Raw genomic sequence first — 112,189 nt, 5'->3', positions numbered from 1 at the left:
CGCCCTTCGGATTGCCTGTCGTGCCGGAGGTGTAGTTGAGCGAAATGGCATCCCATTCGTCGTCCGGCATCGACCAGGCGAAATCCTCGTCGCCGTCGGCGACTAACGCCTCATAGTCCAGCGTGCCGATCCGCTCCCCCTTGGGATAGGGCGCATCGGCGGCATAGTCGGGATCGTCGTAATCGATCAGCAGCGGCCTGACCTTGGCCAGCGTCAGCGCTTGCCGAACCACGCCGGCGAATTCGCGGTCGACGATCAGCACCTTGCTTTCGGCATGATCGAGCTGGAAGGCAATGACGGCGGCGTCGAGGCGGGTGTTGAGCGAATGCAGCACCGCCTTGGTCATCGGCACGCCGAAATGCGCTTCCAGCATCGGCGGTGTGTTGGACAGCATGACGGTGACGGTGTCGTCCTTACCGATACCGCGCTTGGCCAGCGCCGAGGCAAGCCTCAGCGAGCGCTTCCAGAAATCGCGATAGGTCGTGCGCTGGCGGCCATGGATGATGGCGGTCTGATCGGGAAAGGTTTTTGCCGCCCGCTCAAAATAGGTCAGCGGCGTCAGCGGCTGGTGGTTGGCCGGGTTCCTGTCGAGGTCCTGTTCGTAGGGATTGCCCATCCCGTCCTCCGCAATGTGTTCGTCGAGAACTTTAGCTACCGGCTTCCGACCCGTCACCACCAACGATGCCATCATAGACCGCGTTTGGCACAAGAATGGTCTAGATTCGGCGAGCGAAAGGGCATCTATGCCTTCCTCCCAATTTGACTTTTGTCGAGAGCCGTGAATAATGTCAGCGAGGAGATGGCATGGCGATCCGACCGGCAGAACAGCTTATCCACAAGGCCGCCTGGCTTTACTATGCACACGGCCTGCGCCAGGACCAGGTGGCCAGCCAGCTCAAGATTTCCCGTGCCTCGGTGGCGATGTATCTGCGCAAGGCGCGCGAGACCGGCATCGTCAACATCTCGACCTCGACCCAGCTTTTCACCGACGACGTGCTGGCGCGCAAGCTGGAAGACGCGCTGAAGCTCGACGCGGTCTGGATCGCGCCGGAAAACGGCTATGTCGCCGACCCCTCGACCGACATCGCGGTGCTGGCGGCAAGCGTCTTTCTCGAGCTGATCAGGAAAGGCGACCGCATCGGCGTCGCCTGGGGACGGACGGTCTACACCATCGCCGACATCATGTCCTATGCCGATCTGCAGGACGTCACCGTGGTGCAGCTCTGCGGCAATCTGGGAGCCCCCTATTCGTACCGGCCGGACCAATGCACGATGGAAATCGCGCGCCGGCTCAATGCCAAGGGGCTGAATTTCTACGCGCCGCTGGTGCTGACGACGGAAGAACTGGCACGCGGCCTGCGCGCCGAGCCGGTGATCCGCGAGCAATTGTCGGGCATCGGCGAATGCGACCTGGCGCTGTATTCGGTAGGCTCGGTGGACACCGACAGCCATCTGGTCAAATGCGGCGCGCTGACGCCAAGCGAAATGGCTGTATTGCGCAAGGCGGGTGCGGCCGGCGTCATCGCCGGGCAGATCATCGATACCGAAGGCCAGGCGCTCGACTGCAGCTACAACCGCCGGCTGATTTCGGCAGAGCTGTCATCGCTGCGCAGGATCGGAAAGCGCCTTGTGGTGGTGCAGGAAGACAGCAAGTTCGAACCGCTCGTCGCGGCGATCGCCGGCGGGCTCTGCACCCATCTCGTCGTCGGCGCGCGCATGGCACGACGGCTGCTCGACCATGCCGGAGCAGCAGCAGAAGAGGTCGCCTGATACCTAGTTTCAGCCGCCGACGCATTGTCATCAAGGCGTCGCGGTATTCCTGTTCACAACAAAGAGAAATCGGACGAAGCTGACATGAAGAACCTTTGGAATGACGGCGAGGCGGAGAAGCTGGTCGCCGACTATGCTAAAAAGGGTGTGGCCCGCGACCTGGCGCTGCGCGTCTATACGACCAGGCTGCTGGGCGGCGAGCCGCGGCTCGTCCTGCATGGCGGCGGCAACACATCGTGCAAGACCAGGGCCACGGACCTTGTCGGCGACGAATGGGACGTGCTCTGCGTCAAGGGCAGCGGCTGGGACATGGGCGTCATCGAGCCGCAGGGCCTGCCGGCGGTCAAGCTCGGCGCGCTGTTGAAGGCGCGGTCGCTCAAGAAGCTCTCCGACGAGGACATGGTCGCGCTGCAGCGGGCGAACCTCATCGATCCGTCCTCGCCCAACCCTTCGGTCGAGACGCTGCTGCACGCCTTCCTGCCGCATAAATTCGTCGACCACACGCATTCGACGGCGATCCTGGCCATCGTCGACCAGGACGACAGCGAGCCGCTGAGCAGAAAAGTGTTCGGCGAGAAAATGGGGTTCGTGCCTTACATCATGCCGGGCTTCGATCTGGCGAAGGCTGCCGCCGACATCTTCGACGCCGATCCGACGGTCGAGGGCCTGATCCTCGACAAGCACGGCATTTTCACCTTCGGCGACGATGCCAGGCAGGCCTATGACCGGATGATCCATTATGTGAACGTCGCCGAGGATTTCATCGCCGGGAACGGCAAGCCGCGCACCGAAAAAGTGGCACTGCCGGCCAGGCTGGCGAAGCCTGCGGAGATTGCGCCGATGCTGCGCGGCGCGGTGGCGGTGGCACGCGGCGAAGGCCGCTTCGATCGGATGATCAGCGATTTCCGCACCTCGGATGCGATCGTCGATTTCATCAATTCGGCAAAAATTGCCGACTATGCCGGGCGCGGCGTGTCGACACCCGACCTGTCGATCCGCATCAAAACCGGACCGATGGCACTGCCGGCGCCCGACGCGGACAAGGTCGGCGACTACAAATCCGTCATCCGCCAGCATGTCGAGAAATTCGCCAAGGACTATCGCGCCTATTTCGAAACCAATGATGCGCTCGACGACGTGAAGCGCACCATGCTCGACCCGATGCCGCGGCTGACGCTGGTGCCCGGCCTCGGCATGTTCGGCCACGGCCGCACGCTGAAGGATGCGAAGATTGCCTCGGACGTCGGCGAAATGTGGATCGAGGCGGTACGCGGCGCCGAAGCCGTCGGCGATTTCCGCCCGCTCTCCAAAAGCGATCTGTTCCCGCTCGAATACTGGTCGCTGGAACAGGCCAAGCTCGCCGCCAACAAGCCGAAGCCGCTGACCGGCCAGGTGGTGCTGGTCACCGGCGGCGCCGGCGCGATCGGTGCTGCCACGGCAAAGCTGTTCGCCGACAACGGTGCCCATGCCGTCGTCGTCGATCTCGATGGGTCAAGGGCTGCCGAGGCGGCAAAAAAGGCCGGCAACGGTTCGATCGGCATTGGCGCCGACATCACCGATCCGGTGCAGATGCGCGCCGCCTTCGACAAAGCGGTCGCCGTCTTCGGCGGCCTCGACATTCTCGTCTCCAATGCCGGTGCTGCCTGGGAGGGCCGGATCGGCGAGCTCGACGACGCCACCTTGCGCAAAAGCTTCGAACTCAATTTCTTCGCTCATCAGTCGGCGGCGCAGAATGCCGTGCGCATCATGCTGGAACAGGGCACCGGCGGCGTGCTGTTGTTCAACACCTCCAAGCAGGCGGTCAATCCGGGGCCGAAGTTCGGCGCCTATGGCATTCCCAAGGCGGCAACGTTGTTCCTGTCCAGGCAATATGCGCTCGACTACGGCGCCCATGGCATCCGCTCCAATGCCGTCAACGCCGACCGCATCCGTTCGGGGCTGTTGACCGATGCCATGATCGCCAGCCGCTCGGGCGCGCGCGGCGTGTCGGAGAAGGAGTACATGTCGGGCAACCTGCTCGGGCAGGAAGTGACGGCAGAAGACGTCGCCCAGGCCTTCCTGCATCAGGCGCTGGCCGAGCGGACCACCGCCGATGTGACGACGGTCGATGGCGGCAACATCGCGGCGGCGCTGCGGTAGGCGTGATCGGGGATCACACTTGCGAAATTGGTATTTTGTAGCTACATTGTGGCCAAACCTCAAGGAGTCACGATATGGCAACGGGTACCGTCGTCCGTGCTCGGATCGATACGGCGACAAAGGATCAGGCAACGGAAGCGTTGGCGGCGATGGGATTGTCCGTTTCCGACGCCATCCGCCTGCTGCTGGTCCGCGTCGCCGCCGACAAGGAGTTTCCCTTTCCGGTGAAAGTGCCGAACGCAACCACTCGGAAGGCGATGACGGAATTGGAGCGTGGCAAGGGCAAGCGCTTCGCCTCGGCCGATGAGTTGTTCAAGGATCTGAGCATCTGACGTGCTGACGCCCGTTCGCTCCGGGCAATTCCGCCGGGACGTGAAACGTGCGGAGAAGCGCGGCAAAGACCTTGGTAAATTGCGCGAACTGCTAGGCCTTCTGCTCGCCGAGAATGATCTACCGGCGACTTACAAGGACCACCCCCTCAAGGGCGATTGGAAAGGCTATCGTGACGCTCACATGGAACCGGACTGGCTCTTGATCTATCGTGTTGCCGGTGACGAGCTACAGCTTGCTCGCACCGGCTCACATTCCGATCTGTTCAACGAGTAGCCGAGACAGGTGCGCATTTGAGAATTTTGCTAAAGTAGTTCTCGGATGCCTTCCCAAGCCTTTTGGCCCAGCTTTGAATCGGCCTCGTCGTTGCCTCCGTGTGCGTGCAATGTCGAGCGTGGGGTATTTTCGCCTGGCAAGAGAATGCGGTGACCCGCATCCGGCGACGAAATGAGATGAGTGACCTTACCTGCTTCGCCGCACCGCTGAACGATATGTTTCGCGAACGATAGAGAGGGCCATAGTGCATCGTCGCCACCGGCGACGAGCAGAATCTCGGCCGATGCGGTCTCAACAGGGATCGTCGCCGCCTTTGATTTCTGCTAAGGTTTTCAAATAATTTTCGAAAAGTCCCCTGTAGGACACCTGGTCATCGACGTACTCTGGTGTCCTCAATCTGGATCTGTCGGCACAAACGGCAGCGCGATGCCTCGAGCGACCATGAGGATCGTTCAGGCCAGCTGACACCATCGCGGCCCGCACCGATATTTCCCCAAACTACGGATGACGGGCTGATTGCGGCCACAGCGTTGATTCGCTGATCGTGGACCGCGGCAAGCAATGAGGCCTCGGCACCCTTGGACGTGCCCACATAGACGATGCGACGGCACCCTGTTTCAATGAGATAATCGGTTGCCGCAAAGAACGTTTCCAGGGGAATCTCACATATTCCGGGAACCCGGCCTTCACCGCCAAACCACTGCAGAGCCAAGGCCGATGCACCCGCATTTGCAAAGAGCCGCGCGCGACCGACGTCAACACGGCCGCTCGATCCACCCAACACCACAACGCCCGTGGTGGCCTTCAAGCATCGAAAAAATGTTCCGGCGACGGCGCCGGTAAGACTTTCCTCTACCGCCCGCACCTCCATGTAACCGTCAATCCTGGGTTTCGATTGTCCAATCGGCCCGCAAAACCGGTGGCTGCGACAATTGCAATTCGGCGGTCCGGCACGCCAGACATCTTCGACAAAAAGGCCGCCTGCAACAAGCTGCTGCAGACGGCTATTGTTTTGCTCGTGCCGAAAATTACTTCGCGTTCGGGTTCGGCATCCAGGCCGGCATGGCGACATCGGCATGGGCGAACTGCGGCAGCTTGGCCGAGAGGTCCTCCATGTTCTTGATGTCCTTGTCGAGCAGATCCTTCTGGGTGATCAGCGTCGGCGGCACGATGACGTTGTGGCCGGGATCCTCGCCGGCCAAGAGCTGCGCCAGCGCACGCACCGAGACCTGGCCGACGACGGCCGGGTTGGTGGCGGCGGTTGCCGCCCAGGCGCTGTCCGGCTCGCGCATCGCGGCGATGTCCGAGGTCGAGATGTCGGCCGAATAGATCTTGATGTCCTTGTTCAGCCCGGCCTCGTCGACTGCGATCTTCACGCCCTTGGCGAATTCGTCATAGGGCGCGAACATCACCTTGATGTCGGGATGGGCCGACAACACCGAGCGGGCCTGGTTGGCGACCGAATTGGCGATCGGATTGTCGAGCGTGCCGAACATGGCGGCTTCGTCGATGCCCGAATATTTCTTCTTGAATTCGACCCAGGTCTCGTTGCGGCGATCGAGCGGCGCGATGCCGGCGACATAGACATAGCCGGCCTTCCAGCTCTCGCCATTGTCCTTGACCGCCTGTTCGAGCGCCAGGCGGGCGAGGTCGCGGTCGGACTGTTCGATCTGCGGGATCTTGGGGTTTTCGACATTGACGTCGAAGGCGACGACCTTGATGCCGGCATCGACCGCGCGCTGGGCGGCGTCCTTCATCGATTCCGTCAAGCCGTGCTGGATGATGATGCCCTGGACGCCGAGCGCGATGGCCTGGTCGACCATGTCCGCCTGAAGCGCCGCGTCCTGGCGGCTGTCGAGCACGCGCAGGTCGACGCCGAGCGCCTTGGCCTGCGCCTCGACGCCGGACAGATAGGCCTGGAAGAAGTCGCCGGTCGAGAGATAGCGGACCAGCGCTATCTTGACGGCGCCCGGCTTGTCGAACGGCGCCGGCCTGTCCTGCGCCATCGCCGGCAACTGCATCAGCAATGTTGCGCCGACAAGCCCGAGCGCTGCCTTCCCCAAAAGTCTTCTTGTGATGTTCACGTCGCTTCCTCCACTTGTTGAACTCAAAATGTGACCCGGTCGAACCCTATCTCCTGCCCCTGCCGGACAGGGCGAAGGTAAAGACAAGGGCGACCACGAGAACCACGCCCTTGACGAAATCCTGCGTGTAGTAAGGCGCGTTCATCATCGTCAGGCCCTGCAGCAGCACGCCGACAAACACCGCGCCGACAGCTGTGCCGAAGGCGTTCGGCTTGGCGGCGCCGAGAACCGCGTAACCGATGAGTGCCGCAGCCACCGCGTCGAGCAACAGATTATTACCCGAGGCGATGTCGCCGCGTCCAAGGCGGGCAGCGAGCAAAATGCCGCCGATCGAGGCAAAAACTCCCGAAATCACATAGGCCCAGATTTTGTATGCCTTGACAGGCGCGCCGGCGAGTTCTGCGGCACGTTCGTTGCTGCCGACCGCATACATCATGCGCCCGAAACGGGTGTATTCGAGAAAGAACCAGATCAGCACCGCCAGCACGAGCAGGACGACGACCGACACCGGAATGAGGTTCGGGATGAAGAAATCGAAGCGATGGCGGCCAAGCGCCAGGAACGCGGCGCCGAAACTGCCGTTGGCGACCGAGCCGTCGGGCATGGTCATGCCGGTGGCGATCGAGCGGCCTTCGGTCGGGATGCGCTGCAGGCCGACAAGCAGGAACATCATGCCGAGCGTCGCCAAAAGGTCCGGCACCCGCATATAGACGATCAGCCAGCCATTGATCAGGCCGACGACGGCGCCGATCACAAGACAGATGACGACCGCCATGACGGCGTTCTGCCCCAGCACCACCATGACATAGGCAGCCGCCATCATGGCGCTGGTGGCGACCGAGCCGATCGACAGGTCGAAGCCGCCGACGACCAGCGTGGCGGTGACGCCGAGCGCCAGAACGCCGGTGATGGCGACCGACTGGAAGATGAAGACAGCACTTTGCGGCGAGACGAAACCATCGGCGGCAACAGCGAAATAGGCGATCAGCCCGAACAACAGCACGATGAAGCCGTAGCGAATAGCATTGTCGCGCAGGATCATTCAGCGCTCCCGCACGCTGGCACCGTCATTATCCAACCCGAATTCATGCCCTCTCCATTCCAATTCTCATCGCCTTCCCGCTCTCAGGCTGCGCTGTGCAACGGCCCGCCCGCCACTTCGGCCAGCAGACGCTCGAGATCGACATCGGTATTGCGGTGCTCGCCGACGATCGTCTGCTCCGACATCACCAGGATGCGATCGGCCGTCTCCAGGGCTTCGTCGAGTTCGGTGACGAACAGCAGCGTCGCGCGGCCGTGGGCGCTGGCCCGCAGCTTGGCGGCGATGTCGCGCCTGGCCGAGATGTCCACACCTTGAAACGGCTCGTCGAGGATGAAAAGCCTTGCCACCTGCGACATCCAGCGGGCGACCATCACCTTCTGCTGATTGCCACCGGAAAGCGACGCCATCTCGTCCCTCTCGGAGCGGCAGACGATGCCCAACTCCTGGATCTGCTGGCGGGCGACAGCGCGTTCGATACGGCGTTTGAGAACACCGAGACGCGACATGCGGCTGTGGAACGGCAGGCTGATGTTTTCCTGGATGTTGAAGTCGCCGACGATGCCGTTTTCGCCCCGGTCCTTGGCGACGAGAAACACACCGGCGGCAATCGCTTCGCCGGTCGATGCCGGAGCATAGGGTTTCCCGTTCAGCACCATGGTCCCGGACAGCGGCTTGCGCAAACCGAACAGCGTCTCGGCGAGCGCGGTCTTGCCGACGCCGACGAGGCCGGTGATGGCAACGACCTCGCCGTCGCCGAGCGTCAGCGAAATCGGCCGGGCGCCTTCTGCAACCCGCAACCCGTCCGTGGCAAAAATTGCTTTGGCCGAATTCCTGGCGACGATCCGCTCGAGCTGGATCTTGCGGCCGAGCATGGCGTTGACCGCACCTTCGTAATCCAGCGGCTTCTTGTCGAAGATGCCTGAGATAACCCCATCGCGCATCGAAATGATGCGATCGGCAAGCCGCCTGATGTCCGACATACGGTGCGAGATGTAGAGGATCGCCACGCCTTGCTGGCGGAGCCGGTCGAGCAATGCGAACAGCCGGTCGGCTTCGGCGCTGGACAGCGAGGAGGTCGGCTCGTCGAGGATCAGCACTTTCGGCCGGTGCGCCATGGCGCGGGCGATCGCCACCATCTGGCGGTCGGCCAGAGAGAGATCGCTGATCCGGGCCTTGAGGTCGATGGCCAGTCCCATGCGGTCGGCCACCGCCTTTGCCTCGCGACGCACCCGGCCCGGATTGAACAGCGTCGGCACGCCACTGCCGCTCAGCCTGTCGAGGGTAAGGTTGGTGGCGACGTCGAGGTCGGCGACGACACCGTCATTGATGTTCTGGTGGACGGTAACGACGCCGGCGCGGATCGCCTCCGCCGGCGTTTTCGGGTCGAACTCGTGACCGGCAAGCGACATCGAGCCGCCGCCATGGTCGTAGACGCCACTGATGATCTTGACGAGGGTGGATTTACCGGCGCCGTTGGCGCCCATCAGCACGGTCACTTCGCCGGCATGCAATTCGAGCGAGACGCCGCCAAGCACCTCGATATGGCCAAAGGATTTCCTCAGGCCGTAGACGCGGAACACGGCATCATTGCCCATTCGTTCCTCCCTGAGCATGACGCTATGGGCTATATCGGCAATTGTCAACACGATTGACAATTGCCAGCAGGCTTCCTAGCTTGGCCCGACCGCGTTGGCTCCGCTATCATCGGAGCACATGAGCGGGAGGTGAGGATGACTGGGAAATCGCCGTTCGAAGCACTATCGGTCGAGACACTGGCGGGCCGTCTCGGTGCCAACGAGCCCCTGTGTTCGCAGATCGGCAAGGATACGAGCCAGTGGAAGGTTCGTGAAGTCGGCGACGGCAATCTGAACCTGGTGTTCATCGTCGAGGGTGCTGAGGGTGCGGCCGTCGTCAAGCAGGCCCTGCCCTACGTCCGGCTGGTCGGCGACAGCTGGCCGCTGCCGCTAAAACGCTCCTTCTTCGAATACCATGCGCTGACGCGGCAACAGGCGCGGGCGCCGGGTTCGGTGCCCGATATCTATCACTTCGACGAAGGCCAGGCGCTGATCATCATGGAGTATCTGTCGCCGCACATTATCCTGCGGCGGGCGCTGATCGAAGGCCGGCAATTGCCCAATATCGCGACAGACATCGGCTTGTCCATGGCCCGCACGTTGTTTCGCGGCTCCGACCTGCATATGGCGACCAAGGACCGCAAGGCCGATCTGGCACTGTTCGCCGACAATGTCGAACTCTGCGACATCACCGAGAACCTGGTTTTCTCGGATCCGTATTTCGATGCCAAGATGAACCGGCACACCAGCCCGCAGCTCGATGGCATTGTCGCCGAGCTGCGCGCCGACCGCGACCTCAAGGTCGAGGCGCAGCGCATGAAGCACATCTTCGCTGCCAATGCCGAGACGCTGCTGCATGGCGACCTGCATTCCGGCTCGATCATGGTCACCGACACCGAAACGAGGATGATCGACCCCGAATTCGCCTTCTACGGGCCGATCGCCTTCGACGTCGGCATGCTGCTCGCCAATTTCTGGATGGCGTTCTTCTCGCAGCGCGGCCATGAACAGGACGGAAGCCGCGACGCCATGCGTGACTATCTGCTCGGCGTTACGGTCGAGACATGGTCGGTGTTTCGCGCCGAGTTCTCGCATCTGTGGCGAACCGAGCGTACCGGCATGCTCTACCAGAAGAGCCTGTTCGAAGATCAGGGCGACAGGCTTGGCGCCGAGCAGGCGCTAGACCACATGCTGCGTTCGATCTGGACCGATCTGCTCGGCTTTGCCGGCGTCGAGGTTCACCGGCGAATTCTCGGCCTTGCCCACAATGCCGATTTCGAGACCATTGCCGATCCGGATCTGCGCGCCAGATGTGAGGCAAAGGCGCTGAAATTCGGCCGTCACCTCGCCGTCAACCGGCGCCAGATCCACAGCATCGACGAGGTCAACCGGTTGGCCGCGCTGATCGAACGGGAGAGCAGGATTTGAACGTCGGCGACCGCCACTACCGCACCATCTGGCCGAGTGACGACGGGCGTTCGGTGGAGATCATCGACCAGCGCTGGCTGCCGCATGATTTCCGCATCGAAAAGGTCGATACCGTCGCCGGCATCGCCACGGCAATCCGCGACATGTGGGTGCGCGGGGCGCCGCTGATCGGCGTCACCGCGGCCTATGGCGTCGCCATGCAGATGGCCGACGATCCGTCGGATGCAGCACTCGACGCCGTCTGGGCAACCTTGCACGAAACGCGCCCGACGGCGATCAATTTGCGCTGGGCGCTGAACGAAATGCAGCGCTTCCTGCTGACGCTTCCCCTGGCAGAACGTGCCGCGGCTGCCTATCGGCGTGCCGGCGAGATCGCCGACGAGGATGTCGGCCTCAACCGCGCCATCGGCGCCCATGGGCTCGAAATCATCAAGGCGATCGCGGCGCGCAAGCAGCCGGGCGAACCGGTCAATATCCTGACCCACTGCAACGCCGGGTGGCTGGCCACGGTCGACTACGGCACCGCCACCGCGCCGATCTATCTGGCGACGGAAGCCGGCATTCCAGTCCATGTCTATGTCGACGAAACACGACCCCGCAACCAGGGTGCCCAATTGACCGCCTGGGAGATGGCCGGCCACGGCGTGCCGCATACGCTGATCGTCGACAATGCCGGCGGCCATCTGATGCAGCGCGGCCAGATCGACATGGTCGTCGTCGGCACCGACAGGACCACCGCCGACGGCGATGTCTGCAATAAGATCGGTACCTATCTCAAGGCGCTCGCCGCCGACGACAACGACGTGCCGTTCTATGTCGCGCTGCCGTCGCCGACGATCGACTGGACTGTGGGCGACGGGCTGGCCGACATCCCGATCGAACAGCGCTCGCCCGACGAGGTCTCACTGGTCTGGGGCAAGACCGCTTCCGGCGAGATCGCCCAGGTCCGCGTATCGCCGGAAGCCACGCCGGCGGCCAATCCGGCCTTCGACGTGACGCCGGCGCGGCTGGTCACCGGCTTGATCACCGAACGCGGTGTCGCTACGGCCTCGCGCGAAGGCCTGAGGGCGATGTTTCCCGAGCGCGGATGATCCGCTTTTCCGGGAGGGCGCTCCGGATTTGCCTGATCTCACGATTTCTTGAACACGGCACGGTTAAAAACGCCCGTTGCCTGTCCCACATGGACGGCCGTATGCGTAGCGGCGGGGCGGCGCCCAACGCTCGAAGCCGCGGTTGCCCACGGCTCGGCGAGTGAACCAGCGGGATACCGCGATGTCATTCAGACCGTTGCTTGGTGACGGACGGGTTCGGAGCCAGGACGAGAAGTCGGAGCCCCTGCAAACCGCGTCATGGGTCAGCTCCTCGATCGTCTTCGACAACCGGCGGTGGGCGTGCCGGGAGGCGGAGCTCCGCTGGACAGCCCCTCATCATCTGATCGTGCTGACCGAAGAAGGCGGCACGTCCCATACATCCATCCGGCACGAGGCACGATCCCTTTACGACGGAATGGACCGTCCCGGAGCCCTCACCTTCGTCCCGGCAGGCGCGGAACGACAGGGCTTCTATCGCGATGTAAACCTCTCCTATTCAGCCCTGTGGATCGATCCCGATATCGGGCTTCCCGGATGCGAACGCCTGAGGAACCTGCCTATACTGGTAAACAAGAAAGACGCGGTCGTCGCCACGCTGCTGAGTTCGCTTCGTGACGAGATGGCACTCGGCCACAAGCCAGATACTGCCTATGTCGAGCATCTGGTCGCCCTCGTCAGTCTCCGCGTGGCCAACCTGAGCCGGGAGCAACCGCGGTTTGTACGTCACGGCTGTCTTAGCCGCCGGGCACTTGGTCGCGTTCGGGATTACATCGATGCGCATATGAATTCGGACATTTCGCTAAGCGAGCTGGCAGCCGCCGCGGGCATGGCCGTCGACAGTTTTGCGCGTCGCTTCAAGGCGACGACCGGCCTTGCACCCTACGCCTATGTGATCGAGGAACGGGTGCGGCGAGCGGAGGCGCTGCTGCGCGAAACGGGTTTGTCGATCGGTGTCATTGCCTTTCGGCTCGGCTTCTCAAGCCAGAGCCACTTCACCACGACCTTCCGACGTCTGAGGGGCATGACGCCTCGTGCCTATCGAGTGAATTCTTCTCCAGAATCCTGATAGTGCCGCCGGTTTCTTGAAAGAAAGCCGCCGCCCGCACTCCCACCTCCGGTGTCGTTGGGTGACAGAACCCGAGGGTTCGCTCGGGTCAAGTTGCCGTCTGCGCTTCATTGCGGCTGGGAGATCATGCATGGCCAAAACGGACAACAGGAGCGGGCCGACGCGTCGGATGGTATTGGAAGGCGGTGTTGCGACCGGGGTGCTCCTGGCTACCGGACTACCGGTTGACGCCGAGCCGGCCGAGACCGTCACGGCGGCTGCATCGTCCTCGCCGCTACCGACGATGACGATGTCGTTACGGATCAACGCGAAGGATCTTGCCGTCGAGCTCGACCCGCGGACGACGTTGCTCGACGCCCTGCGCAACCATCTCGGCCTCACCGGCTCGAAGAAGGGCTGCGACCACGGCCAGTGCGGCGCATGCACGGTGCTCGTCGATGGGCGCCGGATCAATTCCTGCCTGACGCTTGCCGCAATGCATGAAGGCGACGAGATCACCACTATCGAGGGCCTTGCCGAGGGTGACCGGCTGCATCCGGTCCAGGCCGCCTTCGTCGCCCGCGACGGTTTCCAGTGCGGCTACTGTACGCCAGGCCAGATCTGCTCGGCGGTTGGCATGCTGGGCGAGGCGCGGGCCGGCTGGCCAAGCCATGCGAGCGCCGACGTGGCAGCGGCTTCCGTCGCTCTCACCGATGCCGAGATCCGCGAGCGGATGAGCGGCAACATCTGCCGTTGCGCCGCCTATCCGAACATTGTCGCTGCAATCCGCGACGCGGCAGAGGAGGCATGAGCAATGCAGTCCTTCACTTATGAACGTGCGGCGAGTGCTGAGCAGGCGGCGGCCGCGGTTGCGGCCCGGCCGGACGCCAAGTTCATCAGCGGCGGCACCAACCTGCTCGACCTGATGAAGCTCGAGATCGAGCGCCCAGCGCATCTCGTCGACATCAGCCGGCTGCCGCTTGATCGGATCGAGGAGACGGCGGAAGGCGGGCTTCGGGTCGGCGCCCAGGTCCGCAATAGCAATCTCGCCGCCGACCCGCGGGTAAGGTCGCGCTACCCGATGCTCACGCAAGCGCTGCTGGCGGGAGCGTCCGGACAGATACGCAACAAGGCCTCGACCAGCGGCAATCTCCTGCAGCGCACGCGCTGCCCTTACTTCTATGACCGCAACATGCCCTGCAACAAGCGCCAGCCGGGTTCGGGCTGCGCGGCGCTTCAGGGCTTCAACCGCATGCACGCCGTACTCGGCGCGAGCGAAGCCTGCATCGCGGTCCATCCCTCCGACATGGCGGTCGCCATGTCCGCGCTCGACGCCAGGATCGAGACCGTCCCGCTCGGCGGCGAGACCCGTACGACCCCGATCGGCGATTTCCATCGATTACCCGAGACGATGCCCCAGGTGGAGACCGTGCTCGGCCACGGCGAAATGGTCGTCGCGGTTGTCCTGCCGCCGCCGCCACCCGGCCGGCAGCTTTATCGCAAGGTGCGCGACCGTGCTTCCTACGCCTTCGCACTGGTGTCCGTGGCAGCAATCGTCGAGAAAGGCGGCGACCGTATCCGAAGTGCTCGGATCGCCATGGGCGGCGTGGCAGCGAAGCCCTGGCGCGCGACGGAGGCGGAGCGCACGCTCGCAGGAGCGTCGGCGTCCGACGGTGCCTTTATCGACGCGGCCGAAGCCGCGCTCGACGGAGCTGTCGGGCATGGCGGCAATGATTTCAAGATCCCGCTGGCAAAACGGACGATGCGGCACACGCTCGCTGCTGCCGTCGAGAGTGCGTGAGGTGACACGATGACAGACACGACGACCCCGAACAGCGGTTCCCAGATGCAGGCGACGAGCAGGAGATCGATATGAAACTCACGCGACGCGCCGTTGCCGCCGCGGGTGGCGGCCTTTTTGTTTCTGCCGCCGCAGCTTGGGGCGCCACATCCGACCCGGGAGCTCGTCACGGGCTCGAGGCCGCCGTCGACGCCTTCTTTGCCGGCTGGGCCTCTGGCGACTGGACGGCATTCCTTGACTGTTGCGATGAGACGATGACCTTCCAATTCCCTGTCGGCGAGCAACGAGGCCGGCACGGACCGCCGGAAGGCAAACGGGCACTCGCAGCCTGGACCGCCGCGCATCAAGCGCAGGGGAACAGGATCACGAAATCGACCGTCGATCTCAAGCTCTTCGCCGCCGACTGGGTCATCGTCTGCGATCGTGGGAGCGGGACAATCAGTGACGCGCCCTACACTGGCCTGCATGCGATCTTCATGCGAGCTGGCCCAACAGGGAGGCTGGTCGAGTTTCGCGAGTATTTCGGCGAGATCGCCGCGTGAGCTCCGGCCGCCGCGCGACGAACATAAAGGTGCGAGGAAGCGGCGTCGTCGCGGCCTCGATGCTTCCGAACTCCAGATGAAAAATCTTTAGGTGACTTATGAACGAGACCATACCCGGACTGCCCGGCTCCGCCACCCATTCAAGGGTGAAACCTCGTGCCGATGCTGGCATCATCGGGCGGCCGATCGACCGCATCGACGGTCCGCTCAAAGTGACGGGCGGCGCCACATACGCTTACGAGAATGAGCTGGATGGTACAGCCTATGGCTACATTCTCGGCGCCTCCGTCGCCAAGGGCCGCATCGCCGAGATCGACACGGCCGAAGCCGAACGGGCGCCGGCAGTGCTGCTCGTCATGACGCACCGGAATGCGCCGGCCCAGCCGGATTTCGGCCCAACGGTCACGCCAACGGTGCCGGAGGTCTTCACGCGCCCCCGGCCCGCGCTCAACAGCGATCGGGTACGGTATTACGACGAGCCGGTCGCGCTGGTCATTGCGGAGACGTTCGAGGCTGCACGCGCTGCTGCGGGCCTCATCAGAGTACGCTACGACGAGGAGCCGGGCCTCTACGATCTACCGGGACATATTGCCGACGCCTACGCGCCAAAGCGGACCAATGCCGGCTTCGAGACCGACAGCGTGATCGGCGACTTCGAGCGCGCCTTTGCGACGGCGCCGATCAAGATCGACTCCACATACGGGACCCCCTTCGAACATCACAATCCGATGGAGCCGCATGCGACGCTTGCTGCCTGGTCAGGCAACGAGCTGACGATCCGTACATCGGCGCAGACCCTCGCGAACTTCCGGGCCGGGGTCGCCAGCACGCTTCGCATCCCGCTCGAGCGAGTGCGCATCGTCAGCCCCTTCATCGGCGGAGGCTTCGGCTCCAAGCTGATTGCCCATGCCGACACGATCCTGGCCGCACTTGCAGCGCAGGTGCTGCAGCGCCCCGTGAAGATCGCGCTGACGCGACAACAGATGTTCGCCAATGCCGGTCATCGCGCGGGGATGGTCCAACAGGTACGTCTCGGCGCGGACACTGACGGGCGGCTCACCGGGATCGCGCACGATGTCTGGTCCGCAACGTCCAGCTTCGAGGAGTACTGCGAACAAACGGCAGTTTTTGCGCGCTCGCTCTACGCGGCGCCGAACCGTCTCACCCGCCATCGCCTGGTTCCGCTGGACATCAACCGCGGCGAATGGATGCGCTCGCCCGGCGAAGCGCCCGGCATGCTGGCTTTCGAATGCGCCATGGATGAGCTCGCCGAGCGCGCCGGTCTGGACCCGATCGAACTCAGGATCCGCAACGAACCGGCACAGGATCCCGAGCGCGGCGTGCCGTTCTCCACCCGCAATCTCGTCGCCTGCATGGAGGAAGGCGCCCGCCGTTTCGGCTGGGAGCGGAGAAACCCGACACCGGGTCGAACTCGGGAGGGCCGCAAGCTTATCGGCCACGGCATGGCGGCGGCAATCCGTCCGAACTATAGCGGCGCGGCGACGGCGCGGGTTGCGATCGACCGGGACGGTCGGGTGAAGGCGCGGCTCGACATGACCGATATTGGGACCGGCACCTATACGATCCTGACCCAGATTGCCGCCGAGAGCCTCGGCCTGCCGATCTCGTCCGTCAAGGTGGAGCTCGGCGACAGCCGCTTCCCGCGTACCGCCGGCTCCGGCGGGTCCTGGGGCGCAGCAAGCGCGGGTTCGGCCTTGTATAATGCGTGCAATGTCCTCAAGAAACAGATCCTGGAGGCGGCGCAGTCGAACGAAGCCTCGCCGTTGCGCGGCGCGAACGCCACCGAGGCAAGCTTTGCCGACGGCGTAGTCAGGGTAGGCCAGCGATCGGCGAGCCTGGCCGATCTTATCCGAGGGATCTCTCCCGACGGGCTCGAAGCCGAAGGCTCCGTAGCCGCGGGCGCCACCACCCAGTCATACAAGACCTATTCGCAGCATTCCTATGGCGCGCATTTCGCAGAGGTCGCTGTCGATTGCGATACCGGTGAAATCCGCATGCGCCGGATGCTGGCTGTGATCGGCGCGGGCCGTATCCTCAACGCCAAGACCGCGCGCTCGCAAATCATCGGCGGCATGACCTGGGGGATCGGTGCAGCGCTGATGGAGCAGACGGTGCTCGACCCGCGCTACGGCCACTTCGTCAATCACGATCTTGCCGAGTATCATATGCCGGTCAATGGCGATGTCCCCGATATGGAGGTCGCCTTCCTCGAGGAAGACGACGACAAGGCCAACCCGCTTGGCGCAAAGGGTCTCGGCGAGCTCGGCGTGTGCGGTGCGGGGGCTGCTGTCGCCAACGCCGTTTACAACGCGGCCGGCGTGCGAGTGCGTGAATTTCCCATCACCTTGGACAAGGTGCTGCCTGCCTTACCTGTGATCGCCATTTGACGCTCTCCTCCCTCGCCCTCAACGGTGACCAGGTCGAAACGGATCGCTATTTCTGCGCCATCGACGACGACGCCGGTGGTTGACAGCGCTCTCCGGCCCTTCCATACAAACGCCGTCAATGTTCTCAGGGCGGGGTGAAAGTCCCCACCGGCGGTAAGGGTCTCGGCCCAAGCCCGCGAGCGCTCTCCGGTTAGCCGGAGGGGTCAGCAGATCCGGTGTGATTCCGGAGCCGACGGTCACAGTCCGGATGGAAGAGAACGAAATGGAAGACGGTCCGCTTTCGCGGTTCGGACTCCGTATCGTGCGTCCTGATTCTGGTTCGAAACGGAAGGATGGACCCATGAATCAGCATTCCCACAACGACTATGAAACGATCCGCGTTGCCGTCATTCGCGCGCGTTGGCATGCCGATATCGTCGACCAATGCGTTGAAGCATTCGAGGCGGAACTGGCGGTTCTCGGAGAGAAACGCTTTGCCGTCGATGTCTTCGATGTGCCTGGCGCTTATGAGATTCCCCTGCATGCAAAGACGCTCGCCGTGACCGGCCGCTATGCCGCTATCCTCGGCGCCGCGTTCGTCGTCAATGGCGGCATCTACCGGCACGAGTTTGTTGCAAGCGCGGTCATCGACGGCATGATGAATGTGCAATTGTCGACTGGCGTGCCGGTGCTTTCGGCGGTGCTGACGCCGCACAACTACCATGACAGCGCGGACCATCACCGCTTCTTCTTCGAGCATTTCAAAGTCAAGGGCAAAGAGGCGGCCAGTGCCTGCGTGCAACTGCTGGCAGCACGCGAACACATCGCGGCGTGAAACCTCCACCGCCGGGTGGAAATCCCGGTAAGGCGCTGTAGTATCTCACGAAGCAGGAGGATGCCGGTGCAGACCAAGAAGATCATCAATGACGGCAATCGCTCCGTCGACGAGATGCTGGAGGGCATCCTGGCTGCGCATCCGCGCCATCTCAAAAGCGCGGAGGGAAGTCCGCGCTCGATCATCGCCCGCGACGGGCCTCGCCAGGGCAAGGTCGGCCTCGTCATCGGCGGTGGCTCCGGCCACGAGCCGACATTCCTCGGCTTCGTCGGCAAGGGGCTGGCTGACGCGGCCGCGATCGGCAATGTCTTCGCCTCGCCGCCGCCGGACCCGATCCTCGAATGCGCCAAGGCGGCCAGCGGCGGCGCCGGCGTGCTGTTCATGTATGGCAATTATGCCGGCGACGTGATGAATTTCGACATGGCCGCCGAAATGGCGGCAATGGACGACATCGAGGTGCGTACCGTGCTGACCACCGACGATGTCGCCTCGGCGCCACGCGACCAGAGGCAGAAGCGACGCGGCGTCGCCGGCAATTTCTTCATCTTCAAGGCCGCCGGTGCCGCATGCGACCAGATGCTGTCATTCGATGAATGCGAGCGTATCGCCAGGAAGGCCAACGATCACACCTTCACCATGGGCGTGGCGCTGTCGCCCTGCTCGTTGCCGCAGACCCGCCGGCCCAATTTCGAGATCGGACCGGACGAGATGGAGATCGGCATGGGCATCCATGGCGAGCCAGGCATCGCGCGCGGAAAATTGAAAACCGCCGACGAGATCACAGACGAGATGCTGGACAATATCCTCGACGAGATGGCGCCGGTGCGCGGCGACAAGGTCGCGGTGCTGGTCGATTCGCTCGGCTCGACGCCGCTGATGGAACTCTACATCATGAACCGGCGGGTCAAGCAGAGGCTCGACGAGATCGGCGTTTCCGTCCACGCGACCTGGGTCGGCAATTACTGCACCTCTCTCGAAATGGCCGGCGCCTCGGTGACGCTGATGCATCTCGACGGCGAGTTGCAGGCGATGCTCGACCATCCTTGCGACTGCGCCATGTTCCGCGCCGGCTGAGAAAGCATCATGACTTCGATCGATTCAGTCGGCTTGAAAAGAATGTTCGATGAGATCGCGGCGGCGATCGACGCCGATAAGGACAGGCTCTGCCAACTCGACGGCGTCATCGGCGACGCCGACCATGGCATCGCCATGGCACTAGGCTTCACTGCTGCGCGCGATGCACTAGCGCAACTCGACCTCGCGGCGACCGAGCCGACGGCGCTGCTCAACACTGCGGCGAAATCCTTCCTCAACGCGGTCGGCGCCTCGTCAGGCCCCCTCTATGCGACCGCCTTCATGCGCGGTGCCGCCGCCGTCAAAGGCAAGGCAATTCTGGAGGACACTGACGTCATCGCCATGCTCCGGGCGATGGCGCAAGGCATCCAGGATCGCGGCAAGGCCGAGCTCGGCGAAAAGACCATGGTCGACGCCTGGCTGCCGGCGGCGCAAGCAGCGGGTGCCGCGCAGGAAGCCAGCAAGAGCCTGTCCGAGAGCCTGGAGGCTGCACTTGCAGCGGCCGAACGAGGTGCCGAGGCGACCAAGGACATGATCGCCGCCAAGGGCCGCTCATCGCGGCTCGGCGAGCGCTCGCTCGGGCATATGGACCCCGGCGCCGCATCGGCCGTGACGATCATCAGAGCGATGCGGAACAGTCTGGCTTAACCCCGCTTCGCCGCGTCGAGCCTGTCGATCGCCTGGACATTGCCGGCCGATGGTCCCTTCTCATCGAATTCCGATGCAAGCCATGCATCGACGATCGACTTGGCCAGTTCCGGGCCGATGACGCGGGCGCCCATGGTGATGATCTGGGCGTTGTTGGATTTTGCCGCGCGCTCGGCCGAATAGGTGTCGTGGGTGAGTGCGGCGCGAATGCCGGGCACCTTGTTGGCGGATATGGATACGCCGATGCCGGTGCCGCAAAACAGGATGCCGCGATCGTTCTCGCCGTCCAGGATGGTCTGGGCGAGCTTCTGCGACAGGTCGGCATAGTAGCCCGCCTGGCTGAGGTCGTTGACCGTGAGGCCGGGCTTGGTGGCGAGGTGAGCGGCAATGACGTCGAGCAGCGGCTTGCCGGCGCTGTCGGCTCCAATGGCAATTTTCATGTTCCGTTTCCTTCCTGTTTGATGCTTCAGATCGCCGCCGAGGCGCGCTTGAGGATGTCGATATAGCCGTCCGCCTGCCAGGCCGAGCGGCCGATGAACAAGCCGTCTATATTGGGCTGGCCGACCAGTTCGGCGGCATTTTGCGGATTGACGCTGCCGCCATAAAGCACCGGTGGCACCACCGGCAGCAGGTCGCGTGCGATTTTCTTGATCAGCGCCTGCTGCCTGTCGGCATAATCCGAACTGGCCGGCACGCCCTTGTCGCCGATCGCCCAGACCGGCTCATAGGCAAACAGGATCGTCGCCGCCTTCGCCGCGCCTTCGAGAAACTGCAGTGCGCCGTGCACCTGCAAGGCCAGCACCGCAGCGGCCTGCCCGCTGTCGCGTTGAGCCAAGGTCTCGCCGACGCAGATGAGTGGCACGAGACCGTGCTTCACCGCCGCCGCAGTCTTCAGCCCGACAGCCTTGTCGGCCTCGCCGAAATGCTCGCGCCGTTCGCTGTGGCCGAGCTCGACCATGTCGAGCCCGCAGTCTTTCAGCATGACCGGCGAGATCTCGCCGGTCCAGGCGCCGGCGTCGGCCCAATGCATGTTCTGCGCGCCGACCTTGATGCGCGTCGGCGACAGCGCTTTCCTGACCTCGCGGATCGCCGTGAAGGGCGGGATGACGAAAGGCTGGATGCGCTCGTCGAAACCGGGGGCGAACTCCGCCAGCGCCTCGGCGAAAGCCATCGCCTCGGCGAGCGTCTTGTTCATTTTCCAGCTGGTGCCGACCCAATAAACCATGCGTGCCCTCCTATTCTGCGATCACTGTCAGCGAAACGCCGGCACCATCCAGCGCGGCGCGCATCTGCGGCTGCGGCTCGCGGCCGGTGAAGACCGTGTCAAAGGCCTTGAGATCTGTCAGGAAGTGCAAGGCAGTGCGGCCGAATTTCCCATGATCGACCAGCAGATATTTGCGCGCTGCTGCGGCCATCATCAGCCGTTTGGTCTGGACCACTTCCTGATCCTGGTGAAAGGCAGAGGCACCATGGATGGCCGATGACGACAGAAACGCGACATCGGCGCGCAATGATTTCAGCGTGTCCTCGGCGAGCAGGCCGAAGAAGCCGTGAAACTTCTTGTTGTATTGGCCGCCGAGCGCAATCAGGTTGATGCCGGCAACGCCCGCCAAATCCTGGATGACAGCCAGATTGTTCGAGATCACCGTCAGCGGACGCAGATCGGCAAGATGCCGAGCAACGCCGCCCGCGGTTGAGCCGTCGTCGATGATCACCGTCTGACCCGGTTCGATCATCGTCACGGCAGCGGCGGCGATGCGCTTCTTCTCGTCGCCGGCCAGCCGCTGGCGGTAGCGGAAATCGCTCTCGAAAAGGCTGCTCGGCTGGATCGAGGCGCCGCCGCGCACCTTGCGCAGGAAGCCGCTTTCCTCGAGCTCGTCGAGGTCGCGGTGGACAGTCATCTTTGACACGCCGAAGCGTGAGGCAAGATCGTCGACACTGGCGGTGCCGATGTCCATCAGAAAATCCATGATGCCTTGGCGACGGCCGTCGCTCTTCATTTCCGCGGCTTCCTCGGGCAATCCGGTTCCGAGATATAACAGCAAACGTCGCACAAGCCACCAAATTTTTGTGATAATGTTATATCTCTATGGGATATCATGACGCTTCTGGTCGCGTCCTGTAACAAGAATTGCTGCCGGCCGAGCGCCCAGCGGTTGCGGTGCCGCGGAAATCCGGCCAGAAGCATCAGGGGCTCGACGACAACCGAACGGCCCGCAAACACTGGCTCGAAACCGGATACGGGAGACTACTGAGTGGCTCGCATCACACTGAGACAATTGCTCGATCATGCCGCCGAATACGGCTATGGCGTGCCTGCCTTCAACATGAACAATATGGAACAGGGTCTCGCCATCATGGAGGCCGCCGAGGAGACCAAATCGCCGGTTATCCTGCAGGCGAGCCGCGGCGCGCGAGCCTACGCCAACGATGTGGTGCTGGCCAAGCTGATCGACGCGCTGGTCGAAATCCATCCCGATATCCCGGTCTGCATGCATCTCGACCATGGCAACAACGAAGCCACCTGCGTCACCGCGATCCAGCACGGCTTCACCTCTGTGATGATGGACGGATCGCTGAAGGAAGACGGCAAGACGCCGGCCGACTACGCCTATAATTCCGGCATCACCCGTCGCGTCGTCGACATGGCGCATTGGGGCGGCGTCTCGGTGGAAGGCGAGATCGGCGTCCTTGGATCGCTGGAGATGGGCGGCGGCGAGCAGGAAGACGGCCATGGCGTCGAGGGCGTCATCAGCCACGACCAGCTGCTGACCGACCCGGTGCAGGCCGAACAATTCGTGCGCGACACCCGTGTCGATGCGCTGGCCGTCGCCATGGGCACCAGCCACGGCGCCTACAAGTTCAGCCGCAAGCCGGACGGCGCTGTACTGGCCATGAACGTCATCGAGGAAATCCACCGCCGTCTGCCGAGCATGCATCTCGTCATGCACGGCTCGTCCTCGGTGCCGGAGGAACTGCAGGAGATCATCAACAAATATGGCGGCCAGATGAAGCCGACATGGGGCGTGCCGGTCGAAGAGATCCAGCGCGGCATCAAGCATGGGGTGCGCAAGATCAACATCGATACCGACAACCGCATGGCGCTGACCGGTGCGATCCGCAAGGTGCTGACCGAGAACCCGAGCGAATTCGATCCGCGCAAATATCTGACGCCGGCAATGGCCGCGATGCGGAAGCTGTGCAAGGAGCGCTTCGAGCAATTCGGCACCGCCGGCAACGCACCGAAGATCAAGCCGCTGCCGCTGTCGGAAATGGCCAAGCGCTACAAGTCCGGAAGCCTCGATCCGAAATTTGGCTGACGTATTCCGATTCTGAGCAGGAGCTGCCTCAGCTCCTGCTCATCCGATCATGCTCGCGGCAAGAGATCGGCCCTGCCGGTCTCGATAAATGGTGCCCAGTAGTCGACCGACTCGCGGATCATGGCGATGACCTGGTGGTCGACGGGCTCGCGCTCGCGGAACGACAATTCGAGGCAGATCTCGTTGTCGACGCCGCCGCCACGGCGAACCGTCTCCAGCAGCTTTTCCGGCGTGATGCGGCCGTCGTTGTTGTGGGCGGCAATGAACGGCCAATGGCCACCCTTGTTCATCGACGACTGCTTGACGTGGATGATCGGCGATTGCCTGGGAAAGGCTTCGGCCCAGGCATAAGGGTCGGTGTCCGCCGGATTGCTCGAGGTCACGTCGCCATGGTCGATGTCGACCATCATGTTGAGCGGGACGGCCATGCCGGCCGCTTCGATCTCGCGCTGCAGTGCCCGGCAGCTTTCGATCGTATGGCCGAATTCGCGGCCGACCGACATCGGCTCCCAGAACAGGTAGGTCAAGCCGGCTGCTTTGGCATGCTCGGCGACCTCGCGCCAGCATTCCAGCGCGATGTCGAAAAGCCGCGCGCGACGTTCAGGATTGTCGTAATCCCGGTGGGTGAAGATCGCGAATTGCGTGCCCATGCCGGCGGCGCCGAGCTCGGCCGAAACTTCTGAAAAGGTCTTGAACCAGTCGACGTAGTAGCGCCGCACGTCGGCATCGGGATGGCCGAAATGATTGAGCCGGCCGTAAGGCCCGGTCATCGCGGAGGTCACGCGCACACCGGTGCGGTTGAGCGCGGAGCGGAACAGGCGGAGGAATTTCGAGATCGTCGCCGCCGGCCAGCCGGGATTGACGAATTCATGCGTGAGCTGCACGTCCCTGATGCCGATGTCGTAGGCGATCGCATCGATCAGATCGTCCGGTTCGGCGAAACGGTTGACCAGCGGATTGGTGTTGAGCGAAAGCGTAAAGGCCATCAGCCGGCCTTTGCCAGCCGGCTCGAGCACCAGTCCTCGAAGGCGGTTCTTTCCGCGGCGGACAGATGCAGGCCGTGCTTGGTGCGCCGTTCGAGAATATCGGCGGCGGTCTCGGCCCATTCATGCTCGAACAGGTAATTGGCTTCGCGCTCGAAAAAATCCTTGCCGAAGCGCCGGCCCAGTTCGGCGAGCGAGGTGGCCGCGCCGACCAGATCGCGCGTCCTTGTGCCGTAGAGCCTGCCGTAATGCTTGACCAGCGATGCCGGCATCCAGGGAAATTCATGGCCGAGGTCGCCCAGAAACTGCTCGAAATCGGCATTGGCGATATCGCCGCCCGGCAGGTGCCCTTTCGAGGTCCACGGCTTGCCCATTTTCGGAAAGAACGGGGCGATACGGTCGAGCGCGTGCTCGGCCAATTTGCGGAAGGTGGTGATCTTACCGCCGAAGACCGAAAGCAGCGGCGCCTGCCCAGCCGGTGCGTCGAGTTCGAATATGTAATCGCGGGTCACCGCGCTCGGATTGTCGGCATTGTCGTCATAGAGCGGCCTGACGCCGGAAAACGAGTAGACGACGTCGCTTCGTGCGAGCTGGCGCTTGAAGTAGCGATTGACTGCCTTGATCAGGTAATCGATCTCGCTCGCATCGGCGGTCACGTCCTCCGGCAGCCCTTCATAGGGAATGTCAGTGGTGCCGATCAGCGCCAGATCATTCTGATAGGGATTGATGAAGATCACCCGCTTGTCGCTGTTCTGAACGAGATAGGCCTGCCGCCCTTCCCAGAATTTCGGCACAACGATGTGGCTGCCCTTGACCAGGCGCACGTTGCGCCTGGAATTCTGGCCGGCGACGCGGTTGATGACGTCGTTGACCCAGGGTCCGGCGGCGTTGATCAGCGCCCGTGCCCGGACTGTGGTCCTGACGCCGGTTCGACCGTCGCGCATCTCCACCGACCACAGGCCGTTTTCGCGACGGGCGGCTGTGCAGGCGGTGCGGGTGAATATCCTGGCTCCGCGCTCAGCGGCGTCGAGCGCGTCGATGACGACCAGGCGAGCGTCATCGACCCAACAGTCGGAATATTCGAAGCCGCGCTTGAAGGCGTCCTTGATCGGCGCGCCTTCGGGCGCGGTGCGCAGGTCGAGCGTACGCGTGGCCGGCAGCCGCTTGCGGCCGCCAAGATGGTCGTAGAGGAACAGGCCGAGCCGGACCAGCCAGGCCGGCCGGTCATCGGGGCTGTGCGGCAGCACGAAGCGCATCGGCCAGATGATGTGCGGCGCGGATTCGAGCAGCACCTCGCGTTCGATCAGCGCCTCCCGCACCAAGCGGAACTCGTAATATTCGAGATAGCGCAAACCGCCATGAACGAGCTTTCCCGATCGCGAACTGGTGCCCTCGGCGAGATCGTCTTTTTCGCAAAGAATGACCGACAGGCCCCGGCCTGCCGCATCGCGCGCGATGCCGGCGCCATTGACGCCGCCGCCGATGACGAAGAGGTCGACGATTTCGGTTTCACCGCTCATCTCGCTCTATGCCCTGTCGTCAGCATGGATTGACCGGAGGCAGCCCGGCGATGTAGCGGCGCACTTCCTCGGCCGCCTGCTCGGCCGCGTAGGTCACGGTGCGTACCGACGCGCCGGCGATATGCGGCGTCAGCGTCACGTTCGGCAGTTGCAACAGCGGCCAGTCGGCAGGCACCGGCTCGACGGCGAACGTCTCCAGCATAGCGCTGCCGATCTGCCCCGAGACGAGCGCCTCGTAGAGCGCATCGTAGTCGACCAGCGGTCCGCGCGCGGTATTGACGAAGATTACGCCGGGTTTCATCCGGGCGATGGCGTTCTTGCCGATCAGGCCGCGCGTCTCCTCGGTGACCCGGGAATGCAGCGTGACCACATCGGAGCGCGACAGCAGATCGTCCAGCGCAACCAGTTCGACGCCGGCATTGCGGTCCTCGGCGCTCAATTGCACATAGGGATCGCAAACCAGGATGCGGCAGCCGAAGGCGCGCAGCAGGCGAACCAGCCTGGTGCCGATATTGCCGTAGCCGATGACGCCGACGGTCATTTCGTTGAGCTCGCGGCCGGTGCGATCGGCGCGGTAGAGATCGCCGCGCCATTCGCCCTTGCGCAAGGCTTCGTGACCGACGCGGATCAGCCGCGTTTCAGCGAGAATGGCGCCGATGGTGAACTCGGCCACGGCGCTGGCGTTGCGGCCGGGCACGTTGACCACGGTGATGCCGTGGGCCTTGGCGGCGGCCATGTCGATGTTGATCGGTCCGCCGCGCGAGACCGCAACCAGCGTGAGCGTGGGCAGGCGCTGCATCATGCTTTCGGAGAGCGGCGCAAGCTGGGTGACGAAGATTTCGGCGTCGCCGATGAAATCCACCACCTCGTCGGGATCGCCGAAATACTCCTTGACCTTGTCCAGACCAAGCGCGGCATTGCCGAATTGCATGGGCTCATCGGGCCAAGCGGTCTCAATGCTGCGGATGTCGAGGTTGTCGCCGCAGGCCGCCTCGATTTTCTCGCGAAACACTTCCGGAAGCATGAAGCGGTCGCCGATGATCGCAATTTTTTTGGGCATGCTCTTCTCAATTCACGTCAGTTTGTCTGGACGCGGCCATCGAACGCCAGACCGGCCGCAGCGCCTCATGCGCCAATGTGTAGGACGGAGCCATCGCCTCATAGGCAGCGGCAAGTTTCCGATCGCTGGGTTCGGCCGTACGGAGCAAAGGCGTGACCCATTCGCTGACGCAATCGTCCATCGATGCGTATTGGCCGACGCAGACCGCAGCAATCATTGCAGCGCCCGCAGCACCGGCCTCCTCGCGCTCGCTGGTGCGAATGTCGGCGCCGACCGCAGCACCCAAGATCTTGCGCAGAGCCGGGCTCCTGGCCGCTCCGCCGGTCAGGCGGATTTCCTTGGGCAGTGGCCCCATGGCGGCGTAGCAATCGCGTGCCGCGAAAGCCAGCCCCTCGAACACCGCGCGGACCATGTCGGCATAGCCGTGCCTGGACGAAATGCCGATGAAGCCGGCCCTGGCATTGGCATCGACGAACGGCCCGCGCTCGCCGGCCTCCGAGACATAGGGCTGGTAGAGCAGCGAGCCTGGCTCGGACGACGATATCCACTGGTCGACCAGCGCGATCATCTCGCCATTGGTCCGCGTAATACCTTGCGAGGCGAGAATGCCGGAGGCGAGGCCAAGGACCCAGTCGATATTGAGCGTTGCCGCCATGTTCGACTGCATCTGCGCAAAGACGCCGGGTGCCGGCATCGTCATCGTGTAGCCGGTTGCAGCCTCGTTGAGCAGAACCTCGTCCGGCGTTTCGGCAAGCCGCATATGCATTCCGGTGGAGCCGATGATCGAGCATCCCGGCTTGCGTTCGCGATCGAACAGGCCGGCGCCGAGCGCCGTGCAGGCGACATCGACATAGGCCAGAACGACCGGTGTGCCGGCGAGCAGGCCGGTCGCATCGGCTGCTGCCACCGACAGCGAGGTGCTTTGCCTGGTGCCATCGACGATGGGCGGCAGTAGATGCCGGAGATCGGTGACGCCGAGTACCTCGAGCACATCATCGCAATAGCCGCGCGTGCGGAAGTCGCCGAAGGTGAAGGTGCCCTCGGACGGGTCGGTGGCGCGGTGGCCGGTCAACTTGAAATAGAGCCAGTCCTTGCAGTGGAACGCCGTCGCTGCATTGGCAAGCATCGCGGGCATGTGGCGCTTCATGAACACGAACTGCGATCCCTGCTGGCAGGCAGCGAGCCCGCTCCCGGTCTTTTCGAAGCGCAGCCGGTCCTCCGGCCGCGCGCGGATCTCCTCGACGACCGCGGCAGCGCGCGCGTCGAGCCACAGCCAGCCCTTGGCAACCGGCTCGCCATCCTTGTCGATCAGCCAGGTACCGTCGCCCTGCCCGGTCACGGCGATGGCAATAGTCCGGCTGGCGAGATCCGGCACCTTGTCGGCAAGCTCGCGCAACGTCGTCGCGGTATCGGCCCAGGTGCGTGTCAGGTCCTGCTCGGCGCCGCCGCCCGGCAGTGTCTCGTATTTATTGGTCAGCGCGGCGGACGCGATCTGCCTGCCCGCCGTGTCAAAGGCGACGGATTTTATGACAGACGTGCCGGCGTCGATGCCGATCAGCACATCCTGCATCAAGCAAGCTCCGTGCCGTGCGAAATGGCATTGCCGCTCGCCTGATCGAAGACGTGAAGGTTTTTCGGATCGATGCTGATCTTGATCGGCGCGCCAAGCTCCAAGCGGGTTCGGTCATGTTCGACCAGGACCAGCGAACCGCCGGCGAAATCGGCGGCGATATGGGTCTGGTCGCCGAGCCATTGATTGGCCGAAACCGTCGCCGGCACACCATCCTTCGAGCGGCGGACCGCATAGGGCCTGACGCCGATGACGACGCGCTGCCGGTTGAGCAATTCGTCGCGAACCGGGCCGCTGAACGCATCCTTGTCGTAGTCGAGCGAAAGCCCGTCGGGCAGCTTGAGACTGATCTTGCCGGCAGCCGTGCCGACATAGGCCTCGAAGACATTCATCGGCGGCTCGCCGACGAAGGTGCCGGTGAACAGGTTTGCCGGCCGCTCCTTGAGCCTGTCAGGCGTATCGAACTGCTGCAGCACGCCGCCCTCCATGACAGCGATGCGATCGGCCAGCGCATTGGCCTCGGTCTGGTCGTGGGTGACCAGAATCGCGGTCAGGCCACGCTCCTTGATGAAATGCTTGATGCGGCCGCGCAGCACGGCGCGAAGCTGCGGCTCGAGCTGGCCCATCGGCTCGTCCAGCAGATGCAGGTCGGCCTCGCGGATCAGCGCCCGGCCGAGGCTGGCGCGCTGCTGCTGGCCGCCGGAGATCGAGCTCGGATAGCGCTCGAGAATGTCCTCGATCTCGAGCAGCTTGGCGATGTTGGCAACCTTTGCATCGACCGCACTCTTCGCCAGCCTGGCGGCCTTGAGGGCGAAGGCCATGTTCTCGCGCACGGTCAGCGGCGGGTAGAGCGAATAGCCCTCGAAGGCCATTGCGACGTTGCGCCTGACCGGCGGCAACGTGTGCACCTTGCGGCCGGCAACCGAGATGCTACCCCGCGAGACCTCTTCGAAGCCTGCGATCATGCGCAATGTCGAGGTCTTGCCGCAGCCGGACGAGCCGAGCAGCGCCACGATCTCGCCCTTGGCGATTTCCATCGTCAGGTTCTTGACGGCGTGTACGCCGCGGTCGATCGGACCGTAGAACTTGTCGACGCCCGAAATGGTGATTGCGGTCGGGCTCATGCCGCTTCTCCACTGCGCAAATTGACGACGTTTTTCGAGCCGATGCGCTCGCCGCTTGCACGATCGAACAGCAGGGCGCTTTTGCTATCGACGGCGATATGCGCCCTGCCCTCGGATTGGCCCGGTGTCCCGGACGGACGCGAAACCAGGATTTCACGGCCGCGCACGGTGCGCACCAGCGTGACGATCTTCTCGTTGAGCGGCGTCTCGGCCTCGACCGTCACCGGGATGGCGCCGGGCGTGCGTTCATCGACAAACGCCAGCGCCTCCGGCCGCAAACCGATCACGCAGTCGCGGCCGACCGCCGCCTCATGAGCGCCGGCAAGATGGACCTGGACGTTGGACAGGCCGACATAGATGCCCTTGGCGTCCCGCGCCGGCTTGACGTCCAGAAGGTTGATGGTCGGGTCGCCGAACAGCCGGGCAATTTCGACATTGGCCGGCTCGCGATAGATCTGCTCGGGCGTGCCGAGCTGTTTGACGACGCCCTGCGACATCACCGCGATGCGGTCGCCGAGCGCCATCGCTTCCTTGTAGTCCTGGGTGACGTAGATGACGGTCGCGCCACGATCCGCCAGCAGTCTTGGCAATTCCAGCCGCATTTCGAAGCGCAATTTGGCATCGACGTTGCGCAAGGGATCATCGAGCAGCAGCAGCGGCGGCGAGCCGACCAGGGCGCGGGCAAGCGCGGTGCGTTGCTTCTGGCCATTGGACAGCGCCCGCGGCTTATGGCTGAGCACATGGCCGATTTTCAACAGCTTGGCGACACTCTCGACGCCGGTCTTTATCGTGCCTTGCGATGAGTGCTTCGCCTGCAACGGCGTCGCAATGTTATCGAACGCCGTCATATGCGGGAACAACGCGAAGTTCTGAAATGCCATGCCGACGCCGCGGAACTCGGCGTCGAGATCGGTCATGTCCTCGCCGCCGATGAGTATCTTTCCCTCGTCGGGGTCGATGACGCCGGCCACCAGCCGTAGCAGCACGGTCTTGCCGGCGCCGGACGGCCCGAACAGGACCAGCGTTTCGCCGTCGGCGACGGTCAGCGACAGATTGTCGAGAACAGTCTGGCTTTTATAGCGCTTGACGATGTTTCGCAGTTCGAGGCTTGCCATCGGACTATCCTTTCACCGCGCCAAGCGACAGGCCTTCGACGAGATAGCGTTGCGCATAGAGCGCGAGCGCCAGCGTTGGCGTGATCGACAGCACGATCGCCGCCGAGATCTGGCCATACTGGATGCCCGAGGAGGTGATGAAGGCGAGCGCGCCGACCGTCACCGGCTGCTTGTCGGCCGAGGCGAGCACCAGCGCAAAAACGAAATTGTTCCAGGCAAAGATGAAGGCGAGCAGACCGGCAGCGGCAATGCCTGGGCCGGCGAGCGGCAGCGCGATCTTGCGGAAGGTGGCAAACCAGGAATGTCCGGCAATGCGGTAGGCGTATTCGATGTCGGCGGGAATGTCTTCGAAATAGCCGCGCACGATCCACAGGATCAACGGCAGGCAGATCAACTGATAGACCCAGATCAGCCCGATATAGGTGTTGGCCAGCCCGAGCTTCTGGAAATAGAGGGTGAGCGGCAGGAGCACCAGCAGCGCCGGCGCAAACCGGAACGACAGCAGCGTAAAGGCAATGTTCTCCGAGCCGCGGAATTTGTGCCGCGCAAAGGCGTAGGCCGCCGGAACGCCGAGCAGCAACGCGACGGCAACCGAGGTGACCGACAGGAAGACGGAATTCCAGAGGTTGCGCATGAAGGCGATGTCGAGCGTGCCGGCCGCCGTCATCAGCTTGCCGGTGATCAAGGCTGTGTAGTTGGCGAGCGTCGGCTCGAAGACAAGCTGCGGCGGAATCCGCAGGATTGTCTCATTGGTCTGGAACGACATCATCAGGATCCAGACGATCGGGAACATGAAGAAGATCACGACCAGCGCCAGGGCAATGCCGCGCAGGATGCGTTCGAGAAGCGAGGTGTGTTCCACGCCAGCCTCCTATGCCTGGCCGCGGGCGCGTTCGCGCAGTCGCAGCCAGTTCTTGATGAAAATGTTCGAGAGGAAATAGGTGATCGCCCACAGGATGATCATCAGTGCCGCCGAGCGGCCGACATTGGTCGACTGGAAGAAATTGAGATAGGCCTCGACCTGGAACACGGTCAGCGTGTCGCCCGGACCGCCCTGCGTCATGGCGTAGATGATGTCGAACTGCTGGATGGAATCAAGCAGGCGGAACAGGGTCGCCGTCAGGATGTAGGGGGTCAGCATCGGCAGAGTGATGCGGAAGAAGACGAAGCTGCGTGGCACGCCGTCGAGTGCTGCCGCCTCGAAGGGCTGCGTCGGCAGGCTGCGCAGGCCTGCAAGCAGCAGGATCATGATGAAGGGCGTGTAGACCCAGATGTCGACGAGCACGACGGTGAGCAGCGCCGTCGACGGAGACGAGGCCCAGCGGAAATCCTGCAACCCGATCAGGCTGGCGAGATAGCTGAGCACGCCGAAACCGGGATTGGTCATCAGCTTCCACATCAGCGCGGCGAGCGCCGGCGCCGTCATCAGCGGCATCAGCAGCATGATCGAGATGAAGTTGTTCAGCGTCGAGCGCTTTTGCAGCAGCATGGCGATGCCGAGACCGAGAAGCAGTTCAAGCACAACGGTGATGCCGGCGTAGAGCAGCGAGATCTCCAGCGTGTTCCAGAACTTCGGGTCGGTGAAGAAGGAGATATAGTTGTCGCCCCAGTTGAACTGCCGCGCCCAGGGTTGGCTCAACCGGTAGCGCTGGAACGAATAGACCACCGACGTCAGGAACGGGATCAGGATGCCGATGCAGACCAGCAGGGCCGGCAGGCTGAGGAGATAGGGCAGCACCCGCTTGCTGATCCTGAAGCCCGACGGCCTGTTTCTTTGTATTGTCGCCGCAGTCATCGGCCGCTCCGTCATCCTCTTGCTTCGCCGTCCCGGCCGCCCAAGGGAGCAAGGCGGCCGGTCGGGCGAGCAGGCGGCACCTTTCGGGACCGCGTCGCAAACGTATCACATCTCAAAGGCTGGCCCGCGGACGGGTCAGCCTTGGCCGCGGCTTAGCCGAGCCCGGCTTCCTTGAGCTGGCTGTTGATGCTCTCGGCCAGCTTGTCGAGGCCCTCGTCGACCGGCACTTCCTTGGCCACCATCTTCTGCAGCGTCGCCGCCCATTCGGTGGTGAGATCGAAGAACAGCGGCTGCGGGGTGAACTTGATGCTGGCGCCCGGCGCCGAGACGTCGAACATCTCGACATAGCCCGGATAGCTCTTGTTCAGCTTCTCGCGGAACATCTCGTCGTTCCAGACCGACTGGCGAACCGGATTGACGAAGTCCATCTTGGTCGCACCGAACAGTGCATGCTCGGGTCCAGATGCCCATTGCATGAAGTACCAGGTGGCGTCCTTGTCCTTGGAGAAGTTGGACATCGACAGCGACCAGATCCAGATATTGGGCGTCGGTGCCTTGGCGGCGGGATTGGCCTTGAACGCCGAGAAGGCGAGCTTGCCGGCCATCTTGTTATCGCCGCCATTCATGAAGTAGCCAAGGATGTCGGCGTCGTAAATCATCGCCGAAGCACCTGCACCGAGATCGGTGCCGACCTGGTACCAGGTGTAGGTCGACCAGTCCTTCGGGCCGCTCTCCTGGATCATCTGGACCCACTGCTTGTGGAAAGCCTTGGATTCGGCGGTGTTCATCGCGGCCGACAGCTTGCCGTCAGCCGAGACGTTCAGGTCCTTCTGGTCGAAATTGGCGTAGGCCGACAGGAAGCCCGGGTGGATCGTTGCCCAGGAGCGCGAGCCGCGCACGCCGATGCCGTAGACGCCACCGCCGACGTCCTTGGTGAGCTTCGCCGCCGTAGCGACCATCTCATCCATATTGCCGGGAACGCTGACGCCGACCTTGTCGAACATGCCCTTGTTGTAGGTGATGTTGTTCTGCTCGAAGCCCCACGGAATGCACCATTGCTTGGCGTCTTCAGAACCCAGCGCGCCGCCCGGCTGACCGTTCCAGGCGGTGGAACTCCTGACGCCGGGCAGGAAGTCGTCCCAGGCATATTTCGGGTTGGTCTTGGCCGGATCCTTGATCCATTCATTGAGGTCGGTGATCCAGCCGGCCGGACCGTAGGTCCAGGTCATGTAGGCGCCGGTCATGAAGGCATCGTATTCGGGCGAGCTGGCCGACAGCGCAGCGGTAACCTTGTCGAAATAGACGTCTTCGGGGAACACGTCATAGACGACTTCCATGCCGGTCAGCTTCTTGAAATTGTCGAGGTTGGCAATCATCGCATCGGCGTAAGGATGCTTGTTGAGCAGCAGCTTGATGGTCTTGCCCTTGTGCGCCTGCCAGTCGAAATCAGCCGCCAGGGCGCGGGTCTGCCCGAAATTGAGCAATGTGCCGGCGGTGCTGGCGGCAAGGCCCATTGCACCGAGGCCCTTGATCAGCCCACGGCGGTCGACTTGTCCACGCAGGAACGCGTCGATGAGGTCTTTCTCTTTCTCATGCATTTCTCTTCTCCTCCACAGGGTAGTTTCAACGAAATGGTTGCCGGCTACCCGACCGGCGTCTGTTCCACGAGCGATCGCGCCGTCCGCTCGTCGGTTATCAAGCCTTTGAGATAACGGCCCTCCAGCACTGACTTGATGGCGCGAACCTTCACCTTGCCGCCGGCGACGGCGACAATCCTGCGGTTGCTGATGTCTTCGCGCGCCAGTGCCAGCGCCCGGTCGGAAAGCGTCGTCGCAACGGCCTTTCCGGCATCGTCGAAGAAATGGCCGAGCAGTTCGCCGACACCGCCGTTGCGGCGGATCTCCTCCATCTCACCCTTCTCGATCATGCCGGTGGCGACAAGCGAGGCCTCACGTTCGGCGGTACCGATGCCGGCGATGAGCAAGTCGGCGGACTTGGCGAGGTCGAAGACATCGCTGACGCCTTTCTGCCCGAGCAATACTGTTCGATCCTCGACCGTGTTGGCGAACATCGGCACGGGCATCACATAGGCCTCCGCACCAGTCCGCTCGGCGACGCGGTGGATGACGTCATGCGGATTGGCCGAGAACTTGCGCGTCAGGCCGCCAAGCAGCGAGACGAAACGGATCCTGCCGGCCGATATGCGCGGCAGATATTCCACGCAGGCGGCAAGCGTGCGGCCGTGGCCGACGCCGATCAGCGCCTCTTCGCCGCGTTCGATCTCGCGCTTGAGAAACTGCGCGCCAGCAATGCCGAGCGCCTTGAGCGGCAGGTCTTCGGCATCGAAGTCCGGAACCACCTCGCAGTAGTCGAGGCCGTACCGGCCGGACAACTCATCCTCAAGCTCCACGCATTCGGAGACTTCGCCGTCGATGTAGACTTTGACCAGGCCTTCCTGATTGGCCTTGGTGATCAGGCGATGCGCCTTGAGACTGGTCAGGCCAAGCCGTTTGGCGACCTCCGACTGGGTCAGGCCGCCGGCATAGTGAAGCCAGGCGGCACGGGCTGCCATGCCGGTCTCATCGTCGCGCAGCAGGCCGTTGCCAAAACCAACCATTTCCGCCCTTTGATATTTTTATCAGTTGCTGCAAAATTTTTCACAAGGCGTCGCCGGAGTCAAGCAACCGCTGCGTTTAAATCTCCGGCCAGGAGCTTGCCGGCCGGGGCCGAATAGGGCCGCGCTAACCAACGGGCAAGAAACAACACCGACCGCGCGCCATTTAAAACGTTTGCAATTTCGCTTGAACTGATTACAAACGTTTCAAACTTCGTTCGGGAGGAACGATGCCGGCCCGCGTTACCACCCTCAAGGAACTTGCTGCGCAGCTCGGCCTGTCGATCACGACCGTTTCGCGCGCCCTTGCCGGTCACGAGCAAATTGCCTTGAAAACGCGCCAACGTGTCGCCGAGGCTGCGCATCAGGCCGGCTATGTGCCGAACACCGCAGCCCGCACGCTGGTCTCCGGCCGCAGCGGCTTCGTCGGCATGGTACTGCCGATCCGCCGTCCCAATCTGGTCGATTCCTTCCTCGGCGAATTCGTCACCGGATTGGGCGAAGGGCTGGTTTCGCACGGCTCCGACCTGATCCTGGCCGCAGCGGCGCAAGGCCAGTCGGAACTTTCCGTGCTTCGCCATGTCGTCGAATCCGGGCGCGCCGACGGCGTCGTCGTCACCCGCATCGCCGAGGTCGACGAGCGGCTTGCCTATCTGCGCCAACGCAATTTCCCGTTCGTCGCGCATGGCCGGCTACTCGACGGCGACTTTACCTACCATTGGCTCGATACCGATGGCGCGCATGCTTTCGGCGAGGCCTTCGACATGCTCTACGATCTCGGACACCGCCATTTCGGCCTGGTGACGATTTCCGAGCCGATGACATTTCGCCATCTCAGACAGGACGGGCTCGCCGCCGCGATCGCCCGCCGGGGCGATCCGTCCGTCAGCCTCGATGTGGCGACGGCGCCGCGTTTCGATCGCGGTGCCCGCATCCAGGCAATCAACCGGCTTCTGCACGCCACCGAGCGGCCGACGGCGATTGTCACACTGTTCGACGAGCTGGCGCTGACTGTGATGGAAGAGGCGGGGCGCGCCGGACTTGCCATTCCTCGCGACCTTTCGGTGATCGGCTTCGACAACATAGCCGCCTCCGCCTATGCGCCGCCGGGGCTGACCACTTTCGACGCCTCGATCCGCCGGTGCGCGCGCGAGATCGGCGAGATGCTGCTGACCGTCATCGGCGACAGGCCGGACGCGCCACTGACGCGGCTGGTCCGGCCGACACTTGTCTCGCGGGCAAGCCATGGCCCGGCACCCACAGGACGGAACTGACGCCTTAGCGGCGCACAACCAGGGAGGAAGACGACGATGAATGCGTTGAGGACATTGGCAGGTGCGGTGCTGGCGTTGTCGCTTGCTGCCGGCGCAGCACAAGCCCAGCAGGTGTTGTTCTGGTCGACACAGGCGCGACCAGTGGAAGAGACACAGAAGATGCGCAGCGAAGTGCTGAAGGGGTTTGACGGCCAGGTCGACTATCAGGTCGCCGAGGACGGGCCCTGGCTCACCCGCCTTCAGGCCGAACTGCAGGCCGGCTCCGGCACCATAGGCGTGCTCGGCGGCCTGCACGGAGACTTCTCCACCGTCGGCGCGAACCTTGTCGATCTCTCTGGCGTCGATCTCGGTGGCGTCAAGGTCAACGAGACCTACAAGAAGCTCGGCATGCTCGGCACCGGCGAGCAGAAGTACCTGCCATGGATGCAGGCCACCTTCCTGATGGCGGCCAACAAACAGGCGCTGCAATATCTGCCGGCCGGCACCGATCTCAACACCATCACTTATGACCAACTGATCGAGTGGGCGAAAAACATCGCTGAAAAGACCGGTTCGCCCAAATTCGGTTTTCCGGCCGGCCCGAAAGGGCTGAAGCACCGTTTCTTCGAGGGTTTTCTCCTTCCATCGTATACCGGCTCGATGGTGACGAAGTTCCGCTCGGCGGAGGCCGAGACGGCGTGGAATAAGTTCAAGGAATTGTGGCAATACACCAACCCGAATTCGACCAACTATGCCTTCATGCAGGAGCCGCTGCTGACCGGCGAAGTCTGGGTGGCATTCGATCACGTGGCGCGCCTCGCCGACGCCTTCAACCAGAAACCCGACGAGTTTGTCGCCTTCCCGGCGCCGGCTGGCCCGGCAGGCCGCGGCTACATGCCGGTGGTGGCCGGTGTCGCTGTCCCGAAGACCTCGCCTGACATGGACAAGGCCAAGGCGCTGGTCGCCTATATGCTGAAACCGGAAACCCAGATCGCGACGCTGAAGGCGACAAACTTCTTCCCCATCGTCGACGTCAAGCTGCCAGACGACATGCCGGCCTCGGTGAAGGCCTTCAGCCGAGTGATCGCCACCATGACCGGAGCTCCCGATGCGTTGCCGGCGCTGCTGCCGATGGGACTTGGCGGCCTCGGCGGCAAGTTCAATCAGATCTACACCGACAGCTTCGAGCGCATCGTGCTCGGCGGCGAGGATGTGCACGGCGTGCTCGACGAACAGGCGACGGCGCTGAAGGCGATCATCGACCAGGCGAAGGCGCCATGCTGGGCGCCCGACAAGCCCTCACAAGGCGCCTGCCCGGTCGATTAAGAATCCTCCCGGGCGTCCGGATTTCCAGCGCGCCGGGCGCCCACCCCTTTTGAAGCTTCGAATAGAGAGCGCTCCATGCACAGCAAGGCCCTGCCCTATCTGCTGCTGACGCCGGCGACGCTGTTCCTCTGTGTCTTTTTCCTCTACCCGTTCGTGTTGGTCGCCTTCGAGGCGTTCACCCGCGACGGCGGTTTTACGCTCGACAATTTCCGCACCATGGCGGGCGGCTGGAAATTCCCGGTCACGGTTCGCAATACGCTGCTGCTGAGCGCCATCGTCGTGCCGATCCAACTGGTGATGGCGCTGCTGATGGCAACGGTGGTGTCGCGGCTTGAAACCGGGCGCAGCGCTGCGCTTTACATCTTCGCTATTCCGCTCGGCATCTCCGATCTCGCCGCCGGGCTGATCTGGCTCGCCATCTTCGACCAGTCCGGCTTCCTGAACACCTTGCTCTCCAATTTCGGCGTCATCGACAGGCCGGTCATGTTCCTCGGCTACCAGAGCAAGCTGACGATCTTCATCGCCGTGGCGCTGGCCGAGATATGGCGTGCGACCGCCATCATGATGGTCATTCTGGTCGCCGGCATGGGGCTGATCCCCCGGGAATACTACGAGGCGGCGGAGGTTTTTGGCGCTAGCCCGTGGAAGCGCTTCATCAAGATCACGCTGCCTCTGCTGCGCCCAAGCCTGCAGACGGCGATCATCCTGCGCGTCATCCTTGCCTTTGAGGTCTTTGCCGTGGTTGCAGCACTCGGCGGCACCAATCTGCCGGTGCTGATGGGCGAGACCTACAATTGGCAGTTCACGCTGCAGGACCACAATGTCGCCGCCGCCATGGCGCTGTTCATCCTCGCCATCTCGATCGGCTTCACGCTGTTCTTCCTGCGGGTGCTGCGTGTGCCGAAGGAGACTCGTATATGAGCACTGTCGCGGAGCTCTCGATCGCCGCGCCTGAGGCCCGCAAAGCCGGCAACTGGTTGCTGGTCGCAACGGTCATCCTGCTTTGCGTCTGGGTGCTGCTGCCGATCTATCTGTTGATCGTCAACGCGCTGTCGTCGCCGGAAGAGGTGACCGCCTTTCCCAAGCGCTTCTTCCCGTCATTCGATTTCGGCAGCCTTTCTTTCTTCATCAATTTCGCCGGCGTCGCCAAGGCGCTGTGGAACTCCGTTCTCGTCGCCACGCTGACGATGCTCCTCTCGATCGGCTTCGGCGCACCCGCGGGCTACGCGCTGTCGCGCTTCGAATTCCCGGGCAAGGAAACGTTCCGTTTCCTTGTGCTGATGACCCGCGCCTTCCCGCTGCCGCTGCTGGCGCTGCCGCTGGCGGTGATGTTCATCCGCACCGGCCTCGACGACACCGCGATCGGGCTGGCGCTGGTCCACACCACGCTGGCGCTGCCGTTTGCGGTGCTGATCACCTTTTCGCTGTTCTCCGGCATTCCCGTCGAGCTGGAGGAGGCGGCCTGGACGCTCGGCTGCACGAGATTGCAGGCTGGTTCGATCCCGAAACCACCAACGCCCTTTGAAAGCGGCGTGGCGGCCTTGGCCGGTCGGCGCCGCGCGTCGCGCAATGGATGAGCGACATTCGCTCCTTCTTTCCGGCGCAGGTCGTCCAGATCGTCCAGAAGGACGCGTTCGAACGGCTGGACCTGAAGCAGATGCTGATGGAACCGGAATTCCTCAAAGCGATCGAGGCTGACGTCAATCTCGTCGCCGACCTGATTTCGCTGCGCTCGGTCATGCCGGCCAAGACCAAGGACATTGCCCGGACGATCATTGCCGATATCGTCGGCAAGCTGATGCAGAAGCTGGAGCAGAAGACCGCGGAGGCGATACGCGGCGCTCTCGATCGATCGAGACGCACCAACCGCCCGCGTGCACGCGATATCGACTGGCAGCGCACTATTTCGGCGAACCTTCGCCACTATCAACCCGAGCATAGGACCATCGTGCCGGAGAAACTGGTCGGCTTCATGCGCAAGCAGCGCCGGCTTGTCGATCTGGATGAGGTCGTTCTCTGCGTCGACCAGTCCGGCTCGATGGCAAGCTCGGTGGTCTACGCCTCGATCTTCGCGGCGGTGATGGCCTCGCTGCCGGTTGTGCGCACGAAGCTTGTCTGCTTCGATACGGCGATCGTCGACCTGACCGAAGAGCTCAGCGATCCCGTCGAGGTGCTGTTCGGCGTGCAGCTTGGCGGCGGCACCGACATCAATCAGGCGGTCGCCTATTGCGCCGACCGTATCGAACGGCCCACCAAGTCGCATCTGGTGCTGATCACCGATCTCTATGAAGGCGGTAATGGCCAGGATCTGCTGCGGCGACTGGCAGCGCTGGTTCGATCCGGCGTAAATGTCGTCGTGCTTCTGGCGCTGACCGATCAAGGCCGGCCCGGCTACGATCCCACAATGGCAGGCTCGGTAGCAGCCCTTGGTATTCCCGTCTTTGCCTGCACGCCGGATCTGTTTCCGGACATGATGGCTGCGGCCTTACGCCGCGACGATATCGGAGCATGGGCGGCAGGCGCCGACATCAAGGTGGTCCGCGCCGAAACGCAGGCGTCGAGCCACCCATCACCAACTGCCACAGTTTGACAAAACGCGGTCCGCGCCTATGGTCGACCTGTTACACAGGAGCGGTGCATGGCGACAGCAACCGACTGCATTTTTGGCGGGTTTTCCGCATGTTTTCTTTCCAGCGAAATTCGCGTCAAGCCGCTCCTGCAATCCTCGCCGGTCTTCGCGTGCGTTGCATCGATATCTGCGCGCCAATAGCATCCGTGAGCGCCCTCTCCTCGCGAACCGCCGAGCTTCTGTCGCGACTTGAGGGTCGGCTCGATCGGTCGGCGATCGTCTCGGCAGATGAGGCCGGGCCGCGTTACAGGGAAGACCCCGACGGCAAGACCGGTGCGCGGCCGGAGGTCGTGCTGCGACCGCGCACTGCCGGCGAGGTGTCGGACATACTGCGCCTGTGCAATGAGGCGGGGCAGAGGCTTGTGGTCCAGGGGGGCCGGACCGGGCTTGCCGGCGGCGCTCGCATCCAACCCGGCGAAGCTGTGCTGTCGCTGGAGCGCATGACTTCCGTTGAAGCTCTCGACCGCGAGGCGGCGATCATCATCGCCGAGGCCGGCGCGCCGCTGCAAGCGGTGCAGGAAGCCGCCGATGCGGCCGGCTTGCTGTTCGGCGTCGACATCGGAGCGCGCGGCACGGCCACCGTCGGTGGCAATGTCGCCACCAATGCCGGCGGCATCCGTGTGCTGCGCTACGGCATGTACCGGGCGCAGGTGCTTGGGCTGGAAGCGGTGCTTGCCGACGGTAGTATTCTGACCTCGCTCAAGGGTTTGGCGAAGGACAACTCCGGCTACGATCTCAGCCAATTGTTCATCGGCAGCGAAGGCACGCTCGGCGTGGTCACACGCGCATGCCTGCGGCTGCATCCGAAGCCGGCCACCGAGATCAACGCCTTCTGCGCGCTTGCTTCGCTCGACGCGGCGATCACGTTGCTTGCGCTGCTCAGGCGGAAGCTCGGGCCCTTGCTGTCGGCCTATGAGGTGAATTTCGCACCGCTCTATGGCGCCATGATCGCCGGCATGGAGGCGCCGGCGCCGCTGCCCGCCGGCTCGCCCGTCTATGTGCTTGCCGAGATACAGGGCAGCGAGCCCGACCGCGACGGCGAACGTTTTGCCGCGGTGCTGATGCAGGCGGTTGAAGATGGCGTGATCGACGACGTGGTCGTCTCGCAATCGCCGCGCGAATTCCGGGCGCTCTGGGCGGTGCGAGAAGAGGCCAACCGTTTCCTGTTTTCGATGGCAGGCCTGATCGGCGTCGATATCAGCATCCCACTGGCGAGAATGGCGATTTTCCTGGGCGAAACAGAAGCCGCCATCAGGGCCGTCGACCCTGGCGCCGACATCTACGTCTTCGGCCATCTCGGCGACGGCAATCTGCATTATCAGGTTCGCACCGCGGATCCGGCGGCCGCATACGGCATCGTGTACCGCGGTGTTGCCACCGCCGGCGGCGGCGTTTCGGCCGAACATGGCATCGGCCTCGACAAGAAGAAATGGCTGCACCTTGTGCGCCGCGACGCCGAGATCGCGGCCATGCGCCGCCTGAAAGCAGCCTTCGACCCGAACAACATCCTCAATGCCGGGCGCATCTTCGACCTGGCGCCGGGCTGAAATCGAAGGCCGGTAGCGCTGGCCGGATGCTGTCGCTATCTGGTCGCGCTCTTCAATTCCGCATGCGCCACCGCAATGCGGGCAGCAAGCGCGGCGTTGTTGCGGACCAGCGCGATGTTGGCCTTCAGGCTGCGGCCTTGCGAAAGCTCATTGATGCGTGCGAGCAGAAACGGCGTTAGTTCTTTGCGCCCGATGCCGCGCTTCTCGGCCTCAGCCACGGCCGCTGCGATCGTGCCGTCGATGAACGCCGGATCGAGCGCGTCCGCTTCGGGGATAGGGTTGGCGACGAGAATGCCGGTGCCGGATTCCATCTCGTCATGCAGCAGCATGGCTCGCGCGATCTCGTCGGGCGTGTCGAGGCGATGATCGGCCTTGAGCCCGCTGGAGCGGGTGTAGAAAGCCGGAAAATCATCGCTCCCATAGGCGATCACCGGCACGCGCTGAGTTTCCAGATATTCCAGCGTCTTCGCAATATCGAGGATCGACTTAACTCCGGCGCAGACGACGGTCGTGCCGGTTTGGCCGAGTTCGGTCAGGTCGGCGGAGATATCGAAAGTGGCTTCGGCGCCGCGATGCACGCCGCCGACGCCGCCGGTCGCAAAAATGCCGATCCCGGCTAAAGCGGCGATCCGCATCGTCGCCGAGACGGTGGTTCCGGCCGAGCCGCCGCGCACCATGATGGCGGCGAGATCGCGCCCGGAAGCCTTGACCACGCCCTTTGCCGCTGCCAGCTCTTCCAGTTCACGGTCGTCGAGGCCAACCTTGATCTTGCCGGCGACCACTGCGATCGTGGCGGGCACGGCGCCGTTTTCACGCACTACGGTCTCGACACCACGGGCAGTTTCCAGATTGGCCGGATATGGCATGCCGTGGGTGATAATCGTCGATTCCAATGCCACCACCGCGCGGCCTTCATCAAGCGCAGCAGCGACTTCATCGTTCAGGTGGACAAGGAAAGGTTTCATATCATCTCGCTTTCAGGCAGGAATGCGGTACATGCCGGCGGCAAGGAAGCGCGGCGACAGATCGGGATGGACGCTGGATTCGCTCTCGGTGGTCAGTGTGGCAAGCAGCGCGCCGGTGCGCACGGCATGAGCGACCGGCTCACCCGAAAGCACCTTGTACAGTGTGCCGGCGATCATCGCGTCACCGGCGCCGGTGATATCGACGGGCTGCGCCGGGACGGAGTGCATGGTCGTCACACCGCTCTCGGTCGCAACGGCAAATCCATGCGCGCCCACGGTCACGACCACCTCGCCGGCGCCGGCCGCGCGCAGCGCTGCCGCTGCTTCCTCCGGCGTCAGCCGCCTGTCGGCATCCGTCATGCCGAGCATCGTATTGGCCTCGTCATGATTGGTGAACAGAAGATCGATGCCGGTCAGGTCCTTCGGCAGGCGCGCTGATTTCGGCGCCGATACCGTGTCGACTGCGAGCTTGAAGCGCGCACCCTGCTTGCGCGAGATCAGTGCTGCGAGGGTCGCGGCCGGCAGATTGCAGTCGATGAACACCCATGTCGCCGAAGCCAGATGCGGCCAGAAGCGGTCGAGATAGGACGACAAAAACAGATCGAAGATCTCCATGTCGGCAATGCCGAGCACGAGGTCGTTGTTGCGGTCGAGGATGGCCGCGTATTCCGCCGTCGGCCGTTCCGTGGTGGTGATGACCTGGCTGACATCGGCGCCGAGGTCGCGCAGATGCCGCACCAGTGAGCGGCCGGTTTCATCGTCGCCGACGATCGAGACGAAGCTTATGTCGACGCCGAGGCGGGCAAGGTTTTCGGCGACGTTGCGGGCGACCCCGCCGAAGCTGCGATAGCCGTCGACCGGGTTCGACGTCTCGAAAATCAGATCCTTCTTGGCGTGGTATTTGCGGTCGAGCACCGCGCCGCCGACGCAGACCATGCGCTTGGACGTCGGCAAGACGTAACCACGGCCGAGAATGTATCCCTTGTTGACGAGTTGCACGATGTGGGCCGCGACCGTCGAGCGGGCGATGCCGAGCACCGTTGCTATGTCCTGCTGGCCGGCGAATGGGTTCGCCGCAATGAGGTCGAGAACCGCTTGTTCCTGTGCTCCAAGGTCGTCCATTGTCTCACCCGGCCGTCAAATTCGAGGCTGAACGCTTTCGCAACAATAGATGACATTGTCAACATTTGTTTCGACCGGCGGCATTTGACCAATCGGCGCTCCCGCGACTCTCTTCCAGCCGGACGAAGAAAGCGGGTGAGCACATTGAAGAAAGCTATTTCACCAAGAAGGACGAAAGTTGCTCTTGTCGGCGTGCAGCGCCAGGGAGGAACTGAGGCCTTAACGCGAGACGGCGAAGAGCGCTAAGCCTTCAGCACCGAGACGGCCAGTTCGCTGTTGTGGACGTATTCGTTGGCGTCAGGTTGCTTCTGCACGAGCAGGATGAACAGCAGGTCGGTCAGCGTCAGTTGTGCGTCGCGTGCGGTTATCGACGAAGAGCGCGCGCGCTCTTCGTTGGCGATCGTGTGCAGGCGAATGTCGGCAACCCGGCTCAGCGGATTGTCGCGAAGTCCGGTGACCGCGATCACGGTCGTGCCACGTTTGCGGGCAAGTTCGGCTATGCGCAGGGTTTCGATGCTCGCGCCGGAATAGGAGAGCGCGAACAGCACGTCGCCTGGCCCGAGCGTCGAGACATTGGCCATCTGCACGTGGCTGTCGCTGTCGTGCAGCACGTTGCGGCCGAGCTTCATCAGCTTGTAGGAGAAGTCGCGCGCCACCAGCGAGGATGCGCCGACGCCGGCCAAATGAATACGGCGCGCACCGTTCAACGCTTCGAGAGCCTTGCCGATTTCCTGCTCGGTGTTGGCTGCGACGGTCTGTTGCATCGACAAAAGCTTGCTGCCGATCAGCTTGCGCAAGATGACCAGATAGCTGTCGTCGACCTCGATCGAACCGTGGATCATGCCGGCCGGCACGTGCCATTCCTGCGACTTGGCCTCACTGACGGCGAGCTTAAGCTCCTGATAGCTGGAATAGCCGAGCTTCTGGCTGAACTTGACGACGCTCGACTGGCTGCGGCCGATCTCGGCGGCAAGCGCCGCCGTCGACAGGCGGAGCATCTGGTCGGGATTATCGACGATATACCGACCGATCTCGCGGTCGCCGGGCGCCATGACTTCGAGCTTGGCCTCGATCTTCTTCAGGACGGACATGCGTTCCTCCATTGCCTGTCATCGACAATGCCAAGCCAAGGAATAAATTATTCCGTCTCTGATTGCCAGCCAAGAATGAACCATCAAATCTCGACTGGTGCGGTTGCGGCCCAGCCTTCGGGCATGTCGACGATTCGGACATGAAAGATCGTAGACTCGCCGACAGCTCGGGATTAGGTCAGAGCCATGGACAAATTGCGGATCGTCGGCGGGCACAGGCTTGAGGGCGCGGTGACGATCTCCGGCGCCAAGAACGCGGCCTTGCCGCAAATAGCGGCGGCGTTGCTCAGCCCCTATCCGCTGCAGCTGACCAACCTGCCTGAGGTGACGGATGTCGACAACATGCTTGGCGTCGTCGGCCTTCATGGGGCCGAAGTCACCAGATCGGCGAATGCCGCCACAATCGATACCAGTGCTGCCGCTTCCAGGGAGACAAGCTACGATACCGTCAGGCGCATGCGCGCGACGGTGCTGGTTCTCGGTCCACTGCTTGCCCGCTTCGGCCATGCCCGGGTCTCGCTGCCTGGCGGCTGCGCGATCGGCGCACGGCCGGTCGACATGCATGTCGCCGCACTTGCCGCACTTGGTGCCGATATCGCGATCGAAAACGGACTGATCGTCGCGTCTGCGCCGGGCGGACTGAAAGGCGCGCGCATCGTTTTGAGCTCGCCGTCGGTCGGCGCGACCGAAACGGCGATGATGGCGGCGACGACGGCAAACGGCGAGACCGAGATCCTCAACGCGGCCCGCGAGCCGGAGGTGGCCGATCTTGCCGCCTGCCTGAACCACATGGGCGCGCGGATCGAGGGCGCCGGCACGCACCGCATCCTGATCGGGGGCAGCACAGACTGGCGCGCCGCCACGCACGACATCATCCCGGACCGGATAGAGGCCGGCACCTATGCCGTCGCAGCGGCCATCACCGGCGGTCAGCTCGAGCTGACCCACGCGCGGCTCGAGCACATGGCATCCATCGTCCAGCTGCTCGAAGCAGCCGGTGTGAAAATATGGCCGGGCGACCGCGGGCTGATCATATCGAGAGACGGGCCGCTCAAGGCGGTCGACGTGACGACGGAGCCCTATCCGGGCTTTCCGACCGATCTCCAGGCGCAGTTCATGGCGTTGATGTGCTGTGCCGAGGGCGCTTCGCTGTTGCGCGAGACGATCTTCGAGAACCGCTTCATGCATGTGCCTGAACTGATGCGGCTCGGCGCCAATATCAAGCTGCAAGGCACCATGGCGCTGGTGCGCGGAGGCGAGAAGCTGAAGGGCGCGCAAGTGATGGCGACCGACCTGCGCGCCTCCGTCTCGCTGGTGCTAGCAGCGCTGGTGTCGGAGGGCGAGACGACGATCAATCGCGTCTATCATCTCGACCGCGGGTACGAGCAGTTGGACCGCAAGCTCCGGCTGTGCGGCGCCCAGATCGAACGAATAAGGCAATGAGTGCCGGTGGGGCGTCTCCGCATTATTTCCTGGGCGTCGATGGCGGCGGAACCGGCTGCCGCGCGCGTATCGAAGACGAGGCAGGAACCGTGCTCGGGCAAGGCCTGTCGGGCCCGGCGACAACGCGACTCGGTATAGAGGTGGCCTGGGCCTCGATTGCCAAAGCCTTTGGCGCGGCGATCGAAGAGGCAGGTTTCGCGGCGGCGGAAATCGCCAGGATCCGCGCGGGTATCGGTGTTGCCGGCATCGGCCGTAAGGGTGCGCTCGAGGCGTTTCATGACATCGAACAACCCTTTGCGAGCATCGACTTCGTCAGCGACGGCGTCGCGGCTTGCCTTGGCGCGCATTCGGGTCAAGACGGCGCCATCGTCATAGCCGGGACCGGTTCGATCGGGCTCGGCTTTGTCGAAGGGCGCGACCTGCGCGTCGGCGGCTACGGTTTTCCGATTTCCGACGAGGGCAGCGGCGCCGATCTCGGACTGAAGGCAGTGCAGCTTGCCTTGCGAGCCCATGACGGCCGGCATGAGCGGACGGCGCTGCTGGCCGAGGTGATGCAGCGCTTCAAGGACGATCCGTTCGAGGCGGTGGCCTGGATGGACCGCGCCAGCGCGACGGACTATGCCGCCATGGCGCCGATGGTGATCCGCCATGCCGACCAGGGCGATCCGGCCGGTCGGCGGATCGTGCAAGGCGCTGCCGAGCAGATCGACACCTTCGTGCGGGTGCTGTTCGAAAAAGGCGCGCCGCGGGTTACGTTGCTCGGAGGGTTGTCCAGCCCGCTTGAGCCATGGCTCGCTCCCGACGTCCGCCGACGGCTGAAGCCGGCCGACGGCGATGCGGTTTCGGGAGCCATAATCCTGACCAGAAAATCCCTCTGCCGCCAGTGATGCCTTGCTCGGCAAGGAATATAATATTCCTACTTTCCGTTGACAAAGGGAATATCGAATTCTAAAAAGTTAACGAAACAGAACCGGCGCAGCCGGTACGGAGCCGACGGCCAGGTGCAGGCACTGGACGCCGCTTGCCGCGGGCATCACAGTCCTGCTCGCAGTCGCACTTGAAAGTAAGCGAAGTGGTCGAACAAGGGTTGATGTCGGAGCTGGAGCGGCTGGTTTCCGAGGACCGGAACCCGAAAACCATGGACATCGATCTGTTGCCGACCCTCGAGGTGCTGCGCAAGATCAATGACGAGGACAAAGGCGTTGCGGCAGCCGTCGAGAAGGTCATCCCCGATATTGCTGCGGCCGTGGACCGGATCGTGAGCGCGTTCCAGAACGGTGCACGCCTTGTCTATATGGGGGCTGGCACCAGCGGCCGGCTCGGCGTCCTCGACGCGTCGGAATGTCCGCCGACCTTCGGCGTACCCGAGGACATGGTGGTGGGCCTGATCGCCGGCGGCGTCGACGCGCTGGTGCACTCTGCGGAAGGCGCCGAGGACGATCCGAAACAGGGAATAAAGGCGCTGCAGGACATCAAGCTGACCGCTGGCGACGTGGTGGTCGGCATCGCTGTCAGCGGACGCACACCTTATGTGATCGGTGGCCTGACTTATGCCAAGGAAGTGGGAGCCACCACCGTGGCGTTGTCCTGCAATCCTCGATCGACCATTGCCGGCATTGCCGATATTGGCATCTCTCCGGTGGTTGGCCCGGAGGTCCTCACCGGCTCGACCCGGCTGAAATCGGGAACCGCGCAAAAGCTGGTGCTCAATATGCTGTCCACCGCCAGCATGATCCGCATCGGCAAGAGCTATCAGAACCTGATGGTTGACCTCAATCCAAGCAACAAGAAGCTTGTCGCAAGGGCGGTCAGGATCGTGATGCAGACGACCGGCTGCGCGGCACAGCAGGCACGACAGGCACTCGACCAGACCGGCAATGATGTAAAACTGGCAATCCTGGTGACGATCACCGGCATGGGTGTCGAAGAAGCACGTAAGGCGCTTACCAACGCGGGAGGTTTCCTGCGCAAGGCGATAGGCGAAAAGACGGTGTAAGACCGCATGGATACTGGGCCGATGTTCCGGGGCGTGTGTCCCTTTGAAGCGGTCCGGGGAACTGCAAGGCATCTGGTTTAACAATAATGGGAGACGACAATGGTACGGCACATTGGCAAGAAACTGCTTTCCGGCATGACGCTCGCGGCAATGGTTGGCATCGCCGCGCTACCGGTGCAGGCGAGTGCGGCGACGCTGCATATGGCGTGGTCGCAGGACGCCACCGGTCTTGATCCGCACAAGCAGACGGCATTCTCCTCACTGCGGCTGCTGGAGCTGATCTACGAACCGCTGGTGCGGCTCGACGCAAACCTGCAAATCACGCCCGCGATTGCCGATTCATGGCAGTTCTCGCCGGACGGCAAGGAGCTGAGCTTCAAGCTCAATCCGAAAGCAAAATTCCAGAACGGCGCCGCCGTGACCTCGGCCGACGTCAAGGCATCGTTCGAGCGCATACTTGACGAGAAGACGGGTGCTGCGGCGCGCGCCAACTTTCTCTCGATCGCCAGCATCGACACGCCCGATCCCGCCACCGTCGTGTTCCACCTCTCGCAGCCGGACGTGCCGATCCTGACGGCGATGAGCGACGTCAACGCGGCGATCGTCCCGGCAAGCGAAATCGCGGCCGGCTCGATCGGCACGACAACGATCGGCTCGGGTCCGTTCAAGCTCGAAAAATGGGATCCGAATTCCAAGGAAGTGCTTGTCGCCAACAAGGACTGGGCAGGCGGCGCGACCGGCGTCGACGGCATCGATATCAGCGTGCTGCCGGACGAGACGGCGATCCTGGCGGCAATGCGCACCAAGCAGATCGATTTTGCCCTGCTCAACGATCCGCTTGTCGCCACGCTGGTGCCCAAGGAAGCCAGCCTGCAGTTGAACCGCGTGCCGGTGCTTGCCTATCACGTGCTGCAGCTCAATCCCTCCCGCAAGCAGATGACCGAACTCAAGGTGCGTCAGGCGATTTCCTGCGCCATCGACCGGCAGGAAGTGCTGGACACCGCCTCGCTCGGCGAAGGCAAGGTCACCGGCCCGCTGACCATCCCGGCACTGGCGACCGATCCGAAGCAGTTGTTCTGCTATAAGCGCGACATTGAGAAGGCCAAGCAGTTGATGGCCGAAGCCGGCTATGCCGACGGCTTTTCGGCGACCGTGATCGGCGCCACCGGCGAGCCGCCGACGGCAGCGGCGGAAGCCCAGGTCATCCAGTCGCAACTCGCAGAAATCGGCGTCAAGCTCGACATCAAGATGATGGAGCTCAACGTCTATGTCGACGCCTGGCTGAAGGGCGATTTCGACATGGCCGTCGCGCTGAACGGCGGCAGGGCCGATCCCTACACTATGTACAACCGCTACTGGACCAAGACGGGCAATCTGCAGAAGGTGGCGAACTATATCGACGACACGCTGGACAGTCTTATGCAGAAGGGCCGCACCGAGACCGACCCGGCAGCGCGCAAAGCGATCTTCGCCGACTTCGAGAAGCACATCACTGAGATGTCGCCCTGGATCTGGCTCTACACGTCCTACAGCTACACGGCACAGCAGAAGAATATCGCAGGATTCGAACCGGTGCCGACAGGTTCGCTGTTCAGCCTCGCCAAGGTGACGATCCAGTAGCTGCTTTGATGCCGGACGAGAGGATATTCTTCGCGTGAACTATCTGATGCGGCGACTGGCGACCTTCCCTCTCGTCCTGCTTGGCGTGTCCATCGTGGTGTTCCTGGCGATCCGGATGGTTCCGGGCGATTCGATCACGGCAATGCTGGGGACCGAAGCCGGCCTGCTGACGCCGCAGCAGCGCGATGCGCTTGCAGCTTATTTCGGCATCGACCAGCCCTGGTTCATCCAATACTGGCGCTGGCTGCTTGGTCTTTTCCAAGGTAATCTCGGCATTTCGTCCACCTATGGCAGGCCGGTGCTCGACGTCATCCTCGAGCGTTTCCCGCTAACGTTGGAACTCGCCCTGCTGTCGATGATCATCGCCCTGCTTGTCGGCATGCCGGCGGGGATCTTTGCCGCCACCCATAACGAAAAGCTGTCCGACCTCGGCGTGCGCGTTGTCGCAATGATCGGGCAGTCGACGCCGAACTTCGTCCTTGCCCTGCTGATCATCTACACGCTGTCGGCGGGGTTTGGGGTTTTGCCGGCGATGGGCGAGTTTTCGCCGCTGTGGCAGGATCCGCTGCGCAATCTCGGCCAGCTGTTGCTGCCTGCGGTCACGCTTGGATTTGCCTTCGCGGCTTCGGTGACCCGCATATCGCGTTCGGCGATGCTCGATGTGCTCAGCGACGACTATGTCAGGACGGCGCGCAGCAAGGGCGTTTCGGCGCGCGGCGTCATCTGGCGGCATGCTTTGCCCAACGCGCTCATCCCGGTCGTGACGCTGAGCGGCATCGAGTTCGGCTACCTCCTGGGCGGAGCTGTCATCGTCGAGCAGATCTATGCGCTGCCCGGTCTCGGCCGCATGGTGCTGGATGCCATCCTGCAGCGCGACTACGCGCTGGTGCAGGGAAGCGTGCTGTTCATCGCCTTCAACTTCATGATCGTCAATCTCCTCGTCGACCTCGCCTATGTCGCGCTCGACCCGCGTATCCGGCTAAGCGAGCACTGATGGCGACATTGCGGGCTATATTTGCGCATCCCAGCGGCCGCATCGGCGGTGCGATCGTTGCGCTTTATCTGCTGCTTGCCGTGCTTGGCATGCTGGGGCTGACGCCGCACAATCCGCTGACGCAGCACCGGGTCGAGCGACTGCATGCGCCTGACGGCACCTACTGGATGGGCACGGATCTGTTTGGCCGCGATGTCGCAAGCCGGCTGATGACCGGGATCGGCCAGTCCTTCATCGTGGCCTTCTTTTCGGTCGCCTTCGCGACACTGGCCGGCACCGTGCTCGGGCTGGCGGCAGCCTGGTTCGGGCGCCGCTGGGACGGCCTGGTGATGCGCATCATGGACGTTGTGCTGGCGTTCCCGGCGATCCTGCTGGCGCTGCTGATCGTCGCGGTTGCGGGACCGGGAACCTCGACCAGCGTCATTGCCATCGCCATCGTCTACACACCGATCTTCACGCGCGTCGTGCGAGGTCCGGCTCTGTCGCTCAAGGCGCGCGAGTTCGTCGACGCGGCCCGCACGTTCGGCAGCAGTGCGGGCTATATCGTAACACGGCATCTGCTGCTCAATCTGGTGGCGCCACTGACGGTTCAGGTGACGCTGGCGCTGGCCTGGGCACTGCTGACCGAAGCCGGCTTAAGCTTCCTCGGGCTCGGCACGCAGCCGCCCGCCGCGTCGCTCGGCCTGATGCTGAGCGACAGCCGCAATCTGATGGAGACAGCTCCCTGGCTGATGATCTTCCCGGGCGTGGCGATCATGATCGGCATCCTCGGTTTCAACCTGCTCGGCGATGCGTTGCGCGATGTCCTCGACCCGAAGATGCGGAGATCGATCGCATGATCCCGCTGCTGTCCGTCAGCGGATTGCGCGTCGGCTTCGGTCGCAACCCGCAAGCCAATGAGGTCGTGCGCGGCGTCAGCTTCGATCTCGCCGACGGCGAAACGCTGGCCATCGTCGGCGAAAGCGGCTCGGGCAAATCGGTTACGGCGCTGTCGATCAATCGCCTTGTCGATTATGGCGGCGGCCGCATCACCGGCGGGTCGATCAAGCTGAGGCGGGCCGACGGCAGCACCTTCGACCTGACCGCCGCAGCCGAGCCGCAATTGACGAAGATCCGCGGCGGCGAAATCGGCATGATCTTCCAGGAGCCGATGAGCTCGCTCAATCCGGTGCTGACCATTGGCTGGCAGATCGAGGAATCATTTCGCCTGCATCGCGGCCTGACCGGACGACAAGCAACGGCGGCGGCCAAGGACGCGCTCGACCGCGTCCGTATTCCCGACGCTGCACGGCGGCTGAAATACACGCCCAACCAGCTGTCGGGCGGCATGCTGCAGCGGGTGATGATCGCCATGGCGATTGCGTGCAACCCGCGCCTGCTCATTGCCGACGAGCCAACGACGGCGCTGGATGTTACGGTGCAGGCGCAGATCATGGCGCTGCTCGCCGAGTTGAAGCAGGAAACCGGGATGTCGATGATCTTCATCACCCACGACATCGGTCTGGTTGCAGGCATCGCCGACAAGGTGATGGTGATGCAAGGCGGAGAAGCTGTCGAGCAGGGCGCATTGAACCAGATATTGGACGATCCGCAGCATCCCTATACGCGGCATCTGCTACATGCGGTGCCGCATTTCGCCGGCGGCAGCGCGACACGCAGGGACGCGCAACGCGAAAAACAAAAAGCTGCCGAGCCGGCGCTGAAGGTCGATGGCCTCGTAGTGCGATTTCCAGTCAAGGGTGGCTTTCTCAGCCGTACCAGCGGTGCCGTCCATGCCGTGGACGGTGTGGATTTCGAGCTAATGCCGGGCGAGACATTGGCGGTCGTCGGCGAGAGCGGTTCCGGAAAGTCCACCACCGCCCGCGCGATTCTGGGGCTGGTGCGCTCGACGCGCGGCACAATCTCGGCCGGCGCGCGCAAGGCCGCCGCCGGGCAGAGCGCCCTTCCCGTGCAGATGGTGTTCCAGAATCCCTATGGCTCGCTCAATCCCAGACTCACCGTCGAAAACCTCCTCGCAGAGCCGGTGATCGCTACCGGCGGACGGATAACTGCTGAAACACGGGCGAAAATGGCCGCGCTGCTGAAACGCGTCGGCCTTCCGGAAAACAGCCTGCAGCGCTATCCGCACGAATTCTCCGGCGGCCAGCGGCAACGCCTGTGCATCGCTCGCGCGCTGATGCTCAATCCTTCGGTTATCGTCCTCGACGAAGCGGTTTCGGCGCTCGATGTGTCGGTGCAGGCCAGGGTGTTGAAGCTTTTGATCGAGCTGCAGCGTGAATTCGGGCTGGCCTATCTGTTCATCTCGCATGACATGGCTGTCGTCGAGCGCATCGCCCATCGCATCGCGGTCATCTATGCCGGCCAGATTGTCGAGATCGGCGATGCCAGATCGGTGCTCTCGGAGCCGAAGCACTCCTATACCAAACAGCTTATCGCGGCCGTTCCTACTATAGACCGGCGGCATGAACGTTTCGAGCTGGATGCGCGCCAGGTCCCCTCGCTCGTGCGTCCGCTGGGGTTTGAGCCGGGCCCGGCCAATTGGCAGCAATTCGGGCCGGATCATAGAGCACGGGTGGAAGTGTGATGATTGTCGCCCAAGGATATGAAAGGCCGGAGGGACGGCCCATCGCTGCCTTCCAAACGGAGGCGTAGTTGATCGACCATGATCTCTTCTCCCGCGCATTCGCCCCGCTCGAAGCGGCCGTGGCCGCATCGCGCATTCCGGGCGGCGTGCTCGGCATAGTTGACGGGGACGGCGAACGCATCGTCCGGGCAATCGGCTCAGCCCAAGTCGTGCCCAAGATACGGCCGATGCATGTCGGGACATGGTTCGACCTGGCATCCCTGACCAAAGTCATCTTCACCACGTCGCGTATCCTGGCGCTGGCGGAAGAAGGCGTCATCGACCTCGACGCGCCGCTGATTTCCGTCTTGCCCGACCTTCGCCAATATGACGAAAAAGCCTGGGAACGGAACGTAACGTTTCGCCAGTGTCTCGGCCATCAGACACCGTTTCCCGCCGTCGCGCCAATCTACACCTATGGGCGTGACCCCGAGCTGCTGCGCGCCTTCATCCTGCAGCGCGAATGGCAGGCTGGCGAGCCGGTCTATTCCGATATCAACTTCATCCTGCTCGGCTTCGTCCTGGAGCGCCTGTCTGGCAAGACCATTCGCGACATAGATCCCGGTCCGGGCTTCGCGTTCTCCGCCGAACCGGATCAAGCGGCGGCGACCGAAGACTGCACATGGCGCCATCGCGTGCTCTGCGGCGAAGTCCACGACGACAATTGCTCGGCCTTGCAAGGTGCCGGTCACGCCGGCCTGTTCGGAACGGCGGCTTCGGTCCTCGACTTTGCGCAAGGGCTGCTGGACGGGAGCGGCGCATCCGAGCGTTCGATCGCGCTGATGCGCACGCCCTTGTCGGCAACCCGCACCCATGGCTGGGAGCGACCCTACGAAGGCTGGTCCGGCGGCCGGTTTTGCAGCCCCGAAACCATCGGGCATACCGGCTTTACCGGTGTCGGGCTGTGGGTCGACTTCGACAAAGGCAGAGCCTGGACCTTGCTCACCAACCGGATCCATCCGACACGTCATTTCAACAGCGGGATCGCAGCGCTTCGCCAAGCGGTCGGCGATCTCGTCAACGGAGCCTGACAACCATGAATCCGAAAAATGGCGAACCCGTGTGGGCCGTCGGCCTGATGACCGGCACCGTGCTGGACGGCAATATCGATGTCGCGCTGATCAAGACCGACGGCGAACGGATTGACGACTTCGGCATCTACACCCTGGCCCCCTACCCGCGGTCGATCCGGACCTTGCTGGAAGAGACGCTGCGGCAGGCAAGGAGCTGGAATTTCACAGGGCCGGAACCGGCAATCTTCCACGAAGCAGAGGAAGCGCTGACGCGCGCCCAGTCCGCGGCGGTCAAGGATCTGGTCGAAAGCCACGGGCTGACGATGGCCGATATAGGGGTCGTCGGCTTCCACGGCCAGACCGTGCTGCACCGTGCCCCGCAAGTGGGCCGACTGGGCCAGACCCGCCAGCTCGGCGACGGCGAGCTGATGCATGCCATCCTTGGCACCAGGGTCGCCTATGACTTCCGCTCGGCCGACATGCGCGCCGGCGGCCAGGGCGCGCCGCTGTCGGCCGCCTATCACGCCGCGCTGCTGCTCGAAGCCGACGCCACCGGCGACACGGCGGTGCTCAATCTCGGCGGCGTCGCCAACATCACGTGGTGGGACGGCAAGGACAATGTTGTTGCCTTCGACACCGGGCCCGCCAACGCACCGCTGAACGATTTCATCAAATCGAAGGGGCTCGGCGAAATGGACCGCGACGGCGCCCTTGCCCGCGCCGGCACGGTCGACGAGGCACGGCTGGCCAAGCTCCTGCAGCATCCGTATTTGACCAAACCCTATCCGAAATCGCTGGACCGTTTCGATTTCGGCGCCTCGATGGCGGACGGAATGAACGCCGAGGATGGCGCAGCCCTGCTGACGGCCTTCACCGCGGCCGCCGTCGGCAAGGCGCTCGATCTTCTGCCGCGCCGGCCGAAGCGGCTGGTGGTCAGCGGTGGCGGTCGACACAACCCAACGATCATGGCCATGCTTGCCAGCCGCGCTGGCGTCGAAGCGGTTCCGGCCGAGGCGCTTGGCTGGAAGGGCGATGCGGTGGAGGCGGAGTGTTTTGCGTTCCTGGCAGTGCGCGTGCTCAGAGGCTTGCCGATCAGCTTCCCCAGTACGACCGGCGTGCCCCAGCCGATGCGCGGCGGACGCCTTGCCGGCTAACTAAGCCAACAATTTCTTCTGCAGGAAGACACGGCTGCGGCCAATGGGGAAATCGGCAAGCACGCCGAAGGGCAAATAGCCCTGGCGCTCATAGGCCTTGGCGGCCTTGGGATTGAACGTGTCGATCCAGGCGCCGTGACAGTCGCGCGCGATCGCCTCCCTCTCGGCCGCCTCGAGCATCCTGCCAGCCATGCGGTGACCGCGCAGTTTTTCATCGACCCAGAGCCATTGCACATAGAGCCAGCCCCAGGCTGTATATCCGGAGATGCCGGCGACAATAGCGCCGTGCTCGTCGCGCACGAACACGGCCAATGCCTTCCTGCAGGAGGCGCCGACATCACTGTCGTTGAACGCCGCAAGCCGCTCTCCGAGAAAAGCCAGCTCGTGCGGCAAGGGATCGGCGGTTGTCTCAAGCGTTGTATCGTCCATCCACCAAGCATCTATCGAAGGACGGGGCCGAGACGCAAGACTTGCTGCGCTATAGCTTCGGCGAACGCCACGCCGCTGCAACAGCAGCGATCAGCATGAGCAAGGCTGCAACCACCGCCGACGCCGCAAGACCGAATGTGGAATAAAGCGGTCCGAACGCCGTGGTGCCGACGAACACCGCGAGATAGGTCACCGCGCTGTTCAAGCCCATGATCGTGCCGCGCCGCGCAGGATCGAGCGCGGACAGGCGCATCACCAGGACGTTCAGCCCGAAATGATTGGCAAGGCCCCAGACGGCTATCATCGCTATAGTCAGATGGAAACTACTGCTCGCCGCGGCAATCGCGACATAGACGGCCGCGACGAGCAGGTAGGCAAATGGCATGACACGCCGCGCGCCCAGGCGGTCGATAACGCCGTCAAGAAGTGCCGCCGCACCAAATCCGGCGCCATAAGCGAGCGCGGCCAGCCCGTTGGCGCTGACCGGCCGTCCCAAGCCATTGTGAAGGTGATCGCCAAGATAGCCATAGACACCGTAGAACGCGGTCATGAATGCGGCGCAGGCAACCAGAAGCGGCACTATGCCGGGGACGCTCAAGGCGCCCAGCGGCGTCGGCGCCGGGCCGCTCTTCCTGACATCGCTCAGCGACGTCAGCGCCAGGCTTGCCAATGCGAGTGCTGCGAGCACCGCGACCGCCGCGAAAACGGCGCGCCAATGCACCAGGTCGGCAAGTACGGCCGACAGCGAAACCCCGGCGACCATGCTCAGCGTCCAGCCGGTCAGCACGACGCCTATGGTGCCGCTTTCGCGGCCGGGCGGTGCAATCGCGGCGGAGCTGGCGTAGATTGCCGGCATGGCGACACCTGCAGCGATGCCGGCGAGAAGCTGGGCCGCGACCAGCGCCGTCACCGTCGGCGCAGCAGCGCTGGCGACGAGCGCTATCGCCAGCAGCAGCAACGCTCCTTGCAGCATGCGGCGGGCACCAAGCCGGTCGATATAGCGCGCCAGGAACAAGGCGCTCGCCGACGTCCCGAGCCCGAACGCGGCGGACGCGATCATAACCGCCGGCACGCTTGTGCCGAAGGACTCGGCCACCGCCGGTGCGATCGGACCGAGCACCAGCGAGTTCGAGCCGATCACGGCAATGCATCCGGTGAGGAGGTAAGCGAGCGCCGGGATAGGCGGCCTTGCCGTAAATGTGGCGACTTGATCAGTGTTCGACATATGGCAATAATGGCCGTATTAAATTCTGCATCAATCGGGAATTTTAATATGGACGAAGAAACAGATGGCATTCCGCAGAACAGGCCCGCCGCCCGCGATATCGATGCAACCGACCGAAAAATATTAGGCGTTCTGGTCGACGACGCCACGATCAGCTATGCCGAGCTCGGCGACCGCGTCGGCCTTTCACCGCCGGCAGCCCATGAACGCGTCAAGCGCCTGCGGCGCAGCGGCGCCATCCGCAACACCGCGGTCATCATCGATCCCAAGGCGGTGCACAAGCCGCTGCTTGCCTTCGTCCATATCGACACAAAGGGGTGGGGAAAGACGCCGGAGCTGATGGCAATCTCCGAACACCCCGAAGTCGAGGAGATCCATTCGGTGGCCGGCGACACATGCATGCTGATCAAGGTCCGCACCGAGGACACGCGGGCGCTCGAGGGCCTACTGTCGCGCCTCTACGAAACACGCGGCGTCACCTCGACGCGAAGCTACGTCGTGCTCTCGACTTATCTCGAGCGGCCGGTGCAGCCGGGGATTACGACGGAGTGGCCGACGCCCCGGCACATGGCCAAGCCGCTTTATTAGCTCAAACGGTCCTCATTAGCTCAAACGGTCCTCACGCGTATCCAAAGTCGAACCGGAAACGTCTTAGGCACTGCATCCTGTGGTCATCCGTCGGGCCGGTTCGTTTGCGCCGGTTCTTGGATCCGACGGGATGCCTGTTGCGCACCGGAGACACGCGATGAGAAAATTGATCGTAGGCAGCTTCATTTCGCTGGACGGCGTCATCGAAGCACCAATGGAATGGGCGTCACCGTTCTTCGACGAGGAGATGAAGGAACACTCCTATGAAAAGGCCGGCGAGGCGGATTTTTTCCTGCTCGGCCGCGTCACCTATGAAATGTTTTCGGCGCGTTGGCCGCAGGTCAAAGGCAGCAAGTACATGGACCGCATGAACGGGCTCAAGAAGCTCGTCGCGTCGCGCAGCCTCAAGGAAGTGAGCTGGAACGCATCGCTGATCGAAGGGGACGTCGCTGCCGAAATCGCCAGGATCAAGCAGCAAACCGGCGGCAACATATTGAAGTACGGAGTGGGCAATCTCGACCAGACGCTGCTCGCCAACAGGCTTGTCGACGAGTATCAGCTCTCGATCGTGCCGACCCGCGTCGGCCATGGCAAACGCGCTTTCCAGGATGTCGACCCGTCCCTGGTCAGGCTGGAGCTTATAGATACGCACCGTTTCAAGAACGGCGTCATTACGTTGACCTATGTCCCGCTATGATCCGTATGCCATGAAGATGCAGCCAAGACTTGACCCGACCGGGCTTTTCGACGTCCGCTACGCCGGTTTTCTGGAGACAGTCGCGCATTTGCGTGGACGGCTGCACCGCTACTGTGCACGCATGACCGGTTCGACGCTCGACGCCGAAGACGTCATGCAGGAGGCGCTGTTCGAGGCCTATCGGAAGATCGAGAAGCTGGACGATGCGAGTGCTCTTGGCCCTTGGCTGTTTCGCATTGCACATAATCGCTGCATCGATTTCCTGCGAAGCCGGCAGGTGCGTCGGCATGCGGAGGCCAATTTCGTCGAAGACGAGATCGTCCTGCCGGTCGAGCGGGCCGGCAAGGGCGCGGATCGCGCGATCGAACGGCTGGTGATCCACCTGCCGCCCAAGGAACGCGCCTGCGTCCTGCTCAAGGATGTCTTCGACCATTCGCTGGAAGAGATCGCCGATCTCGTCGGCTCGACCGTGGGTGGTGTCAAGGCTGCGTTGAGCCGTGGCCGCTCGAAATTAGCCGCCTTGTCAGGCGAGCCAATCGTCCGTTCGGAGCCCCAGCGCGATCCGGAACTCCTGGAATTGCTCAGCCGCTATGTCGAACTGTTCAACCGCCGCGACTGGGACGGCGTGCGGGCGCTGACCAGCGCCGACGCACAATTGCGGGTCGCGGATTGCTTCACCGGCAGGCTGTCGGAATCACCTTACTTCGTCGAATATGAAAGAGCCTCGACGACATGGAAGATGGCGACTGGCGAGATCGATGGCGAGGCGGTGCTGCTCGTGCTCCACCATGGCGAAGATGGTTGGAAGCCTGCTCATCCGGTTCGGATCGAAGCCGCCGGCGGGACCATAAATCGCATCGCCGATTACTATGCCTGCCCCTGGATCATGCCGGCGGCTGGTGCGGTGGTCGTTTCCAGGCCGGCCTAACCAGCAGCAGGACATGCAAGTGGCCGGCATCAACCTCAATGAAATGGGATCGACGCCGGACAAGACATAGGCGGCTTACTGAAGCTTCGCCTGCAAGGCGTTGACATCATCCGTGGTCATTTCGCCGTCGGTCGTCACCTTGCCATCGACGATCTTCCAGAGGCGGAACGGGCCGGTGATGTCGCCGTATTTGTCGAAGGCGACCGGGCCGATGACGCCTTCGTAGCGGATCGGCTTGCCATCCTTGATCAGGCCGAGCGCCTTGGCGAACTCGTCTTTGCCGGCATAGATCGGCGTGCCGGCCGGGTCGACCGCCTTGTACATCGCGTCCTTGATCTTGGCCGGATCCTCGGAGCCGGCAATGGCGATGGCCAAGCCGACGATGGCGCCGGCATCATACGACCGGTCGGCCGCCGGGTTCGACGGTTCGATGCCCGAAAATTCCTTGTAGTTCTTGGTGAAATACTCGGTCGATGCGGTCGGGCTGGTGCCGGAGGAAGTGCCGTACGCATCCTTCAGGTAATCCGAGCCAACGGATTCGATGAAGTCCGGGCTGTTCATGCCGTCATTGAGCAGGAATTTCTGGACACCGCCCTGCGAAATCCAGGTGCGGGCGATTGTTGCGCCGTCGACGGGCGTGCTGACGAGATAAAGCCCGTCGGGCTCGCCGGCCATCGCCGCCGTCACTTCCGAGGCATAGCTCGACTGCTTTTCATTGTAGGGCGTGTCGGAGACGATGGTGCCGCCGAGTGCCTTATAGGCGCGCGAAAATTCCGCCACCATGTTGACGCCGAAGTCGTTGTTGACGTGGATGACCGACAGCTTCTTGAAGCCTTTGTCGATGGCATATTTGGCGGCAGCGACGCCCTGCAGTGCGTCCGAGGTGATGGTGCGGAAGAAGATGCCGTTGGTCTTGCCATCGCGTCCGAGCGCCGTCAGCGTCGGCGACGAAGAGGCTGGCGACACCTGGACGATCTTGGCCGGAGCGGTGACCGAGGTCAGGATCGGGATCGACACCGAGGAGATGATGCCGCCGATGATCACCGGCACCTTCTTGACCTGCACGAGTTGTGTTGCGGCATCGACCGCGATGTTGCCCTGGCTCTGGCTGTCGCGGGTGTCGGTCGCGAGATCGCAGCCGCGCACGCCGCCGGCATCGTTGATATCGCGGAAGGCCATCTCGACCGACTTGGCGCCGGCCTGTCCGTATTCGCCGGCCGGACCGGTCAATTCCATGACGAGGCCGACGGTGATCTTGCAATCGGCGGCTTGCGCTGTGCCGGCCGCTGTCAGCAGAGCGAGCGCGGTGGTGATCTGAAGTATGGTCTTTGTCATTGTCGTTCCCCTTTCGTTGCACGACTCTCATTGATGTCATGAGCCTGTTCAGCCTTCCGCCACCTGCAGCCAGGTTTCATGCAGATGTCGCCATTCGACGCCGTTGGGCGCCGATGAGCTGGTGGTGAAAACGGCACTCGAGCGGCGGCGGCTGTGCTTGCCGGCGCGCTGCTGTGCTTCGATGTAACAGACGACGATCATGTCGCCTTGTTGCCAGCCGGCCCGGATTTCCTCGATCGAGATACTGAAATCGCCGTCGCAGCTGGCGCGGCTTGCCCTGACATGGTCGAGCACCGCGTCACGATCGAGGACCTGGCCATCCGGCGCAACCATGCAGAAACCTTCGCCCATGACGCGTTCGAACCGCCTGAAATCTGCATTGTCCGCACTCGCCGCATTGAACCAGTCTACGAAGAAGCGGTGGAGATCGACCACCTCGACGCTGGCGCGGGAAAGCAAGGAGGGCTTTTCGTCCATGGCCGCGTTCATTTCCTGCCCGCATTCAAATTGTAGTGCATGATCGAGCCGTGGCGGCCGTGGCGGTCGCGTTCCAACGTGTAGACATCACCCAATGGCCCACGGCTTTGCGCGATCACGGCAGCGATCCTCGCCCGGTCGTCGGCATCGAGCGCGACGTCCATGATTCTGGCATTGGCAAGGGCGTGCGCCTGGTTGCGGGCGCCGACGATGACGGCCGCCACTTGCGGCTGCTCCAGCACCCAGGCGCTGGCGATGGTGGCGATATCGACGCCGTGGCGGTCGGCGACGGCCTTCAGTGTGCGAAGCAACTCCTGGAAAGGCTCCCAGCCACCAAAGTCGTCAATGATCAGCTTGTATTTGACCAGCGATCGGTTTTCGAGCGGCGTCTGCGGCTCGGCAGCGCCAAGCCATTTTTCGCTGAGGAAGCCGCCCGCCACCGAACCGTAGCAGAGGAAACTGACGCCATGCCGGCTGGCGAGCGCTGCAAGGCTGTTGGCTGGCCGCTGGTCGAGCACCGAGTATTGCAATTGTTGGCTGACCAGCGGCACGCCGGCGGCCAGGATCTCGGCCAACCGCGGCGTGTCGAAGTTCGTGGTGCCGATGTTGCGCACCTTGCCTTCCCTGCGAATTTCGTTGAGCCAGCCCATCGCTTCGACGTAGCCGGGCAGCGCATAGTCCCACCAGTGGAACTGCACGAGATCGAGCCGCTCGGTCTTCAGCCGCCGCAGCGACTGCTCGACGATGCCTCTGATGTAGTCGCGGCTGATATTGGAAAGCCTTTCCAGGTCAGGCACCAGCTTGGTGTGCACCTTCATTTTGGTGGCAGCGTCGAGGCCACGCTCATTGGCAAGGCGCAGGCGCGCCGCGCCGATCAGCTCTTCGACACCGGTATAGATATCGGCGCAATCATAGGTCCTGATGCCGGCGTCGAAGGTGGCGATCAGGTCAGTTACCGCCTGTTGGCGGTCGATCGCGCCGTGCCCGCCGGCAAGCTGCCAGCCGCCGCGAATAACGCGCGAGATCGTATAGCCGGGGCTGAGCTCGAAAGCCTTGGCGGTCATCTCCGGTCATTCTCCTTCGGCAGCGGCACCGCCGTCGTTTCGGCATGGCTGAACCGCCGCTTGCCGGTCCTGACGATCCGGAGCCGGCTGGCACAATTGGGATCCGGACAAGCGATCTCGGCGTCCGACGTCATCCAGTCGTTCCTGTGGGTCGGGCGCTGCTTTGCGGCCAGAAGCGGCAACACTGCCGCAATGGAATAGATCGAGAAACCTTGCCCCGCCGGCATCGACAGCATCTCGCCCTTCAACTCGAAGTAGTCGCCGGGCTTGGCGCCGCAATAGATCGGCTTGCCCTCGGGGATAACCGCCTCGACGCGAAGGTCGAAGAGTTCGAAACTGTCGTCGGTCTCAGCCATTCAGATCTCCACCCGGGTGAAGGTGATGTCGCAGGCACCGTTGCGACGGATCACGCCACAAGCGGCTGCGAATTTATCGCGATCCTCAGGCACCACCTGCGCGACGACGCTTCCGGCAAGCCAGCCGATCGGGAACAGCAGGCGTGCACCCGCTCCGTAGAACAGGCCGACGTCAAAGATGGCATTCGGGTTGCCGCCCCACATGCGCGGCGGCACGTAGGACAACACGATGTCGCCCGGCTGCGGCGTCAGCGTTGCGTTCTCCGCCGGCAAGGGCCTGGCATAGGTTTGGCCCTCAAGTTCGGCTGATGGAACCGGGCAGGAGATTTCCGGCCCCGTCCACATAGCATGGATGCCCGCAACGACGCGCGGCTGCTCGAGATACGCCAGCAGGAAGGCAGCGTTGTCGGGCGCCTTTTCAGGCAACAGCAGCGCGGTCACGGAAAGCATCGAGTGTGGCTCGGTGATGTTGATGCCAGGCACCGTCATGCCCTCAATCCTTCCTTGCTTGTGGATTGGAGCTTGTCGCGCAGAAAGGCGAAGGGCCGGCTGATGTCGGCCACCAGCGCCTCGCGCGCCGCTTGCGCATCCTGCCTGGAAAGCGCTGCGACGATGCTGCGGTGGTAGTGGGCCGTATCGACCTCGCCGGCGTCGGAGAAGGCGTAAATGGCAACGCGGATGCAAGGCCCGGATTGCAACCACAGGCTCTCGATCATCGGGATCAGCACGGCGGAACCGCAGCAACGGTAGATCTCGAAATGGAAGCTCTGGTTGAGCGTGGCCTCGCGGTCGATATCCTTCTTGTGCTTCAGCGCCCGCATCTCGTCCCACTCGCCGAGCATGGCTTCGACCGAAGCGATCTGGCGCGGGTTCATGCGCGCGGCGGCCAGCGCGATCGCTTCGCCCTCGATCAGAGAGCGGGCGCGCAAGAGGTCGTCGATGCGCTCCAGCGTGATCGGCGGCACGCGCACCGAACGGTTGGGAAGCGCCTCCAGTGCCTTCTCGGTGATCAGCCGTCCGAGCGCCTCGCGCACCGGCATGGTGCTGGTGACCAGCGCGTCGGCGAGGCCGCGGATGGTCAGAACCTGGCTTGGCTCGAAAAGCCCGCCGATCAAGGCGCGGCGCAGCTCCGAATAGACGCGATCCTGCACGGTCTCGCGGCCGACCGGCGTAAGCTGGGCTGCGATCATCTCATTGTTCTTTTCGATGGCGGCCTTCTGCATAGGCAATCCCGGTCTTGGCCGTTTTCGGCTTGCGGAAGAAATTAAAGCCGAATAGCGTGATCAAAGCAAGCGTGATCACAAATCAAATCAGAGGCGACGAAGATCGCTTTTCGGCCAGAGGAATTGATGAGCGACACGACGGAACGGCAGGAGGAGATCCGTACGCCGGTCCTCACGGCCAGGAACGTCCTCAGACGCTTCGGCGGCCTGGTCGCGGTCAACAATGTCTCGTTCGACGTCCGGCCGGGCGAAATACTTGGCCTTATCGGCCCGAACGGCGCCGGCAAAACCACGATGTTCGACCTGCTCGCCGGCAGCATTCTGCCGACCAGCGGCGAAATCCTCCTCAACGGCGTATCGGTGTCGGGGGAAGCTGCCCATCGCCGCATTGGCCGCGGCCTTGGCCGCACGTTCCAGATCCCCCGGCCCTTGCCTAACCTGACGCTGATCGAAAACGTCATGCTGGCCGCGCAAGGGCAGGCCGGAGAAAAACTGCTCGCCAATTTCCTGACGCCCCGGCGGGTCGCTGCCGAAGAAAGGGCTGCCGAGACAAGAGCCGTCGAACTGCTCGAACTCGTCACGATCGCTCACCTCGCGCACGAACCTGCGCGCGTGCTTTCAGGCGGCCAGCGCAAGCTGCTCGAGTTGGCCCGCGTGATGATGGCCGACCCGGCGATCATCCTGCTCGACGAGCCGGCGGCCGGGGTCAACGCAACCCTGCTCGAGATCATTATAGACCGCATCCGCGACATCAATGCGCGCGGCATCACCTTCCTGCTGATCGAGCACAATATCGACATGGTGACGCGGCTTTGCCACCGCGTGCTGGTCATGGCGAGCGGCCAGCTTCTGTGCGAAGGCACCCCGGGGGAGGTGGCGCGCGATCCGCGCGTCATCGAGGCCTACCTCGGAGGCACGGCATGAGCCAAAAGGTACTCGATGTCCGCGATCTCGAAGCCGGCTACGAGCCTGGCGTTCCGATCGTGCGCGGCGCTTCGATCACCGTCGACCAGGGCGAGATCGTCGTCGTTCTCGGTCCCAACGGCGCCGGCAAGTCGAGCCTTATCAAGGCCATCGCCGGCCTTGTCCCGATCACCGGCGGCACGGTGCTGCTGGACGGCAAGAATATCACGGCGTCGCCCGCTCACATCATGGTCCGCCTTGGCCTTGCCTTCGTGCCACAGACAGAGAACATCTTCCCGCTGATGTCGGTCGAGGACAATCTCAGGGTCGCCTGCGGCATCCTGAGGCCGCGCGAGGTCCCAGCCCGCATCGAGGAAATGTATGCGGCCTTTCCCGATCTCGCCCGTCAGCGCAGAACGGCCGCGGGCAATCTGTCGGGTGGACAGCGGCAGATGCTGGCCGTCGCCCGGGCGTTGATCGTCCATCCCAAGGTGTTGGTGCTCGACGAGCCGTCGGCCGGCCTGTCGCCGAAATTCGTGGCGATGGTGTTCGAGATGCTGGCCGGCATCCGAAAGTCCGGCGTCACCATCCTGCTGGTCGAACAGAACGCCAAGGCAGCGCTTGCCATTGGAGACCGCGCCTATGTGCTGGTCGAGGGCAAGGAGCGGCACCAGGGCGTCGCCTCCGAGCTCTGGAACGACCCGGTCGTCGCTGAACTCTATCTTGGCCAGCGCCGCCTCGACCTTGGACAAGGAAGCGCGGCATGAACCTGCAATTCGTCATCGACGGACTGCTGGCAGGGTCGATGATCGGCCTCGGCGCCATCGGCGTGACACTCACCTATTCGATCCTGCGCTTCTCGAACTTCGCCCATGGCGACTTCATGGCCTGGGGCGCCTATGCGACGCTCGCCGTGGTTGGCGCCATTGGCGCGATTTTCGGCAAGATCGCGCCGATCGCGCCCCTCTCCTTCGGTTGGCCGCTGATCGTCGCGCTCGTCATCGGCATGGCGGCCACCGGCCTGCTGGCGCTGGCGCTCGACATGGTGCTGTTCGCGCGGCTGCGGGCTAAGGGCCAGGCGATCATCGTGGTGATGGCGAGCTTCGGCGCCTCGATGGCGCTGAGAAGCCTGCTCGAATTCATCTTCACCTCGCGTCCGACCTATTTCAGCCGGGGGATCCAGATCGCCATGCCGATAGGTTTCGGCATCCGCATCACCCCGGACCAGATCGCGCTGCTGCTGCTGACCGCCGTGCTGGTGCTCGGCGTGCATCTCCTGATGACGCGGACCCAGACCGGCCGCTCGATGCAGGCATTGAGCCAGAACGCGGCACTTGCGCGCATCGTCGGCATCGACGTCGCCAGGGTGGTGCGCGTCACCTGGATCATCGGCGGCGCGCTGGCCTGCGTCGCCGGCGTCATGATCGGCATTCTCATCCAGATCCGCCCGTTCATGGGTTTCGAGATGCTGCTGCCGATGTTCGCGGCCGCCATCCTCGGCGGCATCGGCAGCGTGCCCGGCGCCGTTCTCGGCGGCCTGATCATCGGCATGGCCGAAGCGGCTGCCGTGCAATTGATCGGCGCCGAATGGCGGGCAGCCGTCTCGTTCATCATCCTGATGGCGGTGCTGTTCGTGCGGCCCATCGGCCTTTTCGGAGTGAGGGAACGCTGATGGATCTGCTCGGCTACGGCGCCTTCTTCCTGACCACCGCGCTGATCTTTTCGCTCATCACGCTCGGGCTCAATCTGCAATGGGGGCTGACCGGGCTTTTCAATGTCGGGGTCGCCGGCTTCGTTGCCATCGGCGCCTACACCTCGGCGCTGCTGACCACGCCCGACGATGCCGCGCGCCTGGGCGGCTTCGACCTGCCGATCCTTATCGGCTGGCTTGGCGCCATGCTGTTGGGCGGCGTCGCCGCCGCCATCACCGGCATTGCCACGCTACGTCTGAGATCGGACTATCTGGCGATCACTACTTTCGGCGTCGCCGTCGTCGTGCAACTGGTAGCGCTCAATGCCCAGAAGCTGACCGGCGGGCCGTTCGGCATCGGCTTCATTCCGCGTCCGTTCGGCGGTCTTGCCGAAACGCCGTTGCTGTTCAACCTTTCGAACCTTGCGATCGTCTCGGTGGTGACGCTGATCGTCTATCTCGCGCTGGAGCATCTGTCGCGCAGCCCATGGGGGCGCGTGTTGAAGGCGCTTCGCGAGGATGAGCGGGCCGCGATATCCCTAGGTAAAAGCGCGCGGTTCTACCGCGTCCAGGCCTTTGCCGTCGGTGGCGCCATCATGGGGCTTGCCGGTGCGCTGCAGGCGCATTTCACCGGCTTCATCGCCCCGGACAATTATTTGCCGGCGCTGACTTTCCAGGTCTGGGTGATGCTGATCGTCGGTGGCTCGGGCAGCAACATCGCCGCCGTCATCGGCAGCATCCTGGTCTGGGCGATATGGGCCGGATCGGGAGCCTTGACCAGTATGTTGTTCTCGCCGGAACAGCAGGCCCGCGCCGCTTCGCTGCAGATCGTCGCCATCGGCGTGATGCTGTGCGTCATCCTTCTGGTCAGGCCGAACGGCCTGTTTGGCGACAGGCCGCGGCGTCCAAGGTTCGGCAAGCGTGCACGCGTGGCCCCGAGCGAGAGCGGCTCATGAACGCTGTGACCCGGCCGCACGGCGTTTCCCTTTGGCATGCCGTCAGCCGCAGTCGCCGCGACCGGCCCACCCTCGAAGGCGCACTCGATGTCGATCTGGCAATTGTCGGCGGCGGGTTTTCAGGCCTTTCCACCGCGCTGCACAGTGCCGAGAAAGGCATCTCGGTTGCCGTCCTCGAGGCGGAAATCATCGCCTGGGGGGCAACCGGCAGGAATGCCGGCTTCGTCGTGCCGAATTTCGCGAAAAGAGACCCCGACGATATCATTGCCCAGCTCGGGCCCGAGCGCGGCGAACGCCTTGTCGATTTCGCCGCCGGCAGCGCCGACCTCGTCTTCGACCTGATCAGGCGGCATGCCATCGAATGCGATGCCGTCCAGAGCGGCTGGATACAACCAGCCCATTCACCGGCCGCTTTGCAAAAGACCAGATCGCGCGCCGAACAATGGGCACCACGCGGAAGGCCGGCTGTTGCGCTGGATAGACAGGCGGTCGAAGAGCTGACCGGCGTTCGCGGTTATCTCGGCGGCTGGATCGACAGATCGGGTGGCGTCCTCAATCCGGTCGAATATGCGCGCGGATTGGCCGACGCGGCGGAAAAGGCCGGAGCGCGCATCTTCGAGCATACGCGTGTCGCGTCGATCGATCACATAGGCGATGGTTGGGCTTTGAAGACGGCCTCCGGTTCGGTACGCGCAGGAAAGGTGCTGGTCGCCACCAACGCCTATGGCGGAGCGCTGGATCGCGCGTTGCAGCGAACCTATTTCCCGCTGAAAATCTTCCAGATCGCGACAGCGCCGCTGCCGCGCGAAATACGCACTCGCCTGCTTCCTGGCGGGCAAGGCGTCGGCGACACAAGACGCAATCTCTTCACCTTCCGCTTCGACGGCGAAAACAGGCTGATCACCGGCGGCATGCATGTTTTTGGCCCCGGTGCCGACACGCGGGTGCCGCGGGCGATCTGGCGGCGGCTTGCCGGGCATCTCGATCTCCCGGACATCCCGCCGCTTGAATACAGCTGGTCGGGGATGGCCGCCGTCGAGCCCGACTTCCTGCCGCACCTCGTCGATCTCGGCCTCGGCCTGATCGCGGGCTTTGCCTGCAACGGGCGCGGCATCGCCATGACCACGAGCATGGGCAAGGTGCTTGCGGATTGGGCTGATGGAACAAAGCCTCAGGATTTGCCGCTGCCGTTTGCGCCGCCGTCGCCGATCCCGTTCCATAGCCTGATGCGGCATGCACCAAACATGGTGCTCCCCTGGAGCATGCTGCGCGACCGGCTGGATGGCTGATCGACGTGCGTCTCCGGCCGCCGTCCTGATACCCGAACTGCTAGACTCGCCCACATCATGTTGTTAACGACAGCGGATGAAGCAGAACTATCTTTATCTCATCATCGGCGCTTTGGCCGTCGCCGTTATTGCGTTGGGGATTTACGTTTATCGCGAGGAGACTAGGCCGAAAGGCGTGGAACTTCGCATCGACGATTCCGGCATTTCAGTTCAGGAAAAATAGACCGCGTAGTCCTGTTGCCCGACTTTGCACTGGAAGTCGTCTTGTACCGCCTCACCCCAACTCCAACGTCGTTATCGCAAAAACTCCGGACTGCATGAGCTGCGGCGCCTTTCCGTTGTACATCCGAGCCGTCTCGAAGCCCGGTTGAAGGCCTGCGGACGACAGCAAGTCTGCAAATTGCCGGCTGGTTTCGGGAACGTCGAGATGGACGTTTCCGGGACCGGACATGTGCGCGAGCGCGGCGAAGAGATGGCTTGCCGCGTCCAGGCTGTCGGCAAAGAGCGGGCCGATCTTGCAGCCGTCCCGGCATTGGCGCGCGACGCCGTATCCCGCAATGGCGCCGTGCTTGAGGATCGCAAGCGCCATATGCGGCGGGCGCAGCCAGTGTTCCAGGAAGGATCGCCTCGGGCCGGGAAAGAAGCGGCGGTCATAGTCCAGTATGTCCGGCACGAGTTCCGGCCCTATGGCGCGAATGTCGTTGCCGACGGCTGCCGGGACATTGGGCGACCCCATGAACCGGATCGTCCGGTAGGCCGGTGCAAAACCCATGCTGCGGTAGTTGGCCTGCTGTTCGACAACGCCGTCGAGGCCGATCGTGCGGTTGCCGAGCCGCGCCATGCCGGCATCCCAAACTGCCTTGCCGTGGCCTTGGCCACGCCTGTCCGGCCGGCAGATGTAGAGGCCGATGAAGCCGAAACCGTCGCCATAGGCAACGGCCGAAATGCCGGCCGCCATCTCGCCATCGATAAAGGCGCCGATGAAGCCCTGCGGGTCGGCTGCCTGGAACAACGCGGCATCGTTAAGGCCGGGATTCCAGCCTTCCGCCGCCGCCCAATCGACAAGGGTTTGCACTTCTTCACGTGCGAGCGTTCGGATCGTTCGGGGCATTGCGATCACTCGGCGGCGCCAGGCGCGAAGGATTTCAACGCGCCATGATAAGACTTTGCCAACGGGCTTGCATAGGCGCCGCGCTTGGATGTCGTCAGGCCAAGGGCGATCAATGCCTCGGCCTGTTTCACGGCAGCGCCCACGCCGTCGATGACCGGAAGCCCGAATTCCCGCTGCAGCGCCGCCGCCAGATCGGCCATGCCGGCACAGCCGAGCACGATCGCCTCGGCGCGATCCTCGTCGATGGCGCGCGCAATCTCGTTGCGCAGCCTGAGCAGTGCGTCGGACGCCGTATCTTCGAGGGCAAGAACCGGGATGTCGGCGGCGCGCACACGCGCGCGCCCTGCCATGCCATAGCGCTGCACCAACCCTTCGACCGGCACGCGCGAACGTCCGGTGGTGGTGACGACGGTGAAGCGCTGGGCGATGAACGAGGCCGTGCTGAGCGATGCCTCGCAAATGCCGATGACCGGAATGTTGGCCATGGCGCGCGCGGCATCGAGGCCGGTGTCGTCGAAACAGGCAATGATCGCGGCTTGCGCGCCCGAGCGTTCGCCGGCGGCGATCTCGACCAGCAGGCCGGGCACGGCAAGTGCTTCATCGTAATAGCCTTCGATCGATACAGGTCCCATCGACGAGGTGACGGCAACGATCTTCGTCGATTGAGCAGCGACCGATCGGGCCGCCGCCGCGATAGTGTCGGTCATGCTGGCGGTGGTGTTTGGATTGACGACGAGGATCTGCACTGTCAGGCACGCTCGCGGCGGCGGCCGACATAGACGATTGCGCCGAGCGTCAGCAGGATCACCAGGAAGGAAAACACGGTCGTCACGGTGCCCAGCGCATAGAGCACCGGCGTCGTGACATTCGTCGTCATGCCGTAGATTTCGAGCGGCAACGTGTTGAACGTGCCCGAGGTCATCAGCGTGCGGGCGAACTCGTCATATGACAGAGTGAAGCCGAACAGGCCGACGCCGATCAGGCTGGGCGCGATCATCGGCAGCACGACATGGGCAAAGGTCTGCCACGACGATGCTCCGAGATCGCGCGCGGCTTCCTCATAGGCTGGCGAGAACCGGTTGAAGACAGCAAACATAATCAGCACGCCGAAAGGCAAGGTCCAGGTCAGATGGGCGCCGAAAGCGGAGGTGTACCAGGCGGGGCGGAAGCCGATCTGCTGGAAGACGACGCCGATGCCGAGACTGATGATGATCGACGGCACGACCAGGCTGGCGACGGCCAGATAGAACAGTGCGGTTGCGCCGCGAAATTTCTGCCGGAAGGCCAGGCCGGCGAGCAGCGACACGGCGACAGTGACGACCATCACCATCAGGCCAAGGACGAGCGAGCGTTTGAAGCTGCCGCCGAAGTCGCCGACCGCCTGGCGCTCGAACAAATTGGCGAACCAGTGCAGCGACACGCCGTTCAGCGGAAATGTCAGACCGCCGTTCTCGCCCTGGAAAGAGAGGATCAGGATCGCCGAAAGCGGGCCGTAGAGGAACAACACGAAAAGACCGAAGAACGCCGCCAACACATAGAATTCGAGGGTGCGCTTGTCCTGGCTCATCGCCTCACAGCTCCTTGCGGATGTCGACGATGCGCAGGATGCCCGCGACCATCAGCAGCACCAGCACCAAGAGCACGACGGCGTTGGCGGCGGCTGCCGGATATTGCAGCAGCGACATCTGGTTCTTCATCATCAGCGCGACGGAGGCGCTCTGCCCGCCGGACATCACCTGCACCGTCGAGAAGTCGGCCATCACCAGGGTGACGACGAAAATGGTGCCGATCGCCATGCCGGGCTTGGCGAGCGGAATGACGACGTTCCACAGAACCTGCCAGCCGGAAGCGCCGGCGTCGCGCGCGGCTTCTATCAACGACTTGTCGATGCGCATCAGCGTATTGAAGATCGGCGTCACCATGAACAGCGTATAGAGATGCACCATGGCCAGCACCACGGCGAATTCGGAATAGAGCAGCCATTCGATCGGCTTCGGGATCAGCCCCATTTGCACCAGCGTCGAGTTGACCAGGCCATTGCGGCCAAGCACCGGAATCCACGAGATCATGCGGATGATGTTGGAGGTCAGGAACGGCACCGTGCAGACAAGGAACAGCACCATCTGCATGGCCGTGGTCCTGATATGGAAGGCAAGGAAATACGCGACCCAGAAACCGATGAACAGCGTCAGCGCCCAGACGATGGCGGCGTATTTCAGCGTGTTCAGGTAGGTTTTCCAGGTGACCCAGGAGCCGAGCGTGTCGGAATAATTGGTGGTCAGGAAATCCGGATACATCGCTGCGAAATCGTAATCCCAGAATGAGACCACGGCGATCATCAGGATCGGCAGCAGGAGGAACGCGCCGAGGATCAGCGCCAGCGGTGCCGCCTGAAGATAGGGTGCGACTCCGGCAAAGGAGCGCCTACGTCTGGCAGGCTTTGCAGACGTAACGTGCGTGGATTGTTCGAGCGCTACTGCCATCTATATCTCGGTCGAAGTCGGCGATGTGACTGAGGGGTGTTCCCTTCTCCCCCTGTGGGAGAAGGTGGCCGAGCGAAGCTCGGTCGGATGAGGGGTGTTCCAGCTTGGCACCAACAGTGCTCCGTCCAGCACCCCTCAACCGTCTTGGCGCTGCGCGCCAATCCACCTTCTCCCACAAGGGGAGAAGGCAGAGGGCATCAAGCAGCGATGAACTCGTTCCAGCGCTTCACCATGTAGCGGTCCTCGTCCATGACCGAGTTCCAGCAGGCGACCTTGCCCATGCGCTCTTCGAACGAGCCGCCGTCACGCACGGCGCCTGCCTTTTCCATGACTTTGCCGTCCGGCGACAGGATGTCACCCTTAGCCGGCTTGCCTTCGATCCAGTAGCCCCACTCGTCCTCGGACATGAACTTCTTGGCCGACACCATGTTGGCCGAGTAATAGCCCTGGCGGTTGAGATAGCCGCCAACCCAGCCGGACGTGTACCAGTTGATGTATTCATAGGCGGCATCGAGTTCGGCGCCGGAGAGATGGGCTGCCAGGCCAAGCCCGCCACCCCAGGAGCGGTAGCCTTCCTTGAGCGGCTGGAACCGGCACGCGATGCCCTTGGAGCGGACCGCGGCCACGGCCGGCGACCACATTGACTGGATCACCACTTCGCCTGAAGCCATCAGGTTGACGCTCTCGTCGAAGGATTTCCAGAAGGCGCGGAACTGGCCGGCTTGCTTGGCCTTGATCAGGAAGTCGATCGTCTTGTCGATCTCCTCCTTGGTCATGTTGCCCTTGTCGGCATATTTGATATTGCCGGTGGCTTCCATGATCATCGCCGCATCCATGATGCCGATCGACGGGATGTTGAGGATGGCGGTCTTGCCCTTGAAGGCCGGATCCATGATGTCGGCCCAGGTGGTGATATCGCGGCCGACGAGGTCGGGGCGGATGCCGAGCGTATCGGCATTGTAGATCGTCGGCACCATGGTGAACCAGTTGGTCGGCGCCTTGGCGAAGACCTTGCTGTCCTGCGCCTCGACGTAACCGACGGTATGCGGCGCGGTGCCCTGGGCAATGACGCTGTCCGGCGTCAGCTTGCCGGTTTTGAACAGCGGCACCAGCTCGTCGTAATATTTCAGCTTGGTGACATCCATCGGCTGCAGGACGCCTGTCGGGAACACCTTCTTGCAGATCCAGTATTCGATGTCGGCGATGTCGTAGCTGTCGGGCTGCGTCACGGCGCGCTGCGCGGCGGCGTCGGAATCGGTTGCTGTCATCTCCAGCGTGATGCCGAGGTCGGCCTTGCACTTGTCGGCGATGGCATTGAGGTTGGATACGCCGGTGCCGAACTGGCGCAGCGTGATGTTCGATTGCGCCCAGATGGTCGGAAAGCCTGATATGGCGCCGGAACCGGCGGCGAAACCGACGGCGGCGGCACCTGTCTTGAGCAGCGAACGTCGCGATATTCCAGTCTTCTTGTCGGTGGTGTTGGTCATGTTCAGTTCCCCTGTTTTTGTTGGTTATGCTGGATTCAGGAATCGAGACGGCCAAGGACGATCGCGTCCTCGGCGTCCCAGGCGATCGGCACTGCGTCGCCGACGGCAACCGGCCTGGCGAAGAAGCTGGTGTCGTCGACGATTACGGTGAAATCCTCGATGCCGGCGCCATTGACCGAGAGCTTCACGGTCGAACCGCGGTACTCGACGTTTGAAACGATGCCGGTGAAGCCGAGCCCGGCTGCCGGCGGCTCGCCGATGCGCACGTGGTCGGTGCGAATGGCGATGTCGATGGGTTCCCCGGTCTCCCTGCCCTGCCCGCTGGCGGCGAGCGTGACGCCGCCGGGCACATCGAAAACGACCATGCCGTCGCGACTGCCGGCGACGCGCCCGGAGATGACATTGTGGTCGCCCATGAAACGAGCGACGAAGGCCGTGGCCGGCCGCTCGAACACCGTGCGAGGGTGCGCCGCCTGCTCGATACGGCCGTCGTTCATCACCACGATCAGGTCGGCCAGCGCCATCGCCTCTTCCTGGCTGTGGGTGACGTGGACGAAAGTGATGCCGAGCGACGTCTGCAGCTTCTTCAGTTCGGCTCGCATGCGGATCTTCAGGAAAGGATCGAGCGCCGAAAGCGGTTCGTCGAGCAACAGCGCCTCGGGATCGGTGATCAATGCGCGCGCAAGAGCAACGCGCTGCTGCTGCCCGCCGGAAAGCTGCGCCGGGCGGCGGCTGGCATAGGCCTCCATCTGCATCAGCTTCAGCATGTCGAGTGCCTTGGCGCGGCGCTCCTCCTTGCCGACGCCTTTCATCTTCAGGCTGAAGGCGACATTGTCGATCAGGTCGAGATGCGGAAACAGTGCGTAGGACTGGAACATCATGGCAGTGCCGCGCCTGGCCGGCGGCAGGTCGGTGACCACCGTGTTGCCGAGACGCACGTCGCCACTCGATATGCTCTCGTGCCCGGCGATCATGCGCAGTGTCGAGGTCTTGCCACAGCCGGACGGACCGAGCAGGCAGCAATAGGTTCCCGCAGGGATTTTCAGGCTGATGCCTTCGACGGCAGTCGTCGCGCCATAGACTTTCGAAACGGACACAATGTCGATTTCGGCGGCTTTGGACATCCAGCTTCCCCTTTGGTCGGATTAGCCAAAGCATCATGCGTGCCAGTTACGCGCCGCCGCACCAACCGACTGAATCCTCGAAGAAATCAGGGCCGCCTCTATATAGCTGCCGATACGTCGCCCTTGTGCAATGCACAAATTATAGGCGATTGCCGCCGATCTTCGCAAAGATCGTATGCAATCTTTTTTATCTCTGTATTCACTTTGTCTCTCGTCCAAGCGATGCGATTCAGGGTAGAAGAACGCAGGACCACTGCCATGAACATTGCCGACCAGACCTTCCCTGCTATCGAGGCCGCCAACGAGGATCGCGCGCAGGCGATCCGCGACCAGTTGCGCGACGCGATCGTCGATCGCCGGCTGGCGCCGGGAACAAAGCTTTCCGAAGGCGAAGTCGGCACGCTGTTCGATGTCAGCCGCACCGTGGCGCGTGCGGCACTGCAGATGCTTTCCTTCGAGGGATTGGTGCGCACCGAGCGCAATCGCGGCGCCTTCGTCGCCAACCCGTCGCCGGAGGAAGCGCGGCAGGTTTTTGCTTCGCGCCGGCTCATCGAACCAGGCATCGCGATTGCCGCCGCCGGACGGATGACGCCGGCGCATGTCGCCGCGTTCAAGGCCCAGCTCGACGAAGAAGGCCGTTTCATCGCCGAACGCGGACCGAACGCAAGGCGATCGGAGATCAAGGCGTCGGGGGATTTTCACCTGCTTCTGGCGTCGGTCGCGGGAAACGTCATCCTGCAGCGCTTCATGGAGGAATTGGTCGCTCGTTCATCGCTGGTGATCGCACTCTATGGCCGCTCGGGCATCTCGAGCTGCGGCCACAACGAACACACGCAGATCCTCGAGGCGCTGGAAAATGGCAATGCCGAACGCGCCAGCGCGCTGATGCTGCACCACATCGACCATATCGAGGCCGACCTCGATTTGCGCGTCAGGAGCGGCCCGGCACTCAGGCAGGCGCTCGAGTTCTGAGATCGCGTCAACGCACGATCCTCACGCACATCGGCGTGCCAATTTCGATGGATCGGCCGGTGTCGGTCAGCCGGCCGGTTGCGGCATCACGGGCGAAAATCGAGATGCGGTCGGCATTCTGGTTGGCCGAGAACAGATGGCCGCCCGAGGGCGTCAGTGCCAGATTGCGCGGCGTGGCACCGCCGCAAGGCGTATAGTCGACAAGGGCAATCCTGCCGGTTTGCTGGTCGATCGAAAACACCACGATGCTGTCATGACCGCGGTTGGAGCCGTAGAGAAAGCGGCCGTCAGGCGAGATCTGGATGTCGGCGCAGTGATTGCCGTCGCGCGCCTCGGGCGGCACGGCCGGCTTGCTGTCGATCACCGTAAGCTTGCCTGATGCTTCGTCCAGCGCCAGCGAGACAACCGTCGAATCCAGCTCGTTCATGACGAACACGAAGCGACCGCCCGGATGCAGTGCGAGATGGCGCGGACCCGCGCCTGGCGCAAGCGCCGACTCGGCGAGCTTCGTCAGGCTGCCGTCTGAGCCGATGCGATAGGACACCAGCCGGTCGATGCCGAGGTCAGCGACGATCGCCATGCCGCCGGCAACCGTCTCGGTTACGCTATGGGCATGCGGCCGCTCCTGGCGGGCAGGATCTGGTCCGGTCCCGCTATGGGCAACGCTCGACAACGGCGCTGTCAGGCCGCCATTCTCACCCAACCCATAGACCACGACCGAGCGATCGGGGCCGCCCTCGCCCATGCCGTAATTGGCGACCAGCAGCTTGGTCCGGTCGCGCGTGATGGTGTTGTGCGCCGTGATGCTGCCCAGCGTCGGCTGCTTGTTGATGTAGGACAGCGTGGCGGTCTGCCTGTCGAAACGGTAGGCCGAGACCACCCCTTCGCGCCAGGTGAACACTTCTGAGTTGGCATAGACGTGGGAGCCGGCCGGCGTAACCGACAGGAAGGTGGGATTGTCGATGTCTCCCGTCTCGGCCAGTTTCTTCGTCTGCAGCGTCCCTTCGTCGAAACTGTAGACACCCAGCCCGATGCCGCGCGCGCCCCGAAAATACGGGGCGTCGCGATTGAGGCTGCCGACGAAAACCAGACAGGCATTCTGCATCACTTCCTCCCTTGTTCCGCCGGCATTGGCCCCGACGGAGCGGCAAAATTTCGCCTGTTCACGCTTGCAACACAACCCCATATGTGAAAATACTATTCACAAAAGAAGATTGACGGGAGGATCGATCATGCATTTCGCTGGTCTGCGGCGCGCCCTGATGGACGATTCCCGCTCCCAGAGGAAGTCGTCATGAGCGGTTTCGCGCCAACCGTGGGCGTGGCATCGACACACCCCGCCAACATGCCTAGGGATCACGCCGACCTTCCCGTCTGGAACGCGGAGAACTGGTTCTACGAAGACTGGCCGGTCGGCCAGAAGATCCGCTCGCTGCGCCGGACCATTGCCGAGGGCGACAGCCATCTCTTCAACACGCTGGTGCTCGACATCCATCCATACGTGCAGGACCAGATGTTCGCCGAAACGCAAGGCATTTTCGGCAAGCGGCTGGTGGCAGGGGCCTTCGTGTTCTCTGCCGGGCTCGGTCTCGTCGCCACCAATTGCATTAACGCCTTTTCGTATGGCTACGACAAATTGCGCTTCATCAAGCCGGTGTTCATAGGCGACACGATCTATTCGATCCGCTCCAACCTCGACAAGAAGCCAAAATACAAGGAAATGGGGCTGATCCGCGCCAGCTATGAAGTCTTCAAGGGTGAAGGCGAGCTCGTGCTTTATTGCGAGCACCTGCAGACGGTGAAGTACCGCAATCCGGCCGATTTCGCCGGCAAGACGGAGAAATAGGCAATGGCTGCCATTGCCGAACTGCCGCTGACCGGGCTCATCGTTGTCGATATGAGCCAATTCTTGTCCGGGCCCTACTGCTCGCTCAGACTGCTCGACCTCGGCGCTCGCGTCATCAAGATCGAACGGCCGGACGGCGGCGACCTGTCGCGCCGGCTCTATCTCAGCGACACCGAGATCGGCGGCGATTCCACCATTTTCCATGCGATCAACCGCGCCAAGGAAAGCCTTGCCATCGACTTGAAGGACGAGGCCGACCTTGCGGCGCTGCGCGGCCTGCTGGCCAAGGCCGACGTGCTGATCCAGAATTTCAGGCCCGGCGTCATCGAACGCCTGGGCTTCGATTACGAGGCGGTGCGCAAGATCAATCCGCGCCTGGTCTATGCCTCGATCAGCGGCTATGGCGAGGAAGGCCCGTGGGTCAAGCGGCCCGGGCAGGATCTGCTGGCGCAGGCCCGCTCCGGCGTGATGTGGCTGAACGGCGACGAGGACCAAGGGCCGGTGCCCTTCGGCCTGGCGATCGCCGACATGCTGGCGGGTTCCGCCGCCGCGCAAGGCATCCTCGCCGCACTGGTGCGGCGCGGCGTGACCGGCAACGGCAGCCATGTCGAGACCAGCCTGCTCGAAGCGCTGGTCGACTTCCAGTTCGAGGTGCTGACCACGCATCTCAATGACGGGCGCCGGCTGCCGCGGCGGTCGAGCTTCCGCAGCGCGCACGCCTATCTCTCGGCGCCCTACGGCGTCTATCCGGCCAAGGACGGCTATCTGGCGATCGCCATGACGCCGATCTCGAAACTCGCCGATCTCCTCGGGCTCGAGGAACTTGCGCCCTATCGCGACCAGCCGTCGACCTGGTTCACCGCCCGCGACGAGATCAAGGCGATCATCGCGCAAAAGATCGCAACGAAGACGGTCGACGAATGGCTTGCCATTCTCGAGCCTGCCGACATCTGGTGCGCCAAGGTTTTGAGCTGGCCGGAAATGATGGCCAGCGAAGGCTTCCAGGTCCTCGACATGCTGCAGACGGTGACGCGCGAGGATGACGTTTCGATCCTCACCACGCGCTCGCCGCTCAGGGTAGACGGCATCCGCGCGAAGGTCGAGCGGGCCGCGCCACGCATCGGCGAGCACAGCGCAAAAATCCGCGCGGAGTTCGGGCTGTGAGCGACGTCACGCTCAAAGGCATGACCTGGAGCCATCCGCGCGGCTATGACCCGATGGTCGCCTGTTCGAGACTGTGGAAGCAACAAACTGGCATCGCCGTTGAATGGGACAAGCGCTCGCTGCAGGATTTCGAATCCTTCCCGGTCGAGGAACTGGCCCGTGCCTACGACCTGATCGTCGTCGACCATCCGCATGTCGGCCAGATCACCGCCGAGAATTGCCTGGCGCCGCTCGATGTCGCCGGCCGGGAAGCCGAACGTGCAGCACTTGCGGCGGGCAGTGTCGGCCGGTCCTTTCCGAGCTACAACTGGCAAGGCCGGCAGTGGGCGTTTCCGATCGACGCGGCCAGCCAGGTGCAGGCATGGCGGCCCGACATGCTTTCGGCAGCGCCGGCGAGCTGGGCCGATGCTCTCGATCTGGCCCGGCAAGGCCACGTGCTGTTGCCGCTCAGGCCGCCGCATGCGCTGATGGTGTTCTACACGCTTGCCGGCAATCTCGGACGGCCCGCCGGTGAAGGCCCTGGCGACCATGTGGATCCGGCAGCGGGCAAGCAGGTCTTCGAGATGATGCGCGAGATCGCAGCTCTCGTCGACCCGGCCTGTCTTGGCATGGATCCGATCGCGGTTCTGGAGCAAATGGCCGGATCCGGCTCGCGGATCGCCTGCGCGCCGCTGATCTATGGCTATGTCTCCTATGCCATCGCCGGGTTTCGACCCAACCGCCTGGCTTTCGCGGATATCCCGGCCGCTGGCAATGCCGGCCCCAAAGGCTCGGCGCTCGGCGGGACCGGCATCGCCGTGTCGGCCTTCTCGAAGGCCGGACAGGAAGCAATCGACTTCGCCTACTGGATCGCCAGCGGTGGGGTGCAGCGCGGCCCTTACGCCTCGGCCGGCGGCCAGCCCGGCCATGCGGCAGCCTGGGCGGATACCGCCGTCAACGCCGCCGCCGGCAATTTCTACGAGGACACGCGGGCTACGCTCGAAGGTGCCTGGGTGAGGCCGCGGCACGACGGCTACATGGCGTTCCAGCAGGCGGCGTCCGATCGCATCAATGTCGGCCTGAGCGAAAGGCACAATGCCGCTCGCGTCGTTGCCGATCTCAATCGCCTGTTTCGGGAGAGCCTTTCGACGCAGGTGTCCGGCGTTGCCGGCGGAGGAGCCTGAAACAACCGAACGGAGGAGAACATGAACAGCCTGATCCGCGGCCTTATGGCCGCAACCGCACTTGCATCGGTCACGACCATAGCCTGCGCCCAAGACGTTTCGGGCGTGATTGCTGGATTGCCGACCGAACTGAAGGCGCAATATGACGGCGCGCCACAAAAGGTGCTGCCGTCGGCCTGGGATAATTTCACGCCGCCGCCAAAGCCATGGAAATGGTGCCACTCCGAGTCCTACCAGGGCAATCCGTGGCGCGTCACCGTGACCAAGGAGTTGAAGCGGCTGGTCGACGGCCTGATCGCCGACGGCACCGTGGCGAGCTTCGAGGTGTCGGATTCCAACAACGACGCCAGTCAGCAGATCAACCAGATCCGCGCCTTCATCGACAAGAAATGCTCGATCATCAGCTCGATCCCCGGCTCGGCGACGGCGCTGGACGATGCCATCGATGCCGCAGCCAAAGCCGGCATCCCCTTCATCACGGCAGCGGGGTCGGTGACCAGCCCGAATGCGATCAATGTCGATTCCAACTATGCGCGCTGGGGCTACGACATGATGACGGCGATCGGCAAAGCAATGCCGGACGGTGGCAGCGTGCTTCTGGTCGAAGGCATCGCCGGTCATCCGATCGTCGTGCAGGAGCGCCAGGGCGGCGACAAGGCGCTGGCCGAAATTTCAAAGCTCAAGGTCTCGCGCAGCGTCAACGGCAACTGGACGGCCAACGTCACCAAGACGGCGGTGCTGCAGGCGATCGCCACCAATCCGGCGCCGATCGATGCGGTGTGGACGACGGGCAGCGAAAGCCGCGTCGTTGCCGAGGCCTTTGCCGAGGCCGGCCGCCCTGCCCCGCTGATCACCGGCTCGATCACCGGCGATGCGCTCGGCTACTGGAAGGCCAATCCCGACAAATACCGCTTCGAAGGCCATGCGGTTCTGCCGCACTGGACGGCCGAGACGCTGTTTCGTGTCGGGGCGCGCATGCTGGATGGGCAGAAGCCCAAGCTCAACACGCTGCTGATCCCGATTCCGCCGGTGCACAATGCCGACCTCGGCGCCTGGTACAAGGACTGCATGACGCCGGACGCCGTCTCGATCTTCCCGGTCCCGCCGAAGGATCCGATGCCGGAGGAATGGCTCGACGCCTACTTCGCCAATCCGGCACCGACCAAGGGCTGGGACTATTCGAAGGTGCCGGACGCCTGCGCCAAGTAGCATTTATGAGCGCCGGCTCCGCACCAGCGGTGCCGGCTTTCTCCATCAGGATTGCTCATGCTGGAAGTCCAGGCCATCTCGAAACGCTACGGCGAAACGATTGCGCTGGCCAATGCCTCAATCGCATTCCGCGCCGGCACGATCCACACCATCCTGGGCGAGAATGGTTCGGGCAAGAGCACCCTGGTCAAGCTGCTGTCGGGAATCGTCCAGCCGGACAGCGGCGCGATCCTGCTCGACGGAGCGCCCTTTACCGGCCTCTCGCCGGCAGCGTTCCAGACCGCCGGATTGGCCACCGTGTTCCAGGAAGTGCTGATCGCGCCTGACCGTTCGGTGACGGACAATATCCTGCTCGGCCTCGACGGCCTGCTGACGCGCACCGTGCCGCGCGCCGAGCGGCGGCAGCGCGCGCAAACGGTGCTGAACCGCTTTGCGGTGACCGAGATCCCGCTCGACCAGTTGGCCGGGCAATTGCCGCTTGCGGTTCAGCAATTGGTAGTGCTCGCCCGCGCCGTAGTGCGCAGCCCGCGCATTCTCATCCTTGACGAGGTTACGGCTGCGCTCGACTTTGCCGATCGCGAGGCGGTTTTCGCCATGATGCGCAAGCTTGCCTCCGAAGGCTGCCTGATCCTGTTCATCACCCATCGCATGGACGAGGTGATGTCGCTTTCGGACCGGATTTCCGTCCTGCGCGGCGGCAGCGTGGTGACGACTGAGGAACGCGGCACGTCCACCGCATCCGAACTTCTCAGAGCGATGGCGCCACGCACGGCGGCGGAGCTGGCGCATGGCTGATCGCGCCGGCCTTTCGGTGCGCGGCCTGGTGATCGCGCCGGGCGCAAGCCCCATGACGCAAACCATTGCGCCGGGCGAGATCGTCGGCCTTGCCGGCCTCGACGGCCACGGACAGGAGCGGTTCCTGAAAGTGCTGGCCGGCCTGGAACGCCCGGCCGGCGGCGAGGTGACCGTCGAGGCGCCAACCGGAGCGCGCGCGATCACCAATTTCCGCAAGGCGGTCGCCGGCGGCATCGCCTATTTGCCGCGCGACCGGCGCACCACCGGCATTTTTCCGACCCAATCGGTGCTCGACAATTTTGCCGTCTCGACGCTGTCGCGCGATATGCGTTTCGGCCTGCTCAGCTTCGCCGCGCGGCGGCAGCGCTATGAACGCTATCGGGACAGACTGTCGATCATCGCGCCACGGCCGGACGCCCCGATCACCACGCTTTCCGGCGGCAATCAGCAGAAGGTGCTGCTGGCCCGCGCACTGGCGCTGGAACCGGCGATCCTGCTCCTCAACGATCCGACGCGCGGTGTCGACGTGGCGACGCGCCATGTCCTCTACGATGTGTTTCGTGGACTGGCGGCGGACGGCATGGCGCTGGTCATCCTGTCGAGCGAGATCGAGGAGATCCTGCTGCTTTGCCATCGCGTGCTGGTGTTCCGCGAACAGCAGGTGGCGGCTGAAATCACCGGAGACGAAATGAAAAGCGATACGGTGATAGCCGCCATGTTCGGACGCGCCGCATGAGCGGGTTGCGGCGCATGGCGGCGCGATGGCGCGGCGCTGGCTTTGCGGCAGTGCTGTTGGTGATCCTGATCGCGGTCAATCTGCTGCTTAATCCGGCGCGCTTCCATCCTGCCGCCTGGGGCGCGCTGATCGGGCTCGCCGCGCCGCTGATCGGCGCAGCGGTCGCCTCGGCTCCGGTGATCCTGGCCGGGCGCGGTGGCATCGACATTTCCGTCGGGCCATTGATGGGCTTCGTCAATGCGATGGTGATCCAGCTGCTGTTTCTCAGGCTTGGCATGTCTTCGCCGATGTTCATCGTGCCGGCGGCGCTGTTGATCGGCGCGATTGTCGGCGCCGCCAACGGCTTTCTGGCGACCATCGTCCGCATCCAGCCGATCGTTGCGACGCTCGGCACCTATCTGATCCTCACCGGCATGACGCTGACCGTCCTGCCGGCGCCGGTCGGGCCGGCGCCGGGCTGGCTGAAGGCAATGGCCGGACCCTGGTCGGCGCTGCCGCTGGCGCTGATCTTGCTGTTCTGGTGGCTGGTGCGACAGACGCCTTATTACGACCAGCTGATGGCGGTGGGCAGCGACGACCGCGCCGCCTACACGGCCGGCATTCCGGTGACGAAAGTGCGTTTCATCGCCTATGTCATGACCGGCACACTTGCCGCCTGTGCCGGCCTGATGCTGACCGCGCTGATCGGTTCGGCCGACCCTAATATCGGGCCAACCTACACGCTGATCGCGATTGCCGCGGTGGCGCTCGGCGGCGTCAGCCTTGCCGGCGGGCGCGGCGGGCTCGCCGGCGCCGCCATCGGCGCTGTCGACATCTTCCTGCTGCAGAGCGTGCTGACCGCCTTCAACGTCTCCACCTATGTGCTGCAGATCGCCTATGGCGCGATCCTGGTTGTGGCCGTCATCATGACGGCGCTGCAGGAGCGGCTCTCGGGACGGAAAGGCTGAGAAGCATGAGCCGGAACTGGTTCCAGTCCACCAATGCCCGCGTCGCCGGTGCCTTTGCCGTCGCTGTCGCCTTGCATCTCCTTGGCACCTTGCTCATCCCGGGCTACTCCCAGCCGTTCGCCATCCGGGCGCTGCTGGTGATCGCCTCGCTGCTGGCGGTGGCATCGATCGGCCAGACCCTCGTCGTAATCCTGGGCGGTATCGATCTGTCGATCCCCTTCATCATCGGCTTTGCCAATGTCGTTGCCGCACAGCTCTACGGCGTCGGCTGGAATTTTGCTCTTGTCTGCGCAGTCGTCGTCGCGCTCGCCATACTGATCGGGGCGCTGAACGGCCTGATCTCGCGTGGGCTCGATATCCACCCGCTGATCGTCACGCTCGGCACTGGCATGATCGTGCAAGGTGCCGTCCTGTTGTGGACCGGTGGCTTTCCATCCGGATCGGCGCCTGCCGCGGTTTCCGCCTTCGTTTCGATCGGCGGTTCGGTGGGACCGCTGCCGGTGCCGGGGCTGGTGCCATGCGTCGCGGTGCTGACCTTGCTGGTGGCGCTGGTGCTGGCGCGCACGCCATACGGCCGCCGTCTCTACGCCCTAGGCAGCAATCCAGGTGCTGCGCCGCTGGCGCTGATCGATCCAGTCCGCATGTGGACCGTGACCTATGCCGCGAGCGCCTTCTTCGCCGCCGCGGCCGGCGTGCTGCTGCTCGGCTTCACCGGCTCTGCCTATGGCGATGTCGGCCAGCCCTATCTGTTCCAGACGATCGCGGCCGTGGTGGTCGGCGGCGCCGCCCTTGTCGGCGGCCGCGGCAGCTATTTCGGCACCATTGCCGGCGTGCTGGTGCTGACGGAGATCAACACACTGCTGATCGGCCTCGGCTTCCGGCCCTCGACCGTGCAGGCGGCACTTGGCCTGGTCATCGTGCTCCTGGTTTCGCTCTACGGTCGCGAGCGGCACGTGTCGGCGACGATCTGAGGCCACCTATTCGTTTTAGCCGCATTTGTGCGACGCCAAGTGATTCCATCACTTGGCTGCAAAATGCTCTACAAACTCCACAGCCGCTTGGCGTTGCCGGACAGCAGTTGTTGCCTTTCATCGGCGCTGGTGCCGGCAAGCAGCGCGTGCGTCGCCGCCACCCAGGTGGCAAGCCCGCCGCCGAGCGTGCAGACCGGCCAGTCGCTGCCCCAGACAACGCGATCCCAGCCGAAGCATTCGATGGTGTGCTCGACATAGGGAAGCAGCGTTTCGACAGTCCAGGATCCGGCATCCGCATAGGCGACCACACCGGAAATTTTGCCGACGACGTTCGGGCGCCGCGCGATCTCCGCCATGTGCTCGCGCCAGGGGTGCTCGGCACCGCCCTTGATGTCGGGCACGCCGCAATGGTCGAGCACGAACTGCACATCCGGCGCGAGGTCGGCGAGTGCCGTCGCCTTGGGGATCTGGTGCGGCAGAACGACAAGGTCGAAGGTCAGGCCGCTGCCGGCAAGCCGCTTGATGTTTTCACGAAACAGCGCGCCCTCCGAAAGCTCGTCCGGCATGACGTGCAGCACGCGGCGAAAGCCTTTGACGAAAGGATCGGCGCGCTGGCGCTCGAGATAGGCGGCAAAGCCGGGCTCTTCCGGACGGCAGGAGGCGATTGCCCCGCGTAGCAAGCTGTTCTTCTGCTGCGACAGCGCTTTGACACGGCTGGTTTCAGCCTCGATATCGGCTGGATCGACATCGACCTCCATATGCAATGCGCCCTCGATGCCGGCGCGGCGGGCCTGGACTGCATAGTCGTCGTAGGAGAAATCGCGGTTGAGTGCCGGCACGCCGGCCAGCCATGGGTAGCGCAGCGCGGACTGGTCGATCAGGTGCAGATGGGTGTCGAAGATCATGGTGGCGCTCCTCCTTGGCGACTTCGAGATCATCTCACGGAGAAATTCTTCATTCAAATAAGAATTCATCTTGATTGCTTGACGGTCGATCCCGCCAGTTGCGACAGCTTTTCGGTCGCTGCCAGCAGCAGCTCAATCGTCCTCGTAATGTCGGGCGCCTTGGGTGCGTTGACCAGGGTTATGTAGGGGATCGACAGTGCGGCGATCGCCTTGCCGTCCGAGCCGAGAACGGGTGTCGACAGGTTGAACACGCCTGCCGTCTGCATCGACGCCATCATCTCGTAGCCGCGTTCCCGGATCTGGTCGAGGCGGGCGAAGAATTCCGGCGATTGCGGCGGCTTGTCGGTGCTGCGCAGATGTTCTGAGATCATCATCTGCCGCTCTTCCGGCGGGCGGAACGCCAGCAATACATGGCCGGACCCGGTGTCGAACAGGCTGATATGCGAGCCGACGCGGATGGAGATGCCCCAGTAATCCGGCGCCTCCTGCTGTGCGATCACCACCGCGGAACCGCGGTCGAAGACGACGAGCTGATTTGCCTGCTGTGTGGTTTCGGCCAGTTCGCGCATCAGCGACGTCGCGTAGGAAGCCAGCCGGCGCACCGGCGCGTGCAGCTGCGCCAGGCCAAACAGCTTGAGCGTCAGCGAGTAACGGTCGCCATCCGGCCGCGTGACATAGCCGCGCCGCACCAGCCGATCCAGCATGCGATAGAACTCGTTCGGGCTGCGGTCGAGTTTCTTGGCGATTTCCGCCTGCGTCAGGCCGCCGTCGACGCCGGCCAGCAGCTCGAGAATGTCGAGCCCCTTGTCCAACGCCGGGGCTCGATAGCGGTCGTCTTCCTCGTCCTCTGCCATTGGGCTTCTCCAGTGAATTTCATATTTCATATACGCATAACGGTTGCTTCCGGAAGAACTTTCGGCTTGACGATCTTATAAATATTTTGTTTGTATATGAATGAACCTGCCGATCGACCTCACTACGCGATCGACGCAGACTCTTGGGAGGATACCAATGACGAAACTGTTTTGCGGCCTGTCGGCCGGCGTAACGCTGCTCGCATTTGGTGCGAGTGCTGCCCTTGCTGCCGACCTGCCCGGTAAATTCGACGGCGTCACCATCGACGCCAAGCTGATCGGCGGCCAGCAATATGAAGGGCTGTACGCGCGCATCGGCGAATGGGAAAAACTGACCGGCGCCAAGGTCAACGTGATCTCGAAGAAAAACCACTTCGAGCTCGACAAGGAGATCAAGTCGGACATCGCCTCCGGCAGCATCAACTGGTGCGTCGGGTCGAACCACTCGTCCTTCGCGCCGCAATATCCTGATATCTACACCGATCTCAACAAGCTGCTGCCGAAGGAGGAGATCGACGCCTTCGTGCCGTCGACGATCAAGGCCTCCACGCTCGAGGGCAAGCTGGTGATGCTGCCTCGCGCGCAGTTCGACGTCTCGGCGCTCTATTACCAGAAGAGCCTCTACCAGGACGAAGCCAAGAAGGCCGCCTACAAGGCCAAGTACGGCAAGGATCTGACACCGCCCGACACCTGGGACGAGGTCGCCCAGCAGGCGGAATTCTTCGCCAGCCCGCCCGATTTCTACGGCACCCAGTTCGCCGGCAAGGAAGAGGCGATCAACGGCCGCTTTTACGAGATGCTCATCGCCGACGGCGGCGAATACCTCGACAAGGATGGCAAGCCGGCCTTCAACTCGGAAGCCGGCGTGCACGCGCTCGACTGGTTCGTCAATCTCTACAAGGCCAAGGCGGTGCCGGCCGGCACCACCAACTATCTGTGGGACGATCTCGGCCAGGGCTTTGCCTCGGGCACCGTCGCCATCAACCTCGACTGGCCGGGCTGGGCAGGCTTCTTCAACGATCCGAAGTCGTCGAAGGTCGCCGGCAATGTCGGCGTGAAGGTGGCGCCGAAGGGATCGGCCGGCATTCGCACCGGCTGGTCGGGGCACCACGGATTTTCGGTCACCGAAAACTGCGCCAGCAAGGAAGCCGCGGCGTCGCTGGTCTGGTTCCTGACCAATGAGGACAGCCAGAAGCTCGAGGCGGCAAGCGGCCCACTGCCGACCCGCACGGCGGTGTGGGACTGGGACATCCAGCAGGCGGCCAATGATCCTTACAAGAAGGAAGTGTTGGCGGCTTTCCAGGAAGAGGCAAAGCACGCTTTTGCCGTGCCGCAGACACCTGAATGGATCGAAATCTCCAACGCCGTCTATCCCGAATTGCAGGCCGCCATCCTTGGCGACAAGACCTCCAAGCAGGCGCTGGACGACGCTGCCGCCAAGGCCACGCAAATCCTCGAGGACGCCGGCAAGCTTTGACCATTCTCCCAAGGGGGCGCCGCGCTCATTGAAGAGCGGCGTCCCCGAACTTTTTACGAACCATGCGCAACACGCTTTGTCTTGATCCCAGCTTGCCGATGGCGGCCTTCGGCGTCCGGGCACCAAACAGAACCGGATCGCCATGAAAGGCTGGAGACCTTCGCCGCCATTGCTGCTCCTGCTGCCGGCGGTGATCGTTCTGGCGGCGGTGGTGGTGGTGCCGCTGCTGCTGTCGCTCTATTCCAGCTTCACGCCGTTCCGGCTGACCAGGCCGGAGACGTTCTGGGTCTTCATCGGCGCGCGCAACTACGTCACCATCCTGACCAGCCGCGCTTTCTGGGTCGCCTTTGCCCGCACCGTGGTGCTGCTGACCGTGGCGCTCAACCTGGAAATGCTGATCGGGCTCGGGCTGGCCCTGCTGGTGGAGAAGGCATCGCGCGGCCAGCGGATCCTGCGCACCATCATGATGTTTCCGATGATGTTTTCGCCGATCCTCGTCGGCTTCCAGTTCAAATTCATGTTCAATGACAATATCGGCCTGGTGAACAACGCCCTGCAGGGGCTCGGCCTGACCGATCGCGCCATCCCGTGGCTGATCGACGGCAATCTCGCCTTCATCGCCATCCTGATCGCCGAGATCTGGTCGTCGACCTCGGTGTTCGCGATCCTGATCCTGGCCGGGCTGCTGGCGATGCCGCGCGAACCGGTCGAGGCGGCCCGCGTCGACGGCTGCACGCCGTGGCAGACATTCCGCTATGTCACCTGGCCGTTCATCATGCCGTTTGCCTTTATCGCCATGACCATCCGCTCACTCGACGTCGCGCGCGCCTATGACATCGTAAAGATCATGACCGACGGCGGCCCCGCCGGCCGCACTGAACTGGTCTGGACGCTGGTCGCCCGCACCGCCTATGGCGATGCCAGGATGGGAATGGCCAATGCCATGGCCTATTTCTCGATCCTGCTGTCGATCCTGTTCACCGTCTATTTCTACCGCAAGCTCGCCGCGGCGCGCACGCAGATCGCGGCGGAGTGGTGAGGATGGACCAGAACAGCCTGCATCGCGTCGGCAACAAAGCGCTCGGAATCGTCCACGGCATCGGACTGTTCCTGGCCATGCTGGCCATCTGCCTGCCCGGCATCTGGATCGTGCTGTCGTCGCTGCGGCCGACCGTCGAAATCATGGCCAAGCCGCCGGTGTGGATCCCGCAGCAACTCTCGCTCGACGCCTACATCGCCATGTTCAGCGGCGTCGGCCAGGGCGGCGTTCCGGTGCTCGACTACTTCCGCAATTCGCTGATCATCTCGGTGACCTCGACGGTGATCGCCATCGTCATCGGCATGGCCGGCGGCTACGCCTTTGCGCGCTACCGCTTTCGCGCCAAGTCGGCGATGTTCCTCGGCCTGATGCTGACGCGCACGGTGCCCGGCATCGCGCTGTCGCTGCCGCTGTTCTTTGTCTTTGCGCGGCTCGGCATCATCGACACGCATTTCGGGCTGATCCTGGTCTATGTCGCGCTCAACGTGCCGTTCACCGTCTGGCTGATCGACGGCTTTTTCCGCCAGGTGCCGAAAGATCTCGCCGAAGCCGCGCAGATCGACGGCTGCACGCGCTGGCAGGCCTTCTGGCAGGTCGAGTTTCCACTCGCCGGGCCCGGCATCGCCTCGGCCGGCATCTTTGCCTTCCTCACCTCCTGGAACGAGTTCGCGCTCGCCTCGCAGCTGACGCGCTCGATCAACTCCAAGACCCTGCCGGTCGGCCTGCTCGACTATACCGCCGAATTCACCATCGACTGGCGCGGCATGTGCGCGCTCGCCGTGGTCATGGTCATACCGGCGCTCACGCTTACCTTCATCGTCCAGAAACACCTCGTCGGCGGCCTCACTTCCGGCGCGGTGAAAGGCTGACATGGCAACCGTATCGCTCAAGAACCTCACCAAAAGCTACGGCCCGGTGGCGGTGGTGCACGGCATCGATCTCGAGGTCGCCGACCGCGAATTCATCGCGCTGGTCGGGCCGTCCGGTTGCGGCAAGTCGACAACCCTGCGCATGATCGCCGGCCTCGAGGCGATCAGCGACGGCGTCATCGAGATCGGCGGCCGCATGGTCAACGACCTGCCGCCGCGCTCGCGCAACATCTCGATGGTGTTCCAGTCCTACGCGCTCTACCCGCATATGACGGTGCGCGAAAACCTCGGCTTCTCGCTCAAGATAGCCGGCGCCGCGAAGGAAGAAATGGACCGTCGCGTCGCCGAAGCGTCCGGCATTCTCGGCCTCGACCAGTTGCTCGACCGCCGGCCGTCGCAGCTGTCCGGCGGACAGCGCCAGCGCGTCGCCATGGGCCGCGCCATCGTGCGCGATCCCGACGTCTTCCTGTTCGACGAGCCGCTTTCCAATCTCGACGCCAAGCTTCGGACGCAGATGCGCACCGAGATCAAGAAGCTGCACGCCAAGGTCAAGTCGACAGTGATCTACGTCACCCACGACCAGGTCGAAGCGATGACATTGGCGGACCGCATCGTCATCATGCGTGACGGGTTCATCGAGCAGGTCGGCACACCCGACGAGGTCTTCCGCCGGCCGCAGACACGCTTCGTCGCGGGCTTCATCGGCTCGCCGCCGATGAATTTGCACGAGGCGGTTGTCGACGACGGACAGCTGCTGTTCGCCAGCGGCGAGAGGCTGCCTTTGCCCAGCCAGTTCAAGGCCAATATCGAGGCCGGCGACAAAGTCGTGTTCGGCCTCAGGCCCGACGACATCTATCCGACCGGGCATGGCATCAGCTCCGGCGAAGACGTCGACGTCCACCAGGTGGAGTTGCCGGTGACCGTCACCGAGCCGCTCGGCAACGAGACGCTGGTGTTCGCCGAATTCAACGGCAGCGACTGGGTATCGCGGATGCTCAATCCAAAGCCGCTGAAAGCCGGCGACCGGGTCAAGATGAGCCTGGACCTGTCGCAGGCCCATCTGTTTTCCGCCGAAACAGGCAGGACATTGCGAGGTTAAAATCATGGCAAAGATCGAGAAAATCGAACTGCGGATGGTCGACCTGGTGCCGAAGGTCAAGCGCACCGATGCCATCCAGAGTTTTGTCAGCCAGGAAACACCGATCGTCACCATCACCGACGCCGACGGCGCGGTCGGCACCGGCTACAGCTATACGATCGGCACGGGCGGCTCCTCGGTGATGCGGCTGCTGGTCGACTACCTTGCGCCGCGGCTGATCGGCCGCGATGCCGACATGATCGAGGCGATCTGGCACGAGCTGGAGTTCGCCACCCATGCCACGACGATCGGCGCGATCACGGCAATCGCGCTCGCGGCCATCGACACTGCCCTTTGGGACCTGCGGGCCAAGAAACAGACGCTGCCGCTGTGGAAGCTGGCCGGCGGCGCCAAGGACCGCTGCCCGCTCTACACGACCGAAGGCGGCTGGCTGCATATCGAAACCGAGGCGCTGGTCGCGGATGCGCTGGCCGCCAGGGGCAAGGGGTTTCGCGGCTCGAAGGTCAAGATCGGCAAGCCGCACGGCTCTGAGGATCTTGCCCGGCTGACGGCGGTGCGCCGGGCGGTTGGAGACTCCTACGAAATCATGACCGACTGCAACCAGGGCTTTTCGGTCGACGAGGCGATCCGCCGGGCCGAGCGCTTGCGTGAACTCGACCTCGCCTGGATCGAGGAACCGCTGCCGGCCGACGACATTGACGGCCATATCCGCCTGTCGAATGCGACGTCGACGCCGATCGCCGTCGGCGAGTCGCTCTACTCGATCCGGCATTTCCGCGAATATATGCAGAAGGGCGCGTGCTCGATCGTGCAGGTCGATGTCGGCCGCATCGGCGGCATCACGCCGTGGCTGAAGGTGGCGCATGCAGCCGAGGCGTTCGACATACCGGTCTGCCCGCATTTCCTGATGGAATTGCATGTCAGCCTGACATGCGCCGTTCAGAACGGCAGATATGTCGAGTATATTCCCCAGCTCGACGAGCTGACCGGCAAGAAAATGCGTATCGAGGACGGGCACGCGCTGGCGCCGGACGAACCCGGCATCGGCATCGATTGGGACTGGGATGCGATCAAGTCGAAGAGCATCGCGGAATTCACCATGGCGATAGTGAAGTAGGAGGCGGACATGCAGCGAATGGGAATGGTGCTCGGCCTCAAGCCGGAGAAAGTCGCCGAGTATGTGCGGCTTCACGCCGCCGTGTGGCCGGACGTCCTCAAGATGATTTCCGCCTGCAACATCAAGAATTATTCGATCTATCTGAGGGAGCCGGAGCACCTTTTGTTCAGCACCTTCGAGTACCACGGCACCGACTATGCCGCCGACATGGCGAAGATGGCCGCCGATCCCACGACGCAGGAATGGTGGGCGCTCTGCATGCCGTGCCAGGAGCCGCTGCCGACCCGCAAGGAGGGCGAGTGGTGGGCGTCGATGGACGAAGTCTTCCATTATGACTGATGACATTTTCGATCCTGCCTCGCTTTCCCAGGCCTGGGCACAGCCGTCAAAGCCCAGGCCGATCGTGATTTTCGGCGCCGGCTCGATCGTCGGCGATGCGCATTTCCCGGCCTATGGGAAAGCCGGATTCCCGATTGCCGGGCTTTTCGACCTCGACCTGGCCAAGGCGGAAAAACTGGCGCAGAAATGGGGCGTCACCGCTTACCGGTCGGTCGAGGAAGCTGCGTCAATCAAGGACGCCGTCTTCGATCTGGCGACGCCCCCGGCTCACCACGCCGGCGTGCTCAGGGCGCTGCCCGATGGTGCCGTGGCCTTGATCCAGAAGCCGATGGGCAGCAATCTCACCGAGGCGACCCAGATCCTCGAAATCTGCCGCGCCAAAGATCTGAAGGCGGCGGTGAATTTCCAGCTGCGCTTCGCGCCGATGATGCTGGCGCTCAAGGATGCGATTGCCAAGGGCTGGCTGGGCGACGTGGTCGATTTCGACGCATGGCTGGCGCTGGCGACACCCTGGCAGCTCTGGGAATTCCTGTTGCAGGCGCCGCGCGTCGAGATCGCCATGCATTCGATCCATTATCTCGACCTGATCCGGCAATTGCTCGGCGACCCCAAGGGGGTTCACGCCAAGACACTCGGCCATCCCGGGCACACGGTCGCGCAAACGCGCACCAGCGCGATCCTCGACTATGGCGACACCGTGCGCTGCGCACTGTCGATCAACCACGATCACAAATTCGGTCGAAAACACCAGGCCTGCGAATTCCGCATCTGCGGCACCGAAGGCGCCGCTTACCTCAAATTAGGCGTCAACCTCGACTATCCGCGCGGCGAGCCGGACATTCTCGAAATCTACCCCAAAGGCGGCACGGACTGGATTGCGGTTCCACTCGTCGGCGCATGGTTTCCGGACGCCTTTGCCGGCCGCATGGCCAATGTCCAGCGCTACGCGTCGGGCGAGGACGCCGAGCTTGTCAGTTCCGTCGAGGACGGCTGGAACACCATGGCGCTGGTCGAAGCCGCCTACCGATCGAGCGCGGCGCCGGCAACACCGATAGCGGCGAGGCCCTGACATGGAGCAGACTGTCTATTTCGAGGACTACCGGATCGGCTCGTCGCGCATGACCAGCGGGCGCACGATCACCGAGACCGATTTCGTCGTCCATGCCGGCCATACCGGTGATTTCTTTCCCCACCACATGGACGCCGAGTTCATGAAGACGACGCCGTTCGGGCAGCGCATCGCCCACGGCACGCTGGTGTTTTCGGTCGGCGTCGGGCTGACGGCCAGCGTCGTCAACCCGGTTGCCTTCTCCTATGGCTACGACAGGCTGCGCTTCATCAAGCCGGTGTTCATCGGCGATACGATCAGGACCCGCACCACCATCTCGGCCAAGGAAGGAGACCCGAAGCGACCCGATTCAGGTCGGGTCGTCGAGCGCTGCGAGGTGATCAACCAGCATGGCGACGTGGTGCTGGTCGCCGATCACATCTACATCGTCGAGCGTCGCGACAAGCCGAGCAGAGCCTCGACGGATGGCGCTGAAACCTAAAGACAAAAAAACCGCCTTGCGGCGGGTCCTCGGTCCGAATCAGCACCATACGTAAATTAGTAGCATAGCTGCCGGCACAAAGCAAGAACAAAATGTGGCAAACCGGATAAATCGCGACAGGTTGCGCTGCCCCTTATCGCCCTGCGAACGCCGACTTGCAGGACTTGGGTTCCGCGGAGCAGGCGGATAGAGGTGGTGCCGACACCGGGAATTGGTCATATCCGGTTGACCGGATATACCGGCTTGCCGCCGCGCAGGACCGATGCGACATCGGCAAACACCTTGTTGCGAACCTCCGCGTAAGACTGGGTCGAGTAGTGCGCCGCGTGTGGACTGACCAGGACGGTGTCCAGCGCCAGCAGCGGATTGTCGGGCGAAGGCGGCTCCCGCTCGAACGTGTCGATGCCGGCGCCTGCCAAATGGCCGCGCCGGATCGCGCCCGCCAATGCGACCTCGTCGACCAGGCCGCCGCGGGCCACGTTGATGAGTATCGCCCCTTCCTTCATCCGCGACAGGGCTTGCGCCGACATGATGTTTCTGGTCTCCGGTGTCGCTGGAACGTGCAGCGAGACGATGTCGGCCCTGGCCAGCAGCTCGTCGAAGCCGACCGGTTCGGCACCACCGGCCGCGATGCGCTCGGCCGGCATATGCGGGTCGTAGGCGATGATGTGGTAGCCGAAGACCCGCGCCCGCTCGGCAGTCAGCCGCCCGATCTGGCCGAAGCCGATCAGGCCGAGGATCTGCCTGTCGGGCCGCGCGATGCCGGCGCCGTCGGTCATTGCAGCCCAGCGGCCGGCGCGCACCGCGCTGTCGAACTGTTTCAGCCTGCGCGTCAAGGCCAGGATCAGGGCCATGGCGTGGGTGCTGACTTCAACCAGATTGGCGTCCGGCACGTAGGTTACCTGAACACCGGCACGGCTGGCGGCCTCGACGTCGATCGAATCGAGCCCTACGCCGAACCGCCCGATGACCTTGAGCCTCGTCAGTTCCGCCAAAACGCGAGCCGTGATCGGCTCCCGCAATACCATCAATGCGTCGGCGTCGCGGCAGTGTTCGATCAGGGCATCTTCCGTGAGTAGCGTCTTTTCGACAAATTCGACGTTCAAGCCGTCGAGGTAGCGCAGCTGCTCCTCCTCGACTGACAGCACACCGTCGGTCTTGATGATCTTCATGGCAAACTCTTGCTATGAGGCGCTGCGCGCCGAGACGACGCCGGCGGCAAGGCCGGCCCCGAGAAACATCGTGTCGCTTGCCAGCATGTAGAAGCTGATGCCGTGCCGCGACCATTTGCCGACATCATCCGCCGAAGGGCGAAAGATGCCGACGGCCTTGCGGGCCGTGCGCGCCGCGGCCGCGATCCTCATAATCGCTGCATTGAGCTTGTCCTGGCCGGCCGGCCCCATGGCGTCGATCGAGACCGACAGGTCGCCGGGGCCAATGAAGACCACGTCGACGCCGTCGACCTGGACGATGTCGTCGATGTTGGCGAGGCCTTCGGCCGTCTCGACCTGGATGGCGACCGTCAGGACCTCGTTGGCCGATTTGAGGTAGTCCGGAATCCTGTAGCCATAACCGGCGGCGCGGCCCGGGCCGACACCGCGGGCGCCGACCGGCGGGTACCGGCAGGCCATGACCGCCATGCGCGCTTGCTCGGCCGTGGAGACGCGGGGTACCAGGACACCCGACGCGCCGGCGTCGAGCGCGGCCGCCATCCACTCCGGCGTGTGGCCGGGAACGCGCACCATCGCGGGAACCTTGTGGACATCGGCGGCGCGGATCAGATCCTCGAGCCGTTCGCGGCCGATCTGCGAATGCTCCCAGTCGATGCACAGGAAATCGACCCCGCTGGCGGCGGCCACTTCGACCGCCACAGGGTGCGGGATGGCACAGAAGGTACCGATGAGGCGATTGAGAGAGACACATTTCTTGCGAAAGTCGTACATGAAATCTCCAGAAATTTTCGGCGTCGGCAAAACCTGTGTGCGCTATGTGGCCCGCGCCAAAGGATGCACGGCTTCCGTCGACATCGGGAAATGCCGGCTGCCGCCTGAAAACGGCGGGAAGGTCTTGTAGTCGGCGCGCATCTCCAGCCGCGCCGGCGATTGCAGCGCGTGCGTCAATGCAGCGGGACTGTCGAACATGACCCGATTGCGCTGCATGTGGTCGATCCGCGGCCAGGGCAGCGAACCGCACCAATCCAGTCGCGACAGAACCTCGATGTGGCGAATGCCGGGGAAGCCCCGCATCAATTGCGGATGATGCGTCACATAGTGGTAGAGCCAGGCATTCATGTCTTCGGCCGGCCCGGGATAGTGGACAAGATAGCTGCAGGGCAGCCCGGACGTCTTGACGCCAGCGTCGTCGACGGGAAACGGACGCACGCACATTGCCTGTTGCGTCGGCCTCGAACCGGCGATGCTCGACAGCATACCAGGTGCGGCAAGCGCCTGCAGATGGCCGGACGGCGCCAGCGCCGCCTCCATGTCCGCCAGTTCGTCGAAATAGAGCTGGAAGCCAAAGACCGGCGGTGGACCATCGTTGTTGAACATGTCCGTCGCCACTTCGGGTAGATAGATGTTTGCAAGCGCAAGGCCCGGCGTTGAAGCAATCACACGCCGCACGGCGTCAACGTCTTCACCGGCGATGGCCAAATTTGCCTCGCGGTCATCCTGGAAGAAAGCAAGATAGGCAAAGCGCATGTGGACACCTGCTGGATCGAGTTCGACTAGATCAAATTCGGAAGAAAGAGAGCGATCTGCGGAAAGAGGACAATCAGCAGGATCAGCAGAAGCGTCAGCGCGATGTAAGGCGCCGCAGCCATGGCAACCGTCTTGAGCGATGTGCCTTTCGGCGCAACGCCGATCATGATGAACAGCAGCAGACCAAACGGCGGCGTGGTGAAGCCGACCTCGTAGGCGAGCAGCAGGATCAGCCCGAACCATACCGGCTCGTACCCGAATTGCTGGGCGATCGGCAGGAAGATCGGCAGCGTGATCAGCATCATCGAGACCTGATCCATGAACATGCCGAGCAGCAGGATGACGAGCACCATCATGAGCAGCATGGGATACGGTCCAAGATCGTAGCCGACGATGAACTGGATAAAGCCGTTGGAGGCGCCGGAGAAGGCGAATATCTGCGAGAACGTCGTCGAAGCCGAGATGATCAGGAAGGTCATGCCGGTGACCTTCATCGCATCGTCCAGCGACTTCCAGACAACCGACCAGCTGAACCGTCGGTAGACAAACAACAAGGCGAAGACGGCGGCACAGCCGAGTCCGGCCGATTCCGTCGGCGTCGCTATCCCAAGGATGATCGTGCCGACCACCATGAACACGATGACGCCCATCGGAATGATGTTGACGGCGACCGCCCTCACCTTCTCGGCCGCGGGAACGGCGGGTACCGGATAGTGCGGAGCGGCGTCCGGATCGATCTTTGTCTGCGCGAAGATCAGCGCCGCGTACATGACAACGAGCAGCAGTCCGGGCAGAGCCCCCGCTATGAGCAGCGCGCCGACGTCGATCTGGGCCAGCGAGCCGAGCAAGACGGCCAGCGAGGATGGCGGGATGATGACGGCAAGGCTTCCGGCGCCAAGCACCGGGCCGTAGGCCATATGCGGCTTGTAGCCTCGCTTCAGCATCTCGGGCACCATCAGCGAGCCCATCATGCCGGTATTGGCAAGGCTGGAACCTGACAGCGCGGAAAAGATCGTGCCGGCGGCCAGCACGACATAGGCGAGGCGTCCGCGCAGATTGCCGATGCACAGGTCGAGCGCGTAGATGACCTTCTCGCCGAGGCCGGAGCGGAAGAACAGGCTGCCCATGACGAGAAACATCGGCAGCGGGGCAAGCGCATAGGTCGAGACAGCGTCGGAGAAGTTGGCGACCATCTGCGTCACGCCGATCGAACCGCCGAAGAACAGGTACAGCCCGATCACATTGGTGACGAAGAACGCGAAGGCGACCGGCAGCCCAAGCCCCATCAACACCAGGATGGTGCCAACGAGCACGGCGAATGGAAACAGCCAGGCCACCGGTCAGAGCCCTTCCATTTCCAGCGGATCGAGCGTGTACAGCGTGTCACGGCCGAGCAGGTATCTGAGCCATTCCAGCGCCGAGAGGTAGAAGGCGAGCATGATGGGCAGAAAGACCAGCCATTTCGGCATGTCGAAGCTGCGCGTTTCGTATTCGCCGCCCGACACGGCGCTTATCAGGGACGACAGTGCGACGCTGCCAAGGTAAAGGCTGACGCCGATGCAGGCGAGATAGACCAGCTTTTCAAGCACCGCTCGTGCCCGCACCGGCAGTGCCTGGCGCAGGAACTCGACGAAGACATGGCCCTTGCTGTGGACCAGCCAGGGCATCGGCAGAAATGCCGCATAGAGCAGACCGTATTCCGTCGCGGACACCGCCCAGGCAAGCGGCCTCAGGCCGAGATTGCGGACGCATACATCAGCAACCACAGCGACAATGATGAGGCCAAGCACCACTTTTGCCGCCGCCGCCAACGCAAGGCTCAGCTTCCCGATCGCTGCAAACAATCCGTCCATTTCCCACGACCCTCATGTCCACCTTGATGAAGGGGCGCACCAGCGCCCTCGGCTCGGGCTACTGGAAGAATTTCTTCAACTGATCGATGTTGGTGGGATCGCGTTTGGCCATTCTCGCCCAGCTCGCCTGCGTGGCAGCCGCCAGGAATTTGTCGCGGCCGGCGCCGGTCAAGCTGACAATCTTCTGCCCGCCGGCGATCATCGCCTGTGCCTGTTTTTCGGACTCGGCAAGGTTGGCGTCATAGCTCGCGCGCTCGTATTCGACGGCCGTGTCGGCCAGCAGCTTCTGCGCCTCGGGTGACAGCGTGTCCCATTTCGCCTTGTTGATCGAGATCAGCACATCGGTTTTGAAGAATTGCGGGTCGACACGGTATTTGGTGAATTTGTCCCAGCCGAACGACGCATAACCAAATACCGTGTAGGCGTTGGCATTGACGACGCCGCGCTCGAGCGAGGTGTAGACATCCCCCGGCGCCTGCACGATCACCGTCGCGCCTAGCGATTCGAGGAAATCGCGGTAGAGCGGCGAGGAACGGATTTTCAGGCCGCCCCAGTCGATGCTGCCTTCGCTATTGAGCTTGGGTTCGTCGACGGTGAAGACGTTGAAGCCCGAGCCCGCGTCGACATGCGCCAGCAGATGGGCATTGGCCTTCTTCTCGAAAATCCCGCTGATGAAGTCCCAGCCGCCATTGTCGCGGACCTCCCACGGCGTCTTCGTCGATGCGGAGAAAACCTCGCCTTCGGGCACGAGCTCCAGGAACTGCCCTGCCGGTGTGTCGATCACATCGATCAGGCCACTCCTGAGCGCCGCGCCCTGCTGGATCGGCGGAATGACCTCCGGCCCGCCACGCACGTTGATCTGGACCACGCCCTTGCCCTTTTCGTTCACCTTCTGAACGAACTTCAGGAAGCTCTGGGCGTAGCCGTTCTGCGTCGGCGTAAAATGCACGGCGTTGAGGACGACCTCTTCGGCCGTGGCGATACCCGCCACACCCGACATGAGTGCAGCCAGAACAAGGGATTTCCAAATGCGCATTGCCGTACTCCCTCTGATAGTTCGCCCATGATCCGGCCCATGATCGGGCCGATCTGAAATTGCAATCGCTGCGCCGCGTGAACGGCGGTTAGTTGGCATCATCTCCTACTGTCAGGAACCGCCCATGCGCGTAGAAGACCGGCGATCGGTCAGCGCGATCCAGTGCAACGCCCGAGACGATGCCGATGACGATCATGTGCGACGCCCGCACGATGATTTCGGCCACCCGGCATTCGAATATTGCCCGTGCGCCGACAAGCAAGGGCGCGCCGGTTTCGCCGCGCACCCATGATCCGGACGAGAACCGCGCGGGGCCCTTGGCTTTGGTCATGCCGCCAAAGGCGCGCACAACGTTCTCCTGGTCGCCGGCGGGAAGATTGACCGAAAAAGGCAAACCTTCGCGAATGGCCGAAGCAAAGGTGCTGCTGCGGTTGACGCAGGCCAGCAGCGACGGCGGCTCGGCGCTGAACGAACAGAGGGCCGTCGCCGTGATGCCGCAAAAACCGATCTCGTCATGTTCCGACGCGAGAATGGCGACCGAGCCCGCCACGGCCCGCATCGCCTGCTTGAAGGCGCGCGGATTGATGGCGTCGTGCCCATCCACCCACGGCGTCGGAATGGCGGCCTCCGGCATCAATTTACTCGAAGCCCGGCCTGGCGCATCAGCGGCAGCACGCGGTCGCAGAAGAAGGGCAATTCGTAGGTGTAGTTGACGAATGTGAGGGCGGCGCCGGAATAACCCTGGTCCATAATCTCAGTGAGATCGTCGACGATCTTTTCCGGCGTTCCGATGAGCGGGAACGTTCCGGCACCGCCGGCGAACCTTTGCCGATATTCGGTGAAAGCCTTCGCATCGTGCGAGTTCGCGAATTCCTTCTTCTTGCGCATGTGCTCGTCGACCGCACCCTCGTCCGCGCATTCCAGCGCGTAATGCCGGTAGTAGTCCTCGGCTTCCTGCTGGGTCTCCCGGCAGACGACGTGACAGACCGTGTAGACGCCGACTTCGCGCCCGACTTCGGCCGCTCGGTTTGTGATGTCGACCACATGCGCACGGCCGTCGGCAATTTCGGAAAAAGTCGAAAACAGATAGTCGCAGTGGCGCGCTGCGTAGTTGCGCCCCGGCGCGCCGAAGGCGGCGTTCATGGTCACCGGTCGCGGCGCCTGCAGGCTTGGCGGCCGGCTGACGACACCCTTCAGATCATAGAACTCGCCGCCGAAGTCGAACGGCTCCCTCGATTGATAGGCACGCACGATGATGTTGATCCATTCCTCCGCTTGATCGTAGGTTCGATCGCCGACCGTCTGCCCGAACATGGCGAACTCGTCGGGGTTCCAGCCGCAGACAATGTTCAAGCCGGCCCGCCCGTTGGAGATGTGGTCGACCGTCGCCAGCGCTTTTGCAGCCTGCAGCGGATGAACCAGCGGCACATGGACCGTCATGAACAGGCCGATGTTCTCGGTGGCGACAGCAAGGCCCGCCGCCCAGGTGAAAGTCTCGAACGACCATTCCCGCACATGCGTCAATCCGCCGAAGCCGCGCCAGCGGGCGATCGGCAGCAGAAACTCGAGGCCGGCGCGATCGGCGATGCAGGCGGAGTTTAGGTTGTCTTCCCAGCGGGCACGCCAGCGCTCGGGAACGGTGGTCATTGCCAGGCCGCCATCGGCATTCATTGAAAAGACGCCGAGCTTGAACCTGTTCGGCCCTTTCAGCGGGTGCTGCTTCCTGATCATGCTTTCCCCTGCCGCGACATGCCCTCACCTTCACCGTTGGAATTTTGAAACGGTGGGCTAAGCTTCATGAAACGCTCCTCGGCGTTCTGAATGAAGTGGGTCATGCGGTCGTAAGCGGCGACGGCGTCGCGCTCGACGAATGCCTCATAGATTGCGCGCATGCCGGCAACGATAACGGCCTGCGTCGGCTGGTGCGACAGCGTCCTTAAGCGGACGACGAGCACATGGTCGGCGAACCTTGCAATCGTTTGGGAAAGGCGCTCGTTCTCGACGGCGCCGAGCCAACAATTCCTGAATGCCGAATTGGCCTGGAAAAAGCGGTCGGCATCGCTGGCGGCGGCCGCAGCCTCGGCCTCCCGAAGCGCGGCTGCCAGGGTCTTGAGGCCAGCGGCGTCAAGTGTCCGTGCGGCGTGCGCGGCGGCCCGCGGCTCGAGCAAGCGGCGGACCTCGAAGATGTCGGCGACATCCGTCGCGGTAAGCGTGGGCAGGGTGAAGCCGCGTGTGGTGCCGACGAGATAGCCCTCATGCACCAACTGCATCAAGGCGTCGCGGACAGGCATTCTGGAAATACCGAGCTGGGCGGCAATATCGACGTCGACGAGCTTCTGGCCAGGCGCCAATTCGCCATGCTGTATCGTCAACCGGATTTGTTGATAGACCTGGGCACGCAGATTGCCATCGCCAACCCGTTTGAGCTCTATCGTTTCCGTCATCCACGCCTTCCCATGCGAAGATTTCGTATATCGTTTGAGGCTGTGTTCTCGCAGTCGTGCCGTTTGAAATGCAGCCACGTGTCGGCAGAAATCGACCTATCAGCCATGTTCCCGGCGCAAGTGGAGCATAGGCTGGATCACCTGGCAAGATGTTTTAAGTTTATAATGTATACTGTTTGAGTTCGCTATCCGGAGGGCAATGGATCGCGCCATCCGTGCTGCCGCGCCGCGCGACGGCGGGGACAGCTAACGATCCGCGCGGTTCGGTAAAAAACGTACAGACGTTTTTCCGTGACACATCGAAGTTGACGGATTTAACTAAAATTACTTGCGATCTGCGCGCGCCGGCACGCCCACCCCGATCCCCTCGCCGGTACGCATTACTGGATCGCCCGCCGTATCGAAAGGTGCGGCGGGCTTTTCGTTTCGTTTGGCGGGGAGGCGCTTATGCGAGACTTGCCCAGGAATATCGACGCCGACGTCGTGATCGAAATCAGCAAGCTGCTCGACGACCGGGCGAAGTCCGTGCCAGTGCCGGTGCACAAGCTGGCGGCGATGATCCGGCTGGGCGTCGAGACCCGTCTGACCGATCACTCCATCGAGGAGCTGATCGTGGAAATGGCCGCGACGCGGGGGCTTCCGATGCTGTTCGACTTGCCGGTGGTCGACAACGTCGTGCCGTTTGCCTTGGCGCGCCGTCCCCGCTGACACTTCGCTCGAACCACACCGATCATCGCGTCGCCGCCCGACTTCACTTGCCCTGATGCGCGGGCCGAGTGTCGCCTTTCTTTTCGGGGTCGTGGGTATGGTGGCTGTCGCGTTCGCCGCCGCCGCCGGAGACCTTGCTGTGGCTGCGACGGTCGGAGTCGGCCGGCGGCTTTTCGACGCTCAGCGGCTTCTTGGCGTTTTCGTGCGCGGCGCCGGGACCGCCCTGGCGGATGCTGGCAGGAGTCTTCTTCGACGTGGACATAACCTAGCGATCCTGGACGTTGCCTTGATGGGTGGTGTTGACCTTCGTATTGCCTTGCTGGCCCTGCTTGTCGGGATCCGGCACGGTCGATTGCGGCGCCGGGTCGGCTGCTACCGATTTTTTGTCACCGGCGCCTTTTGGGCTCAGATTCTTCGGCGGCACAGGCGGAGGTTTTGTGCTCATGGCATTTCTCCTTCCGCCACCCAAACAAGCGGCTCGGGAGAAAGGTTCCCGAGGGTCCGACACTAACGGTGATTGCCGCAACGAGCCGGGTCCACAGGCCGTGGCTTGGGGCCGGCGGGATCCAGGATTATTTCTTGATGATGTTTCCGTTGTTCAGATCGAAGGCCTGGGCACCGAACGCCTGCCTGAAGAAATCCTCCTGCAGATCGCCCCATTCGCCGAGATAGGCGCCGCAATTGCTGCAATGGATCGGCGTCGAATCCTTCGGATTGTCGGGAATCTCCATCAGGATCGTCCCGCACGCCTTGCAATCGAGCTTGTCATCCAAACGGCGGCCCATTGGCACATGATCGCGCGTTTTCAGCCGTGCGCCAATTGTCGTATTCGTACGCAGCCCCGAATGGCACGTTTTCCAACCAGCGATGGGATCGAAAGCTAGCGTTCCGCCGGATTTCCGAAGGCCGGATCTCGCCGCCTCGAATACGTCCCCACCCGCGGCAACTCGTCTGGAAAGTCGACCCAGGGAAGCCTCATGTCCCAATATGCGTGGGCCTGCGGCGGAAACCGTTCGGGATGATCGAGGAAGCCGATCGCCAGATAGAGTTCGTCGGGCAGGCCCTGGTCGACATAGCCGATCGATGTTCCGCAATCCGCACAGAAGGACCGAAGCACGCCTGGGGTTTTCGAAAAGGTCTTCGGCGTGCCGGTGAGCAAGGTGAATTCGGAAGGCCGATAACCGACCCACACCGACAGAGGGCTTCCTATCGCCTTGCGGCAGTCGTCATCGTGATCGGAGCAAACCCAGAAAGGCTCGCCGCGCATCTCCGCCGTTATGGCGCCGCAAAAACAGGACCCCGTTTCAGTTCGTGCCATTGGCTAACGTCATCGCTGGATTCGCCTTCATTGCTGGCCTGGCATTTCGGTATTTTCCTTGGGGTTCTTCTTGATGCCGGCGGCAGGCGAGGTGTCGGCCGGAGCATTGCCACCCTGGTTCTGCTCAGGGGCTCTTTTGAGCGGCGAAGTCTGCCAGCCCATATCGCCGTACAAAAAGCCTATGAGAAAGCCGACGATAATAATGGCCGAAATCACCATCGCAATTAATGCATTACGTCGCTCCATTTCGCGCGGCTCCTTTCTTCGAGCCGAACAAACGATGGCGGAAATGGTTCCGGCGAGACGGACCGGCGTGACGGTACGGACCCAGCCCGGAACATTCAGCCTCACCGCGGGTTCGTATGAGTGCTCTTCTACAGGGAGTGGCTTGCATGAGACCCGCCGTAACCGATCGCATCGAAACCAAGAAATACGACCACCCGACAGGCGGCTGGGGATCGCTCAAATCCCTGGTCCGCAAGGCGCGCGGCGAAGGCCTGCTCTTGTCCGGGATATGGAGCACGCTGCTCAAGCAGAACAAGGCCGACGGCTATATGTGCGTGTCTTGCTCATGGGCAAAGCCAGCCCAGCCGAGGCCTTTCGAATTCTGTGAAAACGGCGCCAAGGCGACGATGTGGGACCAGACCAAGCTGCGCTGCGAACCCGCTTTCTTCGCGGAGCATTCGGTGACGGAACTGCTCGATTGGCCGGACCACGATCTTGAGAAGCAGGGCAGGCTTACCGAGCCCATGCACTACAATGCCGCCGTCGACCGTTACGAGCCGGTCTCTTGGGACGATGCGTTCCGCGACATAGCTGCCGAACTGGGGCGGCTCGATCCCAAATCGGTAGTGTTCTACACGTCTGGCCGGGCTTCGCTCGAGGCCTCGTTCATGTACCAGCTTTTTGCGCGAATCTATGGGTCTTCGAACCTGCCCGATTCGTCCAACATGTGTCATGAATCGACCTCGGTCGGCTTGCCGGAATCGATCGGCTCGCCGGTCGGGACCGTGCAGCTCGAAGACTTTGCGAAATGCGACATGATGTTCTTCTTCGGGCACAACACCGGGGTGACGGCGCCACGCCTGCTGCATCCGCTGCAGGAGGCACGTCAACGCAACGTGCCCGTCTTCACCTTCAATCCCTTGCCCGAGCGGGGACTGAAACGCTTCAAGAACCCGCAAAACCCTGTCGACATGCTGTCGCCCGGGCCTGGCACCAAAATGTCCAGCGACTTCTTCCAGGTTCGTTCCGGCGGCGACATTGCCGCGATAACGGGCATCGGCAAAGCGTTGCTGGCGCTCGACGATGCCGCCCGCGAAAGCGGCAGGACGCGTGTCCTCGACACGGCATTCATCGCCGAGCAGACGCATGGCTTCGCCGAATTCGAAGCCTTCCTGCGCAAAACCCAGTGGAGCGATATAGTCGCGCGATCCGGCATTGCGCAGACCGACCTGGAGCATGTCGCCGAGGTCTACAGCCATGCCAACGCGGTGATCGGCAATTACGGCATGGGCTTGACCCTGCATCGGCACGGCACCGAGAACGTCCAGATGCTGTGCAATCTTTTGATGCTGCGCGGCAATATCGGAAAACCCGGCGCCGGCATTTCGCCGCTGCGCGGCCATTCCAATGTCCAGGGGCAGCGCACCGTCGGCATATCGGAAAAGCCCGAGCTCGTCCCGCTCGAAAAGTTCGCCGAATTCTATGCCTTTGAACCGCCGCGCGAAAAAGGCCTCGATACGGTCGAGACCTGCGAAGGCGTCATTGACGGATCGGTCAAGGGCTTCGTCGGGCTGGGCGGCAATTTCGTGCGGGCCGTTCCGGAAACCGGCCTGGTCGAGAAAGCCTGGCGTGGGCTCGACCTGCATGTCGAGATCGCGACCAAACTCAACCGCAGCCACCTGATCGCCGGGCGGACAACCTATTTGCTGCCTTGCCTGTCACGGCTGGAAAGAGATCATCAGGCAAGCGGCGACCAAAGGGTGTCGGTAGAGGATTCCACCGCCTGTATCCACGGCTCGTTCGGATCGCGACCTCCGGCTTCGCCGCATCTGCTTTCCGAGCCCAGGATCGTTGCCGAGCTTGCCAAGGCGACAGTGCCGGGCAGGAGTTCGATCCCATGGGACGAGTGGGTTGGGGATTATTCCCGCATCCGCGACGAAATCGAGCGCTGCTACCCCCAACATTTCCGCGACTTCAACGAGCGTTTCCTGACGCCCGGCGGCTTCCATCGCGACATCAAGGCAAGCAAGCGGGTGTGGGAGACGCCGAACAAGAGGGCAAACTTCAAGCTGCCAAGTGGCCTTGAAACCGATCCTGACATCGATGTCGCCGGCCGCGATGTGCTGACACTGATCACGGTGCGCTCCAACGACCAGTTCAACACGACCGTCTACGGCTACAACGACCGGCTGCGCGGCATCAGCGGCACACGCATGGTGCTGTTGATGAACGAGAAGGATATCCAGCGCCTCGGTTTGAGCGCCGGACAGGAAGTCGATCTCGAAGCCAATGCGCAGGACGGTGTGGAGCGCCGCGTGCACGGGCTGCGCGTTACACCTTACTCGGTGCCGGAGGGAAATTGCGCCGGTTACTACCCCGAGCTCAACCCGCTGGTTCCTTTGTGGCACAGAGCCGAGAAGGCTCATGTTCCGGCGGTCAAATCGGTACCGGTGCGGATATTGCCATAGGCGTTCGTCGTTCGCGGCAGGCACGCACCACGCCGATGTGACCTGGCGCGACTTTCAAATCGCGACCTCAGCCGGCTCGCGCGAGTTCATCCACGGCATTCAGGATCGCACTCTGGCTCGCCGGCTTCTGCACGATCCTGCAAGCGCGGAACCCGGCCGGAATTTCGCGTTCACCAAAGCCTGAGAGGAAGGCGAACGGAACACCACGCGTCCGCAACGCTTCCGCAATCGGATAGCTGGTTTCGTCGTTCAACTGGATATCCAGTAACGCCGCGTCGACGCCGCCTTCGCCAACGAGCCGGAGTGCCGCCGTCACCGACGAAACAGGTCCAACCACCTGATGGCCGGCTTTGCGCAGGTAAGCCGCCGCATCGTCGGCGATCAGCCATTCATCCTCGACGATCAGCACACGCACCTTTCCGGTCACGACGAGCCCTCGCGGGTCAGAGGGAATGCGATTTCCGCCTCCAAACCATTTGAGCGGAAACTTGTTTCAACTTTTCCGCCCAGCCTATAGCCGATTTCTCCGCGCAGAAGGGTAAGGCCGAAGCCGCTGTCGGTTGGCTCCTTGATGCGGGGGCCGCCCTTCTCGCGCCAGACGAGCTTGAAGGTTCCGTCGGCCACCGACCATTTGACAACTATCCGCCCGGCAGGCCTCGACAGTGCGCCATACTTGGCGGCATTCGTCGCCAGTTCATGGATGGCCATGCCGAACGAAAGCCCTTGTGCCGGCTTGAGATTTACCCTCCTGCCATCGAGCTCAAACCGTTCGGGGCCGAAGGGATCGAGTTCCTGACGCAGCAGTTCCTCGACTGAGGCTTCCGTCCAGCTCTCGCGCGAGAGCAGACTATAGGCTCGTGACATTGCATGCAGACGCCCGATCAAGGCTTCGGCGAACTCCTCTTTCGATGCCGAGTTTTCACGGGTCCGGTTGGTGATGCTGGCCACGACCGCCAGCATGTTCTTGACGCGATGGTTCAGCTCGGAGATGAGCACCTGCTGACGCTCTTCCGCCTGCGCCAGCGTCGTCACGTCGATCAGGGTCACGACGACGCCCTGGATGCTGCCGCTCTTGTCCCGGTACGGGTTGATGCGAACCAGGTAGAACCGGCCCTTGTCGTCGCGCGCAAGGTGATGGTTCAGGATCTCTCCCGTCTCGAGCACTGCCTCGATGTGAGGCCTCAGCTCGGGATAGTCGAGCTGGCTTGAAAGGTCGGTCAGCGGCCGTCCGACATCGGATGGGCGCAGATTGAAGAAGGCCGATGCAGCGGGGGTAAAGGTCCGCACCACAAGGTTGCGGTCGAGGAATATGGTTGCGATCTCTGTGCTTTCGAACAGGTTTCTGAGATCGCTGTTGGCGCGGTCGAGCTCCTCAATCTTGCTGGTCAGCTCTGCGTTGATGGTGCTGAGCTCTTCGTTGAGCGACTGCTTCTCCTCCTTCGAGGCCTCAAGCTCCTCATTAGTCGACTGCGCCTCTTCATTGGCGGAGAACGTCTTCGTCTTATAGCTGGAAAAGTCGTGACCGGAATGGCCGCGCAGAGTGGGGTCGATTTCATCGGCGGCCCGATCCACGTCAGCTTTGTGCTCGCCACCCCCCTCGGCCAGCCCGTTCAGCACATTGAAGCCGCGGCCAAACGCCTGAAGCTTTGCGCCGATCTCCTCGGCGGGCGCTGCGATATCGATCAGGCCGCTCGAAATCGCGCTTTGCGGCATGTCCGGGTTGCGCGCGCCGGAACCGTTGGAGGCTTGGGCAATCGTCAACCCGCCATGTTCCTTGATCGCCCGGGCGCCCAGCGTGCCGTCCGAATCGCCCCCCGACAGGATGATGCCTACGGCGTACTCCCCTTGGTCCTCGGCCAGTGCACGGAAGAAGATGTCGATCGGTTTGCGCTCGCGGTTAAGCGTGTTCGGCCGGCGTAGCGAAAGCGCGCCCTTACGGATGGTGAGGACGACGTTTTGCGGCATCACATAGACTTGGTCGGGTTGGACCGCCATGCCCTCCTCGGCGACGATGACCGGCATTCCGGTGTAACGTGCGATAACGTCATGCAGCAGGCTTTCGCGTTCTGGGCTCAGATTAGTGACGACGACGAACGCCATGCCGGTGCCGCCGGTCAGTCCTTTGAACAGGCCCTCCATCGCGGGAATGCCGCCGGCCGATGCGCCGACGCCGACAATGGGAAATCTTCCGTTCTGGAATACCATGCCACGCCTCGGTAACAGCCGCGGCTGCGAAACCGCCAAATCGGACCTCAGACTAATGCATGTCGCGCAAAAGTGTGCAGCGGTTTTGCGATAACGAGATGAATAAAAACAACAGCCTAAAGCGCGTCGCATGAGGCCGGCAAAACGCGACGTGCTTTAGGACCGGACCGAGCCTCAGGCCAGTAAATGGTCCTCGAACGGAACAAAGCACCGCCGGTGGGCATTAACATCCGGTTTTCGAGGCGGTTCCAATGGCAAAACGACCACCTGAGATAAAGCCGGCAAAACAAATCTCGTTACGTTCGCCGGATCTGGCCAAGGTCCCGGTATCCGAAGAAATCCCGCCTCGTCTGCTCGCGCGCGCGGAACGGTTGCAAGAGGCCTTGTCCCGTCATTTTGTACAAGTCCGCGCCGACAGCCGTGACTCCCGCAGAAAGAAGGAACAATGAGGTGCGCGACCTGCAAGGCTTGCATATCCTGATCGTCGAGGACGAATGGATGCTGGCGGGCGATCTTGCACGTTATTTCAGCAAGATGGGCGCCGTCGTGCTTGGCCCCGTGGCGACAGTCGAACAGGCGTCGAAGCATACCGATGAGGCGGAAGCCGCAATCCTGGACGTCAATCTCAACGGAAGACGGGTATTCCCGATCGCGGACGAACTGATGCGCCGCGGCGTGCCGTTCGTGTTTTTCAGCGGCGACGAAGACATCGTTATTCCTGAGCGCCTTCGGTATGCCAGCAGCCTCAGAAAATCCTCGGACGGCCAGGCTGTTTTCGATGCTCTCTTCCCCTCCGAGCCCAAAGCATCAAGCGGAAATCTGGCGACCGAGCCGTCAGACGACGTATTTTCCCTGCTGCCTAAGCTCAGGCTCGCAGCGCGTCTGCTGCTGGGAGACGTTGACGCTTCCGACCGGCTGGTCGAGCGGACGCTCGAGCAGGCGATCGGCGAGATCGACAGGAGACGATCCGGTTCCTCCACCGAGGACTGGCTTAACGGCATCATGCGAAACATCGTCAAGGCACGCGGAGCAAACCTGCTGCACTGACCATGCCGCCGGCAACTAGTACCTCTGCACAGGGATTATGACTCTTTGGCGGTTGGCTTTGGATAGGCCTTGGCCAATTTGAGGCGCGCCTGTTCGGTTGAGAACATCCAGTTGCGGCGGTGCTCCGCCTGGTGTGGCCTTCACCTACGCTCGGGGCATTCATGCCGAACGGATATTGCAGGGCTTCTCCGGCATCCTGCAGGTCGATGGCTATGCCGGATACAACAGACTGATCGCACCTGACCGTGTCGGCTCGGACATCCGGCTTGCCTATTGTTGGGCACACGCTCGCCGCAAGCTGGTGGAGATAACCCGTAACGGAGCAGCACCTATCGCCGAAGAGGGCGTCAAGCGGATCAGCGAACTGGGTCGGATCGAGGCCGAACTGCGTGGCCTTGATCCGGAGGCTCGCCTCGCCGGACGACAGGAACGATCAACGCCACTGGTCACCGACATGCAGACCTGGCTCGTCCATCACCGCGCCCGTGTCGCGACCAAGTCTCCACTCGGCGAGGCCTTGGCGTACATCGCCAAATATTGGGATGGTTTGAAGCTCTTCCTGACCGACGGCCGCATCGAGATCGACAACAACAGCGTCGAGCGAACCATCCGGCCGATAGCCCTCAATCGCAAGAATGCACTCTTTGCGGGGCACGACGCTGGAGCCGAGAACTGGGCCACCATCGCATCGCTCATCGAGACCTGCAAACTCAACGCCGTCGATCCGCAGGCCTACGTGATCAAGACGCTCACCGCCATCGTCAACGGTCACAAGCAGAGCCGGATCGATGAGCCGCTGCCTTGGGCTTACAAGGGGAAGTAATGTGGCCCCGAAGACTGCAGTCGGCCCAAAGCGGACTTCGGAAGGTACGCAGATAGAGGATCGGCGAATGCCCCAAAGCCCGCACGCAGGGTGTGGACTCAGGGCGTTCCAGCGTCCTCAGTCTATGGCGAGAGAACTCGACAGTTCTCGGTACGCTTCGATCTGCTGCTGCAAGAGAGCAATCTTCTGCTCCGCCACCTGGATAGCGTCAGAGCCAGCGAGGAAGCGCCGTGGCAGTTCGTCCTGCTCAGCGAGCGTGATTAGAGCGCGTGCCAGCTTAGCGGGGTCACCGCCCTGCTTGCCGTTCTGGGACTTCCAGAAGGCAATCTGTGCCGTGCGTCGCTCGTGATAATCTTCGATCGCGATTTCCGCGTAACTGGTGGACTCCTCCGTCAGAAGCTCCGTGCGGAAAAAGCCTGGGTTGACGATCATCGTCTCGATGCCGAACGGACCGACTTCAGTCTGCAGCGCTTCCATCCAGCCATCGAGGCCAAACTTCGAAGCAGAGTAGGCTGTGCAGAATTCAAAGCCCATCAGACCTGCCGTCGAGGAGATCGAGACGATCTGGCCGGAGCGCTGCTTGCGCATGACCGGAAGGAACGCCCGCGTCACGATCATCGGACCGTCAAGGCTCGTGCTTAGCTGCAACTGCATCTGCTTGGGAGACAGTTCCTCGAAATACCCGGCGTAGAAGCTGGCCGCGTTGTTGACCAGCACGTCGATCCGTCCGAACCGCTCAAGGGTCGCCTGCGCGGCGGCGTCGGCGTCAGCGGCCTTGGTGACATCGAGTTTCACGACAAGAAGGTCGTCGGAAGCACCTAGAGCGTTCGCCACCTTGTCTGGATTACGGCCAGTCGCGACCACCTTGTGGCCGGCTGCCAGGGCCGCCTTGGCAATGTCCAGGCCGAGGCCACGTCCTGCCCCGGTGATGAACCACACTTTGTTACTCATCTCATGTGTCCTTTCATGTTGTCAGCCCTTCACCGATCTTGCGGCGCATGGG

General features: G+C 63.1%; 113 protein-coding genes, 3 pseudogenes and 1 riboswitch (1 of these 117 only partly in view). Of the genes and pseudogenes, 61 read left to right on the top strand and 55 right to left on the bottom strand.

Annotated elements, in window-relative coordinates; all coding sequences use genetic code 11:
• Positions 1–616, bottom strand: partial view of an acyl-CoA synthetase gene (locus NKJ23_RS11970; RefSeq protein ID WP_352680433.1) — the start only. 1,025 nt of this gene lie to the left of the window's left edge; only the first 616 of its 1,641 coding nucleotides appear in the window; the start codon lies at positions 614–616; its stop codon lies off the left edge, out of view.
• 188 nt (positions 617–804) lie between these two features.
• Here NKJ23_RS11970 and NKJ23_RS11965 point away from each other — a divergent pair, with 188 nt between their 5' ends.
• The 4 genes from NKJ23_RS11965 to NKJ23_RS11950 all read left to right on the top strand — a co-directional run bounded on the left by NKJ23_RS11965 (position 805) and on the right by NKJ23_RS11950 (position 4,515).
• Entirely contained in the window at positions 805–1,770 is a 966-nt protein-coding gene (locus tag NKJ23_RS11965) for a sugar-binding transcriptional regulator (protein ID WP_352680432.1), read from the top strand.
• 84 nt (positions 1,771–1,854) lie between these two features.
• Positions 1,855–3,909: a bifunctional aldolase/short-chain dehydrogenase gene (locus NKJ23_RS11960; protein ID WP_352680431.1), complete on the top strand. Its 2,055-nt coding sequence runs from the start codon at positions 1,855–1,857 to the stop codon at positions 3,907–3,909.
• Between the two features lie 74 nt (positions 3,910–3,983).
• Positions 3,984–4,241 carry a type II toxin-antitoxin system RelB/DinJ family antitoxin gene (locus tag NKJ23_RS11955; RefSeq protein WP_352680430.1) on the top strand — a complete coding sequence of 86 codons (258 nt, stop codon included), beginning with the start codon at positions 3,984–3,986 and terminating at the stop codon, positions 4,239–4,241.
• Position 4,242: 1 nt separating this feature from the next.
• A complete protein-coding gene (locus tag NKJ23_RS11950) occupies positions 4,243–4,515 on the top strand; it encodes a type II toxin-antitoxin system YafQ family toxin (RefSeq protein ID WP_352575597.1) in 273 nt (90 codons plus the stop codon).
• Positions 4,516–4,544: 29 nt separating this feature from the next.
• On the opposite strand, the pseudogene NKJ23_RS34655 reads toward NKJ23_RS11950, so the two are convergent.
• From NKJ23_RS34655 to NKJ23_RS11925, 4 genes and pseudogenes are all read right to left on the bottom strand, one after another.
• A pseudogene (locus NKJ23_RS34655) lies at positions 4,545–5,386 on the bottom strand (acyl-CoA thioester hydrolase/BAAT C-terminal domain-containing protein).
• A 157-nt stretch (positions 5,387–5,543) separates the two neighbouring features.
• Positions 5,544–6,599 (bottom strand): substrate-binding domain-containing protein, encoded by a 1,056-nt coding sequence (locus NKJ23_RS11935; protein ID WP_352680428.1) that lies wholly within the window; start codon positions 6,597–6,599, stop codon positions 5,544–5,546.
• 46 nt (positions 6,600–6,645) lie between these two features.
• Complete coding sequence (locus tag NKJ23_RS11930) at positions 6,646–7,641, bottom strand: ABC transporter permease (protein ID WP_352680427.1); 996 nt, start codon at positions 7,639–7,641, stop codon at positions 6,646–6,648.
• A gap of 83 nt (positions 7,642–7,724) precedes the next feature.
• Positions 7,725–9,236 (bottom strand): sugar ABC transporter ATP-binding protein, encoded by a 1,512-nt coding sequence (locus NKJ23_RS11925; protein WP_352680426.1) that lies wholly within the window; start codon positions 9,234–9,236, stop codon positions 7,725–7,727.
• A gap of 135 nt (positions 9,237–9,371) precedes the next feature.
• Between NKJ23_RS11925 and mtnK the strand changes: the two genes are divergently transcribed.
• The 10 genes from mtnK to dhaL all read left to right on the top strand — a co-directional run bounded on the left by mtnK (position 9,372) and on the right by dhaL (position 20,066).
• Complete coding sequence (gene mtnK, locus NKJ23_RS11920) at positions 9,372–10,643, top strand: S-methyl-5-thioribose kinase (RefSeq protein ID WP_352680425.1); 1,272 nt, start codon at positions 9,372–9,374, stop codon at positions 10,641–10,643.
• The gene (mtnA, locus tag NKJ23_RS11915; RefSeq protein WP_352680424.1) at positions 10,640–11,734 is read left to right on the top strand and encodes an S-methyl-5-thioribose-1-phosphate isomerase; all 1,095 of its coding nucleotides are present in this window, start codon (positions 10,640–10,642) and stop codon (positions 11,732–11,734) included. The genes mtnK and mtnA overlap by 4 nt, the downstream gene beginning before the upstream one ends.
• 181 nt (positions 11,735–11,915) lie before the next feature.
• The gene (locus NKJ23_RS11910; RefSeq protein WP_031211585.1) at positions 11,916–12,800 is read left to right on the top strand and encodes a helix-turn-helix domain-containing protein; all 885 of its coding nucleotides are present in this window, start codon (positions 11,916–11,918) and stop codon (positions 12,798–12,800) included.
• 130 nt (positions 12,801–12,930) lie between these two features.
• On the top strand, positions 12,931–13,590 hold the full coding sequence (locus tag NKJ23_RS11905) for a 2Fe-2S iron-sulfur cluster-binding protein (RefSeq protein ID WP_352472278.1): 660 nt from the start codon (positions 12,931–12,933) through the stop codon (positions 13,588–13,590).
• 3 nt (positions 13,591–13,593) lie between these two features.
• A complete protein-coding gene (locus tag NKJ23_RS11900; protein ID WP_352680423.1) occupies positions 13,594–14,580 on the top strand; it encodes an FAD binding domain-containing protein in 987 nt (328 codons plus the stop codon).
• 71 nt (positions 14,581–14,651) lie between these two features.
• The gene (locus tag NKJ23_RS11895; protein ID WP_352680422.1) at positions 14,652–15,122 is read left to right on the top strand and encodes a nuclear transport factor 2 family protein; all 471 of its coding nucleotides are present in this window, start codon (positions 14,652–14,654) and stop codon (positions 15,120–15,122) included.
• A 98-nt stretch (positions 15,123–15,220) separates the two neighbouring features.
• The gene (locus NKJ23_RS11890; RefSeq protein WP_352680421.1) at positions 15,221–17,530 is read left to right on the top strand and encodes a xanthine dehydrogenase family protein molybdopterin-binding subunit; all 2,310 of its coding nucleotides are present in this window, start codon (positions 15,221–15,223) and stop codon (positions 17,528–17,530) included.
• 116 nt (positions 17,531–17,646) lie between these two features.
• Positions 17,647–17,793: riboswitch (FMN riboswitch) on the top strand.
• A 77-nt stretch (positions 17,794–17,870) separates the two neighbouring features.
• Positions 17,871–18,344 carry a 6,7-dimethyl-8-ribityllumazine synthase gene (locus NKJ23_RS11885; RefSeq protein WP_023676012.1) on the top strand — a complete coding sequence of 158 codons (474 nt, stop codon included), beginning with the start codon at positions 17,871–17,873 and terminating at the stop codon, positions 18,342–18,344.
• Between the two features lie 66 nt (positions 18,345–18,410).
• Complete coding sequence (locus tag NKJ23_RS11880; RefSeq protein ID WP_352680420.1) at positions 18,411–19,418, top strand: dihydroxyacetone kinase subunit DhaK; 1,008 nt, start codon at positions 18,411–18,413, stop codon at positions 19,416–19,418.
• 9 nt (positions 19,419–19,427) lie between these two features.
• Complete coding sequence (gene dhaL, locus NKJ23_RS11875) at positions 19,428–20,066, top strand: dihydroxyacetone kinase subunit DhaL (protein WP_352680419.1); 639 nt, start codon at positions 19,428–19,430, stop codon at positions 20,064–20,066.
• On the opposite strand, the gene derI is transcribed toward dhaL, so the two are convergent.
• The 3 genes from derI to NKJ23_RS11860 are packed head-to-tail and all read right to left on the bottom strand — an operon-like array spanning position 20,063 to position 22,066.
• Positions 20,063–20,506 (bottom strand): D-erythrulose-4-phosphate isomerase, encoded by a 444-nt coding sequence (gene derI, locus NKJ23_RS11870; RefSeq protein WP_352505330.1) that lies wholly within the window; start codon positions 20,504–20,506, stop codon positions 20,063–20,065. The two genes, dhaL and derI, sit on opposite strands and share 4 nt — an antisense overlap.
• Before the next feature lie 26 nt (positions 20,507–20,532).
• Complete coding sequence (locus NKJ23_RS11865; RefSeq protein ID WP_352680418.1) at positions 20,533–21,291, bottom strand: triose-phosphate isomerase; 759 nt, start codon at positions 21,289–21,291, stop codon at positions 20,533–20,535.
• 10 nt (positions 21,292–21,301) lie between these two features.
• A complete protein-coding gene (locus NKJ23_RS11860) occupies positions 21,302–22,066 on the bottom strand; it encodes a DeoR/GlpR family DNA-binding transcription regulator (RefSeq protein WP_023676017.1) in 765 nt (254 codons plus the stop codon).
• Between the two features lie 255 nt (positions 22,067–22,321).
• Between NKJ23_RS11860 and fba the strand changes: the two genes are divergently transcribed.
• On the top strand, positions 22,322–23,386 hold the full coding sequence (gene fba / locus NKJ23_RS11855) for a class II fructose-bisphosphate aldolase (protein ID WP_352476544.1): 1,065 nt from the start codon (positions 22,322–22,324) through the stop codon (positions 23,384–23,386).
• A gap of 47 nt (positions 23,387–23,433) precedes the next feature.
• Here the strand turns inward: fba and NKJ23_RS11850 are convergent, their stop codons facing one another.
• The 10 genes from NKJ23_RS11850 to NKJ23_RS11805 all read right to left on the bottom strand — a co-directional run bounded on the left by NKJ23_RS11850 (position 23,434) and on the right by NKJ23_RS11805 (position 35,170).
• The gene (locus NKJ23_RS11850) at positions 23,434–24,372 is read right to left on the bottom strand and encodes a sugar phosphate isomerase/epimerase family protein (RefSeq protein ID WP_352680451.1); all 939 of its coding nucleotides are present in this window, start codon (positions 24,370–24,372) and stop codon (positions 23,434–23,436) included.
• Positions 24,372–25,889: a glycerol-3-phosphate dehydrogenase gene (locus NKJ23_RS11845; RefSeq protein ID WP_352680417.1), complete on the bottom strand. Its 1,518-nt coding sequence runs from the start codon at positions 25,887–25,889 to the stop codon at positions 24,372–24,374. Before NKJ23_RS11845 ends, NKJ23_RS11850 begins: the two co-directional genes overlap by 1 nt.
• 19 nt (positions 25,890–25,908) lie before the next feature.
• A complete protein-coding gene (locus tag NKJ23_RS11840; RefSeq protein ID WP_352680416.1) occupies positions 25,909–26,949 on the bottom strand; it encodes a 2-hydroxyacid dehydrogenase in 1,041 nt (346 codons plus the stop codon).
• Between the two features lie 7 nt (positions 26,950–26,956).
• Positions 26,957–28,519, bottom strand: a complete 1,563-nt coding sequence (locus NKJ23_RS11835) for an FGGY-family carbohydrate kinase (protein ID WP_352680415.1) — start codon at positions 28,517–28,519, stop codon at positions 26,957–26,959.
• Positions 28,519–29,643: an ABC transporter ATP-binding protein gene (locus tag NKJ23_RS11830; RefSeq protein ID WP_352680414.1), complete on the bottom strand. Its 1,125-nt coding sequence runs from the start codon at positions 29,641–29,643 to the stop codon at positions 28,519–28,521. Before NKJ23_RS11830 ends, NKJ23_RS11835 begins: the two co-directional genes overlap by 1 nt.
• Entirely contained in the window at positions 29,640–30,758 is a 1,119-nt protein-coding gene (locus tag NKJ23_RS11825) for an ABC transporter ATP-binding protein (RefSeq protein ID WP_352680413.1), read from the bottom strand. Before NKJ23_RS11825 ends, NKJ23_RS11830 begins: the two co-directional genes overlap by 4 nt.
• 4 nt (positions 30,759–30,762) lie before the next feature.
• On the bottom strand, positions 30,763–31,620 hold the full coding sequence (locus NKJ23_RS11820; protein WP_352680412.1) for a carbohydrate ABC transporter permease: 858 nt from the start codon (positions 31,618–31,620) through the stop codon (positions 30,763–30,765).
• Positions 31,621–31,629: 9 nt separating this feature from the next.
• Positions 31,630–32,553, bottom strand: a complete 924-nt coding sequence (locus tag NKJ23_RS11815) for a carbohydrate ABC transporter permease (RefSeq protein WP_352452414.1) — start codon at positions 32,551–32,553, stop codon at positions 31,630–31,632.
• 152 nt (positions 32,554–32,705) lie between these two features.
• Positions 32,706–34,151: an ABC transporter substrate-binding protein gene (locus tag NKJ23_RS11810; protein WP_352680411.1), complete on the bottom strand. Its 1,446-nt coding sequence runs from the start codon at positions 34,149–34,151 to the stop codon at positions 32,706–32,708.
• Positions 34,152–34,195: 44 nt separating this feature from the next.
• The gene (locus NKJ23_RS11805) at positions 34,196–35,170 is read right to left on the bottom strand and encodes a sugar-binding transcriptional regulator (RefSeq protein WP_023676028.1); all 975 of its coding nucleotides are present in this window, start codon (positions 35,168–35,170) and stop codon (positions 34,196–34,198) included.
• A 227-nt stretch (positions 35,171–35,397) separates the two neighbouring features.
• Here NKJ23_RS11805 and NKJ23_RS11800 point away from each other — a divergent pair, with 227 nt between their 5' ends.
• The 6 genes and pseudogenes from NKJ23_RS11800 (at position 35,398) to NKJ23_RS11775 (ending at position 41,922) form a co-directional block, all read left to right on the top strand.
• A complete protein-coding gene (locus NKJ23_RS11800) occupies positions 35,398–36,441 on the top strand; it encodes a substrate-binding domain-containing protein (RefSeq protein WP_352680410.1) in 1,044 nt (347 codons plus the stop codon).
• 36 nt (positions 36,442–36,477) lie between these two features.
• Complete coding sequence (locus tag NKJ23_RS11795; RefSeq protein WP_352680409.1) at positions 36,478–37,746, top strand: ABC transporter substrate-binding protein; 1,269 nt, start codon at positions 36,478–36,480, stop codon at positions 37,744–37,746.
• 75 nt (positions 37,747–37,821) lie between these two features.
• Positions 37,822–38,667 carry a carbohydrate ABC transporter permease gene (locus NKJ23_RS11790; RefSeq protein ID WP_352680408.1) on the top strand — a complete coding sequence of 282 codons (846 nt, stop codon included), beginning with the start codon at positions 37,822–37,824 and terminating at the stop codon, positions 38,665–38,667.
• Complete coding sequence (locus tag NKJ23_RS11785) at positions 38,664–39,323, top strand: carbohydrate ABC transporter permease (protein ID WP_352680407.1); 660 nt, start codon at positions 38,664–38,666, stop codon at positions 39,321–39,323. The genes NKJ23_RS11790 and NKJ23_RS11785 overlap by 4 nt, the downstream gene beginning before the upstream one ends.
• Positions 39,272–40,336: pseudogene (locus NKJ23_RS11780) on the top strand (VWA domain-containing protein); the annotation flags it as partial. The gene NKJ23_RS11785 and the pseudogene NKJ23_RS11780, both read left to right, overlap by 52 nt.
• Positions 40,337–40,521: 185 nt before the next feature.
• Entirely contained in the window at positions 40,522–41,922 is a 1,401-nt protein-coding gene (locus tag NKJ23_RS11775; RefSeq protein ID WP_352680406.1) for an FAD-binding oxidoreductase, read from the top strand.
• A gap of 35 nt (positions 41,923–41,957) precedes the next feature.
• Here the strand turns inward: NKJ23_RS11775 and NKJ23_RS11770 are convergent, their stop codons facing one another.
• The 3 genes from NKJ23_RS11770 to NKJ23_RS11760 all read right to left on the bottom strand — a co-directional run bounded on the left by NKJ23_RS11770 (position 41,958) and on the right by NKJ23_RS11760 (position 45,100).
• Positions 41,958–42,887, bottom strand: a complete 930-nt coding sequence (locus NKJ23_RS11770; protein WP_023676041.1) for a pseudouridine-5'-phosphate glycosidase — start codon at positions 42,885–42,887, stop codon at positions 41,958–41,960.
• A gap of 12 nt (positions 42,888–42,899) precedes the next feature.
• Positions 42,900–44,009: a carbohydrate kinase gene (locus tag NKJ23_RS11765; RefSeq protein ID WP_352680405.1), complete on the bottom strand. Its 1,110-nt coding sequence runs from the start codon at positions 44,007–44,009 to the stop codon at positions 42,900–42,902.
• 242 nt (positions 44,010–44,251) lie between these two features.
• Positions 44,252–45,100, bottom strand: coding sequence for a MurR/RpiR family transcriptional regulator (locus tag NKJ23_RS11760; protein WP_352680404.1), 849 nt, complete (start codon positions 45,098–45,100; stop codon positions 44,252–44,254).
• 186 nt (positions 45,101–45,286) lie between these two features.
• Here NKJ23_RS11760 and murA point away from each other — a divergent pair, with 186 nt between their 5' ends.
• The 9 genes from murA to NKJ23_RS11715 all read left to right on the top strand — a co-directional run bounded on the left by murA (position 45,287) and on the right by NKJ23_RS11715 (position 55,943).
• Positions 45,287–46,543 (top strand): UDP-N-acetylglucosamine 1-carboxyvinyltransferase, encoded by a 1,257-nt coding sequence (gene murA / locus NKJ23_RS11755; protein ID WP_352680403.1) that lies wholly within the window; start codon positions 45,287–45,289, stop codon positions 46,541–46,543.
• A complete protein-coding gene (locus NKJ23_RS11750; protein WP_352590296.1) occupies positions 46,540–47,430 on the top strand; it encodes a glucosamine kinase nucleotide-binding domain-containing protein in 891 nt (296 codons plus the stop codon). The genes murA and NKJ23_RS11750 overlap by 4 nt, the downstream gene beginning before the upstream one ends.
• 185 nt (positions 47,431–47,615) lie before the next feature.
• Positions 47,616–48,539 carry an N-acetylmuramic acid 6-phosphate etherase gene (murQ, locus tag NKJ23_RS11745; RefSeq protein WP_352680450.1) on the top strand — a complete coding sequence of 308 codons (924 nt, stop codon included), beginning with the start codon at positions 47,616–47,618 and terminating at the stop codon, positions 48,537–48,539.
• Between the two features lie 99 nt (positions 48,540–48,638).
• The gene (locus tag NKJ23_RS11740; protein ID WP_352680402.1) at positions 48,639–50,159 is read left to right on the top strand and encodes an ABC transporter substrate-binding protein; all 1,521 of its coding nucleotides are present in this window, start codon (positions 48,639–48,641) and stop codon (positions 50,157–50,159) included.
• Between the two features lie 34 nt (positions 50,160–50,193).
• The gene (locus tag NKJ23_RS11735; RefSeq protein WP_352680401.1) at positions 50,194–51,153 is read left to right on the top strand and encodes an ABC transporter permease; all 960 of its coding nucleotides are present in this window, start codon (positions 50,194–50,196) and stop codon (positions 51,151–51,153) included.
• On the top strand, positions 51,153–51,992 hold the full coding sequence (locus NKJ23_RS11730; protein ID WP_352680400.1) for an ABC transporter permease: 840 nt from the start codon (positions 51,153–51,155) through the stop codon (positions 51,990–51,992). Before NKJ23_RS11735 ends, NKJ23_RS11730 begins: the two co-directional genes overlap by 1 nt.
• Entirely contained in the window at positions 51,989–53,737 is a 1,749-nt protein-coding gene (locus tag NKJ23_RS11725) for an ABC transporter ATP-binding protein (protein WP_352680399.1), read from the top strand. Before NKJ23_RS11730 ends, NKJ23_RS11725 begins: the two co-directional genes overlap by 4 nt.
• Before the next feature lie 68 nt (positions 53,738–53,805).
• Positions 53,806–54,807, top strand: coding sequence for a serine hydrolase domain-containing protein (locus NKJ23_RS11720; RefSeq protein ID WP_352680398.1), 1,002 nt, complete (start codon positions 53,806–53,808; stop codon positions 54,805–54,807).
• 5 nt (positions 54,808–54,812) lie between these two features.
• Positions 54,813–55,943, top strand: a complete 1,131-nt coding sequence (locus NKJ23_RS11715) for an anhydro-N-acetylmuramic acid kinase (protein WP_352680397.1) — start codon at positions 54,813–54,815, stop codon at positions 55,941–55,943.
• Here NKJ23_RS11715 and NKJ23_RS11710 read toward each other — a convergent pair whose 3' ends face one another.
• On the bottom strand, positions 55,944–56,372 hold the full coding sequence (locus NKJ23_RS11710) for a GNAT family N-acetyltransferase (protein ID WP_352680396.1): 429 nt from the start codon (positions 56,370–56,372) through the stop codon (positions 55,944–55,946). It lies immediately after the preceding gene.
• A gap of 49 nt (positions 56,373–56,421) precedes the next feature.
• On the bottom strand, positions 56,422–57,597 hold the full coding sequence (locus NKJ23_RS11705; RefSeq protein WP_352680395.1) for an MFS transporter: 1,176 nt from the start codon (positions 57,595–57,597) through the stop codon (positions 56,422–56,424).
• Positions 57,598–57,645: 48 nt separating this feature from the next.
• Between NKJ23_RS11705 and NKJ23_RS11700 the strand changes: the two genes are divergently transcribed.
• The 3 genes from NKJ23_RS11700 to NKJ23_RS11690 all read left to right on the top strand — a co-directional run bounded on the left by NKJ23_RS11700 (position 57,646) and on the right by NKJ23_RS11690 (position 59,810).
• The gene (locus tag NKJ23_RS11700; RefSeq protein ID WP_352621046.1) at positions 57,646–58,185 is read left to right on the top strand and encodes an Lrp/AsnC family transcriptional regulator; all 540 of its coding nucleotides are present in this window, start codon (positions 57,646–57,648) and stop codon (positions 58,183–58,185) included.
• Positions 58,186–58,342: 157 nt separating this feature from the next.
• Positions 58,343–58,882 (top strand): dihydrofolate reductase family protein, encoded by a 540-nt coding sequence (locus NKJ23_RS11695; RefSeq protein ID WP_352680394.1) that lies wholly within the window; start codon positions 58,343–58,345, stop codon positions 58,880–58,882.
• Positions 58,883–58,892: 10 nt separating this feature from the next.
• Positions 58,893–59,810 (top strand): sigma-70 family RNA polymerase sigma factor, encoded by a 918-nt coding sequence (locus NKJ23_RS11690; protein ID WP_352680393.1) that lies wholly within the window; start codon positions 58,893–58,895, stop codon positions 59,808–59,810.
• A gap of 75 nt (positions 59,811–59,885) precedes the next feature.
• Here NKJ23_RS11690 and NKJ23_RS11685 read toward each other — a convergent pair whose 3' ends face one another.
• Genes NKJ23_RS11685 through NKJ23_RS11660 form a run of 6 tightly spaced genes read right to left on the bottom strand, consistent with a single transcriptional unit; the run spans position 59,886 to position 64,265 of the window.
• On the bottom strand, positions 59,886–61,145 hold the full coding sequence (locus NKJ23_RS11685) for an ABC transporter substrate-binding protein (RefSeq protein ID WP_352680392.1): 1,260 nt from the start codon (positions 61,143–61,145) through the stop codon (positions 59,886–59,888).
• A 48-nt stretch (positions 61,146–61,193) separates the two neighbouring features.
• Positions 61,194–61,622 carry a DUF4440 domain-containing protein gene (locus NKJ23_RS11680; protein ID WP_352680391.1) on the bottom strand — a complete coding sequence of 143 codons (429 nt, stop codon included), beginning with the start codon at positions 61,620–61,622 and terminating at the stop codon, positions 61,194–61,196.
• An 8-nt stretch (positions 61,623–61,630) separates the two neighbouring features.
• On the bottom strand, positions 61,631–62,686 hold the full coding sequence (locus NKJ23_RS11675; RefSeq protein WP_352680390.1) for an aldo/keto reductase: 1,056 nt from the start codon (positions 62,684–62,686) through the stop codon (positions 61,631–61,633).
• A complete protein-coding gene (locus NKJ23_RS11670) occupies positions 62,683–63,042 on the bottom strand; it encodes a TIGR04076 family protein (protein WP_352472221.1) in 360 nt (119 codons plus the stop codon). Before NKJ23_RS11670 ends, NKJ23_RS11675 begins: the two co-directional genes overlap by 4 nt.
• Positions 63,043–63,531 (bottom strand): DUF3830 family protein, encoded by a 489-nt coding sequence (locus tag NKJ23_RS11665; RefSeq protein WP_031211593.1) that lies wholly within the window; start codon positions 63,529–63,531, stop codon positions 63,043–63,045.
• Positions 63,528–64,265: a GntR family transcriptional regulator gene (locus NKJ23_RS11660; protein ID WP_352680389.1), complete on the bottom strand. Its 738-nt coding sequence runs from the start codon at positions 64,263–64,265 to the stop codon at positions 63,528–63,530. The genes NKJ23_RS11665 and NKJ23_RS11660 overlap by 4 nt, the downstream gene beginning before the upstream one ends.
• Positions 64,266–64,391: 126 nt before the next feature.
• On the opposite strand from NKJ23_RS11660, the gene NKJ23_RS11655 reads away from it, so the two are divergent.
• The 6 genes from NKJ23_RS11655 (at position 64,392) to NKJ23_RS11630 (ending at position 69,326) form a co-directional block, all read left to right on the top strand.
• On the top strand, positions 64,392–65,189 hold the full coding sequence (locus NKJ23_RS11655; protein WP_352680388.1) for an ABC transporter ATP-binding protein: 798 nt from the start codon (positions 64,392–64,394) through the stop codon (positions 65,187–65,189).
• The gene (locus NKJ23_RS11650; protein WP_352680387.1) at positions 65,186–65,935 is read left to right on the top strand and encodes an ABC transporter ATP-binding protein; all 750 of its coding nucleotides are present in this window, start codon (positions 65,186–65,188) and stop codon (positions 65,933–65,935) included. Before NKJ23_RS11655 ends, NKJ23_RS11650 begins: the two co-directional genes overlap by 4 nt.
• The gene (locus tag NKJ23_RS11645) at positions 65,932–66,840 is read left to right on the top strand and encodes a branched-chain amino acid ABC transporter permease (RefSeq protein ID WP_352680386.1); all 909 of its coding nucleotides are present in this window, start codon (positions 65,932–65,934) and stop codon (positions 66,838–66,840) included. Before NKJ23_RS11650 ends, NKJ23_RS11645 begins: the two co-directional genes overlap by 4 nt.
• On the top strand, positions 66,837–67,814 hold the full coding sequence (locus NKJ23_RS11640) for a branched-chain amino acid ABC transporter permease (protein ID WP_352680449.1): 978 nt from the start codon (positions 66,837–66,839) through the stop codon (positions 67,812–67,814). The genes NKJ23_RS11645 and NKJ23_RS11640 overlap by 4 nt, the downstream gene beginning before the upstream one ends.
• Entirely contained in the window at positions 67,811–69,103 is a 1,293-nt protein-coding gene (locus NKJ23_RS11635) for an NAD(P)/FAD-dependent oxidoreductase (RefSeq protein ID WP_352680385.1), read from the top strand. The genes NKJ23_RS11640 and NKJ23_RS11635 overlap by 4 nt, the downstream gene beginning before the upstream one ends.
• Positions 69,104–69,179: 76 nt before the next feature.
• Positions 69,180–69,326 carry a hypothetical protein gene (locus tag NKJ23_RS11630; protein ID WP_352452379.1) on the top strand — a complete coding sequence of 49 codons (147 nt, stop codon included), beginning with the start codon at positions 69,180–69,182 and terminating at the stop codon, positions 69,324–69,326.
• A gap of 51 nt (positions 69,327–69,377) precedes the next feature.
• On the opposite strand, the gene NKJ23_RS11625 is transcribed toward NKJ23_RS11630, so the two are convergent.
• The 6 genes from NKJ23_RS11625 to NKJ23_RS11600 all read right to left on the bottom strand — a co-directional run bounded on the left by NKJ23_RS11625 (position 69,378) and on the right by NKJ23_RS11600 (position 75,308).
• A complete protein-coding gene (locus tag NKJ23_RS11625) occupies positions 69,378–70,214 on the bottom strand; it encodes a GNAT family N-acetyltransferase (RefSeq protein ID WP_352680384.1) in 837 nt (278 codons plus the stop codon).
• 5 nt (positions 70,215–70,219) lie between these two features.
• Positions 70,220–70,960, bottom strand: coding sequence for an aspartate/glutamate racemase family protein (locus tag NKJ23_RS11620; RefSeq protein WP_352680383.1), 741 nt, complete (start codon positions 70,958–70,960; stop codon positions 70,220–70,222).
• A 2-nt stretch (positions 70,961–70,962) separates the two neighbouring features.
• Positions 70,963–71,781: an ABC transporter permease gene (locus tag NKJ23_RS11615; protein WP_352451583.1), complete on the bottom strand. Its 819-nt coding sequence runs from the start codon at positions 71,779–71,781 to the stop codon at positions 70,963–70,965.
• Positions 71,782–71,785: 4 nt separating this feature from the next.
• Positions 71,786–72,697: an ABC transporter permease gene (locus tag NKJ23_RS11610; protein ID WP_352612193.1), complete on the bottom strand. Its 912-nt coding sequence runs from the start codon at positions 72,695–72,697 to the stop codon at positions 71,786–71,788.
• Positions 72,698–72,894: 197 nt separating this feature from the next.
• A complete protein-coding gene (locus tag NKJ23_RS11605) occupies positions 72,895–74,184 on the bottom strand; it encodes an ABC transporter substrate-binding protein (protein ID WP_352451581.1) in 1,290 nt (429 codons plus the stop codon).
• Between the two features lie 35 nt (positions 74,185–74,219).
• Positions 74,220–75,308, bottom strand: a complete 1,089-nt coding sequence (locus NKJ23_RS11600) for an ABC transporter ATP-binding protein (RefSeq protein WP_352680382.1) — start codon at positions 75,306–75,308, stop codon at positions 74,220–74,222.
• Between the two features lie 258 nt (positions 75,309–75,566).
• Between NKJ23_RS11600 and NKJ23_RS11595 the strand changes: the two genes are divergently transcribed.
• The gene (locus tag NKJ23_RS11595) at positions 75,567–76,280 is read left to right on the top strand and encodes a GntR family transcriptional regulator (protein WP_023676076.1); all 714 of its coding nucleotides are present in this window, start codon (positions 75,567–75,569) and stop codon (positions 76,278–76,280) included.
• Between the two features lie 7 nt (positions 76,281–76,287).
• On the opposite strand, the gene NKJ23_RS11590 is transcribed toward NKJ23_RS11595, so the two are convergent.
• Positions 76,288–77,385: a lactonase family protein gene (locus NKJ23_RS11590; RefSeq protein ID WP_352680381.1), complete on the bottom strand. Its 1,098-nt coding sequence runs from the start codon at positions 77,383–77,385 to the stop codon at positions 76,288–76,290.
• A gap of 189 nt (positions 77,386–77,574) precedes the next feature.
• On the opposite strand from NKJ23_RS11590, the gene NKJ23_RS11585 reads away from it, so the two are divergent.
• Genes NKJ23_RS11585 through NKJ23_RS11550 form a run of 8 tightly spaced genes read left to right on the top strand, consistent with a single transcriptional unit; the run spans position 77,575 to position 85,111 of the window.
• Positions 77,575–78,126 carry a MaoC family dehydratase gene (locus NKJ23_RS11585; RefSeq protein ID WP_352455282.1) on the top strand — a complete coding sequence of 184 codons (552 nt, stop codon included), beginning with the start codon at positions 77,575–77,577 and terminating at the stop codon, positions 78,124–78,126.
• Positions 78,127–78,129: 3 nt separating this feature from the next.
• Positions 78,130–79,290: a CaiB/BaiF CoA transferase family protein gene (locus NKJ23_RS11580; RefSeq protein ID WP_352680380.1), complete on the top strand. Its 1,161-nt coding sequence runs from the start codon at positions 78,130–78,132 to the stop codon at positions 79,288–79,290.
• Between the two features lie 20 nt (positions 79,291–79,310).
• Positions 79,311–80,453: an extracellular solute-binding protein gene (locus tag NKJ23_RS11575; RefSeq protein WP_352680448.1), complete on the top strand. Its 1,143-nt coding sequence runs from the start codon at positions 79,311–79,313 to the stop codon at positions 80,451–80,453.
• Positions 80,454–80,474: 21 nt separating this feature from the next.
• Positions 80,475–81,662: an ABC transporter substrate-binding protein gene (locus NKJ23_RS11570; RefSeq protein WP_352680379.1), complete on the top strand. Its 1,188-nt coding sequence runs from the start codon at positions 80,475–80,477 to the stop codon at positions 81,660–81,662.
• Between the two features lie 57 nt (positions 81,663–81,719).
• Positions 81,720–82,457 (top strand): ATP-binding cassette domain-containing protein, encoded by a 738-nt coding sequence (locus tag NKJ23_RS11565; RefSeq protein ID WP_352680378.1) that lies wholly within the window; start codon positions 81,720–81,722, stop codon positions 82,455–82,457.
• The gene (locus NKJ23_RS11560; RefSeq protein ID WP_352680377.1) at positions 82,450–83,193 is read left to right on the top strand and encodes an ATP-binding cassette domain-containing protein; all 744 of its coding nucleotides are present in this window, start codon (positions 82,450–82,452) and stop codon (positions 83,191–83,193) included. The genes NKJ23_RS11565 and NKJ23_RS11560 overlap by 8 nt, the downstream gene beginning before the upstream one ends.
• Positions 83,190–84,140, top strand: a complete 951-nt coding sequence (locus NKJ23_RS11555; RefSeq protein WP_352680376.1) for an ABC transporter permease — start codon at positions 83,190–83,192, stop codon at positions 84,138–84,140. The genes NKJ23_RS11560 and NKJ23_RS11555 overlap by 4 nt, the downstream gene beginning before the upstream one ends.
• Positions 84,141–84,145: 5 nt before the next feature.
• Positions 84,146–85,111 (top strand): ABC transporter permease, encoded by a 966-nt coding sequence (locus NKJ23_RS11550; RefSeq protein WP_352680375.1) that lies wholly within the window; start codon positions 84,146–84,148, stop codon positions 85,109–85,111.
• A 68-nt stretch (positions 85,112–85,179) separates the two neighbouring features.
• Here NKJ23_RS11550 and NKJ23_RS11545 read toward each other — a convergent pair whose 3' ends face one another.
• Both NKJ23_RS11545 and NKJ23_RS11540 read right to left on the bottom strand, forming a co-directional pair.
• Positions 85,180–86,016 carry an amidohydrolase family protein gene (locus NKJ23_RS11545; RefSeq protein WP_352680374.1) on the bottom strand — a complete coding sequence of 279 codons (837 nt, stop codon included), beginning with the start codon at positions 86,014–86,016 and terminating at the stop codon, positions 85,180–85,182.
• Positions 86,017–86,081: 65 nt separating this feature from the next.
• On the bottom strand, positions 86,082–86,870 hold the full coding sequence (locus tag NKJ23_RS11540; protein WP_352612164.1) for an IclR family transcriptional regulator: 789 nt from the start codon (positions 86,868–86,870) through the stop codon (positions 86,082–86,084).
• Positions 86,871–87,027: 157 nt separating this feature from the next.
• Here NKJ23_RS11540 and NKJ23_RS11535 point away from each other — a divergent pair, with 157 nt between their 5' ends.
• The 8 genes from NKJ23_RS11535 (at position 87,028) to NKJ23_RS11500 (ending at position 94,360) form a co-directional block, all read left to right on the top strand.
• Positions 87,028–88,347 (top strand): ABC transporter substrate-binding protein, encoded by a 1,320-nt coding sequence (locus NKJ23_RS11535; protein WP_352680373.1) that lies wholly within the window; start codon positions 87,028–87,030, stop codon positions 88,345–88,347.
• Positions 88,348–88,489: 142 nt separating this feature from the next.
• Positions 88,490–89,386 carry a carbohydrate ABC transporter permease gene (locus NKJ23_RS11530; RefSeq protein WP_352680372.1) on the top strand — a complete coding sequence of 299 codons (897 nt, stop codon included), beginning with the start codon at positions 88,490–88,492 and terminating at the stop codon, positions 89,384–89,386.
• A gap of 2 nt (positions 89,387–89,388) precedes the next feature.
• Complete coding sequence (locus tag NKJ23_RS11525; RefSeq protein ID WP_352680371.1) at positions 89,389–90,255, top strand: carbohydrate ABC transporter permease; 867 nt, start codon at positions 89,389–89,391, stop codon at positions 90,253–90,255.
• Position 90,256: 1 nt separating this feature from the next.
• Positions 90,257–91,354, top strand: coding sequence for an ABC transporter ATP-binding protein (locus tag NKJ23_RS11520; RefSeq protein ID WP_352680370.1), 1,098 nt, complete (start codon positions 90,257–90,259; stop codon positions 91,352–91,354).
• Positions 91,355–91,358: 4 nt separating this feature from the next.
• Complete coding sequence (locus tag NKJ23_RS11515; RefSeq protein ID WP_352680369.1) at positions 91,359–92,471, top strand: mandelate racemase/muconate lactonizing enzyme family protein; 1,113 nt, start codon at positions 91,359–91,361, stop codon at positions 92,469–92,471.
• Positions 92,472–92,480: 9 nt separating this feature from the next.
• Positions 92,481–92,810 (top strand): L-rhamnose mutarotase, encoded by a 330-nt coding sequence (locus NKJ23_RS11510; RefSeq protein WP_023676093.1) that lies wholly within the window; start codon positions 92,481–92,483, stop codon positions 92,808–92,810.
• The gene (locus NKJ23_RS11505; RefSeq protein ID WP_352680368.1) at positions 92,803–93,879 is read left to right on the top strand and encodes a Gfo/Idh/MocA family protein; all 1,077 of its coding nucleotides are present in this window, start codon (positions 92,803–92,805) and stop codon (positions 93,877–93,879) included. The genes NKJ23_RS11510 and NKJ23_RS11505 overlap by 8 nt, the downstream gene beginning before the upstream one ends.
• 1 nt (position 93,880) lies before the next feature.
• On the top strand, positions 93,881–94,360 hold the full coding sequence (locus tag NKJ23_RS11500) for a MaoC/PaaZ C-terminal domain-containing protein (RefSeq protein WP_352680367.1): 480 nt from the start codon (positions 93,881–93,883) through the stop codon (positions 94,358–94,360).
• Between the two features lie 215 nt (positions 94,361–94,575).
• On the opposite strand, the gene NKJ23_RS11495 is transcribed toward NKJ23_RS11500, so the two are convergent.
• The 9 genes from NKJ23_RS11495 to NKJ23_RS11455 all read right to left on the bottom strand — a co-directional run bounded on the left by NKJ23_RS11495 (position 94,576) and on the right by NKJ23_RS11455 (position 102,392).
• Positions 94,576–95,532, bottom strand: a complete 957-nt coding sequence (locus tag NKJ23_RS11495) for a C-terminal binding protein (RefSeq protein ID WP_352680366.1) — start codon at positions 95,530–95,532, stop codon at positions 94,576–94,578.
• Positions 95,533–95,544: 12 nt separating this feature from the next.
• Complete coding sequence (locus NKJ23_RS11490; protein WP_352680365.1) at positions 95,545–96,303, bottom strand: HpcH/HpaI aldolase family protein; 759 nt, start codon at positions 96,301–96,303, stop codon at positions 95,545–95,547.
• Between the two features lie 42 nt (positions 96,304–96,345).
• Positions 96,346–97,059 (bottom strand): hypothetical protein, encoded by a 714-nt coding sequence (locus NKJ23_RS11485; RefSeq protein ID WP_352680364.1) that lies wholly within the window; start codon positions 97,057–97,059, stop codon positions 96,346–96,348.
• 26 nt (positions 97,060–97,085) lie between these two features.
• Positions 97,086–98,396 carry a TRAP transporter large permease gene (locus NKJ23_RS11480; RefSeq protein ID WP_352680363.1) on the bottom strand — a complete coding sequence of 437 codons (1,311 nt, stop codon included), beginning with the start codon at positions 98,394–98,396 and terminating at the stop codon, positions 97,086–97,088.
• Positions 98,397–98,399: 3 nt separating this feature from the next.
• On the bottom strand, positions 98,400–98,912 hold the full coding sequence (locus tag NKJ23_RS11475) for a TRAP transporter small permease (RefSeq protein WP_352680362.1): 513 nt from the start codon (positions 98,910–98,912) through the stop codon (positions 98,400–98,402).
• Positions 98,913–98,970: 58 nt separating this feature from the next.
• Complete coding sequence (gene dctP, locus NKJ23_RS11470) at positions 98,971–99,948, bottom strand: TRAP transporter substrate-binding protein DctP (protein WP_352451557.1); 978 nt, start codon at positions 99,946–99,948, stop codon at positions 98,971–98,973.
• 88 nt (positions 99,949–100,036) lie between these two features.
• Positions 100,037–100,582: a flavin reductase family protein gene (locus NKJ23_RS11465; protein ID WP_352451556.1), complete on the bottom strand. Its 546-nt coding sequence runs from the start codon at positions 100,580–100,582 to the stop codon at positions 100,037–100,039.
• Positions 100,582–101,676: an LLM class flavin-dependent oxidoreductase gene (locus NKJ23_RS11460; RefSeq protein ID WP_352451596.1), complete on the bottom strand. Its 1,095-nt coding sequence runs from the start codon at positions 101,674–101,676 to the stop codon at positions 100,582–100,584. The genes NKJ23_RS11465 and NKJ23_RS11460 overlap by 1 nt, the downstream gene beginning before the upstream one ends.
• Complete coding sequence (locus NKJ23_RS11455) at positions 101,676–102,392, bottom strand: GntR family transcriptional regulator (RefSeq protein WP_352680361.1); 717 nt, start codon at positions 102,390–102,392, stop codon at positions 101,676–101,678. The genes NKJ23_RS11460 and NKJ23_RS11455 overlap by 1 nt, the downstream gene beginning before the upstream one ends.
• A gap of 447 nt (positions 102,393–102,839) precedes the next feature.
• Between NKJ23_RS11455 and NKJ23_RS11450 the strand changes: the two genes are divergently transcribed.
• The gene (locus NKJ23_RS11450) at positions 102,840–103,100 is read left to right on the top strand and encodes a hypothetical protein (protein WP_352451554.1); all 261 of its coding nucleotides are present in this window, start codon (positions 102,840–102,842) and stop codon (positions 103,098–103,100) included.
• A gap of 43 nt (positions 103,101–103,143) precedes the next feature.
• Here the strand turns inward: NKJ23_RS11450 and NKJ23_RS11445 are convergent, their stop codons facing one another.
• From NKJ23_RS11445 to NKJ23_RS11425, 5 genes are all read right to left on the bottom strand, one after another.
• A complete protein-coding gene (locus NKJ23_RS11445; protein WP_352590409.1) occupies positions 103,144–103,362 on the bottom strand; it encodes a hypothetical protein in 219 nt (72 codons plus the stop codon).
• 3 nt (positions 103,363–103,365) lie between these two features.
• A complete protein-coding gene (locus NKJ23_RS11440; protein WP_352680360.1) occupies positions 103,366–103,545 on the bottom strand; it encodes a hypothetical protein in 180 nt (59 codons plus the stop codon).
• A gap of 127 nt (positions 103,546–103,672) precedes the next feature.
• Positions 103,673–103,831 carry a hypothetical protein gene (locus NKJ23_RS11435; RefSeq protein ID WP_023676108.1) on the bottom strand — a complete coding sequence of 53 codons (159 nt, stop codon included), beginning with the start codon at positions 103,829–103,831 and terminating at the stop codon, positions 103,673–103,675.
• Positions 103,832–103,980: 149 nt separating this feature from the next.
• On the bottom strand, positions 103,981–104,418 hold the full coding sequence (locus NKJ23_RS11430) for a GFA family protein (RefSeq protein WP_352680359.1): 438 nt from the start codon (positions 104,416–104,418) through the stop codon (positions 103,981–103,983).
• 27 nt (positions 104,419–104,445) lie between these two features.
• The gene (locus tag NKJ23_RS11425; protein WP_254818791.1) at positions 104,446–104,664 is read right to left on the bottom strand and encodes a hypothetical protein; all 219 of its coding nucleotides are present in this window, start codon (positions 104,662–104,664) and stop codon (positions 104,446–104,448) included.
• A 146-nt stretch (positions 104,665–104,810) separates the two neighbouring features.
• Between NKJ23_RS11425 and NKJ23_RS11420 the strand changes: the two genes are divergently transcribed.
• Positions 104,811–107,111 carry an FdhF/YdeP family oxidoreductase gene (locus NKJ23_RS11420; RefSeq protein WP_352680358.1) on the top strand — a complete coding sequence of 767 codons (2,301 nt, stop codon included), beginning with the start codon at positions 104,811–104,813 and terminating at the stop codon, positions 107,109–107,111.
• Between the two features lie 67 nt (positions 107,112–107,178).
• Here the strand turns inward: NKJ23_RS11420 and NKJ23_RS11415 are convergent, their stop codons facing one another.
• Positions 107,179–107,520 (bottom strand): response regulator, encoded by a 342-nt coding sequence (locus NKJ23_RS11415; RefSeq protein ID WP_245274673.1) that lies wholly within the window; start codon positions 107,518–107,520, stop codon positions 107,179–107,181.
• Positions 107,521–107,534: 14 nt separating this feature from the next.
• Positions 107,535–109,316, bottom strand: a complete 1,782-nt coding sequence (locus tag NKJ23_RS11410; RefSeq protein ID WP_352680357.1) for a chemotaxis protein CheB — start codon at positions 109,314–109,316, stop codon at positions 107,535–107,537.
• A 251-nt stretch (positions 109,317–109,567) separates the two neighbouring features.
• Here NKJ23_RS11410 and NKJ23_RS11405 point away from each other — a divergent pair, with 251 nt between their 5' ends.
• The 3 genes and pseudogenes from NKJ23_RS11405 to tnpC form a co-directional block, all read left to right on the top strand.
• Positions 109,568–109,765 carry a hypothetical protein gene (locus tag NKJ23_RS11405; protein ID WP_156937318.1) on the top strand — a complete coding sequence of 66 codons (198 nt, stop codon included), beginning with the start codon at positions 109,568–109,570 and terminating at the stop codon, positions 109,763–109,765.
• Position 109,766: 1 nt separating this feature from the next.
• Positions 109,767–110,363 carry a response regulator gene (locus NKJ23_RS11400; protein WP_036238319.1) on the top strand — a complete coding sequence of 199 codons (597 nt, stop codon included), beginning with the start codon at positions 109,767–109,769 and terminating at the stop codon, positions 110,361–110,363.
• A 115-nt stretch (positions 110,364–110,478) separates the two neighbouring features.
• Positions 110,479–111,186 (top strand): annotated as a pseudogene (gene tnpC / locus NKJ23_RS11395) (IS66 family transposase); the annotation flags it as partial.
• A 117-nt stretch (positions 111,187–111,303) separates the two neighbouring features.
• Here tnpC and NKJ23_RS11390 read toward each other — a convergent pair.
• Positions 111,304–112,137 carry an SDR family NAD(P)-dependent oxidoreductase gene (locus tag NKJ23_RS11390; RefSeq protein ID WP_352569259.1) on the bottom strand — a complete coding sequence of 278 codons (834 nt, stop codon included), beginning with the start codon at positions 112,135–112,137 and terminating at the stop codon, positions 111,304–111,306.
• Positions 112,138–112,189: the final 52 nt, after the last annotated feature.

This window comes from Mesorhizobium sp. M0184, from assembly GCF_040322215.1.
Lineage (GTDB): Bacteria > Pseudomonadota > Alphaproteobacteria > Rhizobiales > Rhizobiaceae > Mesorhizobium.
This window is presented reverse-complemented; position numbering and strand designations above follow the sequence as displayed.

Bases quoted from the DNA above. Each gene is read 5' to 3' on its own strand.
- NKJ23_RS11965 (WP_352680432.1), top strand. From the start codon at position 805: ATGGCGATCCGACCGGCAGAACAGCTTATCCACAAGGCCGCCTGGCTT.
- NKJ23_RS11960 (WP_352680431.1), top strand. From the start codon at position 1,855: ATGAAGAACCTTTGGAATGACGGCGAGGCGGAGAAGCTGGTCGCCGAC.
- NKJ23_RS11955 (WP_352680430.1), top strand. From the start codon at position 3,984: ATGGCAACGGGTACCGTCGTCCGTGCTCGGATCGATACGGCGACAAAG.
- NKJ23_RS11930 (WP_352680427.1), bottom strand. From the start codon at position 7,641: ATGATCCTGCGCGACAATGCTATTCGCTACGGCTTCATCGTGCTGTTG.
- NKJ23_RS11925 (WP_352680426.1), bottom strand. From the start codon at position 9,236: ATGGGCAATGATGCCGTGTTCCGCGTCTACGGCCTGAGGAAATCCTTT.
- mtnK (WP_352680425.1), top strand. From the start codon at position 9,372: ATGACTGGGAAATCGCCGTTCGAAGCACTATCGGTCGAGACACTGGCG.
- NKJ23_RS11910 (WP_031211585.1), top strand. From the start codon at position 11,916: ATGTCATTCAGACCGTTGCTTGGTGACGGACGGGTTCGGAGCCAGGAC.
- NKJ23_RS11905 (WP_352472278.1), top strand. From the start codon at position 12,931: ATGGCCAAAACGGACAACAGGAGCGGGCCGACGCGTCGGATGGTATTG.
- NKJ23_RS11900 (WP_352680423.1), top strand. From the start codon at position 13,594: ATGCAGTCCTTCACTTATGAACGTGCGGCGAGTGCTGAGCAGGCGGCG.
- NKJ23_RS11895 (WP_352680422.1), top strand. From the start codon at position 14,652: ATGAAACTCACGCGACGCGCCGTTGCCGCCGCGGGTGGCGGCCTTTTT.
- NKJ23_RS11890 (WP_352680421.1), top strand. From the start codon at position 15,221: ATGAACGAGACCATACCCGGACTGCCCGGCTCCGCCACCCATTCAAGG.
- NKJ23_RS11885 (WP_023676012.1), top strand. From the start codon at position 17,871: ATGAATCAGCATTCCCACAACGACTATGAAACGATCCGCGTTGCCGTC.
- dhaL (WP_352680419.1), top strand. From the start codon at position 19,428: ATGACTTCGATCGATTCAGTCGGCTTGAAAAGAATGTTCGATGAGATC.
- derI (WP_352505330.1), bottom strand. From the start codon at position 20,506: ATGAAAATTGCCATTGGAGCCGACAGCGCCGGCAAGCCGCTGCTCGAC.
- NKJ23_RS11865 (WP_352680418.1), bottom strand. From the start codon at position 21,291: ATGGTTTATTGGGTCGGCACCAGCTGGAAAATGAACAAGACGCTCGCC.
- NKJ23_RS11860 (WP_023676017.1), bottom strand. From the start codon at position 22,066: ATGAAGAGCGACGGCCGTCGCCAAGGCATCATGGATTTTCTGATGGAC.
- NKJ23_RS11850 (WP_352680451.1), bottom strand. From the start codon at position 24,372: ATGGCCTTTACGCTTTCGCTCAACACCAATCCGCTGGTCAACCGTTTC.
- NKJ23_RS11845 (WP_352680417.1), bottom strand. From the start codon at position 25,889: ATGAGCGGTGAAACCGAAATCGTCGACCTCTTCGTCATCGGCGGCGGC.
- NKJ23_RS11840 (WP_352680416.1), bottom strand. From the start codon at position 26,949: ATGCCCAAAAAAATTGCGATCATCGGCGACCGCTTCATGCTTCCGGAA.
- NKJ23_RS11835 (WP_352680415.1), bottom strand. From the start codon at position 28,519: ATGCAGGATGTGCTGATCGGCATCGACGCCGGCACGTCTGTCATAAAA.
- NKJ23_RS11830 (WP_352680414.1), bottom strand. From the start codon at position 29,643: ATGAGCCCGACCGCAATCACCATTTCGGGCGTCGACAAGTTCTACGGT.
- NKJ23_RS11825 (WP_352680413.1), bottom strand. From the start codon at position 30,758: ATGGCAAGCCTCGAACTGCGAAACATCGTCAAGCGCTATAAAAGCCAG.
- NKJ23_RS11815 (WP_352452414.1), bottom strand. From the start codon at position 32,553: ATGACTGCGGCGACAATACAAAGAAACAGGCCGTCGGGCTTCAGGATC.
- NKJ23_RS11810 (WP_352680411.1), bottom strand. From the start codon at position 34,151: ATGCATGAGAAAGAGAAAGACCTCATCGACGCGTTCCTGCGTGGACAA.
- NKJ23_RS11805 (WP_023676028.1), bottom strand. From the start codon at position 35,170: ATGGTTGGTTTTGGCAACGGCCTGCTGCGCGACGATGAGACCGGCATG.
- NKJ23_RS11800 (WP_352680410.1), top strand. From the start codon at position 35,398: ATGCCGGCCCGCGTTACCACCCTCAAGGAACTTGCTGCGCAGCTCGGC.
- NKJ23_RS11795 (WP_352680409.1), top strand. From the start codon at position 36,478: ATGAATGCGTTGAGGACATTGGCAGGTGCGGTGCTGGCGTTGTCGCTT.
- NKJ23_RS11790 (WP_352680408.1), top strand. From the start codon at position 37,822: ATGCACAGCAAGGCCCTGCCCTATCTGCTGCTGACGCCGGCGACGCTG.
- NKJ23_RS11785 (WP_352680407.1), top strand. From the start codon at position 38,664: ATGAGCACTGTCGCGGAGCTCTCGATCGCCGCGCCTGAGGCCCGCAAA.
- NKJ23_RS11770 (WP_023676041.1), bottom strand. From the start codon at position 42,887: ATGAAACCTTTCCTTGTCCACCTGAACGATGAAGTCGCTGCTGCGCTT.
- NKJ23_RS11765 (WP_352680405.1), bottom strand. From the start codon at position 44,009: ATGGACGACCTTGGAGCACAGGAACAAGCGGTTCTCGACCTCATTGCG.
- NKJ23_RS11760 (WP_352680404.1), bottom strand. From the start codon at position 45,100: ATGTCCGTCCTGAAGAAGATCGAGGCCAAGCTCGAAGTCATGGCGCCC.
- murA (WP_352680403.1), top strand. From the start codon at position 45,287: ATGGACAAATTGCGGATCGTCGGCGGGCACAGGCTTGAGGGCGCGGTG.
- NKJ23_RS11750 (WP_352590296.1), top strand. From the start codon at position 46,540: ATGAGTGCCGGTGGGGCGTCTCCGCATTATTTCCTGGGCGTCGATGGC.
- NKJ23_RS11740 (WP_352680402.1), top strand. From the start codon at position 48,639: ATGGTACGGCACATTGGCAAGAAACTGCTTTCCGGCATGACGCTCGCG.
- NKJ23_RS11730 (WP_352680400.1), top strand. From the start codon at position 51,153: ATGGCGACATTGCGGGCTATATTTGCGCATCCCAGCGGCCGCATCGGC.
- NKJ23_RS11725 (WP_352680399.1), top strand. From the start codon at position 51,989: ATGATCCCGCTGCTGTCCGTCAGCGGATTGCGCGTCGGCTTCGGTCGC.
- NKJ23_RS11715 (WP_352680397.1), top strand. From the start codon at position 54,813: ATGAATCCGAAAAATGGCGAACCCGTGTGGGCCGTCGGCCTGATGACC.
- NKJ23_RS11710 (WP_352680396.1), bottom strand. From the start codon at position 56,372: ATGGACGATACAACGCTTGAGACAACCGCCGATCCCTTGCCGCACGAG.
- NKJ23_RS11705 (WP_352680395.1), bottom strand. From the start codon at position 57,597: ATGTCGAACACTGATCAAGTCGCCACATTTACGGCAAGGCCGCCTATC.
- NKJ23_RS11700 (WP_352621046.1), top strand. From the start codon at position 57,646: ATGGACGAAGAAACAGATGGCATTCCGCAGAACAGGCCCGCCGCCCGC.
- NKJ23_RS11695 (WP_352680394.1), top strand. From the start codon at position 58,343: ATGAGAAAATTGATCGTAGGCAGCTTCATTTCGCTGGACGGCGTCATC.
- NKJ23_RS11690 (WP_352680393.1), top strand. From the start codon at position 58,893: ATGAAGATGCAGCCAAGACTTGACCCGACCGGGCTTTTCGACGTCCGC.
- NKJ23_RS11685 (WP_352680392.1), bottom strand. From the start codon at position 61,145: ATGACAAAGACCATACTTCAGATCACCACCGCGCTCGCTCTGCTGACA.
- NKJ23_RS11680 (WP_352680391.1), bottom strand. From the start codon at position 61,622: ATGGACGAAAAGCCCTCCTTGCTTTCCCGCGCCAGCGTCGAGGTGGTC.
- NKJ23_RS11675 (WP_352680390.1), bottom strand. From the start codon at position 62,686: ATGACCGCCAAGGCTTTCGAGCTCAGCCCCGGCTATACGATCTCGCGC.
- NKJ23_RS11670 (WP_352472221.1), bottom strand. From the start codon at position 63,042: ATGGCTGAGACCGACGACAGTTTCGAACTCTTCGACCTTCGCGTCGAG.
- NKJ23_RS11665 (WP_031211593.1), bottom strand. From the start codon at position 63,531: ATGACGGTGCCTGGCATCAACATCACCGAGCCACACTCGATGCTTTCC.
- NKJ23_RS11660 (WP_352680389.1), bottom strand. From the start codon at position 64,265: ATGCAGAAGGCCGCCATCGAAAAGAACAATGAGATGATCGCAGCCCAG.
- NKJ23_RS11655 (WP_352680388.1), top strand. From the start codon at position 64,392: ATGAGCGACACGACGGAACGGCAGGAGGAGATCCGTACGCCGGTCCTC.
- NKJ23_RS11650 (WP_352680387.1), top strand. From the start codon at position 65,186: ATGAGCCAAAAGGTACTCGATGTCCGCGATCTCGAAGCCGGCTACGAG.
- NKJ23_RS11645 (WP_352680386.1), top strand. From the start codon at position 65,932: ATGAACCTGCAATTCGTCATCGACGGACTGCTGGCAGGGTCGATGATC.
- NKJ23_RS11635 (WP_352680385.1), top strand. From the start codon at position 67,811: ATGAACGCTGTGACCCGGCCGCACGGCGTTTCCCTTTGGCATGCCGTC.
- NKJ23_RS11630 (WP_352452379.1), top strand. From the start codon at position 69,180: ATGAAGCAGAACTATCTTTATCTCATCATCGGCGCTTTGGCCGTCGCC.
- NKJ23_RS11625 (WP_352680384.1), bottom strand. From the start codon at position 70,214: ATGCCCCGAACGATCCGAACGCTCGCACGTGAAGAAGTGCAAACCCTT.
- NKJ23_RS11615 (WP_352451583.1), bottom strand. From the start codon at position 71,781: ATGAGCCAGGACAAGCGCACCCTCGAATTCTATGTGTTGGCGGCGTTC.
- NKJ23_RS11610 (WP_352612193.1), bottom strand. From the start codon at position 72,697: ATGGCAGTAGCGCTCGAACAATCCACGCACGTTACGTCTGCAAAGCCT.
- NKJ23_RS11605 (WP_352451581.1), bottom strand. From the start codon at position 74,184: ATGACCAACACCACCGACAAGAAGACTGGAATATCGCGACGTTCGCTG.
- NKJ23_RS11600 (WP_352680382.1), bottom strand. From the start codon at position 75,308: ATGTCCAAAGCCGCCGAAATCGACATTGTGTCCGTTTCGAAAGTCTAT.
- NKJ23_RS11595 (WP_023676076.1), top strand. From the start codon at position 75,567: ATGAACATTGCCGACCAGACCTTCCCTGCTATCGAGGCCGCCAACGAG.
- NKJ23_RS11590 (WP_352680381.1), bottom strand. From the start codon at position 77,385: ATGCAGAATGCCTGTCTGGTTTTCGTCGGCAGCCTCAATCGCGACGCC.
- NKJ23_RS11585 (WP_352455282.1), top strand. From the start codon at position 77,575: ATGAGCGGTTTCGCGCCAACCGTGGGCGTGGCATCGACACACCCCGCC.
- NKJ23_RS11580 (WP_352680380.1), top strand. From the start codon at position 78,130: ATGGCTGCCATTGCCGAACTGCCGCTGACCGGGCTCATCGTTGTCGAT.
- NKJ23_RS11575 (WP_352680448.1), top strand. From the start codon at position 79,311: ATGACCTGGAGCCATCCGCGCGGCTATGACCCGATGGTCGCCTGTTCG.
- NKJ23_RS11570 (WP_352680379.1), top strand. From the start codon at position 80,475: ATGAACAGCCTGATCCGCGGCCTTATGGCCGCAACCGCACTTGCATCG.
- NKJ23_RS11565 (WP_352680378.1), top strand. From the start codon at position 81,720: ATGCTGGAAGTCCAGGCCATCTCGAAACGCTACGGCGAAACGATTGCG.
- NKJ23_RS11560 (WP_352680377.1), top strand. From the start codon at position 82,450: ATGGCTGATCGCGCCGGCCTTTCGGTGCGCGGCCTGGTGATCGCGCCG.
- NKJ23_RS11555 (WP_352680376.1), top strand. From the start codon at position 83,190: ATGAGCGGGTTGCGGCGCATGGCGGCGCGATGGCGCGGCGCTGGCTTT.
- NKJ23_RS11550 (WP_352680375.1), top strand. From the start codon at position 84,146: ATGAGCCGGAACTGGTTCCAGTCCACCAATGCCCGCGTCGCCGGTGCC.
- NKJ23_RS11545 (WP_352680374.1), bottom strand. From the start codon at position 86,016: ATGATCTTCGACACCCATCTGCACCTGATCGACCAGTCCGCGCTGCGC.
- NKJ23_RS11540 (WP_352612164.1), bottom strand. From the start codon at position 86,870: ATGGCAGAGGACGAGGAAGACGACCGCTATCGAGCCCCGGCGTTGGAC.
- NKJ23_RS11535 (WP_352680373.1), top strand. From the start codon at position 87,028: ATGACGAAACTGTTTTGCGGCCTGTCGGCCGGCGTAACGCTGCTCGCA.
- NKJ23_RS11530 (WP_352680372.1), top strand. From the start codon at position 88,490: ATGAAAGGCTGGAGACCTTCGCCGCCATTGCTGCTCCTGCTGCCGGCG.
- NKJ23_RS11525 (WP_352680371.1), top strand. From the start codon at position 89,389: ATGGACCAGAACAGCCTGCATCGCGTCGGCAACAAAGCGCTCGGAATC.
- NKJ23_RS11520 (WP_352680370.1), top strand. From the start codon at position 90,257: ATGGCAACCGTATCGCTCAAGAACCTCACCAAAAGCTACGGCCCGGTG.
- NKJ23_RS11515 (WP_352680369.1), top strand. From the start codon at position 91,359: ATGGCAAAGATCGAGAAAATCGAACTGCGGATGGTCGACCTGGTGCCG.
- NKJ23_RS11510 (WP_023676093.1), top strand. From the start codon at position 92,481: ATGCAGCGAATGGGAATGGTGCTCGGCCTCAAGCCGGAGAAAGTCGCC.
- NKJ23_RS11505 (WP_352680368.1), top strand. From the start codon at position 92,803: ATGACTGATGACATTTTCGATCCTGCCTCGCTTTCCCAGGCCTGGGCA.
- NKJ23_RS11500 (WP_352680367.1), top strand. From the start codon at position 93,881: ATGGAGCAGACTGTCTATTTCGAGGACTACCGGATCGGCTCGTCGCGC.
- NKJ23_RS11495 (WP_352680366.1), bottom strand. From the start codon at position 95,532: ATGAAGATCATCAAGACCGACGGTGTGCTGTCAGTCGAGGAGGAGCAG.
- NKJ23_RS11490 (WP_352680365.1), bottom strand. From the start codon at position 96,303: ATGTACGACTTTCGCAAGAAATGTGTCTCTCTCAATCGCCTCATCGGT.
- NKJ23_RS11485 (WP_352680364.1), bottom strand. From the start codon at position 97,059: ATGCGCTTTGCCTATCTTGCTTTCTTCCAGGATGACCGCGAGGCAAAT.
- NKJ23_RS11475 (WP_352680362.1), bottom strand. From the start codon at position 98,912: ATGGACGGATTGTTTGCAGCGATCGGGAAGCTGAGCCTTGCGTTGGCG.
- dctP (WP_352451557.1), bottom strand. From the start codon at position 99,948: ATGCGCATTTGGAAATCCCTTGTTCTGGCTGCACTCATGTCGGGTGTG.
- NKJ23_RS11465 (WP_352451556.1), bottom strand. From the start codon at position 100,582: ATGCCGGAGGCCGCCATTCCGACGCCGTGGGTGGATGGGCACGACGCC.
- NKJ23_RS11455 (WP_352680361.1), bottom strand. From the start codon at position 102,392: ATGACGGAAACGATAGAGCTCAAACGGGTTGGCGATGGCAATCTGCGT.
- NKJ23_RS11450 (WP_352451554.1), top strand. From the start codon at position 102,840: ATGCGAGACTTGCCCAGGAATATCGACGCCGACGTCGTGATCGAAATC.
- NKJ23_RS11445 (WP_352590409.1), bottom strand. From the start codon at position 103,362: ATGTCCACGTCGAAGAAGACTCCTGCCAGCATCCGCCAGGGCGGTCCC.
- NKJ23_RS11440 (WP_352680360.1), bottom strand. From the start codon at position 103,545: ATGAGCACAAAACCTCCGCCTGTGCCGCCGAAGAATCTGAGCCCAAAA.
- NKJ23_RS11435 (WP_023676108.1), bottom strand. From the start codon at position 103,831: ATGGAGATTCCCGACAATCCGAAGGATTCGACGCCGATCCATTGCAGC.
- NKJ23_RS11430 (WP_352680359.1), bottom strand. From the start codon at position 104,418: ATGGCACGAACTGAAACGGGGTCCTGTTTTTGCGGCGCCATAACGGCG.
- NKJ23_RS11425 (WP_254818791.1), bottom strand. From the start codon at position 104,664: ATGGAGCGACGTAATGCATTAATTGCGATGGTGATTTCGGCCATTATT.
- NKJ23_RS11420 (WP_352680358.1), top strand. From the start codon at position 104,811: ATGAGACCCGCCGTAACCGATCGCATCGAAACCAAGAAATACGACCAC.
- NKJ23_RS11410 (WP_352680357.1), bottom strand. From the start codon at position 109,316: ATGGTATTCCAGAACGGAAGATTTCCCATTGTCGGCGTCGGCGCATCG.
- NKJ23_RS11405 (WP_156937318.1), top strand. From the start codon at position 109,568: ATGGCAAAACGACCACCTGAGATAAAGCCGGCAAAACAAATCTCGTTA.
- NKJ23_RS11390 (WP_352569259.1), bottom strand. From the start codon at position 112,137: ATGAGTAACAAAGTGTGGTTCATCACCGGGGCAGGACGTGGCCTCGGC.